Here is a 115343-nt window from a genome sequence, read left to right as displayed (position 1 = left end):
ACCAGAATCTACTACATATAAATTATCTACTGTTCCTTTAACTTTTAAAATTGAAGTTTCTACTTTATTGTCAGCTCCTAATTTAAAAATCATAATATTACCTTGCTGCTCAAAAGTTGCAGTTTGTGGCACAACGATAGCGTCTTTATACTCTATTGGAAATTTAATTTTTCCGCTGTTTCCGTTAGTTAAAATTTCATTTGGATTATCAAAAGCAGCTCTAATCTGTATTGTACCTGTACTTTGGTTAATTTGTCCTGTACTGGTTTGAATACGACCTTTTTCAGAATATTCTTTTCCATTCGCTAAAACTAAAGTTAAGTCTGGCGAATTTTTAATACGCTCTGCTTTATTTTGACCTTCGGAGCGTTGTAAATGATCTATATATTGCGCTTCGTTAAAACTAAAAAAAGCATAAACTTCGTCTATTTGACTAACAGTTGTTAGTGGTGTTGCATCACTAGGACTAATTAAAGCACCTTCTCTAAAATTAATGGCACCAACAAAGCCATCTATTGGACTTTTAATTGTCGCGTAACCAATATTTGCAGTTACACCACTATAATTAGCTTTAGCTTGTGCTAAATTAGCTTTTGCAGTTTCTAATTGTACTGGACTAATAATGTTTTTTTCTACTAAAGGAATTAGTTTGTCAACCTCAACTTGTGCCACATTAACACGTGCTTTTGCTGCACCTGCATCTTGACTTAACGATTGTGTTTCTAGTTTAAATAAGACTTGTCCTTTACGTACTTTTTGTCCTTCGTCTACATATACTTTTTCTACATATCCCGAAGTTTTTGCTCTTACATCACTATTTACTTTGCCTTCAATAGTTGTTGGGTATTCTGTAAATCCTGTTACCGTTTTAGGCTGTAATTGTGTTACAGGAAAAGGTGAAGGTGGAGCTTCTGCAACTGGTTTGTTTTGGTCTTTGCTACCACAACTTACAATGACTAAGAATACGCCTAGTGATAGTATTGTTAATAATTTATTATGTCTCATTTTTTACTTTATTTAAATATTGAATTGATTGTCTATTATTTTTACTCTTAACGCTTTAATTGAATCTGATGCTCCATCTATAAATTTGATATAATCATCATGAAAACTTAAATCAAATTTTTCATCATCATTTTCAATTTTAACATTATTGATACTTTCTTTATAGTCTTTAATTTCTACGTGTATTTTACGTTCTTCATCCCAATGACTAACCATATTATCTATATGCTGAATAATGGTGTCCTTTTTTATAACAAAATACTTTTTACGATCTCCTGTTTTTGTGAAGTATTGAATTTTGTTTAAATCTTGTAAATGATTAAGATGCGTTGATATAGTACTTTTACTAGCGCATAAAACTGTTACCATTTCTTCAAAAGTGGTTCCTTTTTTACCTGTTAAAATGATATATGCCAAAATACGCGCAGCAACAGGTGCTAATTGCTCTCTGTTTTCTAAATGAACGCCTAGTTTTTCAACCAAGCTCATTTTTTGTTTGCAGATTTCTTCTTTCATTAATTAAAAAATTTTAATTCTATTTTAGGAAATAGGATTTATGACACCTAAATCCATTGCAAATTTACACTCTAGTTCGGAACAAACCGAACTAAACGAAGTTAAAATGTTGTTAAATAAAAAAGCCAACTATTAACAGTTGGCTTTAAATTTATATTACTTGATTATCAGTGCTATAAAGAAGATTTGAATTGTTCTAAAAATCTTACATCGTTTTCACTTAACAACCTTATGTCTCCTATTTGATGTAATAACATTGCTATACGGTCTATACCTACACCAAAAGCAAATCCAGAATATTCTTCTGCATCTATACCACAATTGGTTAATACATTTGGATCTACCATACCACAACCACCTATTTCCAACCAACCGGTTCCTTTGGTGATTTTATAATCTGTTTCTGTTTCAAGTCCCCAATACACATCTATTTCTGCACTTGGCTCTGTAAACGGAAAGTATGATGGACGTAATCTAATTTTAGATTTACCAAAAAGCTCTGTGGTAAAGTATTGTAAGGTTTGCTTTAAGTCTGCAAAACTGACGTCTTTATCTATGTACAACCCTTCTACTTGATGGAAAAAACAGTGTGAACGTGCAGATATTGCTTCGTTACGATATACACGTCCTGGAGATATTGTACGTATTGGTGGTTTATTGTTTTCCATATATCGCACTTGTACAGAACTTGTATGCGTACGTAATAGGATATCTGGATTGGTTTGCACAAAAAACGTGTCTTGCATGTCTCTTGCTGGATGGTATTCTGGCAAGTTAAGTGCTGTAAAGTTGTGCCAATCGTCTTCTATTTCTGGACCTTCGCTAACATTAAATCCAATGTTTGAAAAGATATCGATAATTTGATTTTTTACTATAGATATTGGGTGACGTGAGCCAATGGTTATTGGTTCTCCAGGTCTTGATAAATCTCCACTTATACCTGCGTCTTGTGTATTGTTGTCTAGCTCCTCCTTTAAAGCATTAACTTTATTTTGAGCTGTAGTTTTAAGGGTGTTAATTACTTGACCAAATTCTTTTTTCTGGTCGTTTGCTACGTTTTTAAATTCGGCAAAATAGTCATTAAGTAATCCTTTTTTTCCTAAATACTTTATACGAAACGCTTCAACCTCTTCTTTGGTTTGTGCCTTAAAGGCTTCTGCTTCTGCTATAAGTTCTTTTATCTTGTCTATCATGATCTTCTAAATGATTGGCAAATTTATGAATTTTATCGTGATTTGCGTTAGCGATGGAGGCATTTGTTGAAGCTCTTTTATTTGCCTTAAAGCAAATTAAAAGCGACTGCCGAGAGCGCGACCCTTGGGTAACGCCCAAAAATTTATTTAATATAATCGGTTTCTATAAAGTAGTTTACTATGGCTTCTTTCATTAAGATGCTTTGTTCTCCTGCTTTTAAATTTGGTAATTCTTCTTTTGCTATGTAGTGTGGCCAACCGTCTTCGTCTACAAAATCAAACTCGTAATACCCATAAGGTGTTAGCAGTTTACAGATTGCGATATGCATAAGGTCTAGCTTATGGTCTTTTTTAAATTTACGGTCTAATTGTCCTAACTCTTGTACGCCTATTAAATAAATTATTGCATCTAAATCTAGTGTGTCTCCATCTGCAAATTGGTTAGATAATTTGGTTACAACCTCTTGCCATCTCTCTTTTAACTGTTCGTCTCTTGCCATATTAATTTTAAAGTCGCAAAGTTAATTTATATTTGTCTAAAATCTAACTTTATGGCTTTAATTGATATTGTTTTAGGTGCTTTACTATTATTTGGTTTGGTACGTGGTTTGTTTAAGGGTCTTTTTGTAGAACTTGCGTCCATTGTTGCTTTAATTGCTGGTGTTTATGGTGCTATCCATTTTAGCTATTTTGTTGCAGAATTTTTAATGGATAAGACATCTTGGAATGAAAAAACAATTAATACTACTGCGTTTGCTATTACGTTTGTGATTATAATTTTAGTAATTAGTTTAGCTGGTAAAGCCTTAACTAAGTTAGCTGATTTTGCGTCTTTAGGAATTTTAAATAAACTTTTAGGTGCTGCTTTTGGTGCGCTTAAAATTGGTTTAATTTTGAGTGTTTTATTGATTGTTTTTGATAAAATGAATAATACTATCCCTTTTGTGCAGGAGGAAGATATTGAAGATTCTATTTTATATGCTCCTGTAAAATCATTAGCTCCAATGATTTTTCCTAGTATTATTAAGTCTGATGATCCTTTATTGGAAGAGCCTATAATTGATCCAGAGGAACCGACTACTGAATCTGAAGTTTAAGGTTTAATCTAAGTGATAAATTTCCATTATGTCTTCTAGGTAATGATCAAAATCTATTTTTAGGTCAATTAGCTTACCTGTATGTACATCAAACACCCAACCATGTACTTTTAGGTCTCGATCTCTGTATGCTTTTTGTACTGCTGCTGTTTTTAATAGATTAACACATTGTTCTTTTACGTTTAGCTCTACTAAACGGTCGTATTTTTTTCGTCGTCTTGGATTGCGTTTAACTCGTTTTTATGTATGCGATATACATCACGTATGTTACGCAACCAAGAGTTTAACACACCCAAATCTGCGGATTGCATCGCTGCTTTTACGCCTCCACACGCATAGTGACCACAAACAACAACGTGATTAACTTTTAAGTGTACCACTGCATACTCTACAACTGACATGGCACTTAGGTCGTTACCTGATACCATATTTGCAATATTACGATGTACAAAAGCTTCTCCTGGACCTAAACCCATTAAATCCTCGGCAGTTACACGACTATCACTACAACCTATATATAGTAATTCTGGACTTTGTCCTTTACCTAAATTCTCGAAATAGTCCTTATCTATGGATAATTTACCTTGTACAAACTTTTGATTATTCTCAAATACTTTTTTGATATCCATTATTGACTACCTTAAAATTTATCCTCTACATTAGTTTTAATCCAATGTAAGCATGAATTAAAGTCTTTAAAAATATGTTGTGTTGGTATTAATTCTGGAATAATACCAATACGTTCCATCATGTATCGTGGTTGTTTTAATAGGTTAACAAACAACACATTTATGTTTTGTTTTTTTAAATCTACCAAAACGTCTTCCATTGCATATAATCCAGATTGATCCATATACTGCATACGACCCAATCTAATTACTACTGTTTTTGCTGTACTTGGGATTTGTTTTGCTAATTGCTGAAAGTCTGATGTTGAACCAAAAAATAATGGTCCTTTGATGTGTTTTATAAATACTTCTTCTTTTAAGGCTACAGGGAAATTTGACTCGTCTGACCAAGCTTCTTCCTTTAACGGTTTAACGTCTGAACGTTGCGCTGTAAGGTCTCCAATTTTTTTCATGAATAATAATGATGCGATAACCAAACCAATACCCACTGCATAAATTAAATCCCATACGCTAGACAGTACTAATACAACAAGCATTATCAATACTTCAGAGCTGACTTTTAATGGTCCAATCTTCATGTCCTTTGGTAATGCAGGAATTGCTTTTAGACCTTTATAATCCATAACACCAATCCCTACTGTAATTAAAATACCTGCTAATACTGCTGCTGGAATTTTTGATGCAACTGGTCCTAATGCTAATAAGATAAATAATAGCATTACACCTGCAATCATACCAGATAGTCTAGTACGTCCACCTGCATTAATGTTTACTACAGTTCTGATGGTTGCACCAGCTCCTGGAATACCACCAAAAATTGAAGCGATACTGTTACCTATACCTTGTCCTATTAATTCTTTATTAGGGTTGTGCTTAGTCTTGGTCATATTATCTGCTACAACACTTGTTAACAACGAGTCAATTGCACCTAATAATGCTAATGTTATTGCTGTAAAGATATAAGGCGAAATACTAGCGAAACTAAAACCTGTTATTATTTCAAAATTAGGTATTGGTAATCCTGATGGGATTTCTTCAATGGGACGATAGCCTAAACCAAAACCATAGGCTACACCAGAAACCACGACTAATGCCACTAAAGCACTTGGTATTTTGGTTGTTATACGCTTAAAACCATATACTATAAATATGGTAGCTAACGCTAAGGCAAGCTCTAACCAATTTATATTTTGAATAGCTCTTGGTAATACTTTTAATGTCCCTAAAACGCCTGAAGCTTCAGTTTTTGCCAGTGTTTTAGACTCTTTTGCAATGTCCTCCGGTTGTAACTCTCCAGCTCTTTTAATAGTTTCTTTAAAATCTTCTAAGACTAAAATCCCTTCTCCTGCTTCCTCTCTAAGAATGTTTTCTAAAATTAACTCTTCAGCTTGTGGCTTAAATTTGTTGACGTACTCTATATCCTCTTTTGGATAATAACCAATGGATGGCAAGATTTGCGTCACTAATATTATAACACCAATTGCAGTCATAAAACCAGATACAACTGGATATGGTATATATTTAATGTATTTACCAAAACCTAAAACACCTAATCCAACTTGTACTAAACCTGCTAATAAAAATACGCTTAAGATATATGGCAATGCCTTAGTAACGTCACCATCATGCGTTGCAATTATACTAGCAATTACAACCATACTTACTGCTGTCATTGGAGCAGTAGGACCAGAAATTTGAGTTGGTGTGCCACCAAAAAAGGCTGCAAAAAAACTAATAAATATAGCTCCATATAAACCTGCACTAGGTCCTAAACCAGAGGAAACACCAAAAGCTAATGCTAATGGTAAAGCCACAATACCTGCTGTGATACCTCCAAATGCATCTCCTTTAAAATTGGCAAAAAATTTCTTCATAGTTTAATAGTTGGGTTTATACTAAATTAACATTTTTTTTGAAGAATAAAAGTTTAGCCTGCTCTATCAATCTTAATTAACAGTAAATTATGAGTTTGTGAGTTTTAAAAATTAACAAACGCCATTATATTGATTTGATCTCTGCTTGAGGTTTCAAAAAACTGATTCATGTATCCTAATTCTAACCTTAGTTGTTTAGAAAATTGGTACCCTAATCCTCCATACAAACGGTTTCTGTCAAAGATTTCACTTTTAGTGTTTAAAAAAATCTCATTATAAGCTGAAAGATACAATGGATTATTACCATCAGCCTTATTTTGTAACGGAATCTTTAAGCCTAAAAAGTATCTAAATCGCATTTTAAAATCATCTTCAACAAAACGTTGTTCAAAGCGATAACGATGACTTAAATTAAGCACTCCAACATTTTGCTTTGTTGTAAACTGCTGAAAAATTCGATGTTCGTTTACTGATACTTTTTGATCTGTATCTCCAACATAGTTTTCTGATAATATATAACCGTAACCAAGTAGTAGGTTGTTATTGTTTTCGGTTAGGTTATACCCTAAACCTGTCCTTAACAATAATTGCTCTAAATCTCCTACAGCATCGTAATTACGGTATTGCACTTCGTTATGAATATTCCATCCATTTTTAAGCTCTTTACTTCCAATATAGATTAGCCAATTACCTAAATTACTATCTTGGCTTAGTCCATAAAAAGGCAACACTAACATAAATGTTAGTGTTGCTATTATTTTATTCCTTTTCATTTTCATTTTCAAAATCCTCATAAAAATTGTCTTTTTCTAGTAAAAATCTACTGCTCCTGTATTAATATCATACATAGCACCAACGATTTTTATTTCGCCATTTTTTTCCATTTCTGTTAAAATTGGGCTTTCTGCGTGTATTCTATCTATTGTTAAATGCACGTTTTTCTTAGATACTTCATCTACAAATTGTAAGTTTTTAGAAGTACGTAAACTTTCATCTTTAGGCTCTGTTACCGCATTTACGGCTGGTGTAATTTTTTGGATTAACTTAGTTAAGTTACCCATCTCTGCATGATCACAAGCACCTTTAACTGCTCCGCAACTAGTGTGACCTAACACGACGATAACTTTTGTACCAGCTAACTTACATGCAAACTCCATACTACCTAAGATGTCTTCGTTTACAAAATTACCTGCGATACGAACACTAAAAATATCTCCTAGACCTTGATCAAAAACCAACTCGGCAGAAACACGAGAATCTATACAACTTAATATTGTTGCAAAAGGAAATTGTCCTTCACTAGTATCGTTAACCTGCTCTAAAAGGTTACGATTTGCTTTAAGGTTGTTTTGAAATCTCTCATTTCCTTCTACTAAAAACTGTATTGCTTTATCAGGCGTTAATGTTGCCTGAGTTTCTTTTGTATGTGCTTTCATTTTTGTGTATTTTAATATTATTAATGACTACTTATGTAGCATTTTTGATTGTTGTCCTGCTAGTAATAATGAAACATTTAGTTTACTTATTACACTTTTAATGTTAGTGTTAGACTTTTGCTGCTGGGCATTATCAAAACACATTAGATTAATTTTGCTTTTTAAAGCGTATTTTGAAACATTATCTACTGCACCATCTCCTTTTTCAAATACATACTCTACCGTTTTATTATTAGCTGTTGTATTTGATTGCGTTAACTTAGACACTATTTTAAATGCTTTAATAGGCTCATTGGTTTTACTAATCAATCCTTCAATAAAATTAGTGTCCGATGCTTGATCGTTTGTATTTAAAACACCCAACATTGCATCTTGATTTGGTTGCAACGATTGGTTTGGTGCTGCAATCATAATTGATCCTTTGTGTGTTTTTAAAACATAATCTGTAATATTATCTCCCATAAAGTTAATGGTTTTAGATTTTCTTTTACCTAAAACAATAATATCAGGTTGATAGTTTTTGATATATGCCTCAATTTCGAATTTTATATTACCAATAGCAACATCATATCCAATATTTAATTGATATTCCTGACAAACAGGTTTAATCAGGTTTTCAATTATTTTATTAGTTGAAATATGCTCCTCATTAATGGATCGCATAGCAGATAATTGGCTTTCTCTTTCTACAATGTCAGTCGGTTTTTTAACATGAAATAAAGTGATGTCTCCATCTAACATTCTTGCTAAACTTACCGTACTTATCAGTTCTGATGTTGCCGACTTATTTAAATCTGAAAGCAACAATATTTTATATTTATTGTTTTTCATGATTTAAAATTTAGGCTGATTTTGGTCTTAGTTTAAAAAACTCGATAAAACTATCTGGATTTTCAACTATACCACGTTCTGATATTAACTGAATATCAATATTTCTTTCTTTAGCTTTAAATGCAAAATCTTCTAATATTTCGATAATATCGTTATCTAAATATCTAGTTTTTCTAACGTCAAGCTCTAAATACGTGTCTTTTGGTAAGCTATCTAATTCTTTTAAAATAGCACCTTTATTGAAAAAAGTAACTTCTTCAGCAAAAGTCATTTTAATTTTATGCTTTCCGTTACTATTATCTTCGATGTGTAAAAAGTGTGAGTTTTGGTAGCTTTTAATTAATATTACTACAATTCCGACTAACAACCCTAAACCAATTCCCCATAATAAATCAATAAAGACAATACCTGCAACTGTTACTACAAATGGTACAAATTGCTTCCAACCCATGTCATACATTTTTTTGAATAAACCTGGTTTTGCTAGCTTATATCCTACAATTAATAAGATTGCTGCTAAAACAGATAAAGGAATCATGTTTAACAATTTAGGAATTAATACTACTGAAATTAATAATAAAAAACCATGAATAATAGCAGACATTTTACTACGACCTCCTGATTGGATGTTTGCAGAACTACGTACGATTACTTGTGTAATTGGCAGACCACCAATTAAACCAGAAATGATGTTTCCTGTTCCTTGAGCTAACAACTCTCTATTAGTTGGCGTTACGTTTTTATTTGGATCGATTTTGTCTGTTGCTTCAACACATAATAAGGTTTCTAAACTTGCAACTAATGCAATTGTAAAAGCAACTACCCAAACCTGAGGATTTGTTATTGCTGTAAAATTAGGAAAACTAAACTGTCCTATAAACGAGTCTAAATCTTCTGGAATTGGAACACTAACTAAATGTGTGTTAGCTATACCTAAACTAGAGCCTTGTGTTACAACATAAAACACAATACCTAATACTACTGCTACTAAAGGTCCTTGTACAATTTGAAACACTTTACCTTTTTTAGACAATACTTTATCCCATAATAATAAAATTGCTAAACCTATTAAACCAATAGTCATTGATCCCATAGTAATGTTATCTGTAATATTTAATATTGCAGAAAACGTATTTTCTCCTGACGTTTCTATAAAACTATCAGCACCTTCAGGCTCTGCATCGTAACCAAAAAAGTGAGGGATTTGTTTTAAAATGATAATGATTCCAATACCTGTTAACATCCCTTTAATTACTGATGACGGAAAGTAATATCCAATAATACCAGCTTTTAAAGCACCAAATACTATTTGAATAATTCCTCCTAATACAACTGCTACTAAAAAGTTTTCATAACCTCCTAAAGTTCCAATTGCTGTTAATACTATTGCTGCTAATCCTGCTGCAGGACCACTTACTCCAATTTTAGAACCACTTAAAGCTCCTACTACAACTCCACCAATTATTCCGGCAATTAGACCAGAAAAAAGTGGCGCACCACTTGCTAAAGCAATACCTAAACATAAAGGTAATGCTACAAAAAACACGACTATACTCGCTGGTAAGTCATTTTTTAATGTTTTAAACATATATAAATTCATTTGTACCAATAACAGTTGTTATTGGTAATATTTTAATAATTATTTTAAATGGACCAATAGTCCGACTAATTTATTATTAAATGAATTCGGGAGGTGGGGAAATTAAATTAAGGTGCGGTTTAGGATAGGTTTTAAAGTGGTAACCTAAATACTTATTAATACTAGAGGCTTCATAAAAGGCATCTTCTGTGTCTTCTAATACAAAAGTCAAGTTTACATTTTTGTGCTCTTCCTCTTCTTCTGACAAACTATAAAACACAGATACATCCACAGTATCATCCATAGCAATAATTATAGATGGAGCTGTTATAAGCGCCAAAAATAAAATTGTAAAGAAGATGGAAACTATCTTTTTATGCATATTTGTCTAAATAAGAAAGGCAAATATATAACTAAAGTACGATTTTAGTGTTAAGGAATAATTAAAAATTATTTAACAGCTTTATGTCATTAGATAAAATCCAACCTGTTTTACCGTCTGCTAATTTAATTTTTTTCCAATCATTTATAGTGTCTAATACTTGTACTTTAGTACCTTCATGTAATACAAAAGCGTCAGTCCCTAAGCTATTTGGCTCAGTTTTTACCTCGCTTTTTTGAGCAAATACTATTGCTGGATTATCTTTTTTGTCTAATGTCTGTTTTTGAAACGCTAAACCTAAACTTATTAAAGATAAAAATAAAAACACGACACTAGAGCTAAAAGCTGCTCTTTTACGAGTGGTACTATCTGTAAAATAGTATACCAAAAATAACACTACAAATGCTAAAATAAAGCCTATAGCTATTTTAGCCCAATCATCAAAAGCAAAGGCATTGGTTAACTTATTAAAAAATCTAGACATACCTAATTGCGGAACCTCTTGTATGGCATCCACAGTCATGTTTTTAGCATATGCGATGTTGTTAAGTATCTCAGTGTCGTTGGGTTTTAACTGTAACGCTTTTTCATAATAATAAATGCTAGGTGCTATATTATTTAACTTATAATGTGCATTAGCAAGATTGTAATACAACTCTGCAGAGTGCTGTTTGGTGTCTAATATTGCTTGGTACTTTGTAATAGCATCTTCAAATTTACCCTCTGTATATAACGCATTGGCTTGCTCAAAAACGGATTGGTTTTGTGCCACCAAGTTTCCTATGAAAAAAAATAATATGTAAAGTAAATGTTTCATGTAATCCGCTTTCTGCCTTAATATATTTTACCTAAAATGAGTCAAATCTAGCTTTCAGTATGTATTAACATTACTTAATCTGTTTGTCTATTAAATTGATTGTAGTTGCTGCTTTATCGTAATCTTGCTGCATTGTAACATTAGTAATTGGCGTATACCTTGCTAATTCGCAATTTTCTAAAATCGCTTCAAAAGCTACAATCACCTGACTATCTACTTGTCTATCGGATAATAATTTTGCAATCTTTTCTTTGCTTAAATCTGAGGTTTCTATATTAAGTCTCCCTTTAAGATAATTGTGCAAAGCTTTTTCTAGCGCAACATAAAATGCTTCTTTTTGACCTAGTGCTTTTTTAGCTTCAGTTAAATACTTTTTAGCCAACTTATCTGCTTTACGTTTTTTGTTACCTGTTATATCTGCCGATCGCTCTTCTCGTTTTCTTCTGTAAAACAAGGCTAACGGAATTGCTAATAAAGGTCCTAAAAGACTAGTCCAAAATATAGTTGAGTTTAAAAAAGTATCGGATTGTATAGCTGTAAAACTTGAATCTGTTTTTATAAAAGCGAATTGATTTTCATTTAAAACGACAGGTTGTTTACCATTACTAGACACAGGTAATTTGTTATCCGCTTCTGCGTAAACTGGTCCTTCTAATACATTTATTACTATTTCGTCAGAGCTAATTTGCTTATATGTTTCGGTTTTTAAGTCGAAATAAGAAAAACTAACTGGAGGAATCGGAAACTTACCTTTATATTGAGGCACAACAGTATATAGGTCTGAAATATTACCTTGCATGCCTGCCATGTTGGTTCTAACATTTTCTTGGTGTTCCGGCTCATAAACCTCTAAAGTACTTGGTGTTGTTAACTTTGGCAGCTCAAATAATTTTAAATTTCCTTGACCAGAAACCTCAATTTTAGCCTGTAGAGATTCCGTTGCATTAAGACTATTTTTTGTTGTTGTCAAACTAAACACAAAATCACCAACTGCTCCTGTAAAATTATCTGGTTTACCCTCTTCTGGTAAAGGTTTTACATTAATTGTTCTAACGCTTGCAGTAATTGTTCTGTGTGCTTGTGTTTTTATACGATTACCAAAAATGTCTCGTCTATTGGTTGGCACGTCTATAGTAAGATCCAAACTTAATGGCTCTAAGACTAATTTCCCAGTTTTTTGAGGATATAAAACGGTTTTACGTAGTGTTACAAATCTATAATCTTCACCTTTATAAGTTCCGTTTTGAGCTTTTATTCTCTGATCATCCATGCTCTGGCTCCAAAAACCATTATAAACTGGACTTTCAATTTCTCTGTAATTACTAATTCCAACGGTTGGCGAAACGTATAACTTATAAACAACACTTATGGGCTGGTTTAGATAAGGATTAGTATTAGATACTTCTGCAACTAAATGGATATGTTCTTGTAATAAATAATCTGGATCGTTTGGATCTTCAGGCTTCTCAATAGCTTTTGTAACTGTAATACTTATTGGTGATGTTTTATACTCTTGACCATCAATCTCGATTTTAGCTTGATTTATAGAAAACGTACCCATTTGTTTAGGCGCTAAAAAGTAACTGTAAATTTTAGTAAAACGTCTTGTTTTACCATTCCAAGAGTTGCTAACCGATTGATTTGGTCCACCAACTACAATAAAATCTGAAAAACTAGGTGGCACAAAGTTGTCACCATCTTTATTCATTTGAAAATCAACACGCAAACGCTCATTTAAGCCTAATCTTTTTTTACTAACTTTTGCTTGAAACTGAACCGCATCTTCATCTTGTGCAAAAGTAAAACTTGTTGTACAGGCTAATAAAAGGATACATATGTGTTTCAGTAATTTCATCTAATTAATACAATATAAAATGTTAGTTACCAATCTTTATCTGTTTGTTGTTTTACGCCTTTAACCTTTTCTGCATTTATTTTTTCCTGTACTTTTTGCTCTTGGTTATTCATGGCTTCTAGCAAGTTTTTTATTTGCTGTGGTGACATTTGACCTGGTTGTGGTTGATTTTGTTCGTTTTTTTGGTCACCTTCTTTGGGATCGTTTTGTTGATCATCTTTAGGATTACCATCTTCATCCTTATCTTGATCACCTTCTTTTTTGTCTTGCTCTCCTTGATCCTCTTTATTTTTATCTTCTTGCTCTTTCTCGTTATTTTCTTTTTGATCTTCGTCTTTATTTTGATCTTTATCTTTATCGTTTTCTCCGTCTTTATCGTCTTCCTGAGGCTTGTCGTCCTCTTGCTGTTTTGCACACTCCTTTGCTAATGCAAAATTATAGCGCGTTTCATCATCTGACGGATTGTTTCTTAAAGCGCTTTTGTAAGCTTCAACCGCTTCTTTGCACTTTTTTTCTTCCATTAGTATGTTTCCTATATTATGGAAGGCTTTATGTTTTTCTTCTTTAGACGTGGCATTTTTAGCTGCTTGCTGATGTCTGTATAATGACTCTTCAAAGTCTCCTTTTTTAAAATACTGAGTCCCTAAATTATAGGCACCTGCTGCTTGCTTTGGCTGTAAAGATAGTGCTTTACGGTATTCCATTTCGGCTTCAATAAAATCGTCATTATTTGCTAAAGTATTAGCTTGAGCAGTATAACCTTGAGCTTCTAACTTTTGTTTAATTATAGCTTTATCTTCCGTATTATCTTGGGCTAAGATTGATAGGGATACCAATAAAAATATGTATGTTAAAAAGTGTTTCATTTAAATTAAATAACTCGCAAATATACTAAAGGCTTGCAATTGTTGATGTTAAGGGTTTTATAAATTCTCGTTAAATAGATTTAATTTTTTCAGCCAAGCTGTTTTTCTTTCTAACAAGAAAATATCTATAAAAAGTAGTAAGATAGCTAAACCTAAAAACCATTGAAATCTACTTTCAAAATTAGCGACTTGCTTAGCTTCAAATTCTGTTTTATCCATTTTATTTAAAATGTCCGTCATTTGATTTACAACTTTGTCTGTTATCGCACCATTTATGTAAGTACCATTTGCCTGATTAGCTATGTTTTTTAAAGTGTCCTCGTCTAGTTTAGTAATAACGGTTTCGCCTTGCTTATCTTTTTTATAGTTAAGTAGGACTCCGTTACGTCTTAAAGGTATTGGTCCTCCATTAACGTCTCCGACACCAATTGTGAATATCTTTATGCCTTCCTTACTTGCTTCTTCTGCAACTTGTACAGCAGCTTCACTATGGTCTTCTCCATCAGACAAAATTACTAAAACACGATTTGTCTGTTGGTCATCGTCGTAATAGGTTTTTGCAAGGTTAATTGCCTCATTAATTGCAGTACCTTGAGAGGATAGCATATCAGTATTTAGATTTTGCAAAAACATTTTTGCTGCAGAATAGTCTGTTGTTATTGGTAATTGCGGAAATGCTTTTCCTGCGTAAGCGATAATACCTACACGATCGCTACCTAGTTTATCAATAATTTTTGAGACTAATTGTTGTGATTTTTCTAATCTGTTTGGCTTAATATCTTCTGCCAACATACTTTTAGAAACATCTACCGCAAACACAATATCTACACCTTCTCGTTTTACAGTCTCTAGACTTGTACCAACTTTAGGGTTTACTAAAGCTAAGGTTAAACTTGCAAAAGCTAAGCATAAAACAACTAATTTGAGTACCGATTTAAATATTGATTTATTAGGACTAAGTCGCTTTAAAAGCGTTGCGTTTGCAAATCTTTTTTGTGTTTGCTTTTTCCATAATAGTAGCAATAAAAAGAAGAGCACTAATACCGGAATTACCAGTAGTGTCCAAAACCATATTTTTTCTTCTAATTGAAACATTTATTTTTTATTTTAAGCTAACCAACATTACTATTTATGCTAACTATCTTTTTATTTTAAACTTTTTACAATTGCTTTATACTGATAATTTATATAAAGCTTCTAAATAGTGTTATTCTGATTAAAAACTCAATTAACAATAACAATCCTGCAATCCAAACAAAGGGTCTAAAATGCTCTTGGTAAGTTGTAAATTTAATTTCATCAATTTCTGTTTTTTCAAGCTTATTAATCTCAGTATAGATTTGCTCTAATTTTTGATTATTAGTCGCTCTAAAATATTGTCCTCCAGTAACTTTAGCAATATCTTTTAGTAAATCTTCATCAATTTCTACTTGAACTCTGTCATACTGAAACCTACCATTTGACAACGCAGACACTGGTGACAAAGCCATACCATTAGTACCAAGACCAATAGTATATACTTTTATATTAAATTCTACAGCCAGCTCGCTAGCAATTTTTGGATTTAACACACCAGAATTATTGACTCCGTCTGTTAATAGTATAATGACTTTACTTTTAGCTTTACTATCTTTTAATCTGTTAACAGCTGTTGCTAAACCCATTCCAATTGCTGTACCACCTTCAATAATAGTATTGTATTTAATATCCTCAAGTGAATTTAACACTATTGACTTATCACTAGTAATTGGTGTTTTTGTGTAACTTTCTCCTGCATATTCCACCAAACCAATTCTATCATTTGGTCTTCCTTTTATAAATTTTGAAGCCACATTTTTTAGTGCTTCTAACCTATTAGGTTTTAAATCTTTTGCTAACATACTTGCAGATACGTCAATTGCCATAACAATATCTATACCTCTAGTAGTTTTGGTTTTTGTGTTAGTCTCTGATGTGCGTGGTCTTGCTAATGCAACTATTAAAACACCTAAAGCTAAAAGGCGCAAAGCAAATAGTAAATGTTTTAATTTTGGCAGCCAAGAATTAGTAATTTTAAACCCTTTAAGGCTAGATATTTTTAGTTCTGCGTTTTGCTGTTTGTGCTTAAAAACATACCAAACTATTGCTAATGGTAATGCCAGTAACAGCCAGAAAAATTCTTTATTTAAAAATGTAATTCCGTCTAACATTAGTCTTCTTTTTGATTAAGTTCTACAGACGCTAAAACACGCTCTACAACTTGGTCTAAATAAATATCATCCTTTAAATATGTAATTAATATTTGCTGAGTTACATCTTTATTAGCAAAACTTAAAATTACAAATTGTCCATTTACATAATCCTCTTTATCGTCATCTATTGGATAATCAAATGTTCCGGATGTTTTAACACCTTCTGCTCCATTTGGAGTTTTAAACTTGTCTTTGTTAGAAATTATATTTCTTCCACCATCTGCCTCAATAGCTTTTAAATTATCTTCAATAGCTTTTAATACATTAGTTTCTGGAGAAGGTGCATCTTCTTGATCTGGTGCGCTTTTAACTACTGTAGATGTGATATCTACGGTAAACTTATCTTCTAGTTCATATTTAAAACTAGAGATTTTTATTTTATCGATTAAATCGTCTGGTATTGCTACTTCTTCACGCTTTAAAACTTCTGGAGTAGATATAGTTATTGGTGGAAAACCGTAATCACTATCAACCCAACCGCCTTCTAACAACTGTTTTGTGTCCTTTTGAAAAATAGTGTCTACGACATAATTAAAACCATACCTGTAACTAAATGCTGCAAATGTTAGTCCCAACATAAAAATAATGGCAACGATGGTCACCCATATTTTTTGACGAAACTCCTTTTTTTCTTGTTGTTTTTTATATTCTAAATCTAAAAGTTTTTCTTCTTCTGAAGCTTCTGGTAACGCTTCTTTTACATAATCAATTTCTTGATCAATTACTGTTCTATCAATTTTTGCTAACTCTACGTCTGGAGCAGACTTTGCAAACTTAACTAAATCGGCACGTTTTAAAACCGACTCAATTTTTTTAATATGGTCTTTTGTTAATTCTATTTGATTACCATCACTTAATACTTCTAAGCGTGTAATTAGCTCATCTGTAGTGCTTTCTAACGCTCTGTCGTAAACTTTTTCGTCTAAATATTTACGGATTGCCAAGGTTAACTCTGAGTAATATTCTTTGTACTTATCGTAAGCTAAATAATTGCTTTCGTCTAATTTTTGTAATGCTAATTTTGCTCTATCATAAGGTGGTAGTAAAGCTATTTGCTCCTCTTCTGTTAAAGGTTTTTTACGCCATACAAACCAGTAAATTAGAAATCCAATTAGACTTACTATTACTAGTGCTAATAAAACATACTTCCACCAATCACTAGCTGGTTTTTCAACCGCTATCATAGGTTTGATGTCGTATAATTTTTGTTTTGTGGTGTCTACAACAATGTTATTAACTGTAACTAATAACGAGTCTGTTATATATTGCTTACCTGCAATAATTATTTTTTGTTTAGGAATAACGTATTGACCAGAATCAAATTGGGTTAATCCATATTTTTTAATCAACTTATATTTAGCTTGTTGCTTTGTTGTATCCGTTTTATATGCCTCAATCATTTCTAAAGGCATAAAAGTTTGACCAACCGGAAACACAACGCTATTTACAGTATCAGTTTCTACCTCAATCTTATAAGTAATTTGTTGTCCAATTTTAATGGAAGTAGAATCTATTGTAGCTTTAACTTGTGAAAAAGAAATGAATGGTAAAAGCAATAAGGTAAAAGCAATAAGACCTATACTTATAGTCTTAATTGTACCCAACCTATTATAATTTATTTTTGTATTCACTGTTAAGTTTTTACTTTACTCTAATTAATTATCCTCTAGTTTTAAAATAACCTAATAGTTTTTTTACGTAACTCTCATCTGTTCTGCAAGCTAAACTACCTGCTCCAGATTTAGCAAAACTATCTTTATAATAGGCTACTTTCTGGTTATAAAACTTAGCGTAATTATGTCTTACTGATTTTGATCCTGTATTGACTAACATTAATTCGCCAGTTTCTTCATCTTCCATCTGGACCATTCCTAAATTAGGAATACTAGCCTCGTGTTTATCAAAAACCCTAATCCCTGTAATATCATGCTTTCCTGCAGCTATTTTAAGGGTTTGTTGGTAATCGTCTGCAATAAAATCACTCATTACAAAAACAATCGCCTTCTTTTTCATCACACTACGCAAAAACTTTAAAGCTTCGACAATGTTGGTTTGTTTGCTTTTAGGCTCAAATTCTATTAAGTCTCTTATGATTCGTAAAACGTGAGAACGCCCTTTTTTGGGTGGTATATATAATTCGACTTGATCGGAAAATAAAATCAATCCAATTTTGTCGTTATTTTGCGTTGCAGAAAAGGCTAATGTTGCAGCAATCTCAGTAACAATTTCGCTTTTAAATTGGTTTTCTGTACCAAATAATTCTGATCCAGAGACATCAACCATTAACATCATGGTTAATTCTCTTTCTTCTTCAAAAACTTTAATATGTGGTTGATTAGTACGTGCAGTAACATTCCAATCTATATTTCTAACATCATCACCATATTGGTATTGTCTTACTTCAGAAAAAGTCATACCTCGACCCTTAAAGGTTGAGTGGTACTCTCCACCAAATATATGATCAGACAAACGACGTGTCTTAATCTCTATTTTTCGTACTTTTTTTAGTAATTCTTTAGTATCCATTTTTTAAGTATGCAGTGTGCAGTCTTGAGTTTACAATTAAAAAAATTAGTAATAACTCAATTATGGAACTTCAATTTCGTTAACTATTTTATTAATAATATCTACAGACGTTACATTTTCGGCTTCAGCCTCATATGTAATTCCAACTCTGTGACGCAACACATCATGCACTACAGCACGCACATCTTCTGGTATTACATAACCACGACGCTTTATAAATGCATAACATTTTGCTGCTGTAGCTAGATTAATACTTCCACGTGGTGAAGCACCAAAGCTAATTAACGGTTTTAAATCTGCTAGTTTATAGTTTTCTGGATAACGTGTCGCAAAAATAATATCTAAGATATATTTTTCAATTTTCTCATCCATGTAGACTTCTCTAACTGCTTCCTGCGCTTTTAATATTTGCGCTACAGACACGACAGGATTTACCTTGTCCCAATTACCTTTTAAATTAGCACGCATAATCAGTTGCTCTTCGGCTTGTTTAGGATAATCTATAACCGTTTTTAGCATAAAACGATCCACCTGTGCTTCTGGCAAAGTATACGTTCCTTCTTGTTCTACTGGGTTTTGAGTTGCCATTACTAAAAATGGCTTATCTAATTTAAACGTTTCGTCTCCAATGGTCACTTGCTTTTCTTGCATGGCTTCTAACAAAGCAGATTGTACTTTTGCTGGTGCTCTGTTAATCTCATCCGCTAACACAAAATTTGCAAAAATCGGTCCTTTTTTAATAGAAAAATCGTTCTCTTTCATATTAAAAATTAAGGTTCCAACAACATCAGATGGTAATAAATCTGGTGTAAATTGTATACGACTAAAACTAGCATCAATAGCCTGAGACAATGTATTAATAGCTAGTGTTTTTGCTAATCCAGGCACACCTTCTAACAAAATGTGTCCTTGTCCTAATAGTCCAATTAATAATCGCTCGACCATGTGTTTTTGTCCAACGATAACTTTATTCATTTCAAGCATTAGTAAATCTACAAATGCACTTTCCTTTTCAATTTTCTCGTTAATCGATTTAATATCAATTGTACTTGTTTGTTCCATTATGTAATATTTTTAAAGGCAATGAACTATCTATTCTAATTCAAGTGGTGCAAATTGTTAATTTTTTTATTGCAATCGTGTTAATAATTGGTTAAAAATAGGGTGTTTATTAGACTTTTAAGAGTAATTTATGTTTTACTTTTATTGAAGATTTTAAACTATGACAAAAAATAAGTACTCTCAAGTAATTGCCGGAACCATGACTTGGGGAAAATGGGGCAAACAATTAGACCAAAAAGAATACATAAACCTAATGCATCATTGCATTAATAATCAGATTACTACATTTGACCACGCAGACATTTATGGCGATTATACAACTGAAGCAGAGTTTGGTAACGCTTTCGCGGAAAGCAATATAGACAGAGACCAGATACAGTTAATTTCTAAATGTGGAATAGAGTATATTGGCAATGCACGTCCGCAATTAAAAGTTAAACATTATAATTATGGCAAGGATTATATAATTTGGTCTGCAGAGCAATCCCTAAAAAACTTAAAAACGGACTATTTAGATTTATTATTACTGCACAGACCTAGTCCTTTATTACAAGTTGACGAAGTAGCTGAAGCTGTTACAACACTAAAACAACAAGGTAAAATAAAAGCGTTTGGAGTCTCTAATTTTACACCTTCTCAAACCAATTTATTATCTCAAAAAATTGATGTTTCTGTAAATCAAATCGAATTTTCTCTGACTAATCATACAGCAATGCATGATGGCACATTGGATGATATGTTACTAAACAATATCAAACCTATGTGTTGGTCCCCTTTAGGTATAACTTTTAAAGAAGACACAGAACAAACAAGAAGAATACATAAGCAATTAGCAGTATTATCGCAAAAATACAATGCTACTGAAGATCAATTACTTTTATCTTGGATATTAAAACATCCTGCCAACATCACACCTGTAGTTGGCACCACAAATAGCAACAGATTATCTGGCGCAATTGCAGCAACAAAGATAAATTTAGAATTGGAAGATTGGTTTTTAATTTTAGTTGCTAGTCAAGGACATAAAGTACCTTAAAAATTAAAAACAAATAATTGCTTAAACAAGACATAATTAAATGAATAAAACAGCATTAATAACAGGAGCAACTAGCGGAATAGGTCGTGCAACAGCTCATGAATTTGCAAAACAAGGCATTAACTTAATTCTTTGTGGACGTCGTCAAGAAAGATTAGACACCATTAAAAAAGCTTTAGAAAAACAAACTAATGTCTACACGTTAAATTTTGACGTTAGAGACAAAAAAGAAGTATTTGAAGCAATTAATAGTTTACCAGAAACATTTAAACATATTGACATATTAGTTAATAACGCAGGAAATGCACATGGATTAGACCCAATACAAGATGGCGATTTAGACGATTGGGATGCTATGATGGACATTAATGTAAAAGGGTTGTTATACGTTAGCAAAGCCATTATACCACAAATGACTGCTCGCCAATCTGGACATATTATTAACATAGGCTCCTCTGCAGGAAAAGAAGTCTACCCTAAAGGTAATGTGTATTGCGCAAGTAAACATGCTGTTGTGGCACTTACAGAAGGGATGCGTATTGATCTTAATCCTTTTGGCATTAAAGTCACAGCCATAAATCCTGGTTTGGTAGAGACAGAATTTTCTCAGGTTAGATTTAAAGGAGACGCCAAAGCAGATAATGTTTACAAAGGCTACAAAGCGCTACAGCCAGAAGATTTAGCAGAGGTTATTTATTTTGCAGTATCACGTCCAGCACATGTTAACATTGCTGATGTTTTAATGTTTTGTACAGCTCAAGCAACCTCAACTATTGTAAAAAAAGAGTAATCCATGATTAATAAACGCTTACTTATTAAAAACTTACTTGCACATAACGACGAGAATAGTTTTTATGATAAAAAGCGGAAAATTGATATTAATCAAAAAGAAGGTAAAGCTAAATTTTTAAAACATGTTTGCGCTTTATCCAATTCCAATCCTAAAAACAACTCGTTTATAGTTATAGGCGTAGAGGATGAAGATAACACCATAATTGGCGTTGATTTTTTTGACGATTCTAAAATCCAAAACTTAATCAACGCTTATTTATCAAACCCACCAATTGTACAATACGAGAATATTCCTTTTCCACACTTACCAGACCACAAAGTCGTTGGATTAGTCACTATACGCGCTAATAATGGGTTGACTTCTCTTAGAAAAAACATTTGGAAATATTATGGAGGATCAGTCTTTTTTAGAGATGGAAGCATTAGCATGCCTAAAGTTTTTAGTAGCGAAATACAAGATGTAAACTCCAAAATCGTTGAAGCTATTGAGAACCATGCACAAAACAATATACAATATACATTAGATGGTGTTTTTGATTTTATGAAAAAACGCCAAGACTACAATCCTAATTATATTGTTTTTAAAGAATATTTTGTCCTGTGTTGGTCTGGCGAAAAAAAGCAAGTTAAAGATGAAACGTTTTACTCTAGAGTAGACATTGAGCTTATTAATGAGCAAGTCCGTTTATTTTTTTCAACTTTAGATGAAGTTGCAATTACTTTTAATGAAGATTCTTTTACGATTATTGAATACTTAAAACTAGGACTTCAAAATTCTTATAAATATTATCCATTAGAAAAAACAGTCATTAATTTTACAGACAATGCTAGCTATACCATAGAGTCTACCTTAGTTTTTAATCCTCCACAATTTGACAAAAAGGTATTACACCACATATATAATAGTAATAATGTGATTTTAGAAAAACTAAAAAAAGGACAAATTTTAAATAATAACGAAACAAAAGATCTAAACAACCTACCTGATACGTATCTAATATGTTATCTGAATTTATTTCATGAAGCTTTGGACAAATTAAATGAGGCAAAACCATATTTAAAACCGCTTCCTGAAGTATACAGAAAGTACAAAGACGTCTTGCGTATTTTACGAAAAGTAAAATACAATTAAGATTATAGTTGTTATTTAAAGTATACTTAAACAACAACTATAAATAGTTAATTAATACAGCTATTAAACAATAGCAAACCTATTAATTAACACAAAAACCTTGATTCTCCCGACAAAGTTTCGGCATTGAATAAGGTTTTAAATTACTTAAAAAGCCAATATTTACAATTGTAAATATTGGCTTTTTTGTTTAAATGAGTTAAATATTATTTTCCTCCATCTAATTGGTCTTGCCAATCTTTTAGCTCTTGCCACAATCCTTTAGCAGCTAAATCTGCTTGCTTAGGCCAAGTTCCAGGTTTATGAATTTCAAATCGTTTACCTCCACTTTTAAGTATCTCTTGACATTTTTGGACAGTACAACCTGCTAATGCTGTCCAAGTTGTAATGTTATGATTATGAAATAACTCTTTAATTTTTGGTCCTATACCTTCAACTACAGTTAAATCGTCTTGTTTTATTTTTTTACCCAATGCTGTTTTAGCTGCTGTTGCATCAAAAGCAATCACAGATGCATCGGTTACCTTAGCAGTTACAGGAGCAGCACTAGCTACAACATCTTTTTTAATTGCTGAAGTTGATGATGGTGTTACATTTGAAGCAAATGAAGTTGCGGTATTGCCAGCTCCAGAAGATCGTGACACGCTATCTTTACTTGCTTTACAGGCAGCTAAATCAGTTTCTAATTTGCTAATTCTATTTTTATATACATTTAAATCTATGTTATTGTTATTATCCTGATTGCTACCTCCAAATAAACGACCTAATAAATAGCCTAATATTGCACATATTGCTCCTACTAATAATGGGATTAACCAGCATGGAATACTTATAGTTAATAATACATTCATAATTTTTATTTTTTGTTAGTTAATGGTTACTTCTACTCTTCTATTTTTTGCGCGACCCTCTTCTGTAGCATTATCTGCAATAGGCAAATCTGGACCTTTGGAAAAAGATTGTATTTTACTACTGTCTATTCCATTTTGGACTAAATATTGTTTTGTAAAATCAGCGCGTCCTTGCCCTAATTTTATGTTAGTTGGTCGACTACCAGTATTATCTGTAAAGCCAGTAACAGTAATTAATGCACCATCAACCTTATCTATATATTTTACCATATTTGAAACTTTTAGTCTTTGACTATCCGACAAACTAATGGTCGCTTGAGCTGTATCAAAGTATAAAATTAAAGGATCTGCTTTTATAGTGTCTCCTAACTTTTTGGTGTCTTCTTCAATACTTGTGTCTCCTGCAGCAATAGTCTTTACTTCGTAACTTAATGGTCCTTGCAATACACCTTCTGCATTAGCGTTAAAATTATCATCCAATGTACTGTAAGTATTAATATTTTTTGAAGCCATACCTTTTGATACAAAATAATTTTTTGCAGCATTGGCACGTGCTAACCCTAAATCCGGAAAGACTGAGTTATTAACCTCATCACTACGATAATGGCCATAAATATTTAATAGTTTATTAGGATTACTGTTGTAATACGCGACAAGCTTATTTGCGCCTTCATCCACACTAGAAGTGATAGAATCAATAATTAAAGGGCTAGAGGTTTTAAAGTTTAAATTATCATTAATTTGAAAATTTAAATCACCATTAACATCTTTTACTGCAAATGCATTAATGGTTGCTGTTTTTTGATCTGTTTTTACTGAAACATCCTCAGTATTTGTTGTATTATCTATAGCAACTTTATCTGCTTCAAGACATGGTTTACAACATAAATACCAGTACAAAATTGTACCTAAGATAATGGTCAGTAAAATACCCAGAAGATAACCGGTTTTTTTACTCATTATGGTTTTGTTTTAAGTTAATGACTATCAAGTTATTAAAAAATTAAAAATCTTTTAACATTTATCTTAACTAAATGAATTATAGACGCTTAAAAATCGACCAACGACCTAAAAAGTTAGCTTAAAACAAAAAAAGCCACATCTTTCGATGTGGCTTAACTTCCGCGACAGCGAAAAAATAATTATTATAAATCAAACTTAATACCTTGAGCTAAAGGTAATTCGTCTGAATAATTTACTGTGTTTGTTTGTCTTCTCATGTATACTTTCCAAGCATCAGATCCTGACTCGCGTCCACCACCTGTTTCTTTTTCTCCTCCAAAAGCACCACCAATCTCTGCTCCAGATGTTCCAATGTTTACGTTTGCTATTCCACAATCAGATCCTGCAAAGGATAGGAATTTTTCTGCTTCTTTCATTTCGTTTGTCATGATTGCAGACGATAATCCTTGTGCTACTCCGTTTTGAACAGCAATTGCGTTTTCAACTTCACCAGAATATTTCATTAAATATAAAATTGGTGCAAATGTTTCATGCTGTACAATTTCAAAACTGTTTTCTGCTTCAATTATAGCTGGCTTAACATAACATCCAGACTCGTAACCTTCACCTTCTAAAACGCCTCCTTCTACTAGTACATTTCCTCCTTCTGCTTTTGCTTTTTCAATTGCAGCTAAATACGTATTTACTGAATCCTTATCGATTAATGGTCCAATATGATTTTTTTGATCCAATGGATTACCAATTGTTAATTGTCCATAAGCACCAACAATTGCATCTCTTACCTTATCGTAAACCGACTCGTGAATGATTAGTCTTCTAGTTGATGTACAACGTTGACCACAAGTCCCAACTGCTCCAAATACAGCACCAGGAACAACTACTTTTAAATCTGCTGTTGGTGTAATAATAATGGCGTTGTTTCCTCCTAATTCTAATAACGATTTTCCAAAACGTTCTGCTACTGTTGCTCCAACAATACGTCCCATTCTAGTAGATCCTGTTGCAGATATTAACGGAATTCTATGATCTGTTGTCATAAACTCTCCTACTTTGTAGTCTCCATTTATGATTGCCGAAATACCTTCTGGTAAGTTATTTTCTTTTAAAACTGCAGCAATAATGTTTTGACATGCTACAGAACATAATGGTGCTTTTTCTGATCCTTTCCAGATACATACATCACCACAAACCCATGCTAAAGCTGTATTCCAAGCCCAAACTGCTACTGGAAAGTTAAATGCTGAGATTATTCCGACAACACCTAAAGAGTGCCACTGCTCACGCATTACGTGTCCTGGACGTTCAGATGGTATTGTTTGCCCATTAAGTTGTCTTGATAGCCCAACTGCAAAATCACAGATGTCAATCATTTCTTGTACTTCACCATATCCTTCTTGTAATGATTTACCCATCTCGTAAGAGACTAACTTTCCTAAAGGTTCTTTTAATTCTCTTAATTTATTACCAAATTGTCTTACAATTTCACCTCTTTGTGGTGCTGGCATCGCTCTAAAGCTTTTAAAAGCTTCCGTAGCTGTAGTGATTACTTTTTCGTAATCTTCTTTAGTAGTTGTAGATACTTTTCCTATTAATTTTCCATCAGTAGGAGAATACGAAGCGATTAAATCTCCACTTCCAAAATTATTAGACCCTGTTGAAGTCCCTTCATTTATATCTTTTAAGCCTAATTGTTTTAAAGCTTCTTTTATTCCGAAATCAGTTGAAACTGCTTGCATATTTCTTTAATTTTTACGAATTATTTAATTTTTAGCGAATATACTAATATTTCTTCGTTTTAAAATACGTCCTGTCTTATAATACTGTTAAGCTTTTACTCAAAAAAATAGATTAAAAATTGTCTATGATTAATACTTGAAAATTCAAATTTTGCAATAACTTTAACATCAAGTTTTGTTTTAAAAACCAGATATCAAGTTTTTTCTCAGCAACTTATCTTACATAGATATAAAAATATAAAATACTGTTTACCATGAAATTAAAATCGCTATCAATCTTATTTCTTGTGTTTATACTAGCTAATTCTTGTAAAAAAGAGGTTACTGAAACGGATAACCTTTTTAAATTTAGAGATTACATTAGTTTTACAACGTCAGGACGTGTGTCTGTTGCAGATAATATAAATATCAATTTAGCAAAAGTGGTAGACGGATGGCAACCTGACCAAGTGCTTGATAAAAATGTATTTAAAATCTCACCTTATGTGGAAGGTAAAATTGTTGTAATAAACGATCATTCTTTAAGGTTTGTTCCTGATGAAAATTTAAAACCAGATACAGAGTATGCAGCAACAATTAATTTAGGCGAATTATATAAAGACCTTCCAAAACAATTTAGTAGCTATACGTTTCAGTTTAAAACTATTACTCCAAATTTTAATATTGAAACAAACGATTTACAATCTTACTCCAAAGAGTGGCAATACCTTTTAGGCGTTGCTAAAGCATCTGATATCATTACATTACAACAGGCTAAACAGTTAATTAGTGCAACTCAAAAAGGTAAAAACCTAAATATTGAATGGAACGAAAAAAGTCAGCCTTCAAAATATTTTGAATTTAAAATAGATAGTATTAATCGTTTAGTTGAGGATTCTGAAATCTTAATTAAATGGAATGGAGAAGCTATTAAAGCAGACAATTCTGGAGAAAATACTTTTTCTATTCCTGGGAAAAACAACTTTAAAATCATGTCTGTAAACGTTATTCAGACACCAGAACAATATTTGTCAATTAACTTTTCTGACCCAATTAAAAAACAGCAAAATTTTGATGGTTTAGTCACTATCCAAAATAGCAAAAACCCTAAATTTATAGTAAACGGAAACGTGTTAAAAGCCTATCCTGAATCAAAAATTACAGGCAATGTACAAGTCGATGTTTTTCAAGGAATAAAAAACTTAGACGACTATAAACTAAAAACACCGTTTAGTGAAACTATCGCTTTTGAAGACGTCAAACCTCAAGTTAAGCTAATTAATAGTGGTGTAATACTACCTAACTCTCAAGAGTTAAAATTCAATTTTGAAGCTGTAAACTTAAGCGCTGTAGATGTTAGAATAATCAAGATTTTTGAAGATAATATTTTGCAATTTTTACAAGACAATACTCTTGAAAGTAATAATCAAAACCAAATAAGACGTGTTGGTCGTCGTATTGCTAAACACACTATTAAACTAATTGAAAACCCTATAGAAAATGATGGAAAATGGAAAACCTATAGTATTGACTTGTCCAAATACATCAAATCAGATCCTGGTGCAATTTATCGTGTAGAGTTAGATTATAAAAAAGCATATTCGTTGTATGACTGTGACGCAAATGCAAGTAATAGCAGTGATAATGAAGAAGAATATTATGAGGACGATTATTATTATGAAGACGATTATTATTATGGTGGTGGAGATTATACATACACAAATACAGAAGACGAAGATTTAAAGGAAGAAGAATATTGGGACAATATTACTTACAGCTATCGCGACAATAATTACAACTGGAGAGAACGCAACAATCCTTGCAATGATGCTTACTATAATAATAAGGTTATTTCGCAAAACTTAATTGGTTCTAATTTAGGAGCTATTGTAAAAAAAGGCGCTAGTAATACGTATCATTTTGCAGTGACCAATATTTTAACTACCAATCCAGAACCAGCTGCTAAGGTCGTACTATACAACTTCCAACAACAAGAATTAGCAACTACCAATACCGATAATGATGGATTAGCAAAAATAAAAACAGATAAGTTAGCTGCTTTTGCAATAGTGTCTAAAGGTAATAATAACACTTACGTGAAATTACGCGACGGAAACTCGCTATCACTTAGTAAATTTGATGTTTCAGGAACAACATTACAACGTGGACTTAAAGGCTATATTTATACTGAAAGAGGCGTTTGGCGACCAGGAGATTCTATTCATTTAACTTTTATGCTAAATGATATAGCAAACAAGCTACCAAAAGGACATCCAGTAAAATTAGAAGTAACTGATGCTAATGGTAAATTAGCTTATAAGAATATAAGTAATCAAGGCTTAAATAATTTTTATCAATTTAATATCCCAACTGCTACTGAAGACAAAACAGGAAACTGGAATGCAAAAATTAGCGTTGGTGGAGCAACATTTTATAAAGGACTTAAAGTCGAAACTGTAAAACCTAATCGCCTTAAAATTAAAATAGATTTTGAAGACTATATACTTAAATCTAACACGCCATTAAACGGAAAACTAGCTGTAAATTGGCTACATGGTGCTCCAGCTAAAAATGTAAAAGCCGAAATTAAAGCAAAATTTAGCACCTCTTATTCTGGTTTTAAAAACTACGAAGACTATCAATTTTTAGATCCATCCAAAAACTTTAATACAGAAGAGGTTACCATATTTGAAGACAATGTAGATGCTGAAGGTTTAGCAAATATTACCAAAAACTTAAACATTGGACAAGATGCTCCTGGTATGCTAAATGCACAATTTTTAGTACGTGCTTTTGAAAACGGAGGCGATTTTTCCATGGATGCATTTACAATGCCATACGCTCCTTACAACTCTTTTGTTGGTTTAAAATCACCTAAAGCAAAAGCTTACGGTTCTTTTTTTACAGATGAAAATCACACGTTTGATTTAGTGACTGTAGATGATCAAGGAAAACCAATTAAACGTAATAATTTAGAGATTAAAGTGTATAAAATAGAATGGCGTTGGTGGTGGAACTCCTCTTACGACAACCTATCACAATATACCTCTAGCAGCTATCACAAACCATTTTTAAACAGCAAAGTAAATACCAGTACAAGCGGTAAAGCATCGTTTAATATTAAAGTGCCAGATAACGAAGGTGGTCGTTATTATATTACTATAAAAGATCCCGTTTCTGGTCACATGACTGGTCGCACTGCATACTTTTATAAAGACTGGTGGAAACGTCAACCTTCTGGAGATAAAGAAGCTGCAAAAATGTTAGTGTTTGCTGCAGACAAAGAAAACTATAATGTTGGCGAAACTGCAAAAATTACTTTCCCGTCAGGTACAGAAGGTCGCGCATTAGTTAGTATAGAAAACGGATCAGAGGTCTTACAAACTAAATGGGTAAAAACTAAAAAAGGAGAAACCACTGTAGATATTGCTATCACAAAAGACATGGCTCCAAACGTTTTTATTAATATCTCATTACTACAACCACACGCATCTACTGCTAATGATTTACCGTTACGCTTATTTGGTGTAATTCCGTTATTGGTAGAAGATCCAAATACTAAATTAGAACCAGAAATAAGAATGCCAAGCGTCTTGCAACCTGAACAAGAATTTGAAGTATTTGTTTCAGAAAAAAACAACAAAGCAATGACCTACACTATTGCTATGGTTGAAGAAGGGTTATTAGATCTAACACGTTTTAAAACACCAAACGCATGGCAATCCTTTTATGCTAGAGAGGCCTTAGGCGTAAAAACTTGGGATGTTTTTGATGATGTTGTTGGCGCATATAGCGGAAGTATAGAACAAGTTTTTGCTATTGGAGGAGATGGAAATGCTGCTGATGGAAAAAACAAAAAAGCAAATAGATTTAAACCTGTTGTTAAATTTCTTGGACCATTTAATCTAGAAGCAGGCGGAAGAAAAACACATAAAATTAAAATACCAAATTACGTTGGAGCAGTCAGAACAATGGTTGTTGCAGGTAATAATACAACTGAAGCTTATGGAAGTACTGACAAATCTGTACAGGTCAAAAAACCTTTAATGGTTTTAGCAACGCTTCCAAGAAAATTAAGTCCAGGAGAAAAGGTAACACTACCTGTTACTGTTTTTGCTATGGAACCTAATGTAAAAAACGTATCGGTTAAATTAAAATTAAGCAACGGAATTACAGTTGTTGGAGACCAAACTAAGGCACTAACTTTTGCACGTCCAGATGAGCAAATGGCTTATTTTGAATTAGATGTTAGCAAAGCAAAAGGCATTAATACTGTTGAAGTTATTGCAACTGGAAATGGGGAATCTTCAACTTATAAAGTAGAGATTGATGTAGAAAACGTAAATCCAATTTCGTCTAAAAACCTAGATGCTACTTTAGATTCAAATGGATCTAAAACTATTGACTTTTCGACATTTGGTGTTACAGGAACAAATAGTGCAAGCGTTGAGTTTTCAACATTACCTCCAATGGATTTTACTAGAAGATTACAATATCTAGTACAATATCCTCATGGCTGTGTAGAGCAAACCACATCAAGTGTGTTTCCTCAGTTATTTTTACAAGATATTTTTGATTTACCTTTCAATAAAAAACAAGAAATCCAAGCAAACATAGAAAACGGAATCAAACGTTTAGGTCATTTTCAAAGACCAAATGGTGGCTTAAGCTATTGGATTGGAGAAAATAGTGCTAATGATTGGGGAACTAGTTATGCTGGACATTTCTTATTAGAAGCAGAGAAAAAAGGATTTGTTCTACCATTAACTTTTAAAAGTAATTGGATTAAATACCAAAAACAAGCTGCACAAAGTTGGAGACCAAGCTACAGAACATATAATTCCGACTTAGCACAAGCCTATCGCTTATACACTTTAGCATTAGCTGGAAGTGCAGATTTGGGAGCTATGAATCGTTTACGCGAATTTTCAGAAATTTCTAACGAAGCCAAATGGCGTTTAGCAGCTGCTTATGCTTTAGCTGGTCAAACCGAAGCTAGCAACCAAGTGTCAAGTACTGCAAATATTAACTTTAAGCCACAAAAATATAATTATTACACTTATGGATCTGTTGACAGAAACAGAGCGATGGCTTTAGAAACTATGATTTTAACTAAAGACAAACGGGTTAAAGATTTATCCGAAACCATTGCTAATGATTTATCAAGTCAACGTTGGATGAGTACACAAACCACTGCATATAGCTTACTAGCTATGGCTAAAATGGTTAATGCAAATGGCGGAAAAGCCATGAAATTAAGCTACTCCATTAATGGTAAAACCGAAACAATCGATACTAAAAATGCTATTGCACAACGTACTTTAGCAATTAACGATGGAAGCAACACTATAACCGTTAAAAACAACAAACAAAACATAGTTTACATACGTATTTTAAACTCTGGAAAACTACCATTAGGTCAAGAGTTAGCAGAACAAAGAGGGCTGACCACAAGTATAATTTACAAAGATTTAAAGGGTAATAAAATTGATGTTTCCAAACTACAACAAGGTCAAGATTTTGTTGCAACAGTACAAATTACTAATACTAAAGACTACAACATAAATGACGTTGCATTGACTCAAATTTTTCCATCAGGTTGGGAAATAGTAAATACACGTTTTACAGACTTTGGAGCTTCAACTTCAAGTCAGGCTAGGTTTACAGATATTAGAGACGATCGTGTTAATTTTTATTTTGACTTAGGACCTAAAAAAACCAACACGTTTAACGTCATGCTTAATGCTTCGTATTTAGGACAATACTATTTACCAGGATTACAAGCTGAAGCAATGTACGATAATAACTTTTTTGTTAGAAACAAAGGACAATGGATTGAAGTTGAAAAATAAAAGTTTCCCACGAAAGTGATATTTTTTTAATACTAAAACTATGAATTTTAAAGAAGTGCAAAGATTTAACCAATGGTGGCTTTGGATGTTATTAATTGGCATTGGATTAATACCAATATACGGTATTTATAAACAACTAATTATTGGTCAAAGTTTTGGAGGCAAACCTTTATCTAACCAAGGCTTAATTGCTTTTACAATAATCCTTTTTTTGGTTATTGGGCTTTTTGGATTAATTCGTTTAAAAACAGAAATTGACCATTCCGAAATTAGAATGTCTTTTAATCCTTTTGTAAAAAAGAAGGTTAAATTAAACGATGTTAAAACAATGAAAGTTGTAAACTATGGTTTTGTTGGTGGTTGGGGAATTAGATTATGGACTAAATACGGAACAGTTTATAACATAAAAGGTAACAAAGGACTATCTATCACACTTAAAGATGGAAGTAAATTTATTATTGGAACGCAAAAAGAAACCGAACTTAAATCTGTATTAAAATCTTTAAATTTATAATACTGCTTTCGCAGAAACCCTTATCGTTTTAAAGTAAAATGTCCAACACGACGCTGACCATCTATTATTATAACATACCAATAATCCGATGTAGGCATTGGACTTCCATTAAATGTACCATCCCAAGAAAAGGATTTATTTTTTGAGCTTTTTAAAAGCTTACCAAAACGATCATATATATAAACCTCTGAGGACTGAAAATATTGGATTCCTTTTAAATCAAAGGTATCATGCTTTGTATCGTTATTTGGAGTAAAAAATTGTGGTATGTAGAAGTGTAAAAACGATGTGGTCACGACATCATCACATCCATTAGCTTTAATATAAATTGTATACAAACCACCTTCAATATTAAAAAATACATTGGTATTCTGATAGTTAATACCATCTATAGAATATTCAAAATCACCAGTATTGCTTGTATTAACAACAATATGGTTTCCGTTGGAGGTAATAGTATCAAGTAAAGGTGTTTCTAATTGTGCTACAGTAAAAGTTATAATGGTAGTCAAACAACCATCAGTTACTTCTACGGTATAAATACCAGAAGCATCTACTTCTATAAACGATGTCGTTTGACCTGTATCCCAAATAAATGTTGGACTAATTATATTTGTAATGGCTTGTAAAGTGATCGTTTCATTTTGACAGAAATTTACAAATTCAGTTTCTTCAATAAATGGTTGGTCACCAATAATATCCCAAACGCATGTAGTAGTATTAAATATAGTGGTTTCCCAACATTCTAATCCTGAAGGTTGTAATGGTTGCGTACCAGAAACTTCCCAAGCACAAGTTGTAGCATTAAATATCGCAGTTTCCCAACATGCTACAATAGGCTGAATTGGTTGTGTACCAACAATATCCCATGAACAAGTCGTATTATTTACAGTTGCGGTTTCCCAACACGCCATTGTTGGAGCAGGTGGTAGTGGTGTTACATCTACCTGAAAAACTTCTGATACAACATTGCATAGGTTATTATTTAAGTTTGCAGCAGATTCAGCCACTTTACTCCTATAATACCTAGTATTTGTAATACCAGTTATGGTTATATTTTGAGTTGTTTCTCCAATAATATCGGTCCATGTAGTTCCGTCTAAACTCTCTTCCCATTGATAAAAATGAGTACTAAATACGCTATTATCTGGCGTTACTGTCAAAGACGTACTAAAAGGTGTTTGGCTACTACATAAACTTATCATATTGGAAGCTGATGCATCTGCTATTGATATATTATCTCCACAACTTTTAAATACAATATCATCAATTGCAAGATCATTTCCGCATCCTCCAACACCATTATTTTTCATCTTTAATATAACAGACGTCTGACCAGGAAGCGTCTGAAAAACTAATCCATACTGCAACCACTCTGGTGAAGGCAAACTACCCAAGTTTCCGGTACTACCAGAGGCTAATAAATTAGTATCAGAACTATCCCAAATCTCAAAACTTACATTTATAGGTATAGCTCCTGAACCGCAAAATCCGGTAGAAGGTGTCAAATTTACTAACCACGAAGAAAACTCGTAAGATGTGTCCACACAAAGTCCATTAATAATTGTTCGGTAAAACTCACCTGTTGTAAAATCCGAGTTTATTACCAACATTTTACCGTTAACATCATCTAAAGTATGATCTTGAAGTATAAACCAATCAAAAAAGTTAGAGGTATTACTTACCGTATAAAAACCATCTTCTGGCGCAGACCCATTAGCATAGGTGTAGGATGTTGTTCCTGCAGGTAAAGCACTTTGACCTATTCCAGTTCCAAAAGTTTCACTAAAAATAATATCTCCAGAATTACCATTACAAAATCCCAACTGCCCTATTGCATTTTGATTTGTAAAAAATACAGATAAAAATAAAATGATATTAATAGTAAGTTGGTAGCTTTTCACGTTTATAATTAAGATATTATCATCAAGTATAAATGTATTTTTTTAAATTCACAATTATTAAAACAACTAAAGCCTTTTTGTTGCACTCATGTATAGGTTAATTGCTATTATTTCAAAACATTTAAAAAAAACAATAGTGTTTTTTATACTATTAGTAGCCTATTTTTTTGTTTACCAAGTATACTTTTTAAAGATCCAACAGCAACTGTTATTACTAGTAACACTAATGTATTGTTGGGTGCTCAAATAGCAAAAGATGGACAATGGCGTTTTCCAGAAAGCGATAGTATTCCGGAAAAATTTAAAACGTGTGTCATCGCTTTTGAGGATGACTATTTTTACAATCATCCTGGATTTAATCCTATCTCTATAATTAAAGCCTTAAATGAAAACTTAAGTTCCGGTGAAGTCAAACGTGGTGGAAGTACAATTACCCAACAAGTTATTAGGCTATCTAGAAAAGGAAAATCAAGAACCTATTTAGAAAAGTTTAAAGAAATTATTTTAGCCACTAGATTAGAGTTAAGGCATAGTAAAGAAAAAATATTATCGCTTTATGCAAGTCATGCGCCTTTTGGCGGAAATGTTGTTGGTATAGATGCTGCATCTTGGCGTTATTATAACAGAAATGCTCATGATTTATCATGGGCAGAAAGCGCAACTTTAGCTGTTTTACCCAATGCACCAAGCCTAATTTATCCTGGTAAAAATCAAAAAAAATTACTAGAAAAACGCAACAGGTTATTAAAAAAATTATTAAAAAACAATACTATTGATTCATTAACCTATACTCTTTCTTTAGCTGAAATCTTGCCACAAAAACCATATCCATTACCACAAACAGCACCTCATTTACTACAAACTATTTCAAAAACTAATAAAGGAGAACGAGTTAAAACAACAATTCAAAAACAACTTCAGGAACAAGTAAACAGCATTGTTTCTAATCATTATAACATTTTAAAACAAAATGAAATATATAACATTGCTGTTTTAGTTTTAGACGTTAAAACTAGGAAAGTTTTAGCCTATGTTGGTAACGCTCCAACAGATAAAGCACATCAAAAAAATGTAGACATAATTAACAAGCCTAGAAGTACTGGTAGTATATTAAAACCTTTTTTATATGCTGCTATGCTTGATGCAGGAGACATACTTCCTAACACATTAGTTGCAGACATACCTTCTCAATTTGGAAATTATAGTCCCGAAAATTTTAATAAAGAATTTGATGGAGCTGTTCCTGCAAAACGCGCTTTGTCACGCTCTTTAAATGTTCCTGCAGTTAGAATGTTACAAGCGTTTGGTTTAGATAGATTTCATCATTATCTAAAAGATTTAAAACTAAAAGACATAACCTATAATGCAAATCATTACGGATTATCCTTAATTTTAGGCGGAGCAGAAAGTAATTTATGGGATTTATGTAAAAGTTATGCAGCGTTCTCTTCTACTATAAATCATTTTAACGACACTTCAAGCGAGTATTATTCTAATGAATTTTGCGAACCTACTTTCTACGACTCGCAAACCATTGATTTTGGAAAAAAACTAATCAAAAAACACTTTTTGATGCTGCCTCAATCTATCTAACGTATCAAAGTTTAAAGGAGGTAAACAGACCAGAAGGCGATGACAATTGGGAGTTTTTTGACAATTCTAAACAAATCGCCTGGAAAACAGGTACTAGCTACGGTTTTAGAGATGCTTGGGCAATTGGTACAACCAAAGATTATGTTGTAGGTGTTTGGGTAGGTAATGCTGACGGAGAAGGTAGACCAGGATTAGTTGGCGTACAATCTGCAGCTCCAATTTTATTTGACGTATTTGATGCGCTTCCAAATAGTCAATGGTTTAAAAAACCTTTTGATGAAATGCAAGAAACTAGAATCTGTAGACTTAGTGGCTACAGAGCCTCGCTTAACTGTTTAGATACAGAGCTTCAATACGTACAACTAAGTGGTCTTAAAACAAAACCGTGTCCTTATCATAAGTTAATTCACCTAGACAAAACAAACACTTATCAGGTTAATACCTCTTGCGAAGATCTAAACAACATTAACACTCAGTCTTGGTTCACACTTCCTCCTTTAATGGAATACTATTATAAAAAAAGAATCCATTTTATAAATCACTTCCAACTTTTAGATTTGATTGTTTAGGTGAAAATGAAGTCACAATGCAATTTATTTATCCCAAAAATGAAAGTACTATTTATCTACCTAAGGATTTTAACGAAACGACGAACGAACTCGTTTTAAAAGTTGCACATTCTAAAAAAAATAGCACTCTTTTTTGGTATATAGACAAAACTTACATTGGTAAAACTACAGATATTCATGATATCGCAATTAAGCCCGAAATTGGAGAACATTCACTTGTTGTAGTCGATGAATTTGGCAATGAAATAAAAAGAAACGTGATAATTTCTAAATAATATTCTAAACACCATATATAAATCTTACAATTTTAACAATTAATGCTCTTTTCGTCGAAAAAAAACGCATTACGTCTATCTGTGTTAAATTATTCTTAATAAAAGTATACCTTTAAATAACCAACTTGTGTTTTTCGCAAGGTTTTCAAAAAAATAAACTAACACCCAATCTCATTAAAATGAAAAAAACTACGTTCATTTTAGCTTTACTATTTCTATTAACAGGATGGCAAGCTAATTCACAAACTTATTTACAAGAAAATTTTAATGCCTCCATACCTGCAACCTGGACGATAACAGATGCAGGAGCAGCAACAGGTGATTCATGGATTTCTGGAATTCAAGGAGGTTTTTCAAGCTTAGATGGCACAAATGCAGCTATAGTAGATAGTGATGCAAACGGAAACGGAACTTTATTATTAGAAACGTTAACGTCTCCTGTTTTTGATGCTTCGGCAGCAACAGCACTATTTCTAGATTTTGACCAATATTACAGAAATATTGGAGCAGACAATGCTATAGTAGAAGTTTATGATGGTACTGCTTGGGTCGAAGTCTTAAATCAAACAGCATCAGCAGGTAATTTTAATGCACCTGACCAACAACATATAAATATTACAGCCTATGCTAACGCTAACATGCAAGTTAGATTTATATATAATGATGCCGATTCTTGGGCTTGGTATTGGCTAATTGACAATGTGCTTATATACAATGCTACATGTCCAAATCCTTCAGGACTTACTTTAGACGCAGTAACATCTACATCTGTAGATTTATCTTGGACCTTAGGAGGGACAGAAGCTGCTTGGGAAGTAGTTGTTCAACCAGCAGGAACAGGAGCTCCAACTGGAGCAGGTTCTCCAGCAACAGACAATACATTATATACAGATAATACCTTAACTCCTGCTACAGACTACGAAGTGTATGTTAGAGCCAATTGTGGTGCAGACTTAAGTATTTGGTCAGGACCTATAACGTTTACAACCGACTGTGCAATATTTACACCAACATACTTACAAGACTTTACAACTATTCCAGCAAACTGTTGGGAAGTTGCTAATAATGGAGATTCAACAACAGGTCCTACAGACCTAGGAACTTCATCATGGACTAACGATGGCTATTTAAACAATGGTTTTACTGGAGCTTATAAAATCAACCTATGGTTAGCAGAAAAAAGTGATTGGCTACTAAGTCCAGAAATTGACTTAACAGGTGTTCCTTATCAGGTAGAATTTGATTTTGGAGTTATGACTTTTGGTAGTACAACTACCGCAGGAACTTTAGGATCTGATGATACAGTAGAATTAATGATTACTACAGATAATGGTACAACATGGACTGTATTAGAAACTTTTGATGCAACCTCAGTGATTCCTGCAACAGGATTACATGTAGTACAAAATTTAACTGCTTATTCTGGTACTACTGCTCAGTTTGGTATTAGAGCATCAGAGGGAACTGTTGATGACACTAACGATAACGATGTTTTTGTAGATAATTTTCAAGTACGCGCAGTACCATCTTGTCCAGACCCATTAGCTGTAACAGCAACTGCGACAGGAGATACAACAGCAGATATTACTTGGGATGCTGGATCAACAGAAACAGAATGGCAAATTTGGATACAACCAGCAGGAACTGGAGAGCCAACAACAGATGGTGTAGTAACCTCATTAAACGCACCATATCCAGCAACAGGATTGACACCTAGCACACCATATGAAGTTTACGTGAGAGCAAATTGCGGTACTGATGGGTATAGTGTATGGATTGGTCCAGTAAACTTTACAACATTAAACACACCACCACCTGCTCCAGTAGGAGTATCATGTGCTTCTGGCGCATCTTCTACAATAATTTTTACAGAAGATTTTGGTAATGATACTAATTATGTGCCAGCAGGATGGACAGGAACTGCATTTACAGATACTAATGGAGATTGGGATATTACAACAGTAAATGCAAACTCAACAGGAACAGGTCCAAATATTACATGGGACGGAAATGCAGGAACACACCTTGAATATGAAGGTTCAGGAAACACAACTAACGTAGCCTCTGCAATTACACCAGCAATAGACTTATCTACAGCAGTAGATGGTGCAGAATTATCGTTTTGGATGCATGCATTTGGAGATAATATGGGAACCTTAGATATTGGTGTTAGCACTTCTCAAACAGGACCTTTTACTTCAGAATATACTTGGATAGGTGATTACCAATCAACAGCAGATGAAGCTTGGGTACCAATTGGTATTAACTTAGACGCTTACTTAGGTCAAATCATTTATATCGAAATTAGCTATGTAGGAACAGGAGACACTTTTGAGAGTGATATGGCAATTGACCAAGTGAGAGTAGAAACGTGTGGTGATTTTTGTGTTGCTCCAACAGGTATAACTGTTGATGCAATTACAGACACAACTGCAGATGTATCATGGACTGCAAACAATGGTGAAACAAATTGGGAAATAGTAGTACAACCAGCAGGTACAGGAGTACCAACGGGATCTGGAACACCTATTACTACCAACCCTTATACATTAACAGGGTTAACTGCAAGTACAGTTAATGAGGTATATATTCTTTCTGATTGTGGTAATGGATTAAGTGTTTGGGCAGGACCAATTAACTTTACAACATTAAATACACCACCACCTGCTCCAGTAGGCGTAACATGTACTTCTGGTGCATCTACTTTTATCTTTACAGAAGATTTTGGTAACGACACCAACTATGTGCCAGCAGGATGGACAGGAACAACATTTGCAGACCTTAATGGAGAGTGGGATATTACAACCGTTAATGGAAACTCTGGTGGAACTGGTCCGAACATTACGTGGGACGGAAATGCAGGAACACACCTTGAATATGAAGGTTCAGGAAACACAACTAACGTAGCCTCTGCTATTACACCAGCAATAGACTTATCTACAGCAGTAGATGGTGCAGAATTATCATTTTGGATGCATGCATTTGGAGATAATATGGGAACTTTGAATATTGGTGTTAGTACCTCTCAAACAGGACCTTTTACTACCGAGTATACTTGGATAGGCGATTACCAATCAACAGCAGATGAAGCTTGGGTACCTATTGGTGTTAATTTAGACGCCTACTTAGGACAAATAGTATATATTGAAATTAGCTATGTAGGTACTGGTGATATTTTTGAAAGCGATATGGCAATTGACCAAGTGCGAGTAGAAGCTTGTGGAAACTTTTGCGTCGCACCAAGTAATATTACTGCAACATCAATTACTGAAACTTCAGCAGATATCTCTTGGACATCAAATGGAACAGAGACAGAATGGAATTATGTTATACAACCAGCAGGAACAGGAATACCAACTTCTGGTACGTTAGTAACAACAACCACAATTTCAGAGACAGGATTAAATCCAGCAACGGATTACGAGATTTATATACAATCGGTTTGTGGTGCAGATACAAGTACTTGGGCTGGACCGTTTACCTTTTCAACATTATTACAATTTAACTTTACTTTAGATTGTGCGACGGATGGACCACAAACAATTAACTACTGTTATGAAAGTAACGATACAAACATCTTTACATTTAGCTCTACGGATGGGACAGCATTAAATATCACATTTAATTCTGGTCAAGTAGAACAAGGATGGGATGAGTTAATCGTATTTGATACAGACGGAACAACAGACCTTAATGCACTTACGCCATATGGAAATAATGGAGATGTTTCAGGGTTGACTTATCAATCGTCAGGAGACACTATTTCTTTTACTGTGCAATCAGATGGCGTATTTGATTGTGGTTCTCAAGGCTATACACCATTAACAGTTACAGTAACTTGTGCAACTTGTATTAATCCTGTAGTAGACTTTTCTACAACTACTGACTGTAGTACAGGAAACAATCAGTTTTTTGTTAACGTTGATATAACTAGTATAGGAGATGCATTAAGCTTAAATATTACAGACAACCAAAGTACTCCACTACAAAACGTAACGACTAGTGGCATTATAACAATGGGACCATATCCATTGGACACAGATATAGTAGTTACTGTTGCAAATGCAGATGATACAAACTGTATTGTAACAAGTAGCACATTGAATGTTCCTGTTTGCCCTCCAGCAAATGATGATTGTTTAAATGCTATTATAGTCACACCAAACGCAGACGAGAATTGTACAAATACAACAAGTGCAACATTATATGGAGCAACAACTTCAGCTCAAACAAATGTTTGTACTGGAACAGCAAATGACGACGTTTGGTTTCAGTTTGATGCTGTTGCAACCGATCATGGAATTGATATAAGTAACATCGTAGGAGATACGGTTAATTTAAACCATGCGCTTTATGAAGGTCCTGATTGTGACTCTTTAACTAATATTTATTGTGAGGCTACAAACAGTAGCATAGCAAATGGGTTAACAATAGGTAATACCTACTATATTAGAATTTATACAGATGGAGATATTCCTTTTCAAGATGTAAACTTTGATTTATGTGTATTTACAATTCCGCCACCAATAACAACAAACGACACACAATACACAGTGCCAGAATTAATTACAGATGTATTAGTAAATTCGCCTTGTGCATTAATTAACAACGTTACATGGTCAACAGGAACCGATTTTGGAACAACTAATGGTATTGGATATTTTGAAGCCAACGGATCTTCATTCCCTTTCCAGAGTGGTATTGTTATGACAACAGGAAACGTATTAAATGCACCAGGTCCAGAGACAGGTGTATTAAGTGAAGGTGGAGGATCTTGGCCAGGAGATGCAGACTTAGAAGCTTTTATTAACACAGATTTAGATGGTAATCCAGGAGATGATGTACCTGCAGGAGGATCTAACAACGCATCATTAATCGAGTTCGAATTTACTCCGTTAATTGATCAGCTATCTTTTAATTTTATTTTTGCAGCAGAAGAATATGGAACTTTTCAATGTGGATTCTCTGATGCATTTGCATTTTTATTAACAGACTTAACAACTGGTAATGTTACAAACCTTGCTGTAATACCAGGCACTTCAGATCCAGTTTCGGTACTTTCAATAAGAGACGACGCTTATAATACTGGCTGTGCATCCTCTAACCCAACACTATTTGATGCGTACTATGGAGCAGGAGGATTACCAGCAATTACTAATCCAACAAACTTTATTGGTAGAACAGTACCATTAACAGCAACTTCTGCAGTGATACCAAACAATCCGTATAGTATCAAATTGGTTATCGCAGATGATGGTGATACTATTTACGACTCGGCTGTATTTTTAGAAGCTAGTAGTTTTGATATTGGAAATATAGACCTTGGAAATGACATTTTAATTAGTAATGGATTAGCAACTTGCGAAGGTGATAGCGTAACACTAGACTTAGGTATTGCTCCACCAACAAACGCAACCATAACATGGTATGCGGTTGCAGACGGAATTACAGACCCAATTGCAGGTGAAAACGGAACCTCTTTAGTTGTTACTGAACAAGGACTATATCAAGTAGATATTACATTTACAGACGTAAGTTCAGCTTGTTTTTATACAGATCAGATTTTAGTTGAATTTTTCCCAAATCCAGATATTGAAACTGGAAATATTCCTGAAATTGTAGCTTGTGACAACGACAACAGTGGTATTACTGTCTTTGATTTAACCATTAATGAAAATGACATACTAGGAACTCAGTCTGACATTACCATAACTTATTACGAAACCGAAGCAAACGCTATTGACGATGTAGATCCTATAGTAGACCCAACAAGCTATACTTCAGCTCCAACAACTATCTATATAAGGTTAACCAATATAGTAACTGGTTGTTTTAAAGTAGATTCGTTTAGTATAAATTTAGCACCTAAACCAGTCCTTGGAACACCTGAAGACGTTCTAGGGTGTGATAATGATGAAGATGGTATTGCTGGATATGATTTAACAATAAATGAAGTAGTATTAGCAAATGGGACGCCTGATTTAGTATTTACTTACTATTTAGAGTTATCAGATGCAGAAACCGTTACAAATCCTATAACTGATACAATTAGTTACCAATCAGGATCAGATACTATTTATGTAAGAGTAGAAAATGAATCTGGTTGTTTTGAAACATCATCATTTGATTTATTGTTCGGAATTCGTCCAGAAACAACTTTTAATTTAGATATACCATATGAGGTTTGTCCAAACGCAACATCACCAATAACTATTACTGCTCAAGCAGAAAATTACACAGCTAGTGAAGTAAGTATCAAATGGTATAATGAAGGTGTTGAGATTGCTGGTCAAACAGGATTAGCATTAAATACTGTTTTAACTGAAGGAGAGTATGAAATTGAAGTTACATTTAATGATACAGGATGTTCTAAGTCAGAATTTGTAACAGTAGTAGAGTTAGAAAACTGTACAATACCACAAGGTATCTCTCCAGGTGTGTCACCAGGATTAAATGACAATTTTGATTTAAGTAGTTTTGATGTACAAAGCTTAGAGATTTACAACCGTAATGGTACTTTAGTTTACTCTAAAACAAATTATGTAAACGAATGGGAAGGACAATCTAACGCAGGTGACGAGTTACCAGTTGGAACTTACTACTACGTAATGAAGTATCAAGGAAACAAAACAAAAGCCTCTTGGGTATATATAAACAGATAAACTAACTAGAAAACCAACAAGAAACAGATGAAAAAAATAATATATATCGTATTCCTAGTGTTTATAGGTGTACAAGCCCAACAAGATCCACAGTACACACAGTACATGTATAACATGAATGTGGTTAATCCAGCATATGCAGGATCGACAGATGGTGTTGCCATAGGCGCACTATACAGAAGCCAATGGGTTGGATTAGAAGGAGCACCAACTACAGGAACACTAACCCTACATTCGCCAGTTGGTAAGAATGTAGGATTGGGACTATCATTAATAAGTGATGAAGTAGGACCAGTAAGCGAGACGAATGCTTATGTTGATTTTTCTTACACCATACCTGTAGGAACAAAAACTAAATTAGCCTTTGGATTAAAAGCAGGAGCTACGTTTCATGACATTGGATTAACGCAATTAGATTTAATAGATGCTAATGATCCATTTTTCTCAGAAAACATTAATGAAGTTACTCCAAATATTGGAGCAGGATTATATTTTTACAAACCAAGTAAATTTTATATTTCTGCCTCTATGCCTAACATTTTAAACTCTGTGCATTTAGATGCTAATGGCTTTAAAATAGGATCAGAGACGCAACACTTTTTTGGAGCAGCAGGATACGTATTTGATTTATCAGAAAACTTTAAGCTAAAGCCACACGCTTTAGCTAAAGTTGCTTTTGATGCGCCAGTAAGTTTTGATGTAAACATAAACTTATTTATGTATGACTTTGTAGAAGTAGGAGCAGGTTACCGTTTAGACGATTCTTTTAGTGGGATGATTAACTTTTTAGTGGCACCTAATTTAAGAATAGGTTATGCATATGACAGTATCCAATCACAATTAGATGTTGTAACCAACTCATCACACGAGATTTTTATCAACTTTGATATTAATCTTCCAAGAAAAGTATCACGTTCACCACGTTATTTCTAATCAAAAGCCAACCATTACAATGAAAAAAATACAACTATTTATATTCGCGATATTACTAAGCAGTGCCAATGGGTTTGCTCAAAGTGATGCGACCAAAAGTGCTGACAAACATTTTGATAAGTTAGAGTTTGTTGAAGCAGCTAAAGCCTATACCAAATTAGTAGAAAAAGGAGAAGCAGACGCATACGTGTACCAACGATTAGCCGAAGCAAACTACAATACATTTAATACCGTAGAAGCAGAAAAGTGGTATGCTAAGGCATTAGAAACAAAAGCAGATCCAGAAATGCTTTATAAGTATTCTGAGATGTTAAAAGCAAATGGTAAATATGATGCTTCAAACACACAAATGAAAAAATTTGCTTCGCTTTACAGCACAGACGACAGAGCTAAAGCATTCACTGCTAATCCAAATTACTTAGAAGACATCTTAAAATCTGAAGCAAAATTTACTGCAGAAAATTTAGATTTTAATACAGCAGCTTCAGACTTTGGAGGGACTTTAAAAGATGGAACCCTTTATATTACCTCTGCAAGAAATGACTCTAGACGTAATTATGGATGGAATGACCAACCCTTTTTAGACATCTATGAAATAGCACAAGCAGAGGACGGAAGTTATGCTGAACCAAATTTACTTAACGGAAAGATAAACACTAAATATCATGAAGGTGTGGTATCATTCTCACCAGACGGTAACACGATGTATTTTTCTAGAGAAAGCTTTTTTGAGAATATGTACGAAAAGCTAGAAACAGGAAACACAAAAATTAGTGTTATTCAGTTATTTAAAGCGACAAAATCTGGAGACAAATGGGATAAAGTACAACCGTTAAATATTAACACTAATACGTACTCTGTAAAAAACCCATCAGTAAGCAAAGATGGAACAACATTATACTTTGCATCTGATATGCCAGGAGGATTTGGTATGTACGACATCTACAAAGCAACTATTGAAGCTGATGGTATGGTTGGAACACCAGAAAACCTAGGAAACAAGATTAATACCTCAGGACAAGAAATGTTTCCATACGCAGGATCAAGCGACTATTTATTTTTCTCTTCAAATGGGCACTTAGGTTTAGGTAACTTAGATGTATTTTATACTGAATATTCTAATGCAGGAAAAGTAAAAAATATGGGAGCACCAATAAATAGTAAAGCAGACGATTTTGCTTTTAATATTGATGCAGATAAAAAAGGTTACGTGTCTTCAAACCGTGAAGGAGGAAAAGGAAGTGATGACATTTATGCTATTAATGAAATTAAAGCCTTATGTGATGTAGACCTAATTGTAACTGTAGAAAATGTAGAAACTGGAGAAAAGCTAGCCAATGCTACAGTAGTACTACATGATGCTAAAGGATCAGTATTAGGGACACAAACAACCAATGCACAAGGTGTAGCAACATTTAATACAGACTGTGACTTAGATACCAGCTTAAAAGTAACTAAAGCAGAGTTTGAAGATAATGCAGTAACTGTTAATACAAAACGAGAAGACCGTCTTGCTGTTACAGTTGACCTAACACCAATCAAGAAAATTATTGTTGCAGACAAAGTGGTGTTAGACCCAATTTACTTTGAGTTTGACAAATCTAACATTACACCACAAGGAGCATTAGAGTTAGACAAACTAGTCTTAGTGATGAACAAATACCCAGAAATGGTAATCTATGCAACATCACATACAGATAGTAGAGGTCCTGCAGGTTATAACATGAGCTTATCTGATAGAAGAGCTAAATCTACAGTAGCTTACATCGTATCTAAAGGTATTGATGCAAGTAGAATATCTGGAGATGGTAAAGGAGAATCTGAGCTATTATATGAATGTGGATCTAGTTGTACAGAAGAGCAACATCAATTTAACAGACGTTCTGAGTTTACAATCGTAAGCGGTGGACCACAACAACAATAAACACTAGTTTAACAACCAATTAAAAACCAAAAAATAGCCTTACTAATCTTAGTAAGGCTATTTTAATTTATAGCTGTTTTAAAGTCTTTATTTTACCATGTACAATATGGGTTTTCACTAAGTTGTGAATTGTAATATTTAATATCTCCAGTCACTTCATCACCTAACCAATCCGGTTTTACAAAAGTTTCGTTTTCATGATTTAACTCAACTTCTGCAATGACTAATCCTTGGTTATCTGCATAAAACTCATCCACTTCAAACGTATGCTCACCTACTTTTACTTCGTAACGTGTTTTATCAATTACTCCTTTTTTGCAAAGTAATAATAATTGTTCTGCTTCTACTTTTGTGATTTCTTTCTCCCATTCAAACCTAGACAATCCAGTACTTGACGATTCTCCTTTTATAGTTAAAAACCCTTGATTATCTTTAAGTCTTACCCTTACTGTTCTTTTTTTGTCAGTACTTAAAAAACCTTGCGTAATTTTGGTGTGTTTAAATGCTACTGCTTTAAAGACATTAGATTTGACTAAAAATTTACGTTCTATTTCTATCATTTTTTTAGGTAATTATAAATCTTAAATTAAATTGAAATCAATAAAAGACATTTAATGTCTAAATTTACAAGATGCAAAACGATTTACCAATAAGAAAAATTATTCATGTGGATATGGACGCATTTTACGCATCTGTAGCCCAAATGGATAATCCAGAACTTATAGGAAAAGCTATTGCTGTTGGAGGTGGCGGAACGCGTGGTGTTATAAGTGCTGCGAGCTATGAAGCAAGAAAATTTGGAGTCAAAAGCGCCATGTCTGGTAGATTGGCAATAAAATTATGTCCTCATCTAATTTTTGTTAAAACAGATTTTGAACGCTATAAAGAAATCTCTAATAAAATTAGGAAAATTTTTTACGATTATACCGATTTAGTAGAGCCTTTATCCTTGGACGAAGCCTATTTAGATGTTACCCAAAACAAGAAAGGTAATCCTAGCGCATCTATGTTAGCTGAAGAGATTAGATCAAGAATTTTTAATGAAGTTGGCTTAACTGCTTCAGCTGGAATTAGCATTAATAAATTTGTTGCTAAAGTTGCTAGTGATTACAACAAACCTAATGGGCAAAAAGTTGTAAATCCTGAAGAGGTTTTAGCTTTTTTAGAAGCTTTAGACATTAGAAAATTTTATGGCATTGGTAAGGTTACTGCCGAGAAAATGTACCAAAAGGGAATATATAATGGTAAGGATTTAAAATCTAAATCAATTGAGTTTTTAGAGTCTAACTTTGGCAAGTCAGGAAAATCGTACTATTACATTGTTAGAGGTATCCATAACAGCGAAGTAAAACCAAACAGAATTAGAAAAAGTCTAGCTGCTGAGCGTACGTTTACTGAAAACTTGTCCTCCGAAGTCTTTATGCTTGAAAAACTAAAGCTTATTGCTGACGAAGTTGCCAAACGATTAGCTAATAGCAAAGTTGCAGGAAAAACTATTACGTTAAAAATTAAATACAGTGATTTTACGCTACAAACACGCAGTAAAACATTACCTTATTTTATTGCTGATGCTGCTATAATTTTGGATACTGCAAAGGATTTGCTATATCAAGAAAAAATGAATAATTCTGTGCGTTTACTTGGCATCTCATTATCCAATCTAAATACTTTAAATAAACCTAAAAAGATAGAGTCGGATAAAACCATTAGTGTCCAATTGAGTTTTAAATTTTAGGCTACAGATACAATACGCTCCATTGGAATAATTGTAGACGTTTTTAATATTACATAGTCTTCTGTTACTCCCCAAATTGTGGTGTTTACTCTTTTTAATCCTTCGTTGTCTGCAAACAAAATATGTACTTTCTCGTGCTCTATATTACCCAATACCATTGCTCTTGTTAAAGTCTGACAGCGTTCTACTTTTTCTTTTTTTGAGGATAATAATTCTTCTTTAGGGAATTTTAAAAATTTTATTTGCTCTTTTTCTATTGTTTGTATCGCTAGGTTGTTCATTTTATATACTATTAATCGTTTATTACTTTAAATTACATAATCATTACTTAACTGACTAATTTAATTGCTATTTTGATTAATATTTAACATAGTTTGTAAGTGTTTTAAAACAAAAAACCAGTTATATCTCTATAACTGGTTTTAATTTATTGTTTTGTCCTTGGCTATGCGTTAGCGATAGAAACGACATCCTTTTTTGTGCGCGCTTATGCGCAAAAAAGATATAGTGGATAGCGCGACCCTTGTGGTAACGCCCAAGTTATTTTAAAAACTACAACTTGTAATCTCTGTGACTCTTAGTGTGTTTACCATTCCTTTTTCTTGAATTGGCATGGCTGCTAAGCTTATTAGCATGTCTCCTACTTCTAAGAACCCTTTTTTACATGCAATAGCGTTTACGTCTTCAATGGTCTCGTCTGTGCTAACAAACTTGTCGTAATAAAACGCTGTTACTCCCCAAAGTAAATTTAACTGCGTTAATATACGCTTGTTTGAGGTAAATACTAATATATGTGATTTTGGTCTCCATGCTGATATCTGGAACGCTGTGTATCCACTATTGGTTAATGTTGATATTGCTTTTGCATCAATATCATTAGCCATGTGTGCTGCGTGATAACATATGGATTTTGTAATATATCTGTTAGTACGTATGTGTGGTGGTGATTGTGGCACCTTTATTAGCTCAGAGTTTTCTACACTTTTAATAATGTTAGACATTTGTCTGATAACTTGTACAGGGTATTGTCCTACACTTGTCTCTCCTGATAGCATTACTGCATCTGCACCATCCATTACACTGTTTGCAACGTCATTAACTTCTGCTCGTGTTGGTGTTAAACTAGTAATCATAGTTTCCATCATTTGTGTTGCTATAATTACTGGTATTCTGGCACGTTTTGCACGTAGTACTAGTTGTTTTTGAACTAATGGTACTTCTTCTGCAGGAATCTCTACTCCAAGATCACCACGTGCTACCATTAATCCGTCACAATAGGCTACAATTTTGTCTATGTTTTCTACTGCTTCTGGTTTTTCGATTTTTGCAATAATCGGAATTTTATGATCGCTATGTTTTTTTATTAGTTCTTGTAATTGCATTAAATCCTCTGCATGACGCACAAATGATAAGGCCATCCAATCGACTCCTAACTTACATGCAAAAATAGCGTCTTCGACGTCTTTTTCTGTTAAAGCTGGCTGAGAGATGTTTGTATTAGGAAGGTTAACTCCTTTTTTAGATTTTAATGGTCCACCTTGAATTACCTTGGCTTTTACTTCTGATTTTTTATCTGTTGATAGTACTTCAAAAATTAATTTTCCGTCATCTAAAAGGATACGTTCTCCAGGTTTTGCATCCTGCGGAAAACGGTCATAAGTCATGTATACACGATCTTTAGTACCTTCAAAACGTTTACCTGTTGCAAAAACAATCTCGTCTCCTGGATTTACAATTACCTCTCCCTTCATCACTCCTACACGAAGTTTTGGTCCTTGCAAGTCTCCTAATATGGAAGCATTATAACCAAACTCGTCGTTTAGCTCTCGTATCATTTTTACGCGTTCTTCAACGTCTTTATAATCTGCGTGAGAGAAGTTGATTCTAAATACATTAGCACCTTCGTCTAACATACCTTTTAATACCTCTTTGCTGCTAGTTGCTGGTCCTAAAGTTGCAACGATCTTAGTTTTTTTCTTATTGGCATTAGTTGAATATTAAATTGTCCTTGGATTTTAAAGCATCTGTGTCTATACTGTAAGCAGTCACTACTTGTGGAATCCTTAGAATGTTATTTAAAATAATTTTTTCTTTATTATGGAATTCGGTTTCTATTTTAAGAAGATAATTTACTTTTTTAAATTCTGGTAACAAATAAAAATTAGTTGCACCTGATGAGTCTTCTCCAAATAACGAATTTGATTGTTGCTGTAAATTATTATGCTGTACCTTACATGTATTGGCTACTAGGTGGTATGTGGTAAGTTGTTTTTCGTCAAACCACTCAAACAATGCATAACTGGAATTTAAACTTGGATTGGTTAGGTCATCTAACCGTCTTCTAAGTTTAATATCTAATGTTTGATTTATTAAAAAAGCTAATCTATAGTCTTCTATTACGCAATGAATACCTATTAATGCGTAATGCTCTTCTTCTAAAAAATCATCTAAGGAGAGTTTCCGAACAGCCATTTTAATATAAAATTAATTGTAAATATAGCATTTAAACGCTTATTATAATTCAATTTTACTTAAACTTAACAACAAAAAACCACGAAAACGTTTTAGTAAAACCTAAATTATTAAGAATTTAAGAATAGTACTTTTATTATATAAAGCCAGCTTTAGTAATTTGACTTTGAAGTGCAAAAAAGGCGCGTTTGGAGGCTTTTTCTTCAGCTTTCTTTTTTGAAGTTGCTCTAGCCTTAGCTACTATTTTTGAGTCAATAGATAATTTTACAGAAAAGTGTTTAATATTGTCATTACCAGTGTCTTCATAAACATTGTAGTCAAAGACCTTTTTTTCTTTTTGACACCACTCTATCAATAAACTTTTATAGCTTATAACTTTACCTTCTAATTTTTCGATATCAACATAAGGATCTATAACGCGTTTTTGAATAAACTTATCGCAGTTTTTGTAACCTTTGTCAAGATATATTGCACCTATTAAAGCTTCAAATAGGTTACCATGTATATTATCTCCAAATTGACCTTTAGGTATTTTACTTTCTACAAGATCTATAAGTCCTAAATCTTTACCAAGTTCATTTAAATGCTCTCGACTAACTACTTTTGATCGCATTTTGGTTAGATAACCTTCATCACCTCCAGGGACTTCCATGTATAAATGATGCGCAATCACAGCACTAAGCATAGCGTCGCCTAAAAACTCTAGACGTTCATAATTAATTATGTGTCCTTTTTCGTCTTTAATATTCATTGAACGATGCGTAAAGGCTGTTTGATAAAACTTTAAAGTTTTTGGTTTAAACTTTAGTATTTTAGATATAGCCACAAAAAAATTCCCATCGTCATTTGATTGGGAATTAAATATGTTACGAATGCGTTTCATTCAATAAAACTAGTCTAGTTTTTTAAATAACACACAAGCATTGTGTCCTCCAAAACCAAAAGTATTGCTCATAGCAACATTAATCTCTCTTTTTTGAGGTGCATTAAGTGTTAAATTTAAATCTGGATCAATATTTTCGTCTACAGTCGTGTGATTTATTGTTGGTGGCACAATACCATGTTCCATTGCTAATATAGCAGCAATAGACTCAATAGCACCTGCAGCACCTAATAAATGACCAGTCATAGACTTGGTAGAATTGATATTAATATTTTTTGCGTGATCACCAAAAACTTCTTTAATAGCTTTTAGCTCGGCAACATCACCTAAAGGTGTAGATGTACCATGCGTATTAATGTGATCAACGTCTTCTGGTTTTAAACCAGCGTTTTCTAAACAGTTTTTCATTACTGCAATTACTCCAATTCCGTCTGGATGTGGTGCAGTCATGTGGTACGCGTCAGAAGACATTCCGCCTCCTAAAACTTCTGCGTAGATTTTGGCTCCTCTTGCTTTAGCGTGCTCATATTCCTCTAGAATAATTGCACCTGCTCCTTCACCTAAAACAAATCCATCACGAGTGGCATCAAAAGGTCTTGATGCTGTTTCTGGACTTTCATTTCTGGTTGATAAAGCATGCATTGCATTAAATCCTCCCATTCCAGCAATTGTAACTGCTGCTTCACTACCTCCTGTAACAATAACATCACAATGTCCTAAACGTATATAGTTTAAGGCATCTATCATTGCGTTTGCAGAAGATGCACATGCAGATACAGTTGTGTAATTAGGACCCATAAAACCATTTTTTATAGAAATGTTTCCTGGAGCAATGTCTGCAATCATCTTAGGGATGAAAAAAGGATTAAATCTTGGAGTACCATCACCTTCGGCAAAATTTAACACCTCATTTTGAAATGTTTCTAATCCACCAATTCCGGCTCCCCAAATTACACCTACTCTTAATTTATTTATGGTCTCTAAGTCTAGTTTAGAGTCCGCAATAGCCTCATCAGATGCGACCATTGCGTACTGCGTAAACCTGTCCATTTTGCGGGCTTCTTTTCTATCTAGAAAATCAGTTGCCACGAAATTTTTTAACTCGCAAGCAAAGTTTGTCTTGAACTTTTCAGTATCAAAATATGTTATAGGTGCAGCACCACTTTTACCACTAATAAGACCAGACCAATACTCGTCCTTAGTGTTTCCAATTGGCGTTAACGCTCCTAATCCTGTAACTACTACTCGCTTAAGTTCCATAAATATTGTGCTTATTTAGCAGCTTCAATATAAGATACAGCTTGACCTACTGTAGCAATGTTTTCTGCTTGGTCGTCTGGAATCTGGATATCGAATTCTTTTTCAAATTCCATGATTAATTCTACAGTGTCTAATGAATCTGCTCCTAAGTCGTTTGTGAAGCTAGCTTCAGTTACAACTTCGTTTTCATCAACACCTAATTTGTCTACGATAATCGCTTTTACTCTTGATGCAATGTCTGACATAATTTTAATTTTTTTAGTTTTAATTAAGAGGCAAAAATAAAAAACTTTATTTTAAAACACACGTTTACTTTAAAAATGTGCTACGAATTTAATTATTTAAATCGAAGAATTTCGATTTTAGCCCATAATTGTTAATAATTATTGCTTTTTTTGTTTGAAGAATTTAACATTGAAAATAGAAAATGAAACGTGTAGTAATTTTTGCGTCCGGAAGCGGATCTAATGCTGAAAATTTAATAAGGTTTTTTCAAAATAGAGACAATGCGTCTGTTATTCAGGTATTAACTAACAATCCTCATGCCAAAGTTTTAGATCGCTGTAAAAAATTGAAAGTTAGCGCTTTATCTTTCAACAAAACAGCCTTTACAGAGACAGATGATGTATTAAATATTCTTAAAGCTAATACACCTGACCTAATTATTCTAGCTGGTTTTTTATGGAAATTTCCAGAAAAAATCCTAAAAGACTTTCCAAATAAAGTCATCAATGTACATCCAGCTTTATTACCAAAATTTGGTGGAAAAGGCATGTATGGAATGCATGTACATCAAGCTGTAATTAATAATAAAGAAACCGAAACAGGTATCACAATTCATTACGTAAACGAGAATTATGACGAAGGTGCGATCATTTTTCAATCAAAATGTGAGGTTTTAGCTTCAGACACTGCACAAGATGTTGCAGACAAGATTCACAAATTAGAGATGAAACATTTTCCGGAAGTGGTTGATCAACTATTAAAAAAATAAGATTTCCGTTTACACGGAAATACTAAAATGAGTAAAAAGAAGAAAAAATATTATACCGTTTGGCAAGGACACCATAAAGGCGTTTTTGAAACTTGGAATGATTGTAAAGCACAAATTAAAGACTATCCAGGTGCGCAATATAAATCCTTTGCTACTTTTGATGCTGCCAAAGAAGCCTTGAAAGGCAACTACTTTGACTATATTGGAAAAAAAGAAGATTTTAAAAGTGAGTTAAGCCATGAACAGCTTAAAAAAATTGGACGTCCAAATTATAATTCTATCTCTGTGGATGCAGCCTCTTCTGGTAATCCAGGTATAATGGAATATAGAGGCGTAGATACCAAAACCAAGAAACAATTATTTAAACAAGGACCATTTGAGCAAGGCACAAACAATCTAGGCGAGTTTTTGGCTTTAGTACATGGTTTAAGTTTTTTAAAAAAACATAATAGCGACCGTATTATATATACAGACTCTAAAACAGCTATGAGTTGGGTACGCAAAAAAACCTGTAATAGTAAGCTTGAGCGTAACGCTAAAAATAAACCTGTTTATGATTTGGTGGATCGTGCTGTAGCCTGGTTAAAAGCAAACGATTATAAAACTACTATTGTTAAATGGGAAACTAAAGCTTGGGGAGAAATACCTGCGGATTTTGGGAGGAAGTAATAACTAAAGTTCAAACCAACGCATACACCAAAGCCTTTTTAATTTGTTTTAATTTAAAGCAAACATCCATGATTTACAGCCTCAAAAAAAATAAAGATTAGTGAAGTGTTCTTTAATATAAGTGAATTGTTAAGAATTATAAAACTAATGTTACAGACTTCATTTTATTCCGAAAGGAAATTAAAAAAATGCGACTAAAAAACCTATATTTGCACTTTAATTTAAATAGCTTTTATGAGCAAGTTAGTAATAGTAGGTACAGTAGCATTTGACGCAATAGAAACTCCTTTTGGTAAAACCGATAAAATTCTTGGTGGAGCAGCAACCTATATAGGGTTATCTGCAGCAAATTTTGATGTAGATCAAGCAGCAGTATCTGTTGTTGGAGGAGATTTTCCTCAGGAATATTTAGATCTTTTAACAGATAGAAAAGTAAATATTGAAGGTATCGAGATTGTAAAAGACGGTAAAACGTTTTTTTGGAGTGGAAAATATCACAACGACATGAACTCTCGTGATACTTTAGCAACTGAATTAAACGTATTAGAGCATTTTAATCCTGTAGTACCACAAAATTATCGTGATGCAGAGATTGTAATGTTAGGTAATTTACACCCTTTAGTACAACAAGGTGTTTTAGATCAAATGACTAAAAAGCCAAAATTAGCTATTTTAGATACTATGAATTTCTGGATGGACATCGCATTAGACGATTTACTTGCAGTGATTAAAAATGTAGATGTAATTACTATTAATGATGAAGAAGCAAGACAATTAACTGGAGAATACAGTTTAGTTGTTGCTGCTAGAAAGATTCATGAAATGGGACCAAAATATGTAGTTATCAAAAAAGGAGAGCATGGTGCTTTATTGTTCCATGATGACCATATGTTTTATGCACCTGCTTTACCATTGGAAGAAGTATTTGATCCAACTGGAGCAGGAGACACTTTTGCTGGTGGATTTGCTGGTTATTTAGCAAGTACAGGAGACATTAGTTTTGAAAACATGAAAAACGCTGTAATCTACGGATCTACTTTAGCCTCTTTTTGTGTCGAAAAATTTGGAACTGAGCGCATGATTGACCTTAAAAAAGACGAGGTCAACAATCGACTAAAAGAATTTAAAAAATTAACACATTTCGATATCGAATTAAAATAAAAAAACGCGCTCGTAATTATGAGCGCGTTTTTTATTTTTATCTTTTTAATAAACAACTCACAACACAACAACAATGAGTGATGCTTTAAAACATGAGTGCGGAATTGCACTGATAAGATTACGTAAACCTTTAGAATTTTATAAAGAAAAATATGGAAGTGCTTTTTATGGTGTAAATAAAATGTACTTAATGATGGAAAAGCAACACAATCGTGGTCAAGATGGTGCTGGTTTTGCAAGTATTAAAATGGACACGCTTCCCGGAGAACGTTACATTAGTCGTGTACGCTCCATAGCACAACAACCTATTCAGGATATTTTTGCACAAATTAACGACCGTGTAAATAAAGAGTTAGCACAACATCCGGAATACCAAGATAGCGTTGCGCTTCAAAAAAAACACATACCTTATATAGGTGAGCTACTATTAGGACACGTACGTTATGGTACGTTTGGTAAAAACAGTGTGGAAAGTGTTCATCCTTTTTTAAGACAAAATAACTGGATGCATCGTAACCTGATTTTGGCAGGTAACTTTAATATGACTAATGTTAAAGAGCTGTTTAAAAATCTAGTAGACCTTGGACAACATCCAAAAGAATATACAGACACCATTACTATAATGGAAAAAATAGGTCACTTTTTAGATGATGCAGTAAGCAAAATCTATAAAGACCTAAAAAAAGAAGGTTACGGTAAACATGAATGTTCTCCTTTAATTGCCGAACGGTTAAAAATCGCAAAAATATTAAGACGTGCTGCTAAAAATTGGGATGGTGGCTATGCTATGGCTGGTTTAATTGGACATGGAGATGCTTTTGTACTTCGTGATCCAGCAGGTATACGTCCTGTATATTATTATACAGATGACGAGATAGTTGTTGTTGCTTCAGAACGTCCTGTGATACAAACTGTTTTTAATGTCGAGTTTGATGATGTTAAAGAGCTAACACCAGGTCATGCTTTAATCTCTAAAAAATCTGGTGCAGTTTCTATAAAAAAAATATTAGAACCCTTAGAGCGTAAATCTTGTAGTTTTGAGCGCATTTACTTTTCTAGAGGAAGTGATGCCGAAATCTATCAAGAGCGTAAAATGCTTGGACGTTTATTAATGCCACAAGTTTTAAAGGCTATTAATAATGATACAAAAAATAGTGTTTTCTCTTATATTCCTAATACTGCTGAAACTTCATTTTATGGAATGATTGAAACCGTCGAGGAGCATTTAAATGAGAAAAAAACCAAAGCAATTTTAGATGGAAATGGACAATTATCTGCAGATCAGGTAACATCTATTTTAAAAGAAAGACCACGTATAGAAAAAATAGCAATAAAAGATGTTAAACTTAGAACCTTTATTACAGAAGATAGTAGTCGTGACGACTTAGTTGCTCACGTTTACGATGTAACCTATGGTGTTATAAAACCTACGGATAATCTTGTAATTATAGACGATAGTATTGTACGTGGTACAACCTTAAAAAAGAGTATTATTAAAATGATGGACCGATTACATCCTAAAAAGATTGTTATCGTATCGTCTGCACCACAAATACGTTTTCCTGATTGTTATGGTATTGACATGGCTAATCTAGAAACCTTGGTAGCTTTTAATGCTGCATTAGCGCTACTTAAAGAAAACGGAAAATACGACTTAGTAGAAGAAGTATATCACAGATGTAAAGCACAAGAAGACTTAGCAGATAAAGATGTTAAGAATTTTGTAAACGAAATTTATGACCAATTTACAACAGAACAAATTTCGGCTAAGATCTCTCAACTTTTAACTGATGAGTCGGTTAATGCTGAAGTTGAAATCATTTTTCAGCCAGTTGCTAATTTGCATAAAGCAATACCTGATCATTTAGGAGATTGGTATTTTACAGGAAACTATCCAACAGTTGGTGGTAACCGAGTAGTTAACAGAGCTTTTATTAATTTTTACGAAGGAAATAAAGAACGCGCTTACTAATTATAAGAAGTACAAATTTTCTCACGACACACTCATTTAAGCGAATATTTTTACGTTTTAACTATATTTTATAATATATCAAATTAAATGTCGTTATATTTGAGCTTACCATAACATAAGTAGGTTAAGTTCATGGTAGATTTGGGGCAAAAAAGGAGAACTCTCGTTCTCCTTTTTTATTTGCCAAAATTTTAAAAAACACACAGTTTACAGCATAAAAAAAGCAGATTCAAATATGAATCTGCTTTTTTAATATTATAACGTTTTAAAGCTTATTTAGCTTCTGCATAACGTCTTTCTACTTCGTTCCAGTTGATAACATTAAAAAATGCATCGATATAATCTGGTCTTCTGTTTTGGTAGTTTAAATAGTAAGCATGCTCCCAAACGTCTAATCCTAAGATTGGTGTTCCTTCGCAAGTTACTCCTGGCATTAATGGGTTATCTTGGTTTGGTGTAGAACACACTTCAACCTTACCTCCTTTATGCACACATAACCAAGCCCAACCTGATCCAAATTGAGTTGCTGCTGCATTACTAAAAGCATCTTTAAAAGCCTCAAAACTCCCATAAGCTGCCTCAATAGCATCTTTTAATTCTCCAGATAAACGTCCTTTACCTTCTGGATTCATAACTTCCCAAAATAATGAGTGGTTATAAAAACCTCCTCCATTATTTCTAACAGCCATATTATTCATATCTAAATTAGTAAGAATATCTTCAATAGATTTTCCTTCTAAGTCAGTTCCTTCAATAGCTCCATTTAGTTTAGTTGTGTAACCATTGTGGTGCTTTGTGTGATGTATTTCCATTGTACGTGCATCGATATTTGGTTCTAATGCATCATACGCATATTTTAATTTTGGTAATTCAAAAGCCATAATTGTATGTTTTTAAGTGTTAATATTCAATATAATCAAAATTAAACATTAAAGCCTTCAATTGAAAATATTTAAGCAATGGATTAAATGTATTTAATAATATTTTAACATCGCCATTTAATTATCAAAGAATGTTTTAAAATAAATTTAGGAACCATAATATTGTTATTATCTTGTCTAAAATTTAAAATTACAATGTCTACAAAAACACCTTTTAAAGTTTATGACGCCTCTGCTGGTAGCGGAAAAACCTTTGCTTTAGTTAAGGAGTATTTAAAACTATTGTTTACCAGAAAACATAATGACGGTTTTAAACAAATATTAGCCATAACCTTTACAAATAAGGCTGTAGGCGAGATGAAAATTAGAATTTTAGACACATTAAAATCGTTTTCTGATCCAGAAATTATTACTAAACCAAACGGAATGTTTGAGGCTATCACTACTGAGTTAGACCTTAAACCTATTGATGTCCATTTAAAATCAATTGCTTTATTAAACACCATAATGCATAATTATGCTGCTTTTGACATTTCTACCATAGATGGTTTTAACCATAGATTAATTAGGACTTTTGCGCATGATTTAAAAATTCCGATAAATTTTGAGGTCGAGCTTGATACACCATCGCTACTTAATCAAGCAGTGGATAGTCTTGTAGCTAAAGCAGGAACTGATGTGGCACTTACTAAAGTTTTAATTGATTTTGCTTTAGAAAAAGCTGATGATGATAAAAGTTGGGACGTTTCTAGAGATTTTAATAGTATTGCCAAACTATTAATTAACGACAACGACTTACCACATTTAGACAGTATTAAACATAAAACGCTAGAGGATTTTAAATCCTTAAAAGCGCAATTAATTAAAAAAATAAACCATCAAGAAACATTAATTAAGCAAACAGCCAACCAATTATTAGAGGTTTTTAAAACCAATGGTCTGGATGCCAAAAGTTTTTCTAGAGGAACGTTATATAACCATTTTGTAAAAGTTTCTAATTTTGAATTTTACAAATTATATGATAATAAATTAGCCGATAATATTGCTGAAGGTAACGTTTACACAAAGACTTTAGATTCCGCGAAAGCGCAATTAATTGATCAACTTTTACCACAGATAGATAAAGCATACCATTTAATTAAAGACAATGTTATTAGCTTAAAATTTATAAAAGCTGTGTACAAAAATGTAACGCCTTTATCCGTTTTAAATGCTATAAACAAAGAGTTAACTACGATTAAGGAAGACGAAAACAAATTATTGATTTCCGAGTTTAATACGCTTATCAGTAAAGAAATTAAAAACCAACCAACGCCTTTTATTTATGAGCGTTTAGGCGAAAAGTTTAGACATTATTTTATTGACGAGTTTCAGGATACGTCACAAATGCAATGGGAAAACTTAGTGCCTTTAATAGAAAACACACTAACAGGACAAAACTTAAAAGGTGAGCAAGGTACAGCCATGTTGGTAGGTGATGCTAAACAGGCTATTTATAGATGGCGAGGTGGAAAAGCAGAACAATTTTTAGGACTGACAAAAATCGACAACCCGTTTCCTATTGACAAAGAAGTTGTTAGGTTAGAGTATAATTACAGAAGTTTTAAAAAGGTTATTACGTTTAATAATACGTTTTTTGAGTTTTTGGCTAACACTAGTTTTAGTAGTAACGACTATTCTGATTTGTATAAAAAAGCAAATCAAATTCCGGTGTTAAATCAAGAAGGCTTTGTTAATATTCAGTTTTTAGATTTACAAAAAGAAGACGATATTAACGAGTTGTTTCCAGAAACAGTTTTTGACACCATAAACCAATGCTTAACAAACGGATACAACCTTAAAGATATTTGCATATTAGTAAGAAAGAAAAAAGAAGGTGTGGCTATTGCCGAATTTTTAAGCGAAAAAGGAGTTAGAATCACCTCTTCCGAAACCATGTTGATAAACAACTCTGAAGAGGTTAAACTAATTATTAATATATTTAAACTACTAATAAACCCAAATCACTTAGAGGTTAGAATTAAAGTGTTAGATTATTTAGCAAATACTAATGCAATACAAGATAAACATGCTTATTTTAAAACCAATTTGGAGTTGCCACTTCCCGAGTTTTTTAAAGGTTTTGAGCAATTCTCAATACATTGTAATCCAACCGAATTAGTAGAATTATCCTTATTTGATTTAACTGAAGATATTGTCAGAAGTTTTAAAATGACGGAAACGTCAAATGCCTATATACAGTACTTTTTAGACATCGTTTTAGAGTTTTCTCAAAAGCAAATATCCGATTTACCAAGTTTTGTAGATTATTACGAATCTAAAAAGGACAGTTTAAATATTGTCTCTCCTAGCAATCAAAATGCGGTTCAGATAATGACAATCCATAAATCTAAAGGATTAGAGTTTCCGGTGGTTATCTTTCCGTATGCACATTTAGATATTTATAAAGAAGTGGAACCCAAAGAATGGTTTCCGTTAGACCAAGAACAATTTAGCGGTTTTTCTAAAACGCTACTCAATTTTAATAAAGATTTTGAGGAATATGGTACAACTGGCGAAACCATTTACAATCAACATAGAGCAGAACAAGAATTAGACAATATTAACCTATTATATGTAGCATTAACTAGACCTATAGAGCAACTCTATATTATATCTAAAAAAGAAAAATCAGTAAAAGGAATAGTGACACATAATACGTATTCTGGATTACTAACAAATTACTTAATAGACAAGGGTCTATGGAGTGACTCACAATTAGAGTATACCTTTGGAAAAGCTAATCGCGAATCGCAACAAGAAGACAAGTTAGAAAACACCCAAGAAACAGAATTGTTTATTAGCGTTGCTAAACAAGATCATGATATTAAAATTATTACTAAATCAGGTTATCTATGGGATACAGAACAAGAAAACGCAATTGAAAAAGGAAACCTGATACACGATATAATGTCAGAAATAAACACGATAGTAGATGTTGAGCCTGTTATTTTAACCTATACTCAAACAGGAACTATTAATAAGGAACAAGCATTAATTTTAAACAATACAATTACTAACATTATTAATACACCAGAGTTAAATCCTTATTTTACTGATAATTATACCATATATAACGAAAGAGATATTATTACAAAATCAGGCAAAATAATTAGACCAGACCGACTAGCAATAAAAGATAACGAAGCTATTATTATAGATTACAAAACAGGATTATCTAATCCTAAGTACCAACAACAACTAGAGGAATATTCTGACACTTTAAAGGAAATGAACTATATGGTAAAGAAAAAAATATTAATCTATGTAAACGATACAATCAAAATAGTAACGTATTAAATTAAAGAATAGATTTAACTAAGCAATTAACGCGATAACATTATTAAATTTGTAAAAAAATACAATTATGTACAGTAAAATAAAAGAACACTTACAAAACGAAATACAAGACATTAAAGACAACGGTCTTTTTAAAGAAGAACGTATTATAACATCTGCTCAAGGTGCCGAAATAACTTTAAACACAGGCGAAACTGTTTTAAATTTTTGTGCAAATAACTATTTAGGATTATCCTCTCACCCAGAAGTTATTAAAGCAGCACAAGACACAATGGATACGCATGGTTTTGGTATGTCATCTGTTAGATTTATTTGTGGTACACAAGACATACATAAGACTTTGGAACACAAAATAGCAGAATTTTATGGTACAGAAGACACCATATTATATGCAGCAGCTTTTGATGCAAATGGTGGTGTATTTGAACCTTTATTAGGTAAAGAAGATGCGATTATATCAGACTCGTTAAATCACGCCTCAATTATTGATGGTGTAAGATTATGTAAAGCTGCGCGCTACCGTTACCAAAACAACGACATGGCTGATTTAGAAAAGCAACTTATTGATGCTAACGCAAATGGCGCACGTTTTAAAATAATTGTGACTGATGGTGTATTCTCTATGGATGGATTAGTAGCACCTTTAGATAAAATATGTGACTTAGCAGATAAATATGACGCTATGGTAATGATAGACGAGTGTCACTCGGCTGGATTTATTGGAGAAACTGGACGTGGTACTCTAGAAGAAAAAGGCGTTATGGACAGAGTAGATATCATAACAGGAACTTTAGGTAAAGCACTTGGAGGCGCAATGGGTGGCTACACTACTGGTAAAAAAGAAATTATAGAGCTATTACGTCAACGCTCAAGACCTTATTTATTTTCAAACTCATTAGCACCAGCTATTGTAGGTGCTTCAATAAAAGTGTTTGATATGTTAGCCAATGACAACTCATTACGTAATAAACTAGAAGAAAATACCAAATTTTTCAAAAAAGAAATGAAAGCTGCAGGATTTGATATTATTGATGGTGACTCAGCAATTGTACCAGTAATGTTGTACGATGCTAAACTATCTCAAACCATGGCAAATATGTTATTAAAAGAAGGTATCTATGTAATAGGATTTTTCTTCCCAGTAGTACCAAAAGACAAAGCTAGAATTAGAGTGCAGTTATCTGCAGCGCATACTAAGGAACAACTAGAGAAAGCTGTAAGTGCTTTTATTAAAGTTGGTAAAGTATTGGAAATTATTTAGAAACAATCTATAATACTGATATAAAAGCAACAAATAATCAATATTTTTATATATTTGTCTTTGTTAATAATATATAACAACTTATTTTTGCTTTTAATTAACACTTAAAAATTAAATTTTTGAATATGAAAAATCTTAGCAGATTATTGTTCACAATGTTACTACTTTCTAGTTTAGGTAACGTTATGGCACAAGACCAAAACAACCCATGGGCTATTAACTTCGGTGTAAACGCAGTAGATGTTTTTCCTGTAGGTGAAAACGCTCCACAAGGAGATTATTTCCAAGAATTCTTTAACGCTAACGATCACTGGAGTATTTTACCATCTTTATCTACAATTTCTGTATCTAAGTATGTTGGTGATAACTTCTCTATCCAAGCTGGAGGTTCTATAAACAGAATTAACAAATGGGGACAAGATAGTACTAACCCTAGTTTACGTGTTAATGATTTAGCATACTACGCTCTTGATGGTAACGTAAGATACCACTTAGGTGAAGTATTAGGTTCAAAAAGATTAGATCCAGCTATTGGAGTTGGAGGTGGTTACACTTGGATTGAAGAAGGTGCTTATAACACTTACTCTACAAAAGCAGGTTCTAACAACGCAGTTGGAGCAGGAACAGTTAATGCTTCTTTAGGATTAACTTACTGGTTTTCTGATAATATTGGTTTATTTGTTGAGTCTAAATACAAGCACTCATTTGAAGATTATTTAACTAAGCATTTCCAACATTCAGCTGGTTTAGCAGTTAAATTTGGTGGAACTGACACTGATGGTGACGGAATATATGACAAAGATGATGCTTGTCCTGATACTTTTGGATTAGAAGCATTTAACGGTTGTCCAGATTCTGATGGTGATGGAATCGAAGATTCTAAAGATACTTGTCCAAACGAAGCTGGTTTAGCTGAGTTTAACGGATGTCCAGATTCTGATGGTGACGGAGTATCTGATAATAACGATGATTGTCCACAAGTTAAAGGATTAAAATCTTTAAAAGGTTGTCCAGATGCTGATGGTGATGGTGTTGCTGATGCTAAAGATAAATGTCCAAACGAAGCAGGTCCTGCTGCAAACGGAGGATGTCCTTGGCCAGATACTGATGGTGACGGTGTATTAGACAAAGATGATAACTGTCCTAAAGAAGTAGGAACAGTAGCTAACAATGGTTGTCCAGAAGCTGTTATACCAACTCAAGTTGTATTAGATAAATTAAATAGCTATGCTAAAACTATCTTATTTGACACTGGAAAATCTAGCTTCAGAAAAGAAACTTTCTCTGTATTACAGTCTATTACTGCAATCTTAAAAGAATACCCAGACGCTAACTTTACAATTGAAGGTCACACAGATAGCGTTGGAAGCAAAACTTCTAACCAAACATTATCTGACTCTAGAGCTAACGCTGTAATGGCTTACTTAATCGAAAACGGAATTAACTCTGAAAGATTAAACGCTTACGGATTTGGTGAAGACTATCCAATTGACAGCAACAAAACAAAAGCTGGAAGATTTAACAACAGACGTGTAGAAGTTAAACTTAGAAAATAAGTTATAACCAAACACTAATAAGTTTTATAGAAAAACGCTTCGGTATTCCGAAGCGTTTTTTATTTTTATATAATGACAAGTTTTATACAAGATGTAATTGACGATTTAGTAACTAAGGAAGTAAACTTTAGCGAACTTGTCTTTATATTACCCAGCAGAAGAGCAGGTGTTTTTTTAAGACGCACGTTAAGCTTAACTTTAAATCAGACTATTTTCGCTCCAAAGATTATTAGTATAGAATCCTTTGTAGAAGAATTATCAGATTTAAAAACGACAACAAATACAGAGTTGCTTTTTGAATTCTATAACGTATATATTACACTAACTCCAGAAAAGGAAAGAGAGTCGTTTGATACCTTTTCAAAATGGGCACAAATTATACTTCAAGATTTTAATGAGATTGATCGTTATCTAATTCCGCAGAAAAAAATATTTGACTACCTAAAAGCTATTAAAAACCTAGAACATTGGTCACTACAAGAAGATCAAACTAAACTGGTCAGTAGCTATTTAAAATTCTGGAATAAGTTAAACGATTATTATAACGCCTTTACTACATCTTTAATTTCTAAAAATAAAGGTTATCAAGGCTTGCTTTATAGAGAAGCCTTTAACAACAGTAATGCATACATATCAAGCACAGATAAACACCATGTGTTTTTAGGGTTTAATGCCTTAAATGAAGCAGAAGAAAAAATAATACAACAACTACTACATAATAAATTAGCAACCATTTATTGGGACACTGACAAGCAATTTATGAATAACAAAATTCATGATGCTGGATTGTTTTTAAGACAACACAAAAACAAATGGAGCTATTTTAAGGATCATGATTTTAACTGGATCAACGACCATTACTCAACTAAAAAAAACATTAATATTTTTGGTGTACCTAAAAATATAGGTCAAGCAAAAGCCATAGGTACAATACTACAGGATTTAAGTAAAAAAGATGCCAGTTTAAAAAATACAGCTGTAGTTTTAGGTGACGAAAACTTATTAATTCCCGTATTAAATTCCGTACCAAAATCCGTTTCGACGTTAAATATAACCATGGGATTTCCTTTAAAAACCATCCCATTAGCTTCTTTATTTGAACATATTTTCACTTTACATAAAAAGCATGCTAATCCATTTTATTACAAAGATGTTATAAGTATAATTTCTCATCAATACATACAACCATTATTTAAAAACGATAACGCTATTAATGTTATCGAGCTTATCAATAAAAACAATTTAGTCTATCTAACAGAAGCTCAAATATCAGCCTTAGCTCAAGACAATAAAGCGTTAGTGTCACTATTGTTTAGCAATTGGAATAACGACGCTAAAACAGCTCTAAACAACTGTTTTAAACTGATTAATATAATTAAAGAACATCTCACAGAAAATAAAGATAAAAATCAATTAGGATTAGAATATCTATACAGATTTAATATCTTATTTAATGAGATTTTACGATTAAATGAAAACTACAACCACATAAAAGATATAAAAGGTTTATATAGTATTTATAAAGAGTTACTAAGCTCTGAAACACTAGATTTTCAAGGAGAACCTTTACAAGGTTTACAAATCATGGGAATGTTAGAATCTAGAGTTTTAGATTTTGAAACTATAATTATATCTAATGTTAATGAAGGTATTTTACCTTCAGGAAAAACGAATAACTCCTTTATTCCATTTGATGTAAAATTAGAAAACAAACTACCAACTTATAAAGAAAAAGACGCAGTATACACCTATCACTTTTATCACTTATTACAACGAGCAAAAAATGTTTATATATTATATAACACAGAAATTGATACGCTAATTGGAGGAGAAAAAAGTAGATTTATCAATCAATTAGAATTAGAAGGTACACATCAGGTCACTCATAAAATACTAACGCCAAAAGTACCTAACCATAATAAGCAACTAATAACAGTTAGTAAAACCGAAAGTGTTATTTCGCAATTAAAAAATATTGCTAACAGAGGATTTTCTCCTTCATCATTAACCAGTTATGTTAGAAACCCAATTGACTTTTACTATCAAAAGTTACTAGGTATTTCTAACCTAGAAGAAGTAGAAGAAACCATTGCTGCCAATACACTAGGAACCGTTGTACACAATACACTTGAAAGCCTTTACACACCTTTTATTGGACAAACAATAACTGTTGACAACGTAAAATCTTTAATACCAAAAATAGATACTCTTATCACCTCGTTTTTTAAAGAAGAATACAAGGAAGGTGATATGACAAAAGGTAAAAACCTTATTGTTTTTGAAATTGCTAAACGCTATGTTTTAAATTTTTTAAACTTAGAAATTGAAGCTTTAAAAAAAGGAGATTCCATAAAAATTATTGCATTAGAAGCTAAGGTCGAAAACGTAAAAATAAATATAGACACCTTACCTTTTACAATACAATTAAGAGGTACAGTTGATAGAATAGACCAATGTAATGGTGTTGTTAGAATAATAGATTACAAAACAGGAAAAGTAGACCAAAGTAAAGTGTCAGTTATTAATTGGGATGACTTATTAACGGACTATACTAAGTATAGCAAATCTTTTCAGGTTTTGATGTATGTCTATATGCTTTTAAAGGATAAAAAAATAAATTTACCTGTAGAAGCAGGTATTATTTCGTTTAAAAATTTAAGTGCAGGTTTTATTCCCTTCATAAAAAAAGAAAGCAGTCACGACAGGAACAAGGATACATTAATCACGCAGGACACTTTAAATGAATTTGAAATTCAGCTTAAAAATTTAATCATAGAAATCTTTAATACAGATCAAGATTTTATAGAAAAAGAGCTATAAATGAAGATAAAAAATCAAATATTAACACGTATTAATCAAAAACCAATTGTTTATGATACGTTTTATAATGATAACAAAAAGCAAAAACCTTTAGTGATTTTTTGTCATGGCTATAAGGGTTTTAAAGATTGGGGAACGTGGGATTTAGTAGCAAATAACTTTGCTAAACAAGATTTATTTTTTGTAAAATTCAACTTTTCGCATAATGGAGGAACTGTAAATCAACCTATAGATTTTCCGGATTTAGACGCTTTCGCGGAAAACAACTACACTAAAGAACTACAAGATTTAGACGATATACTAAATCATTTTACGTCAGACCAAAGTATATACAAAAATAATATTGACACTAATAATATCACTTTAATTGGACATTCTAGAGGTGGTGGAATTTCAATAATTAAAGCAAGCGAAGACCACAGAATTACAAAGTTAATAACTTGGGCTAGTGTTTGTTCTTTTGGCAAACGCACCTCCACAACAGGAGATTTAGAACAATGGAAACAAGATGGTGTTAAATACGTTTTAAACAGTCGGACAAAACAAAATATGCCTCATAATTTTCAGTTTTACTTAGATTATATAAATAATAAAGACCGATTGGATATAGAAAATTGCTGTAAACGATTAACTGTTCCTCATTTAATAATTCATGGTACTAAAGATCCTTCGGTAAGCTTTGAAGAAGCAAAATCACTAAAACTTTGGAGCCCTAAAAACACCTTAATTGCACTACCAGAAACCAATCATGTATTTAATGCTAAACATCCTTGGTCTGAAAATTATCTACCAGAAGCATTAGAAGTTGTCACTAAAAAAAGCATAGCTTTTATAAATTAAGCAATTTTTAAATTAGTATCATCATAAATACAACGCTCTATTTTTTTAAACAAAAGCTCTTTATTAATCGGTTTTGTCATGTAATCATTCATACCAATGTTTAAGACACGTTGTTTAGTTTCCTGCATAACATCTGCGGTTACTGCTATAATTGGTATTGATTGTGTTTTGGGTCCACAAATACCACTTCTAATATGTTGCGTAGCCTCGTAACCATCCATAACAGGCATTTGTAAATCCATCAAAATTACGTCAAAACTAGCGTTTGTTAATAGTTTTAAAGCCTCTTCACCATTGTTAGCAATAACCATTGTAAACTTGTTATCTGTACTAAGTAGTTTTTTAATAACCATTTGGTTTAGCATATTATCCTCTACAACTAAAACATTTAAAGGAGCAGCATGACGTGTGCTTGGGTTTGCTTTTTGATCGCTAAGGGTCGCTATTTTGACAACTTTTAAAGGTAAATCTATATACACAACAGTACCTTTATCTAACTGACTCTCTACCGTTATTTCTCCATCAAATAAATCTACTAAACGGTTGACTATAGTTAATCCTAAACCGATACCACCAAATTTTCTTTTGTGGTTGTTCCTCATTTGATTAAAACTGTCAAAAATGTTTTTCTTGGTTTCTGGTGTCATACCAACGCCAGAATCTGAGACTTGAAGTGAAAACCGATTAACATCATTAGGTTGCGGAAAACATTTTAATTTAAAACCAATACTACCTTCTGCTGTAAACTTAACAGCGTTACTTAAAACATTATTTATAATTTGCACAAAACGCTCTAAATCACTTTCAATAAAATCTGGTATATCTGCATCTATTTCAAAATGATAATTTAAGCCTTTACGCTGTGCTTCAAGCTTCCAATTATTACTAATTTCAGTAACTGCATTAAAAGGATTAAATACCTCGTTGACCAATTTTAATTCATTTTTTTCAATCTTCTCAAAATCTAAAATATCATTAACATTACTTAGTAAACTAAGTGATGCATTTTTAATAATTTCGTAATTTTTATTACTTTCAGAATTGCCATTATTTTTCAATTCGGTTTGTGCAATACCCATAATTGCATTAATAGGTGTTCTTAATTCATGACTCATATTGGACATAAAAAAAGTCTTTAATTGACTTATTTCCTGAGACCTATTTAACGCTAATTCTTGCGACTCTTCCTTATCTTCTCTTAATTTTTTAAGCAAGTTAGTCATAGATAAAGACAAGAAAATAACCTCCATTCCTGATCCAAATTTAGAGCTATTTAAAGTAAAAAAATTATTAGGCAATAGACTTAAATTATTCATTACAAAGCCTAATAAACCAATTATCAAAAAGAAAATTCCAATAGAAAAATAAAAATCGACACGTAGTTTTTTATAACGCATTGTAAAAATGGTGGCTAAGAGCAAAATAAGGCTTAGCAAGCCATTTAAATTAGATAATGGGTAAACAAACTCCATTGTTTTTGGTGAAATAAATACCATGACAAATAAAACACCCAATACGACATATATAACATTATATACAATCTTAAAACTGCTTAAATATTGCGAAACTTTTAAAAAATACTCACAATATTTTAATAGAAAAAAATTAGAAAATAATGCTGCTATTAAAACCGCTTTACTATTTAAATAACCACCATTGGTTAGTAAAAATTCAAAAATAAAACCATCCAAAGCACCTTGCAATAAGGCTATTGAAAACACATAACAGCCATAATACAAAAATGTTTTTTCTTTTAAACTAGTATAAAAAAACAAGTATATAATCCCAGCCAAAAATAAAAGACCATAAAATAAGCCCAAAAACAATTGTTGCTTATAATTCATGATCCAAAACTCAGACTCTGTAAATAGGTTAAGTGGTAAGTTGATTGTTTCTCCATCACTGCCAAACTCCATATAAACATCCTGAACAGTGTTAGGTAATAAAACTAGCTTAAATACAGTAGATCTGTGTGCCACCTGTCTGGTTTCAAAAGGAATTTGATCACCACTTTTAAACGTTTGTATACTGTCTTGTGTAACAATAAACATATTAGCTTTATCTGTTACAGGTCTTGCAGTTTCTAAATAATAGGTCGCTTTATCATTAGACGTGTTTTCTAATTTAAATTTTACCCAATAATTTTGAGAAGTAAATCCTAAACTTTGATTATCAGAGCTTAAATCTTGATATTCAAGATTTTTTTCTAAAAGTATATCTTGTATACTTAAATCTTTATTCCCAACCGATGCATATTGACTATATTCATATAAATCTCCAGAACTAGTGATTGGGTTGTAGGTTGTATTTTGTGCAAATACAGAAAAGTTTATAAAACAGATTAGCAGGTATAAGTGTTTCATTATTTGGTTAGTTTTATAAACTTACGCAATAAGGCAAAGTCGAGTTTTACCAAATAGTGACTTTACGACAAACAGCTATTATATTAGTTAAATCAAATGATTTTACCGATAAAAGTACAAATCACGAGTAACTTATTTTAGTCCGCTTAACACTAAAACCGGAAATGTAGTCACATAAAAATCCTTTTTAAGGATGCTATTTTTTTCCCACATTTTAGTGAAAAATCCTCTTTTACGACGCACAACACAAAGGATATCAGGATTAAATTCTTTATAATGCTCTAAGACACCTTGAAACGTAGTAGCGTTTTCAGATTCTTTTGTAGATGATAAATGTTCTTTTAAATCCTCTGCTATAACAAAATCGCTTTGAGAGTGAAAAGGTGTTTTTACTAGCAGTAAATTTAACTTAGCATTAAAATGATTTTTTAAACTTATTAAAGGATACAAAGCATCAACTTTGTTAATGACTGCAGATTTTAATGCAAATAGTATTGAATTTATTGGTTTATAAACATAACCTTCAGGAACAATAAGTGCAGGAATATTAGTTTGCTTAATGATTTTACCAGAGGTCTTACCTAAATAAACTTCATCTTTAATAGAATTTGTTCTAGGCTCTAAAATAATTAAATCAATGTCTAACGATTTAGAAACTAACTCTAACGTGTCTACTAATTTTCCTTTAAAGGTTTTTACAATAACCTCAACATTTTTTTTATTAACCGAAGCAACGTGCTTATTTAAAAAATCTAAACTTTCTCTTTCTAAAATATGATCCACCTTAATCATCGTTCCTGATTTGGTATAAACATTATATACTTGAACAACATATAATTTTGCACCAAAAGCTTCAGCAAAATCTACTGCATATTGTAAATGACTTTGTGCGTTTTTTGATGACCCAACAGGAACTAAAATAGATTTCATATAAAGAGTGTTTAGAAATCAAAAATACAGATTTTTCTTTACAAAAACTTCGATAATCTTTTACGACCTTTACAAAATCATTTTGAATACAAATTTTGAATACTTCCATAAGCTTAAGACATATAAATAAACTAGCCATTCCTGCACTTATAGCAGGTATTTCAGAACCTATTTTGTCTTTAACAGATGCTGCTGTTGTTGGAAATGTACAGCTTAACCCAACCGAGTCCTTAGCTGCAATTGGTATAGTTACCACATTTTTATCCATGTTAATTTGGATATTAGGACAAACTAGAAGCGCTATTTCTTCTATAATATCACAACATGTTGGCGCTAATAAGTTAGACCAAGTTAAAGACTTACCTGCTCAAGCTATTTTATTAATTACCTCGTTAAGCTTAGTTATAATAGCAACAACATATCCATTTACATCGCAGATATTTAAACTTTATAATGCCTCAGGACTGATTTTGGATTATAGTATAGAGTATTATAAAATTAGAGTATTTGGTTTTCCATTTACTTTATTTGTTATTGCAGTTTTTGGCACCTTTAGAGGATTACAAAACACTTACTATCCCATGGTAATTGCAATTATTGGAGCCTTTTTAAATGTAATTTTAGACTTTATGCTAGTCTATGGTATTAATGGATTTATACAACCTATGCATATAAAAGGTGCTGCGTATGCAAGTATAATAGCACAAATAATAATGGCAATCCTATCTGGCTATTTACTATTAACCAAAACTAATATTCCGCTTCGGGTTAAATTCCCATTAAACAAACAAATCAGCAATTTTGCTATCATGATATTAAACTTGTTTGTACGTACACTAGCCTTAAATATCACGTTATATTTTGCAACAAAATATGCCACAGGCTATGGCAAAAACTATATTGCAGCTTATACAATTGCAATTAATCTTTGGTTTTTAGGAGCCTTTATAATAGACGGTTATGCCAGCGCAGGAAACATTTTGTCTGGCAAACTATATGGTCAAAAAAACTATAAAGAACTATTAGAATTAAGTAAAAAACTAATAAAATATGGGATTTACTTAGGTAGCCTAGTAGCACTAATTGGAGCTGTATTTTACTATCCAATAGGCAGACTTTTTACCAAGGAACCCGAAGTTTTAAAAACCTTTTATAGTGTTTTTTGGATGGTACTAGCCATGCAACCCTTATGTGCTTTAGCCTTTATATTTGATGGTATGTTTAAAGGTTTAGGAAAAATGAAAGACCTACGTAACTTACTATTACTATCCACTTTTTTTGTTTTTTTACCAGTCCTTTTTATTGCAGATTACTACAATTTAAAACTACATGGTATATTTATAGCCTTTACTTTGTGGATTATAGCGCGTGGTTTTCCATTAATTATAAAATTTAGAAAACAATTTTTGCCTCTTACACAAAACAACTAACTTTACAACATAATAAAATCGTATGTTATTAAGCTTACTACAAGTCAATATTGAAGACAAAATCAAAAATGCTCCAGATGATAATTATCAAATCGGTATTTTAATTGGATCGTATTTGCCACTTTTTATCTTAGTAGTACTAGCTTATTTGCTGTACAGATATAATAAAAATCGTAACAAAGAGTCTTAAAATTATGAGCAATTTAATTTTTCCATTACTAGCATTATTTGTAATTATAGCTTATTTCTATAATAAAATGCGCAACAGAAGACGCTAATTAACGCGTTTTAAGCCAACCAGTAATGCTTAATCTTTTAGTATTTACTGGTTTAACTTCGTGCTCTAAAATTTGACTTTCAAATATTACCACACGACCAGGAAAAGGATATACCACTTTCTCTACCTCATTACCATTATCGTCTAAATACAATACCAATTCGCCACCATTTTCTGGTTGCCAATCTTCATGATTTAAGTAGCATACAAAAGACAGCTTACGTCTATCATCATTTTTAAAGGTATCTAAATGACGTTTATAAAACGTTGACTTTGGATAAATCGCATAATGAAACTCTTTATGTAAAATTCCCAAAAAACACGTTTTATTTAAATAACCAACCAAATCATTAATCTTATTAAAAAATAAAGATTCCGCTGCATTAGCTCTAGCTTCCTCAATCCATAAAATCACGTCACCTCTAATAGATTTAACTATTACTTCATCAAATTTATTACCAATAGCAGCCTTTTTAAAAGCATCCTCCTCATACTTATCAAGTATAGATTCTCTTAAAGCAACAACTTCTTCTTCAGAAAAAAAATTATCAATAATCGTAAATTTTTGCTTTGCAATATCCTCTATAATTTGCTCATACAATGGATTTTCAATAAAATCTAAAGCTTCAAAAATCTGATTCATAACCTGTTTTATATTTAAAAAAGTGCGCAAATGTAACCTAATAACCTTTCGCTTTTACAAATTCAATATCTTTGCGCAATAAAACTTAGGTTAATGAGCAATATTCGTATTACAAAACAATTTACTTTTGAGACTGGACACGCACTTTATGGTTATGACGGAAAGTGTAAAAACGTCCATGGACACAGTTACAAACTAGATGTAACAGTAATAGGTACACCAATTTCTGATAGCAACAATGTAAAATTTGGAATGGTAATAGACTTTACAGATCTAAAAAAAATAGTAAAAGAAGACATTGTAGACGTCTTTGATCACGCAACCGTATTTAACAAAAATACACCACATGTCGATTTAGCCAAAGAGCTTCAAGACAGAGGACACAATGTATTATTGGTAGATTACCAACCAACCAGCGAAATGATGGTCATCGATTTTGCACAAAAAATACAAGACCGACTACCAAACAACATCAAACTGCACTCTTTAAAACTATCCGAAACCGCAACCAGTTACGCACAATGGTACGCCAGCGATAACCAATAAATAATTTGGGCGTTACCACAAGGGTCGCGCTTTCCACTATATCTTTTTTGCGCATAAGCGCGCACAAAAAAGGATACCGTATCAATCGCTAACGCACACACCTGCTAACGATAGGCATTATCAAGAAATAGTTATCTTTACCACATGCAAATTCCAAAAGGAAAAAAATATATTTCGCCTCAGACAATCATTTAGGCGCACCAACAAAAGAGCTATCCTTACCTCGCGAAAAAAAGTTTGTCGCATGGTTAGACATGGTAAAAGAAGATGCAGCAGCTATTTTCTTATTAGGAGATATGTTTGATTTTTGGATGGAATACAAACGTGTAATACCAAAAGGATTTACCAGAACACTAGGTAAACTTGCTGAAATTAGTGACTCCGGAATCCCAATCTATTACTTTGTAGGTAACCATGATTTATGGATGGATGGCTATTTTGAAGAAGAATTAAACATTCCCGTTTACCACAAACCAAAAGAATTTACCTTTAACAATAAGACCTTTTTTATAGGACATGGAGATGGTTTAGGACCAGAAGACAAAGGGTATAAACGCATGAAAAAAGTGTTTACCAATCCTGTTGCTAAATGGTTATTCCAACGTTTATTACACCCAGATTTTGCTTTACGCTTAGGACAATACATGTCTGTTAAAAACAAAATGATTTCTGGTGACGATGATGCTAAATTTTTAGGAAACGATAAAGAGTGGCTAGTGCAATACTGCAAACGCAAATTAGAAACTAAACATCGTGATTACTTTGTCTTTGGACACAGACATTTACCATTAAACATAGACTTAGGCAACAACTCTAAATACGTTAATCTAGGCGATTGGATACAGTACTTTACCTATGGTGTTTTTGATGGCAAAAATATGGAGCTAAAGGAGTATTAATCCTCCTTTTCATGGTCCTCAATATCCTTAGTTAAATCTAAGTTTCTTAAGGTTTTATTTTTTGCACCAATAGCAACTACTGTCAAAAGTGTCATAACACCTCCAAAAATTACAGCTCTAGCAGCTCCACCTAAGTACTTGGCAGCAATACCACTTTCAAAAGCACCAAGCTCATTAGACGATCCCACAAACATACTATTTACAGAGGCTACACGACCACGCATGTGATCAGGTGTTTTTAATTGTAAAATGGTTTGACGTATTACCATAGATACACCATCCGTCACACCAGAGAAGAATAAAGCTGCAACGCTAAGCCAAAACAGTTCTGACATTCCAAAAATGATAATACAAATTCCAAAACCAAATATAGAAATCAATAATTTTTTACCTGCATTTTTATTTACTGGCAGATAGGTTGTAATAAACATGGTTAATATACTACCAATGGATACAGACGCATTAAGTATACCAAAACCATTAGGTCCAACATGTAATATATCCTGTGCAAACACAGACAATAAAGCAACTGCACCACCAAATAAAACTGCAATCATATCTAAAGATAATGCGCCTAAAATAGCTTTATTATTAAACACAAATTTAAGTCCAACTTTTAGGCTGTCCTTTACAGACTCGCCAATCTTAGGATTTAAAATAGGCTTCTTCTGTATCTGGAATGTAATTACAAAAGCCAATGCCACTAAAACAAATACAATACACAATGTACTAGCCACACCAATCCAACCAATAAAAAAACCACCAAATAAGGCTCCTAAAACGGTTGCTGCTTTCCAAGTACTACTACTCCAAGTCGCTGCATTAGGATAAATCTTTTTAGGCACCAATAAGGCTATTAACGAAAAAATAGTCGGTCCAAAAAACGAACGTAAAAAGCCACCAAAAAAGACCAAAGCATAAATGCAATATAAAATACTGCTGGTCTCCCAGTTGGCAACAATTTTGTCCCAAGTCAATAAAAACAAGCCCAAACTAATTAACGAAAACGCTGCGATGCAAAGTGCTAACAAATTCCGTTTTTCTTTTTGGTCTACAATATGTCCAGCAAATAAAGCCATAGAAAATGCTGGAATAATTTCCATCAGTCCTATTAATCCCAAATACAAAGGATCTTTTGTTAATGTGTAGACTTCCCATTCAATTACAATAAATTGCATCGACCAGCCAAAAACTAAAGCAAATCTTAATAATAAAAAGATGTTAAACTCCCTTATTCTTAATGCTGCGTATGGATCATTTTTAGCCATATTACTCTTTTAAATCTCTTAATTTTAATTGCAAAGACACATTGCCTTGCCAATGATTTTCATCTACAGAATAGACCGCTTTAAAACGTTTTTTATCTTTTATAAGATTTAATTTATCGCCTAAATTAAAACCAATACACACAAATTTTTCTCTGCCAAATTGGGTCACTGTACATCTAATATGCTTATCATCCTCTCCAACACATTTTCCATAACCCGTATCTTTCAAATCTTCAGTCATAAAGATAGGCGTCATATTTCCTGGTCCAAAAGGTGCAAACTGTTTAATAATACGCCAAAATTTATCATCAATAGCACTTAACTCTAAAGTCGTATCAATTTTAATTTCTGGTGTTAGTAAATTTTTATCTATGGTTTTAGAAACCTCATCTTCAAACGCTTGTTTAAAAGCTTCGTAGTTTTCTTCTTTAAGCGTTAAACCTGCAACATACATATGACCTCCAAACTGTTCGATATGCTCACTACAAGCCTCTAAAGCATTATAGACATCAAATCCAGAAACTGATCTAGCAGATGCTGCTAATTTGTCTCCACTTTTAGTAAACACCAATGTTGGTCTGTAGTATGTCTCAATTAATCTTGAAGCTACAATACCAATAACCCCTTTGTGCCAATCTTCTTGATACACGACAGAGGTTAGTCTTTGTTCTTCTTTGTTTTCTATGATTTGTGCTAACGCTTCAACTGTAATTGTTTTATCCGTTTCTCGTCGGTCAGAGTTAAAAGCTTCAATTTCTTCAGCATAAGTCACTGCAGTAGCAAAATCGACTTCCGTTAATAAGTCAACCGCATATTGTCCATGCTTCATGCGTCCTGCAGCATTAATACGTGGCGCGATAGTAAACACAACATCTGTAATAGTTAACGTGTCTTTTTTAAGCTGATTGATAATCGCTTTAAATCCTGCTCTCGACTTTTGATTTACCACTTTTAAACCATGGTAAGCTAAAACCCTATTTTCCCCAGTAATGGGAACAATATCTGCGCCAATTGCAGTCGCTACTAAATCTAAATACGGAAGTAAATCGTTGATAGTTTGACCATCTTTTTCGGCTAAAGCCTGAATTAATTTAAATCCAACACCACAACCACACAACTCTTTATAAGGATAATTACAATCTGCTTGTTTTGGGTCTAAAACAGCTACTGCATCTGGTACAGTAGCACCTGGTCTGTGGTGATCACAAATTATAAAATCTATGTTTTTTTGTTTCGCGTAAGCAACTTTATCTACAGCTTTTACACCACAATCTAGTGCTATTATAAGACCAAAGTCATTGTCTTCTGCAAAGTCAATACCTTGATAAGAGACTCCGTAACCTTCACCATATCGATCAGGAATATATGTAGCAACTAATGGTGTTTTTGTTTTTAAATACGATGACATTAACGCAACAGAAGTCGTACCATCTACATCATAATCGCCATATACCAATATATTTTCATTATTAGCAATAGCATGCTGTATTCTAACTACAGCTTTATCCATATCCTTCATTAAATATGGATCATGCAAGTGGTCTAAACTAGGTCTAAAAAAAGATTTAGCGTCCTCAAAATTTTCAATACCACGTTGCACTAAAAGCGATGCAATGGGTGCATCAATTTGCAAACTATCCGCTAAAGTCTTAACGGTTTCAGGATTTGGTTTTGGTTTTAAGGTCCAGCGCATGTAATGGATTTAGAATATAAATTAGACTTTTTCTAAGTAATTATAATTACTTATTATGAAAATGCACATTGGTTTTAACCTCGGCAAAACGTCTAAACATCTCCATAACACCACAGTATTTTTCGACAGATAATTGTACTGCTCTGTTTATTTTTTCTTCATTTAAATCTGTACCAGTAAAATGATAATCTAAAATTACGGTATGATAATATTTAGGATGCTCGTCAGTTAACAACCCTTCAACTTCCATTTTTAAATCATAGGTATCAATTTTCATTTTATCTAAAATAGATACGACATCTAATCCTGAACAACCCGCTAAGGATGATAACATTAGTGCTTTTGGAGATAGGCCTTCGCGTTCTTTACCTTCTACATCTGTATCCATTAAAACATGATGCCCACTTGGATTGTCAGAATCGAATAACATGTTTCCCTTCCAATTGGTTGTAATTTTATGCGACATAATTGAATATTTTTTCGTTTATTGATATCAATCAAAAATACTACTTAAAAACGAAAAAACGATGCCATTAGTAACACCTTTAACAGCAGATTACGATTTAGAAACTAAAGAATTGGCGACTTTCTTTAACGAGACTCTTGGATTTTGTCCAAATTCGGTATTAACTATGCAACGTAGACCTGCTATTAGTAAAGCCTTTATTAATTTAAACAAAGCGGTTATGGCTAATGAAGGTCGTGTTACCTCTGCCTTAAAACGAATGATTGCATGGGTTAGTAGTAATGCTACAGGTTGCAGATATTGTCAAGCGCATGCCATTAGAGCTGCAGAACGTTATGGCGCAGAGCAAGAACAATTAGATAACATTTGGGAATACCGTACACATGCTGCTTTTAGCGACGCAGAACGTGCTGCTTTAGATTTTAGCTTAGCTGCTAGTCAAGTACCAAATGCTGTTGATGGTGACATTAAAACACGTTTACACGAACATTGGGACGAAGGCGAAATTGTAGAAATGCTTGGTGTAATCTCTTTGTTTGGATACCTAAACAGATGGAACGACAGTATGGGAACTACTTTAGAAGAAGATGCTATTGATAGCGGAAACCAATATTTAGGAAAACATGGTTTTGAAGTTGGAAAACACGTGTAATTAAAGCTTACACTTAGATAATAATAAAAAACCTCACTATTTCTAGTGAGGTTTTTTATTAGATATTCTTTTTATTTAATGGGTTTTGATTAAAATGCAAACCTTCAAAACCTGTTATCATAAAGTTTCTGATGTTTTGATGACCTGTTCCGTTTGGGTCATTTAAAACCTCATCAAAATAATACTGTCCAAAGCATGCCAAGGTTTCGGTTTTAGATAAAGCTTCTGCTTTTGCAAAAGCAAACACTTTACATGATCCCGAATTTTCTCCTTCGGCATTTTGTACCAAACCATTTATAAACGCTGTTGGTGTAAAATCAAAATACGTATCCACGACTTGCATCGTTTCCGCGAAAGCGATTGTATTTGGTGTGTTTTTTAATTTTAATTTAAACGCAGTTATAGTCATTGTTTTGTTTTAATTTTATTTACTTTTTCCACCTACCACTATTACAATTTCACCTTTAGGTGGCTTATTGGTGTAATGTTCTAGAACCTGTTTTGCGGTTCCGCGAATGGTTTCTTCGTATAATTTAGTTAATTCTCTAGACACTGATACTGGTCTATCTTCTCCAAAATACTCGCAAAAATGACCTAAGGTTTTATTTAATTTGTGTGGACTTTCGTAAAAAATGATGGTTCTGGTCTCTTCGGCTAATAGCTTTAATCTTGTTTGACGACCTTTTTTTACTGGTAAAAAGCCTTCAAAAACAAACTTATCGTTAGGGAAGCCACTATTTACTAATGCTGGTACAAACGCAGTTGCTCCAGGAAGACAGTCTACTTCAATACCTTGTTCTATACAGGCACGTGTAAGTAAAAATCCTGGATCTGAAATGGCTGGTGTCCCTGCATCACTAATTAATGCAACAGCGGTTCCTGCTTTTAATTTTTGGACCAAATTATCCACCGTTTTATGCTCGTTATGCATGTGGTGACTTTGCATTTGCGTGCCAATCTGATAGTGTTTTAATAACTTGCCTGAGGTGCGTGTGTCCTCTGCTAAAATTAAATCGACTGCTTTTAAAACCTCTACAGCCCTAAATGTCATGTCTTTAAGATTACCAATTGGTGTTGGAACTATGTATAATTTACTCATGTTTTAACTGAATTCTAATTCAAATTTACAATCTTTTTGAGAGAGTTGAAGCAACCTTTTAGTAATTTAGACATCTATCAATAAACCAACCAACTATGAAAAAATCGTTTTGCTTAATTATTTTTTGTTTTTCATTTTTAATAAGCAAAGCTCAAACTACAGATTTATCAATAGTTGTTGCTGCACAAAACTTATCTGGCAGTTCAATTTCGCAAGTTAATATTTATCAAGATTTTCAATATATTGTTACCATTTTTAATTCGGGAGGCAATGTTACTAATGCAACTTTTACACAAACATTAAATCCCTCCTTAACGGTTTTAAGTACTAATAGTCAAAATCAAACTGGTGGAGCTAGCGTGATTACACCAATCACTTTAAGCGGAAACACAATATCTGGTACAATAGCAAGCCTACCCTCAAATAGCAGTGTACAATTAAAGGTTGTTGTTAAAGCTTCTTTAACGCCTGGAGGTGTTGCTACCAACGCCACAGTTTTTTCGCCTGAAGGCACAACGGATAATAATTTATCCAACAACACGTCTGTTATATCTATTGACATAGTCGAACCTCCAATTAACTTTACGGTTGATTACAATCAAATTTCACCTACTTCAGGCACTTCAATAAGTGATTGGAACCAAACTATAACTTATCAATTTACTATTACAAATAACAGTGACATCCCTTTTCCATTACAAAGCTTTGTAAGTAGATTTGATAATCCTTTTGGACCGTTAATTGGTATACCTATAGTACAACTTAATAGTTTAAATTGCATTAGTACTACTGCTGGTGTACTGTGTCCTGACACCTCAACATATGGAGGTGTAACAGTTGGGATTACATCGTATCAACCTTTTTTACCTTTACAACACCTATCGAGTTTACACCTGGAGGATCTATAACTTTTGAAATGGAAGTCCTTTTTTTAGATCCAACATGTGCGATACAGCTTGCCAATTTAGAATTGTCAAGTTTAATCGAACTAACGTTTATCCCTTCTGATATCAATCAATCTTCAGATAGTTCCAACATAATTACTAATCCATTACCACAAGGAAACCTTTGCGACATGACGGATTTATGTATAACTACTATACAAACTAATCCTGATCCTACAGCAGAAATTGATTGGAACGAAGAAGTAACTTTTGTAACCACTATTTGTAATATGGGTCCTGAAGATGCTTATATGCGCTTTTTTCTTCAAAATTTAACCTTAAATACCGATTGGGACATTATATCCATAAATTGTGATGCTACCACAGGTCCTGTTACCTGTACAGATTTTACTTTAACTGATCAAGATCAGTTTTGGGAAAGCAGCGAATTTTTCCTACCCACTAACACTACAATTACAGTAACTACTGTTGTAGTATTTATTGAACCAGACGACTGCTCGATACAATTAGACGATAATACTTTGGTACACGTAAGAAGTGGTGTAAATTTATTAGAAAGCACTATTATTGATCCGAATATTGGAAATAATGCTGATAGTGATTTCTTATTATTACCTCCTTTAGAGGAATGTGATCCTGCCGAAACTGTTATGCTTAAAATTACAAAAGAACAGACAAACCCAGTTTCACCAAGTGGTTTAACCTCAACAAACACAATAGAATGGGGAGAAGTCACTTATCAAGTAGTGGCAACTAATTATGGCAATGTAGATTCTATAATTTATTTAAGTGATTTTATTACTGAAGCCTCATCAGGAACATTAATTTCTGTAAATTGTATTGGCACCACAGGTACTGCCACTTGTTATGATATTATTAATGCTAACATCGGAGAGTTTCAGGATGGTATTCCTGAAGCAGGAGAAAACGATGTTTTTTGGGAAATTACTCCTGAAGAAAATGTGGTACTTCCTGCGCAAAGCTCAATAACCTATGAAGTGGTTGTTGATTGGCAACCAGAGTGTAGCACAGATCCTATTATTATAAGAAATAATGTTTCAATAGAAAGCGTAGATTATAACAATGAAATTGATTTACTCAACAATAGAGACCACGTTATTACATATCTAGCGCCTTGTATTGACATCGTTGTACAGACCTATCCCGAATTTACCTCTGTTGGTGTAAATAGTACATTTAATTGGATAATAGACATCACAAATAGTAACACAAGTTCAAACGCAACAAATATTGCTTTTGAAGATATATTAGGTCCAGAATTTACAATAAACGGAACACCATCTTGTATTGTGACTTCAGGCATGGCATCCTGCATGTCCGCATTTAATATTTCTGGTAATACTATTTCTGGTAATATTACAAATATGGAAGGAGGCTCTACAATACAAATAGCAATTCCGGTAACAACACCAAGTTATGGTGGTGCATTTACAAATACTGCACAAGCCATAGCCAATATTAACGAAAATAATGAGCTAACTCCAGATACCAACCTATCTATTAGCAACATGCAAGTTATTGCTCCAACGGTTTTAAAAACCTTTACTTCAGACCAAATAATTGTAGGTCAACAAAGTCAATTAGCATTTACAGTATTTAATGTTTCTGGTAACGCAGCGCAATCAAATATATCCTTTACAGACAATTTGCCTCTTGGATTAACTATAGCAGGTCCAATATCTTGGACAGATAGTAATGGATGTACTGCAACATTTACTAGCTCATTAGGTGGAACATTTGTTGGCGTATCTGACTTAATTATTCCAGCAGGTGTGGCAAGTTGTAGTTTTTCGGTTTTGGTCACCTCTACAATGGAAGGTATATACAATAACAACAGTAGCAATTTTAGCAATCAAAATAATATTGATAGCTCTCAAGCAGATGCAACATTAACTGTTTTAGAGGATACAACTAATGTTGATATTGAAGTATTAAAATCTGTAACTCCAACACAAACTTCTATTGGTCAAGAGGTTACTTTTACCATTAGCGCTAGTAATGTTGGAACAACCGAAGCTACAAATATTATGATTTTTGAAAAACTGCCAATTGGCTATCAGCTTACAACTGCTAACACAAGCTTTGGAAATTATGACGTAAATTCATTTTTATGGAGTATAAGCCACTTACTACCAAATCAATCAGAGAGTTTAACAATAACAGCTCAAGTTATATCTTCCAATAATCTTCTCAACACTGCTACTTTAACTGAAGTTTTACAGATTGATAGAGATGACACAAATAATCAGGATTGGGCAGTGGTTACTGTTGATGCTTGTTTACAAATACCTAAAGGATTTTCTCCTGGTAGTGATATGGTAAATGACACCTTTGTAATACCATGTATTGAAGACTATCCCAATAATGATTTAAAAATTTACAATAGATATGGTACTTTAATATACCAAAGTAATAACTATGTTAATGATTGGAACGGAATGCCAAATCAAGGTCCTTTTAATCAAAATAAAGTGTTACCAGTTGGCACTTATTATTACGTTTTAAATATTTCAACTATAAAAAATCCTTTTGTAGGTTATATATATTTAAACTACTAATTTATTTTTTTCACGGACAGCCAATCCCAAATAGTAAGACAGTAACACTATAAATATGGTGTAAAAAGACAAGCCAAAAAGTCCATGTCCAGCATTATAATGCGCTACTGTTGCCAATAAAGCATTAAAGAAAAATCCAGCGTAAGCCCATTCTGTTAACCATTTACTTTTTCGCCATAAAATCATTATAACACCAAGCACCTTAACAATTGCTAAAGGGATTACTAAGTAGATTGGATAGTTTAGTGCTTTAAAAAAACCTTCAACCATCTCTATATTAAAAAAATACATCTGTGCTGAATATAAAAAAATCACACAAACTAAAATTGTAACAATCCAATACAACACAGTCTTTATAGACGTTTGTTTCATTTAAATTAAGTATTAATGTTTACTAACTACTTAAATCTAGCTTCGATAATTTCCATAAACCGAACTTCGTAGTCTTCTTTACCAACCCAATTATTGTAGTCTGGTTTAACCACATTATTAATTAAATTAAACGCTTCGTCTAAAGTTGTAGTCGTATTAAGTTGTGATAATACTCTATTATAATCGTCAGGTTCACCATCAAATAAATGCTTAATAAATGCCAATTTATCGTTTAATCCAATGTTTAAACCAGATTTAAGTTTATCGTTTAAACTCTTTTTTTCATTTATATCAGATTTTGACACAGGATCAAAAACAGGAATCTCATCAAAGCCTGCAGTTATCTCTTCAAAATCATTTTTAGTATAGTTTTGCTTTGGTATAACTGCTTCAATTAGGTCATCCACTTGGTGAGTTTCTTGTGGCATTTGAGCCACCATATCCTTTATTTTCTCCATGACTGGCTCCATAATATCATCCTGATCTGCATCATCCAAATTGATATAAGTTTTATCATCTACCTCTATGTTATCGCTTACTTTGTTATTAAAAGCAGAATCTAACATATCAAAAAATGAAGAGTCATTACCAATAGTCGGTAAACTATCTTCAAAGTTTTCGTTAGCAAATTTTAAAACGGTTAACTTTTCATACAAAACAGCAACTTCTGCATGCATCCTATTAACGTCTTCTTTACCAACTAGTTTTAGAATCCTGTGTGCAATACTCATTAATTCTGATTCTAATTTCTTCTTCATGGTTTTATTTTTTTATAATTTTTGAATTAATTGCAAGTTAGCCTTTTGATTTTTAATAAATTTGACCCACCTTTATACAAAACGTAAATGCTTTACGTTTTAGTGCTAAATTTACAAAATGTTTCTTGAAAATACAGTAAATCAAAAAGAACAATTTGGATGGATTGAAGTCATCTGTGGATCAATGTTTTCTGGAAAGACTGAAGAGTTAATCCGAAGACTTAAACGCGCTCAATTTGCTAAACAAAAAGTAGAAATCTTTAAACCAGCTATTGATGTTCGTTACGATGATGAAATGGTAGTGTCGCACGATGCTAACGAGATTAGATCTACTCCTGTACCTGCTGCAGCTAATATTCCAATTCTTGCAGATGGCTGTGATGTGGTTGGTATTGACGAAGCTCAGTTTTTTGATGACGAAATCGTTCGTGTTTGTAACGACCTAGCTAATAAAGGCATACGTGTAATTGTTGCAGGTTTAGATATGGACTTTAAAGGTAACCCCTTTGGACCAATGCCTTATTTAATGGCAACAGCAGAATATGTTACAAAAGTACACGCTGTTTGTACCAGAACCGGAAACCTAGCACAATATAGTTTCAGGAAATCTGCAAATGACAACCTTGTTTTGTTAGGTGAAACTGAAGAGTATGAGCCACTAAGCAGAGCTGCGTATTATAAAGCAACACTTAGAGAAAAAGTGAAACACATGAAGGTAGAAGATGCCCAAGAGATTGACACAAAATCTAAAATCTCTAATGAATAAAGCTCAAGAAACAGTTTTAGAAATAGACCTTAAAGCACTAAAACATAATTTTAAGTTTTTAAAATCAAAACTCTCCGGAAACACTAAATTTTTAGCGGTTGTAAAAGCCTTTGCCTACGGAAGTGACGTTGTAGAAGTTGCAAAATATCTGCAACAATTAGACGTAGACTATTTTGCTGTAGCCTATACCTATGAAGGTATAGCACTGCGTGATGCCGGAATTACAACACCAATACTAGTATTACATCCACAACCTGTAAGTTTTGACGACATTATTACACGTTGCCTAGAACCAAGCCTATACTCACAAAGAGTTTTAGACCTTTTTATCGCTTCCGCAGAAACACATAAGCAACACAACTATCCTGTACATTTAAAATTTAACACTGGATTAAATAGATTAGGTTTTGGCTTGGAAGATATTTCTAAAATAGTTGAAACAGTATCTAAAACCGAAGCGGTACACATCACCAGTTTATTTTCTCATCTAGCAGAAAGTGAAGTCTTGGATGATAAAGCATTTACTGAGTCTCAAATAAAATTGTTCACTACAATATACAAACAAGTCTATACCAAATTAGACTACAAGCCATTTTTACACCTTTGTAACACCTCTGGTATTATAAACTACCCAGAAGCACACTTTGATATGGTTAGAAGTGGTATTGGATTAAACGGTTTTGGAAACGATCCAAATGTAAACAAACATCTAAAACCAATAGCAGCTTTAAAAACTAACATCTCGCAAATTCATCATATAAAAAAAGGAGAAAGCTTAGGTTATAACAGAGCTTTTATAGCGCAAACAGATACAAAAACTGCAACGTTACCAATTGGTCACGCAGATGGTATAAAAAGACAATATGGTAATAGTAATGGATTTGTAACCATAAATAATCAAAAAGCATATATATTAGGTAATGTTTGTATGGATATGATTATGGTAGATATTACATCAATTAACTGTAATGAAGGTGACGAAGTTATTGTTTTTAATGACCAACACACTGCTGAAACTTTAGCAGAAAATGTGCAATCTATTTCCTACGAATTAATTACTGCCATCTCTCAACGTGTAAAACGTGTATTTCGTCGATAAATGTCATTTACATATATTTGATAAATACTAATTATGTTAAAATTTTAACTAAATTCGAATATCATTAATATTAACTAACATTAAAAATTAAAATTATGCTTAAAGAATTTAAGAATTTTATCATGACAGGAAACGTAATTGAATTTGCGGTTGCTGTAATTATGGCTGGAGCATTAGGCCAAGTAATTAATGGCTTTGTAAATAACGTTGCTATGCCATTTGTAGGACATTTTGCAGGAGGGATTGATTTTGCTGCTAAAAAACTTGTACTTGATGAGGCAGTAGTAGACGCAGCTGGTGTTGTTACAAAACCAGAAAACGCAATAATGTATGGTAGCTGGATTAATACAATAATTAACTTAATAATTGTTGGATTTATCATGTTCTTAATTGTTAAAGCATACAATAAAACTAAAAAACCAGTTGAGCCAGCTGCACCAGCAGGACCATCTGATAACGAATTATTAATGGAAATTAGAGATGCTTTAAAAAAGTAATCTAATTTTTAGTATTATCATAAAAAACCGATTTTAGTTTTAAAATCGGTTTTTTTATGCTCAAATTTTTACGAAAAAATTAATACTAATTATATTATTTTTTTAGTTAAATACCCTAATTTTAGCCTTTAATTTAATTTGTATTTAAAATGAGAGTAGCTGTAGTTGGAGCAACCGGAATGGTTGGAGAAGTTATGCGTAAAGTATTAGAAGAAAGACAATTTCCTATATCAGAATTTATACCTGTAGCTTCAGAAAGATCAGTAGGTAAATCACTTTCATTTAATGGTAAAGACTATACAATTATAAGCTTACAAGACGCTGTAAATGCCAAACCAGATATTGCTTTATTTTCGGCTGGTGGAAGCACATCTTTAGAATGGGCTCCAAAATTTGCAGAAGTAGGTACAACTGTGATTGATAATTCTTCGGCTTGGAGAATGGATCAGGACAAAAAACTAGTGGTTCCGGAGATTAATGCAAATCAACTTACTAAAGAAGACAAAATAATAGCCAATCCTAATTGCTCGACCATACAAATGGTTATGTGCTTGGCTCCTCTTCATAAAAAATATAAAATCAAAAGAATAGTTGTTTCAACTTACCAATCCATTTCTGGTACAGGAGTAAAAGCTGTGCAACAATTAGAAAATGAATTAAATGGCGTTACTGGAGAAATGGCATATCACTATCCTATCTTTAAAAATGCAATTCCGCATTGTGACGTATTTGAAGACAATGGATACACCAAAGAAGAATTAAAGTTGGTTAACGAAACCCAGAAAATATTAAACGATAACTCTATTGCTGTAACAGCAACTGCTGTAAGAATACCTACTGCTGGAGGACATAGTGAGTCGGTTAATATTGCATTTGAAAACGATTTTGATATTGATGAAGTTAAAACGCTTTTAAGTCAAACTAAAGGTGTAGTCGTACAAGATAATTTAGACACTAACACCTATCCAATGCCTTTATATGCCAATGGTAAAGATGATGTTTTTGTAGGTCGTATTAGACGCGACTTATCTCAGGCAAACTCTATTAATATGTGGATTGTTAGTGATAACCTGCGTAAGGGAGCAGCTACAAACACAGTTCAGATTGCAGAATATTTAGTAAAACACAACTTAGTTTAGATATAACAAGCTAAATTTCATTAAGTTAATACCATTTTTAGTCCAATTAATTTATATATTAGTAACCATATATTTTTTATATGGTCAAAAACTACACGAGCTTATTAGTTATTGCTTTTTTTACTTTGTTGCAATTTTCTTGTAGCTCAGAAGAAACGTATATCCCAATCCAAGAAAGTACAGAGACCTCTCCTGTTATTTTTAATCCAGAAGCAACACCTTTTAATACATTATCAGAATACCATTTTTTTGAAGGCAATCTTAAAGACTTATCTCCTGTTTTGGGCGTTCTGCCATATCAGCCTATTAATTCGTTATTTACAGATTACGCGCACAAAAAAAGATTTATATGGATGCCAGAAAACCAAAAGGCAACTTATGTTAATGATTATTCCATTTTAAATTTTCCTGATGGTACTGTTTTTATAAAAAACTTTTACTACCAAAATACCTTACCAAATAATCTGCCAAGGATTATTGAAACACGATTAATGTATAAATCTTCTGAAGGTTGGAAATTTGCAAATTATATCTGGAATGATGATCAAACAGAAGCATACTTTGATTTAACCGGAAGTTATACAGATGTTAGTTTTATTGAAAACGGAGTAACAAAAAACACCACTTACAGAATTCCGTCTGCTGCAGAATGCTTTACTTGCCACAAGTCTGAAGTTAACTCCATTCCAATTGGTCCAAAACCACAAAATCTAAATAAAGATTTAGCCTACGCTGATGGTGAAAAAAATCAATTACAAAAATGGATAGAAATTGGTTATTTAGAAGACAACTTACCTAACACTATCAATACAGTTTCTAACTGGCAAGATGTTACCTCTACACTTAGTGACAGGATTAGAGGTTACTTAGATATTAATTGTGCACACTGCCACAGTCAAGATAGACATTGTGACTACAGACCTGTAAGGTTTGCATTTGGAGATTATCAAGGAGATACTAGTTTAGGTGTGTGTGTAGATCCAGATACACCAATAGCACCTTACTCTAAAATTGTAGAACCAAATAACATAGCACGCTCATTAATTCACTTTAGATTAAATAATTCACAAGAAGAATATAGAATGCCTTTATTAGGTAGAACACTAATACACCAAGAAGGTGTTATTCTTTTAGAACAATGGATTACTTCACTAACACAAACCTGCCAATAAACTAACCGTCTAACCATGAAAAAACCACTACTTACTATTTTAATTTGCTTAGTTACATTTATAATTAAAGCACAAACCAACAGCAACAGCTGCTTGGATACAAATACAGACACAGCTATAGTTGGTCCTGGGACATTTACCCTTAACGGAATTATTGATGGTACAGAAATACCTGCTCCTATTTGTGCAGCAAATGGAACTGGAGCGACAAATGGAGAATGGTACAGGTATATACCAACTAACAACTACTCTGTAACCATCAGTACAGACTTAACTCAAAATTCTGGTAAAGACACACGTGTACATATCTATTCCGGAGCTTGTGGTAGCCTAACTTGTGTTGCTGGAGATGATGATTCTGGAACTAATTTTTTATCTGTTGCGACATTTAATGTAATAGCTGGTACAACATATTACATTGCTTTTGATGATAAATGGAGTGACTCAGGGTTTGATTGGGAATTAACGGAAGGTGCAGTGGTTATTCCACCACCTCCTGCTCCTGTTACATTTACTCAACAATCACTATCTACAAACGGTTCAAATCGTGCTGTTGTTGATATGAATGGGGATTTTCTAGATGATGTTGTTGCTGTTACAGCTACAAATATTAATATTAATTATCAATTAGCGACAGGTGGTTTTAATACTGTCAATATTGCAACCACTTCTGCTGATTTTACACCAAACTGGAGTCTTGCTGCTGCAGATTATGACGCCAATGGTTATACGGATTTATTATATGGAGCTGGACAAGGTGTAACCTTTATGAAAGCAAACGATACTGGAACTGGATTTTCAGAAATTTCAGGCTCAGAATATGTTTTTTCCCAAAGATCAAATTTTGCAGATCTTAATATGGATGGTCATTTAGATGCATTTGTTTGCCATGATGTAGAGCCTACTGTGTATTATATTAACGATGGTAATGGTAATTTACAATACTATCAATCAACCGTAGGAACTGCTCCTTTTAATTTAGGAGATTACGCATCTGGTGGACATTATGGATCAATTTTCGTTGATTATGATAACGATGGAGATAGTGATATGTTTATCGCCAAATGTGGTGGTGAAGAAGCTAGAAGAAAAAACCAAATGTATAGAAACGACTCTTATTACGATGCTTCAAATATATTAGTAGTCAACTATACAGAGGTAGCCTCTCAAATTGGATTATCAGACCCAATGCAAACATGGTCTTCATCATGGGGAGATTTTGATAACGATGGTGATATGGATGTGTTTGTTGGCGCTAGTTCTGGAACTCATAAATTAATGAGAAATGATTTAGACACAACAACTGGAATAGTAACCTTTACAGATGTTACAGCTGGATCAGGAGTATTAGATATGACTGCTACAGGTATTGAAAACGTAACTTACGATTTTGATAATGATGGTATTTTAGACTTAGCTTCAAATGGAAATATATTAATTGGTAATGGTGATATGACTTTTAATCTTTATACAGGCCTATTACCTACAGCAGGATCTTTTGGTGACTTAAACACAGATGGATTTATAGATGCTTTTAGCAGTGATGGTTCAATTTACATGAATGACACCACGATTAATAATTGGATAACATTAAATACCGTTGGAAACGTTAGTAATATAAATGGAATTGGAGCTAGAATAACAATAGAAACAACCTTAGGCAGTCAAATTAGAGATGTTAGAAGTGGTGATGGATTTAGATACATGAACACCTTAAATACTCATTTTGGTTTAGGTACAGCAACCACTATTGCAAGCTTAACCGTAGAATGGCCTTCTGGTATCGTAGATGTTATTTTAAATCCTACAGTTAATCAAACTTTAAATATAATTGAAGGTCAAAATCAATTAAGTATTGATGAGTTTTTATTGTCTGATCTAATACTTTACCCTAACCCAACAACTCACAGTTTAAATTTAAATATTGAAAATCAACATTTAAATAACTCAGCATACTTTGTATTTGATATGAATGGTAGACAAGTATTAAAAGGTAAATTAAAAACTAATACTATTGATGTTTCAAATATCCAATCAGGTAACTACATTTTACAAATAAATAGTAACGGAAGTATAAAGGCTCAAAAATTTATAAAACATTAAAAAAATCTTAAAAAGCACAGGTTAGTAGTTAACATGTGCTTTTTTGGTTAATTTTATTCACATAATTAAACCATCCCTTCAACATGAAAAAACTAGCTATTGGTATTTTAACCGTAATAACTATTATGTCTTGTAAAAAAGAAGCAACAAAAAAAGAAAAAAGTATCTTAATAGACTACCCAACAACTAGTAAGGTTGACACTGTAACTAACTATTTTGGTACCGAAGTAAAAGACCCTTACAGATGGTTAGAGGATGACAGAAGTCCAGAGACAGAAGCATGGGTAAAAGCAGAAAATAAAACTACTTATGCTTATTTAGACAATATTCCTTACAGAAAAAAACTAAAGCAACGTTTAGAGAAGTTATGGAATTATGAAAAAATTGGAGCGCCTTTTGTAGAAGGTGACTACACCTATTTTTATAAAAACGATGGCTTACAAAACCAGTATGTAATCTACCGTTATAAAACCGGAGAAGACCCAAGTACAGCAACCGTGTTTTTAGACCCAAATACATTTAAGGAAGATGGTACTATATCGCTTGGAGGTACTAGCTTTTCTAAAAACGGAAAGATACTAGCCTACGCAATTTCTGAAGGAGGAAGTGATTGGCGAAAAATTTTAGTAATGGACACCCAGTCTAAAACAATTATCGAAGATACCTTAGTAGATATAAAATTTAGCGGTATGTCTTGGTACAAAAATGAAGGCTTTTATTACTCAAGCTATGACAAACCAAAAGGTAGCGAGTTATCTGCAAAAACAGATCAACATAAAGTATACTACCATAAATTAGGAACCTCTCAAAAAGAAGATCAGTTAATTTTTGGAGGTACACCTTCGCAAAAACACAGATATATTTACGGAAGCGTAACAGAGGACGATCGTTACCTATTAATATCACCTCGTGTCTCAACCTCTGGAAACAAATTATACATTAAAGATTTAACGCAACCAAACTCAAAATTAGTAGAGATTATTGGCAACACAGATAGCGACACTTATGTCATTGAAAACGAAGGTTCAAAATTATTCTTAGTTACAAATCTTAATGCTCCTAACAAAAAAATAGTTACCGTTGATGCCTCAAATCCGACGCCAGAAAACTGGGTAGATTTTATTCCAGAAACTAAAAATGTATTAAACCCATCAACAGCAGGTGGCTACTTTTTTACTGAGTATATGGTAGATGCAGTATCTAAAGTAATGCAGTACGACTACGATGGTAAATTAGTAAGAGAAGTAAAACTTCCTGGTGTTGGAAGTGCTAGTGGTTTTGGTTCTAAAAAAGAAGAAAAAGAATTATACTATTCATTTACAAACTATGTAACTCCAGGTAGTATCTATAAATATGATATTGAAACCGGAACTTCAGAGTTATTCCGAAAGCCAAATATTGATTTTAATCCTGAAAATTACGAAAGCAAACAAGTCTTCTATAACTCAAAAGACGGTACAAAAGTACCTATGATTATTACACATAAAAAAGGGTTAACACTTAATGGTAAAAATCCAACAATCCTTTACGGTTATGGTGGTTTTAATGTCAGTTTAACCCCTAATTTTAGTATCGCTAATGCGGTTTGGATGGAACAAGGAGGTATCTATGCAGTGCCAAACCTTCGTGGTGGTGGAGAATACGGAAAAGCATGGCATGATGCAGGAACGCAATTAAAAAAACAAAATGTTTTTGACGATTTTATTGCTGCTGCAGAATACCTTATAGACCAAAAATATACTTCTTCAGACTTTTTAGCAATCAGAGGTGGATCAAACGGTGGTTTATTAGTTGGAGCAACCATGACGCAACGTCCAGATTTAATGAAAGTCGCATTACCTGCAGTAGGCGTTTTAGATATGTTACGTTACCACACCTTTACAGCTGGAGCAGGTTGGGCTTATGACTATGGAACAGCAGAAGATAATAAAGAAATGTTTGATTATTTATTAGGCTACTCTCCTGTACATAATGTAAAAGAAGGCACACAATATCCAGCTACTATGGTTACAACAGGTGACCATGATGACAGAGTTGTACCTGCACACAGTTTTAAATTTGCTGCAGAATTGCAAGCTAAACAAACCGGAAACAACCCAGTTTTAATTAGAATAGAAACTGATGCTGGACATGGAGCTGGAACACCTGTAAGTAAAACTATAGAGCAATATGCTGACATTTATGGATTTACATTATACAATATGGGTTTTGAAATTTTACCAACCGAAATCGAAGACTTTAAAGATTAAATATTTATAATTTCAAACTATTAAAAACCGCTCAACTTAAAAGTCGAGCGGTTTTTTTATATTATTTTTGTGTTATGCTGACAGTTAAAAATCTTACCTTTTCTTATAATAAAACACCTGTTTTAAAAGACCTTTCTTTTACTGCTAATCAAGGTGAAAACGTTGCCATTATTGGCGAAAGTGGCTCAGGAAAAAGCACACTATTAAATCTTATTTTTGGCGAATCCGACTTAAATCAAGGTCAGATTTTTTGGAAAGACGAACAAATTTTGGGGCCAAAATATAATTTAGTTGTAGGTTATGACTTTATGAAATACGTCAGTCAAGAATTTGACTTGATGCCTTTTATAACCGTTGAGGAAAATATTGGTAAACACCTTTCTAACTTTTTTCCTGAAGAAAAAAAGAACGTACCGCAGAGTTACTAGAGGTTGTAGAGCTTACTGAGCTTGCTAAGACAAAAGTAAAAACATTAAGTGGTGGCCAAAAACAACGTGTAGCATTAGCGCGTGCATTGGCAAAACAGCCAGAAATTATTTTATTAGACGAGCCTTTTAGTCATATTGATAACTTCCAAAAACAATCGCTTCGTCGCAATGTTTATCGTTATTTAAAAGACAAAAATATAACCTGTATTGTTGCAACACACGACAAAGAAGACGTTTTAGGTTTTGCTGACAGAATGATTGTTTTATATGACCACAAAATTGTTGTTAATGATAGTCCAGAACATTTATTTACAAATCCAGAAGCACCATTAATAGCGTCTTTTTTTGGCGAGTTTAATATAATTAACGATTCGATAATTTATGCGCATCAATTAAAAATGGTATCCAACTCTGAGCTTAAAGCAACAGTAATACACTCTTATTTTAAAGGACATTATTACTTAATAGAAGCTTTTTTAAATGATGATGTTGTGTTTTTTGAGAGTAAAATAAACTTAGAAAAAAACACTACTCAGTTTTTAGAAATCACAACATAGCATAACCACTAAAAGCACCATGATGTGTCAAAGAAAAAGAGACATCTAACATGTCGCTGTTATGCTGTAATTTTGGGACACCAATCTTGTTTTTTACAATGGTTACTTCATCTAAATTCAACGTTTTTAAAAAGCGCTTTTTAAGGCATTTACTTTGTGTAATATAATCTTGACTTTGATCAAAAAACCATTCACTTTTATAATTTTTAATAGACTCTATTAACGCAATAGAATAAATAAAACCTTCAGTAATTATAGACTCTGTAAAATAACGATTGTCTCCAATAATTACCTCTCCTTTTAAATTAGACAATAAAGTACATTCTAACCGTTTTGGATTAAAAAAGCGCTTTCCAAACTGCTGCACATTAACTTTATAAGTAGCTTCTTTCATACTCCAAAGTAGCCATACCATTTGGTCTTGATTTTTAGCAGACCAAATTAATTTCTGCTCATTTGGTGTATATATTTTATCTAAAAAACGTGGACGTTTCCAATTACTATCTTTAGCAGCTTGCTTTAAATCGACAATATCATTGCCTATCATTTTGCTGCTAATTTCTCATTAACAATATCCATTGCAGCTTTTACAGATGTCATTTTTTCCATGTCATCATTTTCAATTCTAATATCAAATTCGTCTTCTACATCTAAAATAACATCTACTAAATTAGCTGAGTTTATTTTAAGATCGTTTAAAAAATCAGTCGATTCAGATAAGTTATTATAAGCATCTTCGTTTTGAATGTATGGTTGTACAATGGTTTTTAGTTTCGCGATAAGTTCTTCTTTAGTCATAGTCTATTTTTCTATTTTATTTTTCAGCGTAAGCGTAAATATATTTTTAAATATCTCTTTTTTTAGCACTTCGACAAGCTCAGTAAGACATTTATAATCACAATTGGCAATATTAAAGCTATAATGTTTATTACAATTACAAATATTAAAAACCAATGTCAGTCTGAACTTTTGGAAGACCAATCACGGATTAAATACGATTGCACTTCGACAAGCTCAGTGTGACACTTATAATCACAATTGACAGTATCAATATTATTATGTTTACTACAATTACAAATATAAAAAACCAATGTCAGGCTGAGCTTGTCGAAGACCAATCACGGATTAAAGACAATTACACTTCGATAACCTCAGTGACACTTATAATCACAATTGGCAATACCATGGTTCTAATGTTTACTATAATTACAAATATGAAAAACCAAGGTCAGGCTGAGCTTGTCGAAGACCAATCACGGACTAAATACGATTATTATACTCGGAATAATTTTTAGAGAATTCAATTAAATCTTGCCAGTTTTCATCTATTAAAGCTTTTTTCTTCCTTCGAGACCATCCTTTAATTTGTTTTTCAATTGTTATGGCTTCTTTAGGGTTTTCACACTGTAAATACCACAATAATTTAACAGGTAGCCTTGTTGCAGTATACGAGTCTTTTTTGTGACCAGATTTATGCTGAGCTACTCTTCTTTCTAAGTCATTAGTCATACCAGTGTAGTACGAATTATCAATGCATAATAAGATATAAACAAAATAGAATTTCATATTTATGGCCATTTTATTAATGATTGGACTTCGACAAGCTCAGTGTGACATTTATAATCACAATTGGCAGTACCATGGTTATAATGTTTACTACAATTACAAATAATAAAAACTAGTGTGAGTGTAAGCCTATCGAAGACCGCTAATTATACTTTTTAAAAAGAATACATCCATTGACATCGCCAAAACCAAAACTGGCTTTTGCAGCAATATTAAGCCTGGTATTTATAGCTTGTTTTACAATTTTTTCTTCAGAAATTAATGCCGATATTTCTGGATGAACGTCCTCGCAATTAATATTAGGAAACACAAATTGATGTTTTAACTGCAATACAGTAGCAACACTTTCTATACTACCCGAAGCTGCCAAACAATGTCCAACCATCCCTTTCAACGAGTTTATATAAGGAAAATCCGTTCCGTTTCTACCCAAAGCTTTTGTCCAATTCTCTATTTCTAAACTATCTTTTGAAGTCGCAGTTAAATGCCCATTTATAGTGTCAATTTCTTCAGCTAAAATCCCTGAATTTTTAATTGCATCTTGGATGCAACGTTGCACAGCTTTGGCATTTGGAGCTGTCATTGTTCCGCCATCACGTTGCCCTCCAGAGTTTATATTCCCACCTAAAACCTCTGCATAAATAGTTGCGTTTCTTTCTAATGCACTATCTAAAGATTCTAAAACTAAAGCACCAGCACCTGCACCTGGCACAAAACCCGTTGCAGTTTCACTCATTGGTCTAGAGCCTTCTTTTGGAGTTTCATTATGCTTATATGTCATCACTCGCATAGCATCAAATCCTCCCCAAATATAAGGTCCATCGTCACTACAACTACCAACCAACATACGTTTTGCTTGACCGTTTTTAATACGTTCAAACCCCATTAAAATAGCTTCTGTACCTGTGGTGCATGCTGACGAGTTTGTTGTTACTTGGTTACCTAAACCTAAAATTCCGCCTAAAAAAGCACTAATTCCGCTAGCCATAGTCTGCACCACAACGGTACTTCCTAATCGTTTTACCTGTTTATCATCTAACTTATAAATGGCCTCTCTAAATTTCTCTACTCCAGAAGTACCTGTTCCAAAAACAGTACCCGAATCAAAGTCTAAATCACTATTAGGATCAACTTCAAATCCTGCATCTTTCCAAGCATCCATTCCGGCAACACAGCCATATAAAATACCCGAACTATTAAAGCCTCTTAATTGTAAAGGCGTTAAGTATTCTAGCTTTTTTTCTTCGGAAATATTAGGAATTCCACCAATACAACACGAAAAATTTAAGTCTGCTAATTGCTGATGAAACGTAATTCCGGATACGCCATTTTTTATAGCTTTAGTAAACGCATCGACTCCCACTCCATTTGGCGCGACGACTCCTAAACCTGTTATTACGACTCTATTTTTCATCCTTTATTAATTAAAATACACTCCGACAAACTCAGTATAACCTATCATTTACAATTGGCATTATTCCGCTTTCAACATTCCTGAAATTTGTCCTCTACAAACCAATTCATTTTTCTGATTAAACATTTTTACTTTACATTTCAATTTGTTAAAACGAAAGACTTCTTTTTCGGAAACTACAGTCACAGTTTCTCCTGGAAAAACAGGCAAAAAGAAATCTACCTGACTTGATGTTAAGGCAATTTGTGGTTTATTGTCTTCTGAAATTTCATCTTTCAACATATAAATACCCAAACATACTAGACCAATTTGTGCCATACACTCCGTTAAGATAACGCCTGGCGTAATTGGATTGTCTTTAAAATGTCCTTTGTAAAAATATTCGTCTTTTTTAAAAGTATAACTTCCTGTTATTCCTTCATTTGAAATCGTGTTTAATTCATCCACGAATAAAAATGGTTCTTGATACGGTAATAGTAATATGATTTTTTCTTTCGTCATTTTTAACTAATATGTTCGCCTCCATCCACAGGAATCACACAACCATTAATCCAACTAGCTTCATCCTTGCTTAATAAATATACTGCATTTGCAACATCTTCTGGCAATGTTAGTCTGTTAAATGGATTACGAAGTAAACTATGTTCTTTAATTTTTTCGCTTCCAGGAATCATACGTAAAGACGCTGTATCTGTTACTCCTGCTTGGATACAATTAGCTCTGATACCATAAGGTGCAAACTCTAAAGCAATATTTCTAGTAATGGCTTCCAGTGTTACTTTTGCTGCAGAAACTGCTGCGTAATTTTTCCATGCTTTTGTATTACCTTCACTTGTAAAACTTATAATTCTGGTGTCCGAAGCAAATAGTTCTGAATCAAAAAGGGCACTTGTCCAATCAAACAAACTAATAGCCATAGCGTTTATTGTTAAATTGAAATCGTCAGTTTTAAGTGTTGGTTTTTCATCGTCCAACATTGGTTTTAAATTCCCTTTAGCAACGCTATGTACTAATGTTCTTATTTTTTCTTCCGAGCCTAAAATTCCTTTTAATTCAGAAATTATTTGAATCCTTTTTTCTGCTTTAAAAGCATCAATATTAAATGATTTAAACTGAACACCTTCAGCTTTAATTACATCAAATTCGGTATTAATTTCAGATTCTTGAGTTCTTGAATTTCTGTGAATAATACAAATATTCATGCCATGCTTAGCTAACTTTTTTGCTGTAGCTAATCCCAATCCGCTAGAACCTCCTAAAATAAGTGCCCAATAGTTTTTATGTTGAAAATCTTTTGTCATAAACAGTAAATCTTGTTTTATCAGACACTTCGACTGCGCTCAGTGTGACGTTATATATTAAATTACGTTGATAGCATAAAGAGGCTTCGACAAGCTCAGCATGATATAGCAACTACCATTTTTATTTATAATTACCATTCTAATAATATACGTTGTGCGGAAAAACCAGGTCCAAAACTTAACATTAATCCTTTGTCACCTTTTGGTAATTGTTTGTCCATAAAACGTTCTAAAACATATAAAACAGTAGCACTACTCATGTTTCCGTAAAGTCTTAATACTTCTTTTGTGTCATCTATATTCTTACCTAAAGATCCAAATAAATCCTCAACGGTTTGTACTATTTTTTTCCTCCTGGATGAAAAATAAGATGATCTATAGCTTCAATTGAAATGTTGTTTCGTGCTAAAAACGGATGGACAATCATTGGGAAATGTTCTGAAATGGTTTCGGGAACAGCCTTATCCAAAATCATTTGTAACCCTGTATTTACCAATTTAAAACCCATCATGGTTGTAGCATCATAAAAATGATACATGGCTTCGTCTACTATTTTTGGCCCGACTTCATCTTCATAAGACGATAAAATAACACTTGCAGCACCATCGCCAAAAATGGCAGCACTGACTATATTAACCATTGAAAAATCATCCAACTGAAAAGTTGCAGTTGGCGACTCCACCGCAATTACTGCAGCTCGTTTATTAGGATTTGCTTTCAAGAAGTTTTTGGCATAAATAATACCAGAAACACCTGCTGCACAACCCATTTCGGTCACAGGTAATCTTACAATATCCTGTTTCATTTTTAGATTATTTATTAGGTAAGCATCCACTGAGGGAATCATAATTCCAGTGCAACTTACTGTAATAATATAATCAATATCAGTTGGTTTTAGCGCAGATTTATCTAATGCCTTTATCAAAGATTGCTCTGCTAATTTGACGACTTCACGAGCGTAAATATCATTTTTTTCTTGAAAAGAGGTATTTGTAAAAACTTCTTCGGCATCCATTATGGAGTAGCGTTTATCAACGCCTGCGCCTTCAAAAAGTTTAATTACTTTACGCTGAAAACGGTCGTCTTGACCAGTCATCCAAAGTTTTAAAAAAGGAATAATATCCTTAGTTTCTCTGGTATATTTTGGCAATTGTTTGGCTACTGCTGTTATTTTTACGCTCATATTATTTTTGCTTCAAAATCCATTGAAAACGAAACGCCCACTTCCATTGGATCTGATAATTTGCATTTATTTGCTTGGATATAGTTTTTAACTCCTCTCTTTTAAATCCTCTTAAAACTGAAGTTAATCCATCTTCCACTATGGTTTTATTCTTGATTGTTGTACATAAAAGTTTAAACAAATAATAAGCTAATTTATGTCTGTGTAAATCATTAACCACAATACCTAGTTTTGCTTTTTGCAACACTGGTTTTAAAAACGAAACTAATTGACCTTCTTTAAAATGATGCAAGAATAAGGTGGTCAAAACTAAATCATATTCTAATTTATCAAACTGATCTGAAAATATATCTATTGCTTCAAAACTTACGTTATCGTATTTATGCGATAAAGAACTAGCATAGTTAACCGTATGCGGGTTTGCATCAATCCCTATTAGTTTAAAATTATAGTTGTTTTTCTTTCCAAAAAGTGATATTTCTCTTAATATATCTCCGCCACCACAACCCAAATCAATGATTGTTATAGCTTCTGATTTATTATGATTTTTAAGTGCTTTTTTTAAGCCATTAATAGTCACAATGTTTCCGCCTAACCATTGATTAATTTTTGCCAATTTATCTAATGCGTCATGAAGTATAGGACCATTATAATCCAAGTCGTCCATGATTTCTTCTGCTTCACTTCTATATTTTGTATTGACTAATAGACTCATTTAATTGTCATTGTTTTACCGTGTGTGCGCTTAATAATTAGAGGCAAAATACTTGGTGCCCATTTTACAACACGTATTAAAACCTCAGCTAATTTGTTGTAGCTAAAAAGCTTTGCTACAATATGACCTGTTGTTAATCGCGATTTAAACTCGGTATTCCATTCTCTAAGATACTGTTTTTCTAATGCTTTTCTGTCCTTTATTGTGCCATTAAAAAATCGAATAATTAATAGTGACGCCATTTGTGCGCTGCGTATTGCCATACTCATTCCGTTGCCACATAAAGGATGAATCATTCCTGCAGTGTCACCACACATAATAATGTGATTTTCTATTGGCTTTTTTGTTTCGAAAGAAATTTGACTAATAGTTAAAGGGTTTTCAAAAACTGAAGTCGCGTTTTCAAAAACAGACTTTAAAGCGGTATTTTTATAAAGCACTTTCTTCTGAAAGTCATCAATATTTTTATACTTTTTAAAAGCCTCAAAATTGGTAATATAACATACATTTATGCTGTCATTTTCAACTTTTGAAACACCACAATAACCACCTTCAAAATTATGAAGCGCCACTAAATCATCAGGAAAATCGCCTTTTAAATGTGTTTTTATTGCTAAAAAAGGGGACTTATTTTTAATGAATGTACGATTGAGTTTAACATCCAAATTAGCACGTTTTCCATAAGCACCAATCACTATTTTTGAAGTATACTTTTTTGATTTAGTTTCAACCGAAAACATATCATTTGCAAACGTTACATTTTCTACTGTATCTTGAGTAATTGTAGCTTGATTTACTAATGCAATTTTTGATAATTGATTATCTAAACAATACCGACTAATACCAAAACCACCAAGTGGCAAATTGGCTTTTACAAGCTTGTTTTTAGGAGTAGACAATTCAAATTTATCAATCCTTTTTGCGCCTAGTTTAAAGACATCTATTCCTAAAAAAGTCAAATAAGGCAAAACTTCGTTTGAAATATACTCGCCACAAACCTTATGTTTTGGGTACTCGTTTTTTTCGATAACCAAAACGCTCAATTTATATTTTGACAAATGGATTGCGCTACTTAAACCGGCTAAACCACCACCAATAATAATAACATCAAAATTTGAGGGAATAGTATTCAACTTTTATCTAATTCAATTTTACTAAAGATACCTCGAAAATTGTTGACTTAGACTTTAGTTAACATTTGTTATTGAAAAATTTTGCGCTCTAAACACAATATCATCTCCAATGGTTTTACCTAAAAGTAATTGTGCAATAGGTGTATTAGCCGCAATTGCATAAAATTTTTGAGCATCAACCTCTAACTCTCCTGCACTAATAGCAATGTAATAATTAGCTTTTGTTGTATAAACCACACTACCTAAGCCAATAATTTCAGAGGTTTTTTCTGTGCTAATTTTTGCTAATAATTGGTTTACTTTTTGGATTTGCGCCAATTGGTGACCTGCTTTTTCGCGCTCTAACTGCACCATAGCTCGTCCAGTTTCGTGCTTATCTCCAGCGCTACTTTTAGTCTCTGAGGTTAAGGATTCTTGCAATTCTGAAATAGTTTTATTTATAGTATCCAGTCTATTTTGCGTAAACAAAGCGCAACCATCATGTAATGCTTGTTTAATTTTTTCTGTACTATTCATCCTCAGTTTTATAATTTAGAGTACCATAAAAATTCATCTGTTTTATTATCCAACTTTTTCTAGAGGCTATATAATTAGTCACCGGATTTGCTTTATATTTTCTCGGGTTTGGTAATATTGCAGCTATTGCAGAGGCTTCTAATTTTGATAATTTAGACGCTGATTTTTTAAACCAAAATTGTGCTGCTGCTTCGGCACCATAAACACCATTACCCATTTCTATACTATTTAAATAGACTTCCATGATACGCTCCTTGGACCAAACTAACTCTATTAAAAATGTAAAATACGTTTCTAATCCCTTGCGTAGCCAACTACGTTCTGGCCACAAAAACACATTTTTTGCTGTTTGTTGGCTAATGGTACTTCCACCTTTAATACGTTTTCCTTTTTTATTGTTTTCGTAAGCTTTTTCAATTGCTTTTAAATCAAATCCATTGTGACTTAAAAAAATTTGATCTTCGCTACAAATCACTGCCAACTGTAAATTTTTAGAGATATTTTCTATTGGCTCCCAATCGTGTTTTAAAAGTTTTGGACTGTCTTTTTCAAAATATCTAATGACCATTAATGGTGTTATTGGTACAGGCATCCACTTGTATAAAATGACCACACCAACGGTTGAAATAATAAACCAAAGTAAACATTTAGCTAAAAATTTAAATATTTTTTTAAACATATTACTCTATTAAGTTTGCTAATTCTTCTCCTATTAAACTTCCAATTGCAACTCCCATTCCGCCTAATCGCACACCACAAAACACATTATTACTAAGCTGTTTTACAATTGGTTTTTTTTGAGCTCCTACACCCATAATTCCGCTCCAGCGATGCTCTATTTTAAATGATGTGTTAGGTAAAATAGTTGTTTTTAAAAGTGATTCTAATTTATTTTGAATTAAGTCCGTTTGTTCCAAATCCGTAGTTTCTTCTGCTTTAAAATCTAGATTACGACCACCTCCAAATAGTATTCTGTTATCGATGTTTCGGAAATAATAATACCCTTCATCCAAATGAAACGTGCCTTTTATATGAAGGTTTTTTATTGGTTTTGTAATTAACACTTGTGCTCTTGCTGGTTTAACTTCAGGAATGTTTAAAACCGAAGCGAAGCCATTTGTTGCTATTAATAATTTTGATGTCGAAAAACTAAATTGATTGGTCTCAACTTTAACAGCATTGGCATCTTCTGAAAAACTAGACACCGAAACATTATTAAGTATTTTAATGCCTTTTAAGAGCGCTTTTTGTAGTAAAGCCTCCATCATGCGACCTGTGTCTATTTGTCCTTCATATTGATTAAAACAGTACTGATTCTTAATATTATTAAAGCCAAAGGTGTTGGCCTTTAAACTAAAAACGTCGTCACCAAAAACGGGTTTCATTAAATTATTGACCAACGTTTTTTGTTCTAGACAGATTTCAAATAAATCACTGTTAGTATTAAACAACTCATAACCTCCTAATTGTTGATAATCGATTGTTTTGTCTCCTAGGTTTTCTCTTAATTTTTGTAATCCTTTGACACGTTTTTTAACCAAGTCTAAAACCTCTTGTTCACTATGTGTTTTAAGGTCATCTACAATTTCTGACAAGCTACCAAAACAGGCAAAACCTGCATTTTTAGTACTTGCTCCTTGAGGTAAAGTGCCTTTTTCTAAAATTAAAATGTTAGCTTTTGGAAATCTTTTTCTTAATTGTAAAGCGCAGTTTAAACCCACAATTCCGCTACCAACAATAGTGTAATCTACGTTGGTTAGCCATGATTTTATTTCCCAATAGCTTAATGTCATCTTAGTAAGATACTAAATTTGTTTATTCTTTTTGATTAATAAAAAACTGAGCTAAGGCATTAATATCTTGATTTTTTAAAATCATTTGTCCATTTACTGCTATTGCTTCGTTTTGAGAATTATTTCCAATAATTTTTAAGGTTGTTAGCTTATTTAAATAACTATGTATCATTGGAAAATGATTCTGCTTTTGCAGCCTTTCAAAATTAACGTTTAAAGCAAAAACTTCCGAAGTTTCGTTTAATATTGATTTTACTGTATTGGATAAATTGGTGGTTGCTTGCAAACTTTTAGCGTTAGTAGAATCTATTTTAACTTGATACAAAGGAAATATATCTTTACTTAATTTACCATCTTTTACTATCGCTATTTTTTCTAAATATTTATAAAGTTTTGAAGCGTCAGATGTTAATTGCAAATTAATTTCTGGCACTTGTTTTGTTACCGTTGTCAGGGTTTCTACTTTTTCAAAATCGTCATTATACTCATAGGTTATTACTGAATCTAATTGTGTTGTCGATTTAGCAATTTCTAGAGCCATATGACCTTTATAATATGTATCTAAACTGTCTGTATCTATAGCTTGATTTTTGTGTTTAAAGCTGACATACTTTAGTGTTGAAAGTAGATTAAGATTAAATGTTACACTAGCATCTTTAGAAAAATTTGTGCTTTTATAAACTTTTGGTGTATCCAAAAATACAGGCAACACAAAATCACCTTGTATTATGGCTTTTCCAGATTGGAAATTAATAGCCAAATGATCTGTTTTTGTGAGGTAATTAAAATGTCCATCTGCATCCTGTAATTTCTCCCATTTTACATCTGACTTTTCTAATGTTTTATGGTCTACCAATATATCTTCAAACACTTGATTTACATCGTCCTTACTTGGATTGTAAGCTATAACTGCTTGTGTTTTGTTAAATGCTATAACCACACTATTATTTAATACTGTTGCAACAGTAAAGTTTTGGGTGTCTTTAAAATCTTCCGCTTTATAATTAGCTTTAAGGTAGTCTTTAAAGGTGTTTTGTTCTGAAATTTTAAAGGATGTAAATAATGTGGTTATAGGTTGTCCTTTAATAGTGTATAAAAAGATGTTTGCTGGAATATTAAATCCTTTTTTTGTTTGTCATTGTCATCAATAATAGTGTCTTTCTCTTTTTTTGATTTTAAATAAAATGAAGGATTTGCTATTGCATTTAACACTAGTGATTGAGCGATACCGTCTATATTCACCTTAACTATTTGATTGGCCTTATAATGAATCACATCTTGGTAAGACGCGTAATTACGGTACATTAAAAAGCCTTTAAAAGCCAAAAGCAGCACACTAATAATAATGGCTGCTTTTTTTAATATTTTCTTAATTTTCATTAATAATTATTTTGCAAATTTTTCGATGATATTAAAGATGTATTTTAAAGCATTTTCTTCGGTTGGAGGCACACCAACAACCATTTCGCTATTAACTGCATTTCCTTTAATTTTTGATGCAGTGATATAAGCATCCTCTGTAGTATTCAAAAACCATTCTAGCTTACCACTTCTGTCAATTCCCATCTCTTCTATTGGTAGTTGTTGTGCTAATTGTTTAGCGCTAACAAATACAGAATAAGAATTGTCTAACATCATTTTTTTAGTTTTAGATGTTACTTTAGCATCAAATGTACCTGAGACGATTTTATTCATTTCTACTTGAGATGTACCTAAAAAAGCAATTCCGTCTTTAATTACAAAGTGAATAGCCAGTGGGCTTCTTGGGACTTCAAATGTGTAATAACCATTATTAAAAGTTGCCATTTCTTTATTTACAGTATATTGTATTAATTTATTAAGCATACTAGGCTCATCCGTAGATGCCATTAATAAAAAATCTGGAACTGTTTCTGTTTTTGTTTTTTCAACTTCAACATACTCATAATCGTCATTATATTGGTATGTAGTATAGGTAACTTCTTGCTGAGAAATACCTGATAATAAAAATAGTAAATCTCCATTAATTACTTCTCCAACAGCTTCCTCATCTAATAATAAAGAAAATAAATCTATACCCAAACTAGCTTCTTCTCCGTAGTATGGCATGTTGCTATACATAGACTTCATTAATTTAGGATACTCTTCTAACATGGCTTCTGTGTCTATAGAATAGCTCATAAAACCAATCATTCTGTCTTCATTTACATAGTCTAAAAACTTTTTATTAAGTTTTCTAGAGGTCATTTTTTTATAACTATCTGCCATTTGATCAGACATAGTATACTTTGTATTTAGTACCATTTTGTCGTTTTCTAAAAACAATTTAGCTGTTAAACCATTATTAGCATACATGCTTGATAAATCAAAACCAACTAATTGATTGTAGTACATAGACCCTAACATATTAGAATATAGTTGACCAAAGTCATTGACCCATAATGTAGCTTCTGCTTTACTATCTAGACTACTTAAATATGATTTGTTTTTTAAGATAGAACGATTTGGTTGTTGCTTTAAAAGCTGCTCTGCCTTTAATAAAGCCCAATTTTTATTTATGGCATTTTTAATTTGGTAGTTAGATGTATCATTATTGTAATCATACTCTACAACCTCAGTAGCTTCCTCTTCAATATACTCGTCCTCATAAACCTCTTCACTTTCTGTAGACTCGATAACCGTTTCTTCTATTTCTTCCTCATATGCTTCTTCAGCCTCAATAACTTCATCATCGTAATCCTCTGCACTTTCAACAACAGCATCATCTATTACGTATCCATAGTAATCATCTTCTGTTAGTCCGTAACGCTCCATTACTTCTGGATTTTGAAAATACGCCTCGTTAGTGCTTCCTACAACCATAATTAATGTTGAGCTATCCCAAACAATACCGCCTTGATTATGATCTTTAAACGATCTTATTCCATTAACGTTTGCAATTTCTTTTTTGCTTTGAGTTGTTAAAAAACTTTCAAAAGCAGTTACATTTTTTAAAGGAACGATAAATGCATTGTAATTAATACTATCATTAGCTTGGAAAAAATAATGAGCAGAGCCATTTAAGTCAAAACCAAAATCTTCCAACGAGTTGTATTTAGTCTGTTTTCTGGATAATTCTTTTAAAATCTCAGTTCCCATAAACGAGTTATTTAACTCATCTATTGACATTAATTGTAACAAATTATTTCCTTTTATTGTGGCAACAACAGCTGCATCACTTGGGATTTTTGATGTTGAATTTTGTGCAAAAGAAAATACAGATACACATAGCATGATTATACATGATAATTTTTTCATTGGTTGGGTGTTAGTTTAAGGATTATTTTTTTAATTGGATATAAGTGGTAAAATCTCCTGTACCATTAATCACATCCATTGCACTTACGCGTTGCATGACTGCTTTTTTAGAATTAGAAACTTTAGCTTGTTTATTATTTTGACTGATTACCTCGTTATCAAATCTATAAATCACTGTATAAGAGGCATCATTAAACACCTTTTTATTCTCAGTTTTTAATTTATTATACTGCTTTTTTACTTCTGAAGAATAGGTGTATTTTCTTTTAAAAACACCATTTTTATCATCAAAAAGATAAGAAGTGGATCCTGCGTTACTTTTTTGCTGACTAGTTATTTTGTTAGTAATCTTATTGATATTATCGATTTTATTGAAATCACATTTTACTGAAAACACAAAATTTTCGTAATCTGCTGTTTTTACAATATTAGTAATGCCTTCTGCTTTTTTAAGCTCCGAAACCATATCGTTTAATCCTTTTTGTATATCTGCTTTTGAAGGCACTTTATAACCATTAACAGAGTCTAACAACATGATTGAAGCTAATTTTGATTTGCTTTTACTCATGTTTAATGTAAAGGTCATTGTACCTGTACCATCACTATTTAGATCAATCTCTTCAATAATTTCAAAACAAGATGTTATTGAAAAAAACACCAATAACAAAAGACTGTATTTTAGGTAACTAGGACTTTTCATGTAAATTGCTTTAGTATTCAAATATACTGAAGCTATTTGTTATATGCATAAAAAAAACTCCGAAATTAATTTCGGAGCCTTAGTTTTATTCTTCTATTTGCTTTTCTATAACAAAATCTTCCATAAATTTAGTGGTATAATTACCAGCTAAATAATCTGGATGATCCATTAATTGTCTATGAAAAGGAATGGTTGTTTTAATTCCTTCTATAACAAACTCGTCTAAAGCACGCTTCATTTTATTGATAGCTTCTTCTCTAGTTTGAGCTGTTGTAATTAACTTAGCAATCATTGAGTCATAATTTGGCGGAATGCTATAACCTGCATATACATGCGTGTCTAGTCTAACACCATGACCACCTGGAGCATGTAATGTTGTAATTTTTCCTGGTGACGGACGGAAGTCATTAAAAGGGTCTTCCGCATTAATACGACACTCAATAGAATGTAAATTTGGAGTATAGTTTTTTCCAGAAATTGGCACACCTGCTGCAACTAAAATTTGCTCACGGATTAAGTCAAAATCAATAACTTGCTCTGTAATTGGATGCTCTACTTGGATACGCGTATTCATTTCCATGAAGTAGAAATTTCTATGCTTATCAACTAAAAACTCTACTGTTCCTGCACCTTCGTATTTAATATATTCTGCTGCTTTTACAGCTGCTTCACCCATTTTTTTACGTAAAGCTGTTGTCATAAAAGGAGAAGGTACTTCTTCTGTTAGTTTTTGGTGACGACGTTGGATAGAGCAATCTCTTTCTGATAAGTGACATGCTTTTCCTGTGCTATCTCCTACAATTTGGATTTCGATGTGACGTGGCTCTTCAATAAGTTTTTCCATGTACATATCATCATTTCCAAAAGCTGCTTTAGATTCTGCACGAGCAGACTCCCAAGCGTTTTGCAAATCTTCTTCTTTCCAAACAGCACGCATACCTTTACCACCACCACCTGCAGAAGCTTTAAGCATTACAGGATATCCTGTTTCTTTAGCTACTTTTAGGCAGTCTTTAAAGTCTGCTATTACACCTTCGCTTCCTGGTACTACAGGTACACCTGCAGCTATCATAGTTGCTTTAGCGTTTGCTTTGTCTCCCATTCTGTTAATCATCTCTTCAGATGCACCAATAAATTTAATTTGGTGTTCTTCACAGATTTTAGAAAACTTAGCATTTTCAGATAAAAATCCATAACCAGGATGGATGGCATCTGCATTTGTAATTTCTGCTGCAGCAATAATATTTGACATTTTTAAATAAGACTCACTACTTGAAGGAGGTCCAATACAAACTGCTTCATCAGCAAATTTGACGTGTAAACTCTCAGCATCTGCAGTAGAGTATACTGCAACGGTCTTTATGCCCATTTCTTTACAGGTTCTGATAACACGTAATGCTATCTCTCCTCTATTGGCAATTAATACTTTTTTAAACATCTTGTATAAATTAGATAATTAGACGATTTGATTATTCGATTTTATACTACTTTATAAGTAGCTAAAAAATACTAATAATCTAAAATTAAGATGGGTCTACTAAAAATAATGGTTGATCAAACTCTACAGGAGAAGAATCGTCCACTAATATTTTAACGATTTTACCTGATACTTCAGATTCTATTTCGTTAAATAATTTCATTGCTTCGATAATACAAAGTACATCACCTTCTGCAATTGTTTGTCCTACCTCTACAAATAATGGTTTATCAGGAGATGGTTTTCTGTAAAAAGTCCCAATAATAGGAGATTTAACAGTGATATATTTTGAATTTTCATCAGCTGCAGGTGCTGCTGCCTCTGTAGAGGCTGGTGCTGCTGGAGCTTGTTGCATTGCTTGTTGCATTGGCATTTGAGCCTGCATAGGAATTTGTTGAACGTAAGTTGTCTCTGTTTCTGATCCCGTTTTTATCGTGATTTTTACATCGTCAGTTTCTAATTTAACTTCACTTGCTCCTGATTTAGCAACAAATTTAATTAAGTTTTGAATGTCTTTTAAATCCATAATTATAAGTTATTAATCTTTATTTTAGTTAGTTTAAGAGTTGTAAGCCCATTTTAAATAAATAGAACCCCAAGTAAATCCACCTCCAAAAGCAGCAAATATTAAATTATCTCCTTTTTTAAGCTTGGATTCAAAATCGTTTAATAATAATGGTAATGTTGCAGAGGTTGTATTACCATATCTGTGTATGTTTTTTAAGACTTTATCGTCTTGTAAGCTCATTCTGTTAGCTGTTGCGTCAATAATACGCATATTAGCTTGGTGTGGCACCAACCATGATACATCATCATGACTAAGGTTGTTACGTTCCATTATTTTTTCGCAAACATCTGCCATATTAGAAACCGCAAACTTAAATACTGTACGTCCATCTTGGTGTACGAAGTGTTGTTTGTTGTCTATGGTTTCCTGTGAAGGCGGTAATATTGATCCACCTGCTTCAATTTTTAAAAATTCTCTACCAGAACCATCACTTCTAAGGTATTCATCCTGAAAACCTAGACCTTCTGTATTTGGCTCTAATAAAACAGCTCCTGCACCATCTCCAAAAATAATGCATGTAGCACGATCTGTGTAATCTATTATAGACGACATTTTATCTGCTCCAATAAGTAATATTTTTTTGTAACGTCCAGACTCTATATAGCTAGTTGCTGTGGACAAACCGTAAAGAAAGCTAGAACACGCTGCTTGCAGATCATATGCAAAAGCATTGGTTGCTCCAATTTGGGTAGCTGTATAAACCGCTGTTGCAGCCACAGGTAAATCTGGTGTTGCAGTTGCGACAATAACTAAGTCTATTTCTTTAGGGTCTAGATTGCGTTTTTTAAGCAGGTCTTTAGCTGCATTAATGGCTAGGTAAGATGTCCCTTCGCCTTCTAGTTTAAGTATTCTACGCTCTTTTATTCCTGTTCTTGATGTTATCCATTCATCATTTGTGTCTACAAGAGTTTCTAGTACCTTGTTGGACAAAACATAGTCTGGTACATAGGCACCAACAGCAGTAATTGCAGCAGAGATTTTGCTCATTTTTTAGCTATTTTAGTCAAAAAAAGGTCTAAAATGACCCATATTGACTTAATTATAATAAAATTACTCTTTTTTAGACTAATTCTATGCAAAGTAAATGCTTTTTAACGTAAAGAAAAACAAATCATAAAAAAAACGCCCACAAGTGAGCGTTTTTCTATATGCATGCATAGTAATTATGCTACGTTTTCTTCAACTGAGTTGTCAATTAAAACTTGACCTCTGTAGTAAAGTTTACCTTCACTCCAGTGCGCTCTGTGGTATAAATGAGCTTCACCTGTTGTTGGGCAAGTTGCAATTTGTGGCGCAACTGCTTTATAATGTGTTCTTCTCTTATCTCTTCTTGTTTTCGAGATTTTTCTCTTAGGATGTGCCATTTTATATTATTATTTATCCGTTAATAGTTTTTTTAATGTATTCCAACGAGGGTCTGTTTCCTCTTTGTCTTCTTTTTTATCTTTTAGCTTTGGGCTAAGTTCATCTAATTTGTCAAGTATTTCAGAATCTAATGTTCCGTCTTCCACACCTGGATGTATACGTTTACTTGGTAATGCTAACACAACTGACTCATATATATATTGTTGTACATTTAGTTCATATTCTCCATGTGGAATGATTAATATGTCTATATGCTCATCATTATACTCGTCTCCAAATTTTACTACCAAATCAAATTCTGTTGTTATTGGCAGGTCAAATGGTTCGTTTGTAACATCACAATTGACGTTTACTGTTCCTGAAATATCAAAATGTAACTCTAATAAAGTTGATTTTTTTTCTAAAATTAAATCTACTTTAATATTACAAGAGTTAAAGTCTTCATATTCAAAATGATTAAAGAACGTTTGATCTATACTATAATCAAAATGATGTTTTCCTATTTTTAAACCTACAAATGGTATTGTAAATTCTTTTAATTGCTTCATTACCACATCTATTTTGAGCCTGCAAATATATAAAATTTTCTTTATTAAAAAGACTTATAAACATTTTTTTGTTTATATCTTTCTTTTTGAAAATCCTAATGGGTTTTTGGTAAGCTCTTCGTATTCTTTTCTGTTGTTAAAAATCTGTATTCCAGTAAAAATAGCTTCTTTAAAAGAACTAATATCTGCAGTTCCTTTTCCTGCTATTTCATAGGCTGTCCCATGATCTGGAGATGTTCTTACACGATTTAATCCTGCGGTATAATTTACACCTTGTCCAAAAGATAACGTTTTAAATGGTATTAATCCTTGATCATGATATGATGCAATTATAGCGTCAAAATTTTTGTAATTGTCTGATCCAAAAAAACTATCGGCTGCATATGGACCAAAAACTAGCTTACCTGTCGCTTTAATTTTTTGCAATGTTGGTCTTAAAACGGTATCGTCTTCACTTCCTATTACACCATTATCACCTGTATGTGGATTAATGCCTAAAACAGCAATTTTTGGTTTACTAATTTTAAAGTCCTGAACTAATGATTGATATACTGTCGCAATCTTTTCTTCGATAAGTTTAGGGGTAATATGATTAGCAATATCTTTTACTGGTACGTGATCTGTTAATAACCCAACCCTTAATCCCTGAGTTACCATAAACATTAAACTATTACCTTCTAGCTCTTGGTTAAGATAATCTGTGTGACCAGGAAACTTAAAAGTGTCCGACTGTATATTATGCTTGTTAATTGGAGCTGTAACTAATACATCTATTAAATCATCCTTTAGCGCTTTTGTTGCTTGAACTAGAGATTTAATTGCGTATTCACCTATTTTAAGATCCTCTTGACCAAAATTTATGTTTACGTTTTCTTTCCAGCAGTTTAAAACGTTGACACGTCCAGGTAATGCTTGATTTATATTATGGATACCATTTAAATTAATATCCAATTTTAGGTGGTTTTTTACAAAACTCATGGTTTTGATCGAAGCAAAAATAATAGGCGTACAAAAATCTAACATCCTATTATCTTCAAATATTCTTAAAACCACTTCGGCTCCAATACCATTTAGGTCTCCTATTGATATTCCTAGTCTAATATTTTCTTCTTTCTTCATTAATACTAATAACTATTGTTTGTAAATTTACCAAAGCAAATTTAACCAAATAATACGATTAAGTTTATGTTTACCGGAATAATTGAAACACTAGGTACTGTTAAGCAATTAACAACAGTTAAGGATAATTTAGATATTACTATTGAAAGCACCATTACTAATCAGTTAAAAATAGATCAAAGTGTGGCACACAATGGTGTCTGTTTAACTGTAGTTGAAATAAATGATGACCAATACAAAGTTACTGCAATTAAAGAAACTTTAGACAAAACCAATATTGGAGATTTACAAATAAATGATATTGTAAATATAGAACGTGCTATGAAACTTGGAGATAGGTTGGATGGTCATATTGTACAAGGTCATGTAGACCAAACAGCACTATGTATAGAAGCTAAAGAAACTAACGGAAGCTGGCTGTATACTTTTAAATACGATCAAGAGCTAAACAATATTACAATAGAAAAAGGATCTATTACAGTAAATGGCGTAAGTCTAACTGTTGTAAACTCTCAAAAAAATAGTTTTAGCGTAGCCATAATACCTTATACTTATGAGCATACAAATTTTAAACAATTTAAAATTGGAACTAAAATAAACTTAGAATTTGACGTTATTGGAAAGTATGTAAAGCGTCTAAACGAATTAAATGTTTGATGACTTACGCTTAGATATCAACTTATAAACACCATATAACAAACCTATAACTACAAGCACAATAATATTACCATCTATTGGCAACCCTACTGGAGGTACTTGTTGTGCTGGAGGTGGTGGAGTTACTATCTGAGCTACACCAACTATGCTTATTATTAAAAATAAGACTGTTGCTATTAATGTTTTATTTTTTTCATTGCCGATTTGAGATTGTAAATGTAATAAAAAAAGCATGCTATCAAAACATTTGATTCTCTTTTTTAAACAAAAACACCTTTTAAATACTATTTTCTTCGGTAAACTGCGCTTTTAGCTGTAAATTTTGATTTATTTGACTATTTGATAACATCAGTTTTTATTTAAAAATTACTTTATTTTTTACGTGTAAACTATTTATTTTTAACATTATTATAAATTATGACTTAGCATATAGTTCTAAATATTTGTCTCGTACAATTTTACCCACTGGCTTATTTTCAATTTTACTTTCTAACCACGAGATAATATCTAAATATAAAAAAGCACGACGTTCAAAAGGATGGTCTTCATATTGTTTTAAAGTTTCTAATAATTTTTTAAACTCTTTTTTAATGTCCTGAGGATAAATATCTTGTAATCCTCTAATAAATTTTATCATCTCTTTTTGTACTTCATGTAAGTCGTTC

99 protein-coding genes and 4 pseudogenes (2 of these 103 running past the window's edge) are annotated in these 115343 nt (G+C 32.7%); 38 read left to right on the top strand and 65 right to left on the bottom strand.

What is annotated here, in order from left to right:
• The 4 genes from AC0L3M_RS13050 to AC0L3M_RS13035 form a co-directional block, all read right to left on the bottom strand.
• Positions 1–1005: the 5' portion of an efflux RND transporter periplasmic adaptor subunit gene (locus AC0L3M_RS13050; RefSeq protein WP_473431041.1), read on the bottom strand. Its footprint begins 126 nt before the window's first position; the window shows 1005 of its 1131 coding nt (coding positions 1–1005); its start codon is at positions 1003–1005; the stop codon falls past the left edge of the window.
• Positions 1006–1017: 12 nt separating this feature from the next.
• A complete protein-coding gene (locus AC0L3M_RS13045) occupies positions 1018–1521 on the bottom strand; it encodes a GbsR/MarR family transcriptional regulator (RefSeq protein WP_473431040.1) in 504 nt (167 codons plus the stop codon).
• A 173-nt stretch (positions 1522–1694) separates the two neighbouring features.
• On the bottom strand, positions 1695–2714 hold the full coding sequence (pheS, locus tag AC0L3M_RS13040) for a phenylalanine--tRNA ligase subunit alpha (protein WP_342861668.1): 1020 nt from the start codon (positions 2712–2714) through the stop codon (positions 1695–1697).
• 143 nt (positions 2715–2857) lie between these two features.
• On the bottom strand, positions 2858–3214 hold the full coding sequence (locus AC0L3M_RS13035; protein WP_292943063.1) for a hypothetical protein: 357 nt from the start codon (positions 3212–3214) through the stop codon (positions 2858–2860).
• Between the two features lie 51 nt (positions 3215–3265).
• On the opposite strand from AC0L3M_RS13035, the gene AC0L3M_RS13030 reads away from it, so the two are divergent.
• Positions 3266–3811: a CvpA family protein gene (locus tag AC0L3M_RS13030; protein WP_473431039.1), complete on the top strand. Its 546-nt coding sequence runs from the start codon at positions 3266–3268 to the stop codon at positions 3809–3811.
• Between the two features lie 3 nt (positions 3812–3814).
• Here AC0L3M_RS13030 and AC0L3M_RS13025 read toward each other — a convergent pair.
• The 15 genes and pseudogenes from AC0L3M_RS13025 to AC0L3M_RS12955 form a co-directional block, all read right to left on the bottom strand.
• Positions 3815–4440 (bottom strand): annotated as a pseudogene (locus AC0L3M_RS13025) (carbonic anhydrase).
• An 11-nt stretch (positions 4441–4451) separates the two neighbouring features.
• Positions 4452–6314, bottom strand: a complete 1863-nt coding sequence (locus AC0L3M_RS13020) for a SulP family inorganic anion transporter (protein ID WP_473431038.1) — start codon at positions 6312–6314, stop codon at positions 4452–4454.
• 104 nt (positions 6315–6418) lie between these two features.
• A complete protein-coding gene (locus tag AC0L3M_RS13015) occupies positions 6419–7087 on the bottom strand; it encodes a DUF2490 domain-containing protein (RefSeq protein WP_292943049.1) in 669 nt (222 codons plus the stop codon).
• A gap of 36 nt (positions 7088–7123) precedes the next feature.
• Positions 7124–7750: a carbonic anhydrase family protein gene (locus AC0L3M_RS13010; protein WP_292943046.1), complete on the bottom strand. Its 627-nt coding sequence runs from the start codon at positions 7748–7750 to the stop codon at positions 7124–7126.
• A gap of 27 nt (positions 7751–7777) precedes the next feature.
• Positions 7778–8581: a universal stress protein gene (locus AC0L3M_RS13005; protein ID WP_473431037.1), complete on the bottom strand. Its 804-nt coding sequence runs from the start codon at positions 8579–8581 to the stop codon at positions 7778–7780.
• Between the two features lie 10 nt (positions 8582–8591).
• Entirely contained in the window at positions 8592–10169 is a 1578-nt protein-coding gene (locus tag AC0L3M_RS13000; protein WP_473431036.1) for a SulP family inorganic anion transporter, read from the bottom strand.
• Positions 10170–10257: 88 nt separating this feature from the next.
• Entirely contained in the window at positions 10258–10500 is a 243-nt protein-coding gene (locus tag AC0L3M_RS12995) for a hypothetical protein (RefSeq protein ID WP_292943037.1), read from the bottom strand.
• 103 nt (positions 10501–10603) lie between these two features.
• Positions 10604–11359, bottom strand: a complete 756-nt coding sequence (locus AC0L3M_RS12990; RefSeq protein WP_473431035.1) for an SH3 domain-containing protein — start codon at positions 11357–11359, stop codon at positions 10604–10606.
• Between the two features lie 70 nt (positions 11360–11429).
• On the bottom strand, positions 11430–13214 hold the full coding sequence (locus tag AC0L3M_RS12985; protein ID WP_473431034.1) for a BatD family protein: 1785 nt from the start codon (positions 13212–13214) through the stop codon (positions 11430–11432).
• Positions 13215–13240: 26 nt separating this feature from the next.
• Positions 13241–14080, bottom strand: a complete 840-nt coding sequence (locus AC0L3M_RS12980) for a tetratricopeptide repeat protein (protein WP_473431033.1) — start codon at positions 14078–14080, stop codon at positions 13241–13243.
• 57 nt (positions 14081–14137) lie between these two features.
• Complete coding sequence (locus AC0L3M_RS12975; RefSeq protein ID WP_292943026.1) at positions 14138–15175, bottom strand: VWA domain-containing protein; 1038 nt, start codon at positions 15173–15175, stop codon at positions 14138–14140.
• A gap of 89 nt (positions 15176–15264) precedes the next feature.
• Positions 15265–16269, bottom strand: a complete 1005-nt coding sequence (locus tag AC0L3M_RS12970) for a vWA domain-containing protein (RefSeq protein ID WP_473431032.1) — start codon at positions 16267–16269, stop codon at positions 15265–15267.
• On the bottom strand, positions 16269–17942 hold the full coding sequence (locus AC0L3M_RS12965) for a hypothetical protein (RefSeq protein ID WP_473431031.1): 1674 nt from the start codon (positions 17940–17942) through the stop codon (positions 16269–16271). The genes AC0L3M_RS12970 and AC0L3M_RS12965 overlap by 1 nt, the downstream gene beginning before the upstream one ends.
• Before the next feature lie 28 nt (positions 17943–17970).
• Entirely contained in the window at positions 17971–18837 is an 867-nt protein-coding gene (locus AC0L3M_RS12960) for a DUF58 domain-containing protein (protein ID WP_145005405.1), read from the bottom strand.
• A gap of 60 nt (positions 18838–18897) precedes the next feature.
• Positions 18898–19899 (bottom strand): AAA family ATPase, encoded by a 1002-nt coding sequence (locus AC0L3M_RS12955; protein ID WP_028283944.1) that lies wholly within the window; start codon positions 19897–19899, stop codon positions 18898–18900.
• A 160-nt stretch (positions 19900–20059) separates the two neighbouring features.
• Here AC0L3M_RS12955 and AC0L3M_RS12950 point away from each other — a divergent pair, with 160 nt between their 5' ends.
• The 3 genes from AC0L3M_RS12950 to AC0L3M_RS12940 are packed head-to-tail and all read left to right on the top strand — an operon-like array spanning position 20060 to position 22859.
• Positions 20060–20935, top strand: coding sequence for an aldo/keto reductase (locus AC0L3M_RS12950; protein ID WP_473431030.1), 876 nt, complete (start codon positions 20060–20062; stop codon positions 20933–20935).
• A gap of 40 nt (positions 20936–20975) precedes the next feature.
• Positions 20976–21725: an SDR family NAD(P)-dependent oxidoreductase gene (locus tag AC0L3M_RS12945; RefSeq protein ID WP_473431029.1), complete on the top strand. Its 750-nt coding sequence runs from the start codon at positions 20976–20978 to the stop codon at positions 21723–21725.
• A 3-nt stretch (positions 21726–21728) separates the two neighbouring features.
• Positions 21729–22859, top strand: a complete 1131-nt coding sequence (locus AC0L3M_RS12940; protein ID WP_473431028.1) for a DUF5929 domain-containing protein — start codon at positions 21729–21731, stop codon at positions 22857–22859.
• A 206-nt stretch (positions 22860–23065) separates the two neighbouring features.
• Here AC0L3M_RS12940 and AC0L3M_RS12935 read toward each other — a convergent pair whose 3' ends face one another.
• From AC0L3M_RS12935 to amaB, 3 genes are all read right to left on the bottom strand, one after another.
• Positions 23066–23710 (bottom strand): hypothetical protein, encoded by a 645-nt coding sequence (locus AC0L3M_RS12935; RefSeq protein WP_473431027.1) that lies wholly within the window; start codon positions 23708–23710, stop codon positions 23066–23068.
• Positions 23711–23725: 15 nt separating this feature from the next.
• A complete protein-coding gene (locus tag AC0L3M_RS12930) occupies positions 23726–24670 on the bottom strand; it encodes an OmpA family protein (RefSeq protein WP_473431026.1) in 945 nt (314 codons plus the stop codon).
• 185 nt (positions 24671–24855) lie between these two features.
• The gene (amaB, locus tag AC0L3M_RS12925) at positions 24856–26409 is read right to left on the bottom strand and encodes an L-piperidine-6-carboxylate dehydrogenase (RefSeq protein ID WP_145005389.1); all 1554 of its coding nucleotides are present in this window, start codon (positions 26407–26409) and stop codon (positions 24856–24858) included.
• 254 nt (positions 26410–26663) lie between these two features.
• Here amaB and AC0L3M_RS12920 point away from each other — a divergent pair, with 254 nt between their 5' ends.
• On the top strand, positions 26664–32240 hold the full coding sequence (locus AC0L3M_RS12920) for an alpha-2-macroglobulin family protein (RefSeq protein WP_473431025.1): 5577 nt from the start codon (positions 26664–26666) through the stop codon (positions 32238–32240).
• A 40-nt stretch (positions 32241–32280) separates the two neighbouring features.
• Positions 32281–32754: a hypothetical protein gene (locus AC0L3M_RS12915; RefSeq protein ID WP_473431024.1), complete on the top strand. Its 474-nt coding sequence runs from the start codon at positions 32281–32283 to the stop codon at positions 32752–32754.
• A 20-nt stretch (positions 32755–32774) separates the two neighbouring features.
• Here the strand turns inward: AC0L3M_RS12915 and AC0L3M_RS12910 are convergent, their stop codons facing one another.
• A complete protein-coding gene (locus AC0L3M_RS12910) occupies positions 32775–34658 on the bottom strand; it encodes a T9SS type B sorting domain-containing protein (RefSeq protein ID WP_473431023.1) in 1884 nt (627 codons plus the stop codon).
• Positions 34659–34892: 234 nt separating this feature from the next.
• Between AC0L3M_RS12910 and AC0L3M_RS12905 the strand changes: the two genes are divergently transcribed.
• From AC0L3M_RS12905 to AC0L3M_RS12880, 6 genes are all read left to right on the top strand, one after another.
• Positions 34893–36251, top strand: a complete 1359-nt coding sequence (locus AC0L3M_RS12905; protein WP_473431022.1) for a penicillin-binding protein 1C — start codon at positions 34893–34895, stop codon at positions 36249–36251.
• Positions 36252–36532: 281 nt separating this feature from the next.
• Positions 36533–36820, top strand: a complete 288-nt coding sequence (locus tag AC0L3M_RS12900; RefSeq protein ID WP_473431021.1) for a hypothetical protein — start codon at positions 36533–36535, stop codon at positions 36818–36820.
• 17 nt (positions 36821–36837) lie between these two features.
• A complete protein-coding gene (locus tag AC0L3M_RS12895; RefSeq protein ID WP_473431020.1) occupies positions 36838–37095 on the top strand; it encodes a hypothetical protein in 258 nt (85 codons plus the stop codon).
• Positions 37096–37274: 179 nt separating this feature from the next.
• Positions 37275–43757, top strand: coding sequence for a choice-of-anchor L domain-containing protein (locus AC0L3M_RS12890; protein ID WP_473431019.1), 6483 nt, complete (start codon positions 37275–37277; stop codon positions 43755–43757).
• A gap of 27 nt (positions 43758–43784) precedes the next feature.
• Positions 43785–44690 carry a PorP/SprF family type IX secretion system membrane protein gene (locus AC0L3M_RS12885; protein WP_473431018.1) on the top strand — a complete coding sequence of 302 codons (906 nt, stop codon included), beginning with the start codon at positions 43785–43787 and terminating at the stop codon, positions 44688–44690.
• Between the two features lie 19 nt (positions 44691–44709).
• A complete protein-coding gene (locus tag AC0L3M_RS12880; protein ID WP_473431017.1) occupies positions 44710–46614 on the top strand; it encodes an OmpA family protein in 1905 nt (634 codons plus the stop codon).
• A 92-nt stretch (positions 46615–46706) separates the two neighbouring features.
• Here AC0L3M_RS12880 and AC0L3M_RS12875 read toward each other — a convergent pair whose 3' ends face one another.
• A complete protein-coding gene (locus AC0L3M_RS12875) occupies positions 46707–47174 on the bottom strand; it encodes a CYTH domain-containing protein (protein ID WP_292948464.1) in 468 nt (155 codons plus the stop codon).
• A 71-nt stretch (positions 47175–47245) separates the two neighbouring features.
• Here AC0L3M_RS12875 and dinB point away from each other — a divergent pair, with 71 nt between their 5' ends.
• Complete coding sequence (gene dinB, locus AC0L3M_RS12870) at positions 47246–48349, top strand: DNA polymerase IV (protein WP_292948462.1); 1104 nt, start codon at positions 47246–47248, stop codon at positions 48347–48349.
• On the opposite strand, the gene AC0L3M_RS12865 is transcribed toward dinB, so the two are convergent.
• The 6 genes from AC0L3M_RS12865 to AC0L3M_RS12840 all read right to left on the bottom strand — a co-directional run bounded on the left by AC0L3M_RS12865 (position 48346) and on the right by AC0L3M_RS12840 (position 53209).
• Entirely contained in the window at positions 48346–48630 is a 285-nt protein-coding gene (locus AC0L3M_RS12865) for a hypothetical protein (RefSeq protein WP_292948460.1), read from the bottom strand. The two genes, dinB and AC0L3M_RS12865, sit on opposite strands and share 4 nt — an antisense overlap.
• Before the next feature lie 264 nt (positions 48631–48894).
• Positions 48895–50313: a pyruvate kinase gene (gene pyk, locus AC0L3M_RS12860; RefSeq protein WP_473432513.1), complete on the bottom strand. Its 1419-nt coding sequence runs from the start codon at positions 50311–50313 to the stop codon at positions 48895–48897.
• Positions 50314–50335: 22 nt separating this feature from the next.
• On the bottom strand, positions 50336–50821 hold the full coding sequence (locus tag AC0L3M_RS12855) for an IPExxxVDY family protein (protein WP_292948457.1): 486 nt from the start codon (positions 50819–50821) through the stop codon (positions 50336–50338).
• Between the two features lie 136 nt (positions 50822–50957).
• A complete protein-coding gene (gene rnc, locus AC0L3M_RS12850) occupies positions 50958–51704 on the bottom strand; it encodes a ribonuclease III (protein ID WP_145005352.1) in 747 nt (248 codons plus the stop codon).
• Positions 51705–51713: 9 nt separating this feature from the next.
• On the bottom strand, positions 51714–52964 hold the full coding sequence (gene fabF / locus AC0L3M_RS12845; protein WP_292948454.1) for a beta-ketoacyl-ACP synthase II: 1251 nt from the start codon (positions 52962–52964) through the stop codon (positions 51714–51716).
• Between the two features lie 11 nt (positions 52965–52975).
• Positions 52976–53209, bottom strand: coding sequence for an acyl carrier protein (locus AC0L3M_RS12840; protein ID WP_013869581.1), 234 nt, complete (start codon positions 53207–53209; stop codon positions 52976–52978).
• Between the two features lie 182 nt (positions 53210–53391).
• Between AC0L3M_RS12840 and purN the strand changes: the two genes are divergently transcribed.
• The 4 genes from purN (at position 53392) to AC0L3M_RS12820 (ending at position 57760) form a co-directional block, all read left to right on the top strand.
• On the top strand, positions 53392–53958 hold the full coding sequence (gene purN / locus AC0L3M_RS12835; RefSeq protein WP_473431016.1) for a phosphoribosylglycinamide formyltransferase: 567 nt from the start codon (positions 53392–53394) through the stop codon (positions 53956–53958).
• A 27-nt stretch (positions 53959–53985) separates the two neighbouring features.
• Positions 53986–54627, top strand: coding sequence for a ribonuclease H1 domain-containing protein (locus AC0L3M_RS12830; protein ID WP_145005343.1), 642 nt, complete (start codon positions 53986–53988; stop codon positions 54625–54627).
• A 234-nt stretch (positions 54628–54861) separates the two neighbouring features.
• Positions 54862–55788, top strand: coding sequence for a PfkB family carbohydrate kinase (locus AC0L3M_RS12825; protein WP_145005340.1), 927 nt, complete (start codon positions 54862–54864; stop codon positions 55786–55788).
• Between the two features lie 73 nt (positions 55789–55861).
• Positions 55862–57760: an amidophosphoribosyltransferase gene (locus tag AC0L3M_RS12820; protein WP_473431015.1), complete on the top strand. Its 1899-nt coding sequence runs from the start codon at positions 55862–55864 to the stop codon at positions 57758–57760.
• 272 nt (positions 57761–58032) lie between these two features.
• Here the strand turns inward: AC0L3M_RS12820 and AC0L3M_RS12815 are convergent, their stop codons facing one another.
• Complete coding sequence (locus AC0L3M_RS12815; protein WP_341588642.1) at positions 58033–58641, bottom strand: superoxide dismutase; 609 nt, start codon at positions 58639–58641, stop codon at positions 58033–58035.
• A gap of 195 nt (positions 58642–58836) precedes the next feature.
• On the opposite strand from AC0L3M_RS12815, the gene AC0L3M_RS12810 reads away from it, so the two are divergent.
• The 5 genes from AC0L3M_RS12810 to AC0L3M_RS12790 all read left to right on the top strand — a co-directional run bounded on the left by AC0L3M_RS12810 (position 58837) and on the right by AC0L3M_RS12790 (position 68457).
• A complete protein-coding gene (locus AC0L3M_RS12810) occupies positions 58837–61980 on the top strand; it encodes a UvrD-helicase domain-containing protein (RefSeq protein WP_473431014.1) in 3144 nt (1047 codons plus the stop codon).
• A 67-nt stretch (positions 61981–62047) separates the two neighbouring features.
• On the top strand, positions 62048–63241 hold the full coding sequence (gene kbl, locus AC0L3M_RS12805) for a glycine C-acetyltransferase (RefSeq protein ID WP_145005328.1): 1194 nt from the start codon (positions 62048–62050) through the stop codon (positions 63239–63241).
• Positions 63242–63366: 125 nt separating this feature from the next.
• Entirely contained in the window at positions 63367–64797 is a 1431-nt protein-coding gene (locus AC0L3M_RS12800) for an OmpA family protein (RefSeq protein WP_292948413.1), read from the top strand.
• Positions 64798–64869: 72 nt separating this feature from the next.
• On the top strand, positions 64870–67617 hold the full coding sequence (locus tag AC0L3M_RS12795) for a PD-(D/E)XK nuclease family protein (protein WP_473431013.1): 2748 nt from the start codon (positions 64870–64872) through the stop codon (positions 67615–67617).
• Positions 67618–68457: an alpha/beta hydrolase family protein gene (locus AC0L3M_RS12790; RefSeq protein ID WP_473431012.1), complete on the top strand. Its 840-nt coding sequence runs from the start codon at positions 67618–67620 to the stop codon at positions 68455–68457. It begins immediately after the preceding gene.
• On the opposite strand, the gene AC0L3M_RS12785 is transcribed toward AC0L3M_RS12790, so the two are convergent.
• Entirely contained in the window at positions 68454–70820 is a 2367-nt protein-coding gene (locus AC0L3M_RS12785) for a hybrid sensor histidine kinase/response regulator (RefSeq protein ID WP_473431011.1), read from the bottom strand. The genes AC0L3M_RS12790 and AC0L3M_RS12785 overlap by 4 nt on opposite strands.
• A gap of 132 nt (positions 70821–70952) precedes the next feature.
• Positions 70953–71750 (bottom strand): universal stress protein, encoded by a 798-nt coding sequence (locus AC0L3M_RS12780; RefSeq protein WP_292948405.1) that lies wholly within the window; start codon positions 71748–71750, stop codon positions 70953–70955.
• Positions 71751–71845: 95 nt separating this feature from the next.
• Between AC0L3M_RS12780 and AC0L3M_RS12775 the strand changes: the two genes are divergently transcribed.
• Together AC0L3M_RS12775 and AC0L3M_RS12770 are read left to right on the top strand one after the other, a co-directional pair.
• Positions 71846–73180: an MATE family efflux transporter gene (locus AC0L3M_RS12775; RefSeq protein ID WP_473431010.1), complete on the top strand. Its 1335-nt coding sequence runs from the start codon at positions 71846–71848 to the stop codon at positions 73178–73180.
• Positions 73181–73202: 22 nt separating this feature from the next.
• Positions 73203–73370, top strand: coding sequence for a hypothetical protein (locus AC0L3M_RS12770; RefSeq protein WP_191099432.1), 168 nt, complete (start codon positions 73203–73205; stop codon positions 73368–73370).
• 88 nt (positions 73371–73458) lie between these two features.
• Here AC0L3M_RS12770 and AC0L3M_RS12765 read toward each other — a convergent pair whose 3' ends face one another.
• On the bottom strand, positions 73459–74100 hold the full coding sequence (locus tag AC0L3M_RS12765) for a 2OG-Fe(II) oxygenase (RefSeq protein ID WP_473431009.1): 642 nt from the start codon (positions 74098–74100) through the stop codon (positions 73459–73461).
• Between the two features lie 93 nt (positions 74101–74193).
• Between AC0L3M_RS12765 and AC0L3M_RS12760 the strand changes: the two genes are divergently transcribed.
• Both AC0L3M_RS12760 and AC0L3M_RS12755 read left to right on the top strand, forming a co-directional pair.
• Positions 74194–74646 carry a 6-pyruvoyl trahydropterin synthase family protein gene (locus tag AC0L3M_RS12760; protein ID WP_473431008.1) on the top strand — a complete coding sequence of 151 codons (453 nt, stop codon included), beginning with the start codon at positions 74194–74196 and terminating at the stop codon, positions 74644–74646.
• Between the two features lie 144 nt (positions 74647–74790).
• A pseudogene (locus AC0L3M_RS12755) lies at positions 74791–75545 on the top strand (UDP-2,3-diacylglucosamine diphosphatase).
• Here AC0L3M_RS12755 and AC0L3M_RS12750 read toward each other — a convergent pair.
• From AC0L3M_RS12750 to AC0L3M_RS12740, 3 genes are read right to left on the bottom strand one after another with little or no spacing between them, the layout of a single operon-like run.
• The gene (locus AC0L3M_RS12750) at positions 75542–76813 is read right to left on the bottom strand and encodes an MFS transporter (protein WP_473431007.1); all 1272 of its coding nucleotides are present in this window, start codon (positions 76811–76813) and stop codon (positions 75542–75544) included. The pseudogene AC0L3M_RS12755 and the gene AC0L3M_RS12750 sit on opposite strands and share 4 nt — an antisense overlap.
• Position 76814: 1 nt before the next feature.
• On the bottom strand, positions 76815–78506 hold the full coding sequence (gene recJ, locus AC0L3M_RS12745; protein WP_473431006.1) for a single-stranded-DNA-specific exonuclease RecJ: 1692 nt from the start codon (positions 78504–78506) through the stop codon (positions 76815–76817).
• A gap of 46 nt (positions 78507–78552) precedes the next feature.
• A complete protein-coding gene (locus tag AC0L3M_RS12740; protein WP_292948390.1) occupies positions 78553–78972 on the bottom strand; it encodes an OsmC family protein in 420 nt (139 codons plus the stop codon).
• A 61-nt stretch (positions 78973–79033) separates the two neighbouring features.
• On the opposite strand from AC0L3M_RS12740, the gene AC0L3M_RS12735 reads away from it, so the two are divergent.
• The gene (locus tag AC0L3M_RS12735) at positions 79034–79624 is read left to right on the top strand and encodes a carboxymuconolactone decarboxylase family protein (RefSeq protein ID WP_473431005.1); all 591 of its coding nucleotides are present in this window, start codon (positions 79034–79036) and stop codon (positions 79622–79624) included.
• Positions 79625–79682: 58 nt separating this feature from the next.
• Here the strand turns inward: AC0L3M_RS12735 and AC0L3M_RS12730 are convergent, their stop codons facing one another.
• Positions 79683–80033, bottom strand: a complete 351-nt coding sequence (locus AC0L3M_RS12730) for a HopJ type III effector protein (RefSeq protein WP_473431004.1) — start codon at positions 80031–80033, stop codon at positions 79683–79685.
• Positions 80034–80048: 15 nt separating this feature from the next.
• On the bottom strand, positions 80049–80723 hold the full coding sequence (rsmI, locus tag AC0L3M_RS12725) for a 16S rRNA (cytidine(1402)-2'-O)-methyltransferase (RefSeq protein WP_473431003.1): 675 nt from the start codon (positions 80721–80723) through the stop codon (positions 80049–80051).
• 95 nt (positions 80724–80818) lie between these two features.
• On the opposite strand from rsmI, the gene AC0L3M_RS12720 reads away from it, so the two are divergent.
• Complete coding sequence (locus AC0L3M_RS12720) at positions 80819–81631, top strand: hypothetical protein (RefSeq protein WP_473431002.1); 813 nt, start codon at positions 80819–80821, stop codon at positions 81629–81631.
• A gap of 8 nt (positions 81632–81639) precedes the next feature.
• A complete protein-coding gene (locus tag AC0L3M_RS12715) occupies positions 81640–84207 on the top strand; it encodes a DUF7933 domain-containing protein (protein WP_473431001.1) in 2568 nt (855 codons plus the stop codon).
• Here the strand turns inward: AC0L3M_RS12715 and AC0L3M_RS12710 are convergent.
• Positions 84196–84579, bottom strand: coding sequence for a DoxX family protein (locus tag AC0L3M_RS12710; RefSeq protein ID WP_473431000.1), 384 nt, complete (start codon positions 84577–84579; stop codon positions 84196–84198). The two genes, AC0L3M_RS12715 and AC0L3M_RS12710, sit on opposite strands and share 12 nt — an antisense overlap.
• Before the next feature lie 26 nt (positions 84580–84605).
• The gene (locus AC0L3M_RS12705; protein WP_145005267.1) at positions 84606–85337 is read right to left on the bottom strand and encodes a hypothetical protein; all 732 of its coding nucleotides are present in this window, start codon (positions 85335–85337) and stop codon (positions 84606–84608) included.
• A 118-nt stretch (positions 85338–85455) separates the two neighbouring features.
• Here AC0L3M_RS12705 and AC0L3M_RS12700 point away from each other — a divergent pair, with 118 nt between their 5' ends.
• The 8 genes and pseudogenes from AC0L3M_RS12700 to AC0L3M_RS12665 all read left to right on the top strand — a co-directional run bounded on the left by AC0L3M_RS12700 (position 85456) and on the right by AC0L3M_RS12665 (position 95347).
• Entirely contained in the window at positions 85456–86103 is a 648-nt protein-coding gene (locus AC0L3M_RS12700; RefSeq protein ID WP_292948377.1) for a thymidine kinase, read from the top strand.
• The gene (alr, locus tag AC0L3M_RS12695; protein WP_473430999.1) at positions 86096–87202 is read left to right on the top strand and encodes an alanine racemase; all 1107 of its coding nucleotides are present in this window, start codon (positions 86096–86098) and stop codon (positions 87200–87202) included. The genes AC0L3M_RS12700 and alr overlap by 8 nt, the downstream gene beginning before the upstream one ends.
• A 95-nt stretch (positions 87203–87297) precedes the next feature.
• A complete protein-coding gene (gene mscL, locus AC0L3M_RS12690; RefSeq protein WP_145005258.1) occupies positions 87298–87699 on the top strand; it encodes a large conductance mechanosensitive channel protein MscL in 402 nt (133 codons plus the stop codon).
• Positions 87700–87848: 149 nt separating this feature from the next.
• On the top strand, positions 87849–88838 hold the full coding sequence (locus AC0L3M_RS12685; protein WP_473430998.1) for an aspartate-semialdehyde dehydrogenase: 990 nt from the start codon (positions 87849–87851) through the stop codon (positions 88836–88838).
• Between the two features lie 80 nt (positions 88839–88918).
• Positions 88919–90010, top strand: a complete 1092-nt coding sequence (locus tag AC0L3M_RS12680; RefSeq protein ID WP_473430997.1) for a hypothetical protein — start codon at positions 88919–88921, stop codon at positions 90008–90010.
• Positions 90011–90025: 15 nt separating this feature from the next.
• A complete protein-coding gene (locus tag AC0L3M_RS12675; protein WP_473430996.1) occupies positions 90026–92113 on the top strand; it encodes an FG-GAP-like repeat-containing protein in 2088 nt (695 codons plus the stop codon).
• 83 nt (positions 92114–92196) lie between these two features.
• Positions 92197–94362 (top strand): prolyl oligopeptidase family serine peptidase, encoded by a 2166-nt coding sequence (locus AC0L3M_RS12670; RefSeq protein ID WP_473430995.1) that lies wholly within the window; start codon positions 92197–92199, stop codon positions 94360–94362.
• 74 nt (positions 94363–94436) lie between these two features.
• A pseudogene (locus tag AC0L3M_RS12665) lies at positions 94437–95347 on the top strand (ABC transporter ATP-binding protein).
• Here AC0L3M_RS12665 and AC0L3M_RS12660 read toward each other — a convergent pair.
• From AC0L3M_RS12660 to pdxA, 22 genes and pseudogenes are all read right to left on the bottom strand, one after another.
• Positions 95337–95894, bottom strand: coding sequence for a 4'-phosphopantetheinyl transferase family protein (locus AC0L3M_RS12660; RefSeq protein WP_473430994.1), 558 nt, complete (start codon positions 95892–95894; stop codon positions 95337–95339). The pseudogene AC0L3M_RS12665 and the gene AC0L3M_RS12660 overlap by 11 nt on opposite strands.
• Positions 95891–96145 (bottom strand): acyl carrier protein, encoded by a 255-nt coding sequence (locus AC0L3M_RS12655; RefSeq protein WP_473430993.1) that lies wholly within the window; start codon positions 96143–96145, stop codon positions 95891–95893. Before AC0L3M_RS12655 ends, AC0L3M_RS12660 begins: the two co-directional genes overlap by 4 nt.
• A gap of 462 nt (positions 96146–96607) precedes the next feature.
• Complete coding sequence (locus tag AC0L3M_RS12650; protein ID WP_292948361.1) at positions 96608–96913, bottom strand: GIY-YIG nuclease family protein; 306 nt, start codon at positions 96911–96913, stop codon at positions 96608–96610.
• 142 nt (positions 96914–97055) lie between these two features.
• The gene (locus AC0L3M_RS12645; RefSeq protein ID WP_473430992.1) at positions 97056–98327 is read right to left on the bottom strand and encodes a beta-ketoacyl-[acyl-carrier-protein] synthase family protein; all 1272 of its coding nucleotides are present in this window, start codon (positions 98325–98327) and stop codon (positions 97056–97058) included.
• Between the two features lie 60 nt (positions 98328–98387).
• On the bottom strand, positions 98388–98828 hold the full coding sequence (locus AC0L3M_RS12640) for a 3-hydroxyacyl-ACP dehydratase FabZ family protein (protein WP_473430991.1): 441 nt from the start codon (positions 98826–98828) through the stop codon (positions 98388–98390).
• Positions 98829–98830: 2 nt separating this feature from the next.
• The gene (locus AC0L3M_RS12635) at positions 98831–99628 is read right to left on the bottom strand and encodes an SDR family oxidoreductase (protein ID WP_473430990.1); all 798 of its coding nucleotides are present in this window, start codon (positions 99626–99628) and stop codon (positions 98831–98833) included.
• Between the two features lie 131 nt (positions 99629–99759).
• Positions 99760–100811: pseudogene (locus tag AC0L3M_RS12630) on the bottom strand (type III polyketide synthase).
• 1 nt (position 100812) lies between these two features.
• Positions 100813–101526, bottom strand: coding sequence for a methyltransferase domain-containing protein (locus tag AC0L3M_RS12625; RefSeq protein ID WP_473430989.1), 714 nt, complete (start codon positions 101524–101526; stop codon positions 100813–100815).
• Positions 101523–102650 (bottom strand): NAD(P)/FAD-dependent oxidoreductase, encoded by a 1128-nt coding sequence (locus AC0L3M_RS12620; RefSeq protein ID WP_473432512.1) that lies wholly within the window; start codon positions 102648–102650, stop codon positions 101523–101525. Before AC0L3M_RS12620 ends, AC0L3M_RS12625 begins: the two co-directional genes overlap by 4 nt.
• Positions 102651–102713: 63 nt before the next feature.
• The gene (locus AC0L3M_RS12615; RefSeq protein ID WP_292948348.1) at positions 102714–103175 is read right to left on the bottom strand and encodes a GreA/GreB family elongation factor; all 462 of its coding nucleotides are present in this window, start codon (positions 103173–103175) and stop codon (positions 102714–102716) included.
• Positions 103168–103854 (bottom strand): monofunctional biosynthetic peptidoglycan transglycosylase, encoded by a 687-nt coding sequence (gene mtgA, locus AC0L3M_RS12610; protein ID WP_473430988.1) that lies wholly within the window; start codon positions 103852–103854, stop codon positions 103168–103170. The genes AC0L3M_RS12615 and mtgA overlap by 8 nt, the downstream gene beginning before the upstream one ends.
• 1 nt (position 103855) lies before the next feature.
• Positions 103856–104968 carry an NAD(P)/FAD-dependent oxidoreductase gene (locus AC0L3M_RS12605; RefSeq protein ID WP_473430987.1) on the bottom strand — a complete coding sequence of 371 codons (1113 nt, stop codon included), beginning with the start codon at positions 104966–104968 and terminating at the stop codon, positions 103856–103858.
• 22 nt (positions 104969–104990) lie between these two features.
• A complete protein-coding gene (locus tag AC0L3M_RS12600) occupies positions 104991–105908 on the bottom strand; it encodes a hypothetical protein (RefSeq protein ID WP_473430986.1) in 918 nt (305 codons plus the stop codon).
• A 128-nt stretch (positions 105909–106036) separates the two neighbouring features.
• Positions 106037–106348: a hypothetical protein gene (locus tag AC0L3M_RS12595; protein ID WP_473430985.1), complete on the bottom strand. Its 312-nt coding sequence runs from the start codon at positions 106346–106348 to the stop codon at positions 106037–106039.
• A 6-nt stretch (positions 106349–106354) separates the two neighbouring features.
• A complete protein-coding gene (locus AC0L3M_RS12590) occupies positions 106355–108244 on the bottom strand; it encodes a hypothetical protein (RefSeq protein ID WP_473430984.1) in 1890 nt (629 codons plus the stop codon).
• Between the two features lie 22 nt (positions 108245–108266).
• A complete protein-coding gene (locus AC0L3M_RS12585) occupies positions 108267–108944 on the bottom strand; it encodes a hypothetical protein (protein WP_473430983.1) in 678 nt (225 codons plus the stop codon).
• A gap of 85 nt (positions 108945–109029) precedes the next feature.
• Positions 109030–110382 (bottom strand): acetyl-CoA carboxylase biotin carboxylase subunit, encoded by a 1353-nt coding sequence (gene accC / locus AC0L3M_RS12580; protein ID WP_145005207.1) that lies wholly within the window; start codon positions 110380–110382, stop codon positions 109030–109032.
• Positions 110383–110467: 85 nt separating this feature from the next.
• Complete coding sequence (accB, locus tag AC0L3M_RS12575) at positions 110468–110947, bottom strand: acetyl-CoA carboxylase biotin carboxyl carrier protein (RefSeq protein ID WP_145005204.1); 480 nt, start codon at positions 110945–110947, stop codon at positions 110468–110470.
• Positions 110948–110980: 33 nt separating this feature from the next.
• Entirely contained in the window at positions 110981–111976 is a 996-nt protein-coding gene (locus AC0L3M_RS12570; protein WP_145005201.1) for a beta-ketoacyl-ACP synthase III, read from the bottom strand.
• A 176-nt stretch (positions 111977–112152) separates the two neighbouring features.
• On the bottom strand, positions 112153–112353 hold the full coding sequence (gene rpmF, locus AC0L3M_RS12565; protein WP_028282597.1) for a 50S ribosomal protein L32: 201 nt from the start codon (positions 112351–112353) through the stop codon (positions 112153–112155).
• A gap of 9 nt (positions 112354–112362) precedes the next feature.
• Positions 112363–112902 carry a YceD family protein gene (locus AC0L3M_RS12560; RefSeq protein WP_145005198.1) on the bottom strand — a complete coding sequence of 180 codons (540 nt, stop codon included), beginning with the start codon at positions 112900–112902 and terminating at the stop codon, positions 112363–112365.
• A gap of 72 nt (positions 112903–112974) precedes the next feature.
• Entirely contained in the window at positions 112975–114021 is a 1047-nt protein-coding gene (gene pdxA / locus AC0L3M_RS12555; RefSeq protein WP_473430982.1) for a 4-hydroxythreonine-4-phosphate dehydrogenase PdxA, read from the bottom strand.
• 66 nt (positions 114022–114087) lie between these two features.
• Between pdxA and AC0L3M_RS12550 the strand changes: the two genes are divergently transcribed.
• Entirely contained in the window at positions 114088–114678 is a 591-nt protein-coding gene (locus tag AC0L3M_RS12550) for a riboflavin synthase (protein ID WP_292948326.1), read from the top strand.
• On the opposite strand, the gene AC0L3M_RS12545 is transcribed toward AC0L3M_RS12550, so the two are convergent.
• Positions 114667–114912 (bottom strand): PID-CTERM protein-sorting domain-containing protein, encoded by a 246-nt coding sequence (locus tag AC0L3M_RS12545; protein WP_473430981.1) that lies wholly within the window; start codon positions 114910–114912, stop codon positions 114667–114669. The two genes, AC0L3M_RS12550 and AC0L3M_RS12545, sit on opposite strands and share 12 nt — an antisense overlap.
• 181 nt (positions 114913–115093) lie before the next feature.
• Positions 115094–115343, bottom strand: partial view of a hypothetical protein gene (locus tag AC0L3M_RS12540; RefSeq protein WP_473430980.1) — the 3' portion only. Its footprint extends 1301 nt past the window's final position; the window shows 250 of its 1551 coding nt (coding positions 1302–1551); its start codon lies off the right edge, out of view; the stop codon is at positions 115094–115096.

This window comes from Olleya sp. KJ81-1 (assembly GCF_055808135.1).
Note: the sequence above shows the minus strand (reverse complement) of the source record. Positions and strands in the feature narration are given on the sequence as shown.

What these genes read in the sequence shown, in the direction of transcription:
- AC0L3M_RS13045 (WP_473431040.1), bottom strand. Translation starts at nt 1,521, where the DNA reads ATGAAAGAAGAAATCTGCAAACAAAAAATGAGCTTGGTTGAAAAACTA.
- pheS (WP_342861668.1), bottom strand. Translation starts at nt 2,714, where the DNA reads ATGATAGACAAGATAAAAGAACTTATAGCAGAAGCAGAAGCCTTTAAG.
- AC0L3M_RS13035 (WP_292943063.1), bottom strand. Translation starts at nt 3,214, where the DNA reads ATGGCAAGAGACGAACAGTTAAAAGAGAGATGGCAAGAGGTTGTAACC.
- AC0L3M_RS13030 (WP_473431039.1), top strand. Translation starts at nt 3,266, where the DNA reads ATGGCTTTAATTGATATTGTTTTAGGTGCTTTACTATTATTTGGTTTG.
- AC0L3M_RS13020 (WP_473431038.1), bottom strand. Translation starts at nt 6,314, where the DNA reads ATGAAGAAATTTTTTGCCAATTTTAAAGGAGATGCATTTGGAGGTATC.
- AC0L3M_RS13015 (WP_292943049.1), bottom strand. Translation starts at nt 7,087, where the DNA reads ATGAAAAGGAATAAAATAATAGCAACACTAACATTTATGTTAGTGTTG.
- AC0L3M_RS13010 (WP_292943046.1), bottom strand. Translation starts at nt 7,750, where the DNA reads ATGAAAGCACATACAAAAGAAACTCAGGCAACATTAACGCCTGATAAA.
- AC0L3M_RS13005 (WP_473431037.1), bottom strand. Translation starts at nt 8,581, where the DNA reads ATGAAAAACAATAAATATAAAATATTGTTGCTTTCAGATTTAAATAAG.
- AC0L3M_RS13000 (WP_473431036.1), bottom strand. Translation starts at nt 10,169, where the DNA reads ATGTTTAAAACATTAAAAAATGACTTACCAGCGAGTATAGTCGTGTTT.
- AC0L3M_RS12990 (WP_473431035.1), bottom strand. Translation starts at nt 11,359, where the DNA reads ATGAAACATTTACTTTACATATTATTTTTTTTCATAGGAAACTTGGTG.
- AC0L3M_RS12985 (WP_473431034.1), bottom strand. Translation starts at nt 13,214, where the DNA reads ATGAAATTACTGAAACACATATGTATCCTTTTATTAGCCTGTACAACA.
- AC0L3M_RS12980 (WP_473431033.1), bottom strand. Translation starts at nt 14,080, where the DNA reads ATGAAACACTTTTTAACATACATATTTTTATTGGTATCCCTATCAATC.
- AC0L3M_RS12975 (WP_292943026.1), bottom strand. Translation starts at nt 15,175, where the DNA reads ATGTTTCAATTAGAAGAAAAAATATGGTTTTGGACACTACTGGTAATT.
- AC0L3M_RS12970 (WP_473431032.1), bottom strand. Translation starts at nt 16,269, where the DNA reads ATGTTAGACGGAATTACATTTTTAAATAAAGAATTTTTCTGGCTGTTA.
- AC0L3M_RS12960 (WP_145005405.1), bottom strand. Translation starts at nt 18,837, where the DNA reads ATGGATACTAAAGAATTACTAAAAAAAGTACGAAAAATAGAGATTAAG.
- AC0L3M_RS12955 (WP_028283944.1), bottom strand. Translation starts at nt 19,899, where the DNA reads ATGGAACAAACAAGTACAATTGATATTAAATCGATTAACGAGAAAATT.
- AC0L3M_RS12950 (WP_473431030.1), top strand. Translation starts at nt 20,060, where the DNA reads ATGACAAAAAATAAGTACTCTCAAGTAATTGCCGGAACCATGACTTGG.
- AC0L3M_RS12945 (WP_473431029.1), top strand. Translation starts at nt 20,976, where the DNA reads ATGAATAAAACAGCATTAATAACAGGAGCAACTAGCGGAATAGGTCGT.
- AC0L3M_RS12940 (WP_473431028.1), top strand. Translation starts at nt 21,729, where the DNA reads ATGATTAATAAACGCTTACTTATTAAAAACTTACTTGCACATAACGAC.
- AC0L3M_RS12935 (WP_473431027.1), bottom strand. Translation starts at nt 23,710, where the DNA reads ATGAATGTATTATTAACTATAAGTATTCCATGCTGGTTAATCCCATTA.
- AC0L3M_RS12930 (WP_473431026.1), bottom strand. Translation starts at nt 24,670, where the DNA reads ATGAGTAAAAAAACCGGTTATCTTCTGGGTATTTTACTGACCATTATC.
- amaB (WP_145005389.1), bottom strand. Translation starts at nt 26,409, where the DNA reads ATGCAAGCAGTTTCAACTGATTTCGGAATAAAAGAAGCTTTAAAACAA.
- AC0L3M_RS12920 (WP_473431025.1), top strand. Translation starts at nt 26,664, where the DNA reads ATGAAATTAAAATCGCTATCAATCTTATTTCTTGTGTTTATACTAGCT.
- AC0L3M_RS12915 (WP_473431024.1), top strand. Translation starts at nt 32,281, where the DNA reads ATGAATTTTAAAGAAGTGCAAAGATTTAACCAATGGTGGCTTTGGATG.
- AC0L3M_RS12900 (WP_473431021.1), top strand. Translation starts at nt 36,533, where the DNA reads ATGCAAGAAACTAGAATCTGTAGACTTAGTGGCTACAGAGCCTCGCTT.
- AC0L3M_RS12895 (WP_473431020.1), top strand. Translation starts at nt 36,838, where the DNA reads ATGCAATTTATTTATCCCAAAAATGAAAGTACTATTTATCTACCTAAG.
- AC0L3M_RS12890 (WP_473431019.1), top strand. Translation starts at nt 37,275, where the DNA reads ATGAAAAAAACTACGTTCATTTTAGCTTTACTATTTCTATTAACAGGA.
- AC0L3M_RS12885 (WP_473431018.1), top strand. Translation starts at nt 43,785, where the DNA reads ATGAAAAAAATAATATATATCGTATTCCTAGTGTTTATAGGTGTACAA.
- AC0L3M_RS12880 (WP_473431017.1), top strand. Translation starts at nt 44,710, where the DNA reads ATGAAAAAAATACAACTATTTATATTCGCGATATTACTAAGCAGTGCC.
- AC0L3M_RS12875 (WP_292948464.1), bottom strand. Translation starts at nt 47,174, where the DNA reads ATGATAGAAATAGAACGTAAATTTTTAGTCAAATCTAATGTCTTTAAA.
- dinB (WP_292948462.1), top strand. Translation starts at nt 47,246, where the DNA reads ATGCAAAACGATTTACCAATAAGAAAAATTATTCATGTGGATATGGAC.
- AC0L3M_RS12865 (WP_292948460.1), bottom strand. Translation starts at nt 48,630, where the DNA reads ATGAACAACCTAGCGATACAAACAATAGAAAAAGAGCAAATAAAATTT.
- AC0L3M_RS12855 (WP_292948457.1), bottom strand. Translation starts at nt 50,821, where the DNA reads ATGGCTGTTCGGAAACTCTCCTTAGATGATTTTTTAGAAGAAGAGCAT.
- rnc (WP_145005352.1), bottom strand. Translation starts at nt 51,704, where the DNA reads ATGAAACGCATTCGTAACATATTTAATTCCCAATCAAATGACGATGGG.
- fabF (WP_292948454.1), bottom strand. Translation starts at nt 52,964, where the DNA reads ATGGAACTTAAGCGAGTAGTAGTTACAGGATTAGGAGCGTTAACGCCA.
- AC0L3M_RS12840 (WP_013869581.1), bottom strand. Translation starts at nt 53,209, where the DNA reads ATGTCAGACATTGCATCAAGAGTAAAAGCGATTATCGTAGACAAATTA.
- purN (WP_473431016.1), top strand. Translation starts at nt 53,392, where the DNA reads ATGAAACGTGTAGTAATTTTTGCGTCCGGAAGCGGATCTAATGCTGAA.
- AC0L3M_RS12830 (WP_145005343.1), top strand. Translation starts at nt 53,986, where the DNA reads ATGAGTAAAAAGAAGAAAAAATATTATACCGTTTGGCAAGGACACCAT.
- AC0L3M_RS12825 (WP_145005340.1), top strand. Translation starts at nt 54,862, where the DNA reads ATGAGCAAGTTAGTAATAGTAGGTACAGTAGCATTTGACGCAATAGAA.
- AC0L3M_RS12820 (WP_473431015.1), top strand. Translation starts at nt 55,862, where the DNA reads ATGAGTGATGCTTTAAAACATGAGTGCGGAATTGCACTGATAAGATTA.
- AC0L3M_RS12815 (WP_341588642.1), bottom strand. Translation starts at nt 58,641, where the DNA reads ATGGCTTTTGAATTACCAAAATTAAAATATGCGTATGATGCATTAGAA.
- AC0L3M_RS12810 (WP_473431014.1), top strand. Translation starts at nt 58,837, where the DNA reads ATGTCTACAAAAACACCTTTTAAAGTTTATGACGCCTCTGCTGGTAGC.
- kbl (WP_145005328.1), top strand. Translation starts at nt 62,048, where the DNA reads ATGTACAGTAAAATAAAAGAACACTTACAAAACGAAATACAAGACATT.
- AC0L3M_RS12800 (WP_292948413.1), top strand. Translation starts at nt 63,367, where the DNA reads ATGAAAAATCTTAGCAGATTATTGTTCACAATGTTACTACTTTCTAGT.
- AC0L3M_RS12795 (WP_473431013.1), top strand. Translation starts at nt 64,870, where the DNA reads ATGACAAGTTTTATACAAGATGTAATTGACGATTTAGTAACTAAGGAA.
- AC0L3M_RS12790 (WP_473431012.1), top strand. Translation starts at nt 67,618, where the DNA reads ATGAAGATAAAAAATCAAATATTAACACGTATTAATCAAAAACCAATT.
- AC0L3M_RS12785 (WP_473431011.1), bottom strand. Translation starts at nt 70,820, where the DNA reads ATGAAACACTTATACCTGCTAATCTGTTTTATAAACTTTTCTGTATTT.
- AC0L3M_RS12780 (WP_292948405.1), bottom strand. Translation starts at nt 71,750, where the DNA reads ATGAAATCTATTTTAGTTCCTGTTGGGTCATCAAAAAACGCACAAAGT.
- AC0L3M_RS12770 (WP_191099432.1), top strand. Translation starts at nt 73,203, where the DNA reads ATGTTATTAAGCTTACTACAAGTCAATATTGAAGACAAAATCAAAAAT.
- AC0L3M_RS12765 (WP_473431009.1), bottom strand. Translation starts at nt 74,100, where the DNA reads ATGAATCAGATTTTTGAAGCTTTAGATTTTATTGAAAATCCATTGTAT.
- AC0L3M_RS12760 (WP_473431008.1), top strand. Translation starts at nt 74,194, where the DNA reads ATGAGCAATATTCGTATTACAAAACAATTTACTTTTGAGACTGGACAC.
- AC0L3M_RS12750 (WP_473431007.1), bottom strand. Translation starts at nt 76,813, where the DNA reads ATGGCTAAAAATGATCCATACGCAGCATTAAGAATAAGGGAGTTTAAC.
- recJ (WP_473431006.1), bottom strand. Translation starts at nt 78,506, where the DNA reads ATGCGCTGGACCTTAAAACCAAAACCAAATCCTGAAACCGTTAAGACT.
- AC0L3M_RS12740 (WP_292948390.1), bottom strand. Translation starts at nt 78,972, where the DNA reads ATGTCGCATAAAATTACAACCAATTGGAAGGGAAACATGTTATTCGAT.
- AC0L3M_RS12735 (WP_473431005.1), top strand. Translation starts at nt 79,034, where the DNA reads ATGCCATTAGTAACACCTTTAACAGCAGATTACGATTTAGAAACTAAA.
- AC0L3M_RS12730 (WP_473431004.1), bottom strand. Translation starts at nt 80,033, where the DNA reads ATGACTATAACTGCGTTTAAATTAAAATTAAAAAACACACCAAATACA.
- rsmI (WP_473431003.1), bottom strand. Translation starts at nt 80,723, where the DNA reads ATGAGTAAATTATACATAGTTCCAACACCAATTGGTAATCTTAAAGAC.
- AC0L3M_RS12720 (WP_473431002.1), top strand. Translation starts at nt 80,819, where the DNA reads ATGAAAAAATCGTTTTGCTTAATTATTTTTTGTTTTTCATTTTTAATA.
- AC0L3M_RS12715 (WP_473431001.1), top strand. Translation starts at nt 81,640, where the DNA reads ATGGAAGTCCTTTTTTTAGATCCAACATGTGCGATACAGCTTGCCAAT.
- AC0L3M_RS12710 (WP_473431000.1), bottom strand. Translation starts at nt 84,579, where the DNA reads ATGAAACAAACGTCTATAAAGACTGTGTTGTATTGGATTGTTACAATT.
- AC0L3M_RS12705 (WP_145005267.1), bottom strand. Translation starts at nt 85,337, where the DNA reads ATGAAGAAGAAATTAGAATCAGAATTAATGAGTATTGCACACAGGATT.
- AC0L3M_RS12700 (WP_292948377.1), top strand. Translation starts at nt 85,456, where the DNA reads ATGTTTCTTGAAAATACAGTAAATCAAAAAGAACAATTTGGATGGATT.
- alr (WP_473430999.1), top strand. Translation starts at nt 86,096, where the DNA reads ATGAATAAAGCTCAAGAAACAGTTTTAGAAATAGACCTTAAAGCACTA.
- mscL (WP_145005258.1), top strand. Translation starts at nt 87,298, where the DNA reads ATGCTTAAAGAATTTAAGAATTTTATCATGACAGGAAACGTAATTGAA.
- AC0L3M_RS12685 (WP_473430998.1), top strand. Translation starts at nt 87,849, where the DNA reads ATGAGAGTAGCTGTAGTTGGAGCAACCGGAATGGTTGGAGAAGTTATG.
- AC0L3M_RS12680 (WP_473430997.1), top strand. Translation starts at nt 88,919, where the DNA reads ATGGTCAAAAACTACACGAGCTTATTAGTTATTGCTTTTTTTACTTTG.
- AC0L3M_RS12675 (WP_473430996.1), top strand. Translation starts at nt 90,026, where the DNA reads ATGAAAAAACCACTACTTACTATTTTAATTTGCTTAGTTACATTTATA.
- AC0L3M_RS12670 (WP_473430995.1), top strand. Translation starts at nt 92,197, where the DNA reads ATGAAAAAACTAGCTATTGGTATTTTAACCGTAATAACTATTATGTCT.
- AC0L3M_RS12660 (WP_473430994.1), bottom strand. Translation starts at nt 95,894, where the DNA reads ATGATAGGCAATGATATTGTCGATTTAAAGCAAGCTGCTAAAGATAGT.
- AC0L3M_RS12655 (WP_473430993.1), bottom strand. Translation starts at nt 96,145, where the DNA reads ATGACTAAAGAAGAACTTATCGCGAAACTAAAAACCATTGTACAACCA.
- AC0L3M_RS12650 (WP_292948361.1), bottom strand. Translation starts at nt 96,913, where the DNA reads ATGAAATTCTATTTTGTTTATATCTTATTATGCATTGATAATTCGTAC.
- AC0L3M_RS12645 (WP_473430992.1), bottom strand. Translation starts at nt 98,327, where the DNA reads ATGAAAAATAGAGTCGTAATAACAGGTTTAGGAGTCGTCGCGCCAAAT.
- AC0L3M_RS12640 (WP_473430991.1), bottom strand. Translation starts at nt 98,828, where the DNA reads ATGACGAAAGAAAAAATCATATTACTATTACCGTATCAAGAACCATTT.
- AC0L3M_RS12635 (WP_473430990.1), bottom strand. Translation starts at nt 99,628, where the DNA reads ATGACAAAAGATTTTCAACATAAAAACTATTGGGCACTTATTTTAGGA.
- AC0L3M_RS12625 (WP_473430989.1), bottom strand. Translation starts at nt 101,526, where the DNA reads ATGAGTCTATTAGTCAATACAAAATATAGAAGTGAAGCAGAAGAAATC.
- AC0L3M_RS12615 (WP_292948348.1), bottom strand. Translation starts at nt 103,175, where the DNA reads ATGAATAGTACAGAAAAAATTAAACAAGCATTACATGATGGTTGCGCT.
- mtgA (WP_473430988.1), bottom strand. Translation starts at nt 103,854, where the DNA reads ATGTTTAAAAAAATATTTAAATTTTTAGCTAAATGTTTACTTTGGTTT.
- AC0L3M_RS12605 (WP_473430987.1), bottom strand. Translation starts at nt 104,968, where the DNA reads ATGACATTAAGCTATTGGGAAATAAAATCATGGCTAACCAACGTAGAT.
- AC0L3M_RS12595 (WP_473430985.1), bottom strand. Translation starts at nt 106,348, where the DNA reads ATGAAAATTAAGAAAATATTAAAAAAAGCAGCCATTATTATTAGTGTG.
- AC0L3M_RS12590 (WP_473430984.1), bottom strand. Translation starts at nt 108,244, where the DNA reads ATGAAAAAATTATCATGTATAATCATGCTATGTGTATCTGTATTTTCT.
- AC0L3M_RS12585 (WP_473430983.1), bottom strand. Translation starts at nt 108,944, where the DNA reads ATGAAAAGTCCTAGTTACCTAAAATACAGTCTTTTGTTATTGGTGTTT.
- accC (WP_145005207.1), bottom strand. Translation starts at nt 110,382, where the DNA reads ATGTTTAAAAAAGTATTAATTGCCAATAGAGGAGAGATAGCATTACGT.
- accB (WP_145005204.1), bottom strand. Translation starts at nt 110,947, where the DNA reads ATGGATTTAAAAGACATTCAAAACTTAATTAAATTTGTTGCTAAATCA.
- AC0L3M_RS12570 (WP_145005201.1), bottom strand. Translation starts at nt 111,976, where the DNA reads ATGAGCAAAATCTCTGCTGCAATTACTGCTGTTGGTGCCTATGTACCA.
- rpmF (WP_028282597.1), bottom strand. Translation starts at nt 112,353, where the DNA reads ATGGCACATCCTAAGAGAAAAATCTCGAAAACAAGAAGAGATAAGAGA.
- AC0L3M_RS12560 (WP_145005198.1), bottom strand. Translation starts at nt 112,902, where the DNA reads ATGAAGCAATTAAAAGAATTTACAATACCATTTGTAGGTTTAAAAATA.
- pdxA (WP_473430982.1), bottom strand. Translation starts at nt 114,021, where the DNA reads ATGAAGAAAGAAGAAAATATTAGACTAGGAATATCAATAGGAGACCTA.
- AC0L3M_RS12550 (WP_292948326.1), top strand. Translation starts at nt 114,088, where the DNA reads ATGTTTACCGGAATAATTGAAACACTAGGTACTGTTAAGCAATTAACA.
- AC0L3M_RS12545 (WP_473430981.1), bottom strand. Translation starts at nt 114,912, where the DNA reads ATGCTTTTTTTATTACATTTACAATCTCAAATCGGCAATGAAAAAAAT.